The 111845-nt window shown below is 61.8% G+C and carries 113 protein-coding genes (2 of these 113 only partly in view); 56 read left to right on the top strand and 57 right to left on the bottom strand.

All coding sequences use genetic code 11. From position 1 onward, the window contains the following. The 3 genes from FNU76_RS06585 to FNU76_RS06595 all read left to right on the top strand — a co-directional run. Positions 1-419: the 3' portion of a DUF938 domain-containing protein gene (locus FNU76_RS06585; RefSeq protein ID WP_144277439.1), read on the top strand. Its footprint begins 178 nt before the window's first position; 419 of the gene's 597 nt are visible here — the last part of the coding sequence; its start codon lies off the left edge, out of view; it ends in the stop codon at positions 417-419. Between the two features lie 130 nt (positions 420-549). Next, complete coding sequence (locus tag FNU76_RS06590; RefSeq protein WP_144277440.1) at positions 550-2085, top strand: thioredoxin family protein; 1536 nt, start codon at positions 550-552, stop codon at positions 2083-2085. Between the two features lie 224 nt (positions 2086-2309). Beyond that, positions 2310-3131 (top strand): hypothetical protein, encoded by an 822-nt coding sequence (locus FNU76_RS06595; RefSeq protein WP_144277441.1) that lies wholly within the window; start codon positions 2310-2312, stop codon positions 3129-3131. A gap of 102 nt (positions 3132-3233) precedes the next feature. On the opposite strand, the gene FNU76_RS06600 is transcribed toward FNU76_RS06595, so the two are convergent. Genes FNU76_RS06600 through FNU76_RS06610 form a run of 3 tightly spaced genes read right to left on the bottom strand, consistent with a single transcriptional unit; the run spans position 3234 to position 5550 of the window. Beyond that, positions 3234-3740: a DUF1993 domain-containing protein gene (locus FNU76_RS06600; RefSeq protein WP_144277442.1), complete on the bottom strand. Its 507-nt coding sequence runs from the start codon at positions 3738-3740 to the stop codon at positions 3234-3236. 50 nt (positions 3741-3790) lie between these two features. Then, positions 3791-4771, bottom strand: coding sequence for a serine/threonine protein kinase (locus FNU76_RS06605; protein WP_144277443.1), 981 nt, complete (start codon positions 4769-4771; stop codon positions 3791-3793). 53 nt (positions 4772-4824) lie between these two features. Further along, complete coding sequence (locus tag FNU76_RS06610) at positions 4825-5550, bottom strand: substrate-binding periplasmic protein (RefSeq protein WP_144277444.1); 726 nt, start codon at positions 5548-5550, stop codon at positions 4825-4827. A 136-nt stretch (positions 5551-5686) separates the two neighbouring features. On the opposite strand from FNU76_RS06610, the gene FNU76_RS06615 reads away from it, so the two are divergent. Then, on the top strand, positions 5687-6940 hold the full coding sequence (locus tag FNU76_RS06615) for a DUF1615 domain-containing protein (protein WP_144277445.1): 1254 nt from the start codon (positions 5687-5689) through the stop codon (positions 6938-6940). A 15-nt stretch (positions 6941-6955) separates the two neighbouring features. On the opposite strand, the gene FNU76_RS06620 is transcribed toward FNU76_RS06615, so the two are convergent. Then, entirely contained in the window at positions 6956-7777 is an 822-nt protein-coding gene (locus FNU76_RS06620) for a substrate-binding periplasmic protein (RefSeq protein ID WP_144277446.1), read from the bottom strand. Between the two features lie 237 nt (positions 7778-8014). On the opposite strand from FNU76_RS06620, the gene FNU76_RS06625 reads away from it, so the two are divergent. Beyond that, the gene (locus FNU76_RS06625) at positions 8015-8581 is read left to right on the top strand and encodes a glycine zipper 2TM domain-containing protein (protein WP_144277447.1); all 567 of its coding nucleotides are present in this window, start codon (positions 8015-8017) and stop codon (positions 8579-8581) included. A 135-nt stretch (positions 8582-8716) separates the two neighbouring features. Here the strand turns inward: FNU76_RS06625 and FNU76_RS06630 are convergent, their stop codons facing one another. The 3 genes from FNU76_RS06630 to FNU76_RS06640 all read right to left on the bottom strand — a co-directional run bounded on the left by FNU76_RS06630 (position 8717) and on the right by FNU76_RS06640 (position 11546). Next, complete coding sequence (locus FNU76_RS06630) at positions 8717-9856, bottom strand: 2-methylaconitate cis-trans isomerase PrpF family protein (RefSeq protein ID WP_144277448.1); 1140 nt, start codon at positions 9854-9856, stop codon at positions 8717-8719. 7 nt (positions 9857-9863) lie between these two features. Next, a complete protein-coding gene (locus FNU76_RS06635; protein WP_144277449.1) occupies positions 9864-10208 on the bottom strand; it encodes a phage holin family protein in 345 nt (114 codons plus the stop codon). A gap of 96 nt (positions 10209-10304) precedes the next feature. Further along, a complete protein-coding gene (locus FNU76_RS06640; RefSeq protein WP_144277450.1) occupies positions 10305-11546 on the bottom strand; it encodes a multifunctional CCA addition/repair protein in 1242 nt (413 codons plus the stop codon). 130 nt (positions 11547-11676) lie between these two features. Between FNU76_RS06640 and cysK the strand changes: the two genes are divergently transcribed. From cysK to FNU76_RS06655, 3 genes are all read left to right on the top strand, one after another. Further along, positions 11677-12606 (top strand): cysteine synthase A, encoded by a 930-nt coding sequence (gene cysK, locus FNU76_RS06645; RefSeq protein ID WP_144277451.1) that lies wholly within the window; start codon positions 11677-11679, stop codon positions 12604-12606. 150 nt (positions 12607-12756) lie between these two features. Further along, positions 12757-13449, top strand: coding sequence for a hypothetical protein (locus FNU76_RS06650; protein ID WP_223879253.1), 693 nt, complete (start codon positions 12757-12759; stop codon positions 13447-13449). Between the two features lie 71 nt (positions 13450-13520). Beyond that, positions 13521-14453, top strand: coding sequence for a hypothetical protein (locus tag FNU76_RS06655; RefSeq protein WP_144277452.1), 933 nt, complete (start codon positions 13521-13523; stop codon positions 14451-14453). A gap of 31 nt (positions 14454-14484) precedes the next feature. Here FNU76_RS06655 and FNU76_RS06660 read toward each other — a convergent pair whose 3' ends face one another. The 5 genes from FNU76_RS06660 to FNU76_RS06680 form a co-directional block, all read right to left on the bottom strand. Continuing rightward, positions 14485-15867 (bottom strand): MATE family efflux transporter, encoded by a 1383-nt coding sequence (locus FNU76_RS06660; RefSeq protein WP_144277453.1) that lies wholly within the window; start codon positions 15865-15867, stop codon positions 14485-14487. A gap of 85 nt (positions 15868-15952) precedes the next feature. Beyond that, complete coding sequence (locus FNU76_RS06665) at positions 15953-16288, bottom strand: hypothetical protein (protein ID WP_144277454.1); 336 nt, start codon at positions 16286-16288, stop codon at positions 15953-15955. A 314-nt stretch (positions 16289-16602) separates the two neighbouring features. Continuing rightward, entirely contained in the window at positions 16603-17055 is a 453-nt protein-coding gene (dtd, locus tag FNU76_RS06670; protein WP_144277455.1) for a D-aminoacyl-tRNA deacylase, read from the bottom strand. Beyond that, positions 17052-17411, bottom strand: a complete 360-nt coding sequence (locus FNU76_RS06675; RefSeq protein WP_144277456.1) for a DUF4870 family protein — start codon at positions 17409-17411, stop codon at positions 17052-17054. Before FNU76_RS06675 ends, dtd begins: the two co-directional genes overlap by 4 nt. A gap of 176 nt (positions 17412-17587) precedes the next feature. Next, the gene (locus FNU76_RS06680) at positions 17588-18988 is read right to left on the bottom strand and encodes an L-serine ammonia-lyase (RefSeq protein ID WP_144277457.1); all 1401 of its coding nucleotides are present in this window, start codon (positions 18986-18988) and stop codon (positions 17588-17590) included. 255 nt (positions 18989-19243) lie between these two features. Here FNU76_RS06680 and FNU76_RS06685 point away from each other — a divergent pair, with 255 nt between their 5' ends. Further along, complete coding sequence (locus FNU76_RS06685; protein WP_179958378.1) at positions 19244-20191, top strand: VirK/YbjX family protein; 948 nt, start codon at positions 19244-19246, stop codon at positions 20189-20191. Here FNU76_RS06685 and FNU76_RS06690 read toward each other — a convergent pair. Next, positions 20180-20950, bottom strand: a complete 771-nt coding sequence (locus FNU76_RS06690; protein ID WP_144277459.1) for a class I SAM-dependent methyltransferase — start codon at positions 20948-20950, stop codon at positions 20180-20182. The two genes, FNU76_RS06685 and FNU76_RS06690, sit on opposite strands and share 12 nt — an antisense overlap. Before the next feature lie 209 nt (positions 20951-21159). On the opposite strand from FNU76_RS06690, the gene FNU76_RS06695 reads away from it, so the two are divergent. Then, complete coding sequence (locus FNU76_RS06695) at positions 21160-23523, top strand: DNA internalization-related competence protein ComEC/Rec2 (RefSeq protein ID WP_144277460.1); 2364 nt, start codon at positions 21160-21162, stop codon at positions 23521-23523. Here the strand turns inward: FNU76_RS06695 and FNU76_RS06700 are convergent. The 3 genes from FNU76_RS06700 to FNU76_RS06710 form a co-directional block, all read right to left on the bottom strand. Then, entirely contained in the window at positions 23457-24383 is a 927-nt protein-coding gene (locus FNU76_RS06700; RefSeq protein WP_144277461.1) for an ATP-binding response regulator, read from the bottom strand. The two genes, FNU76_RS06695 and FNU76_RS06700, sit on opposite strands and share 67 nt — an antisense overlap. 146 nt (positions 24384-24529) lie before the next feature. Further along, on the bottom strand, positions 24530-27778 hold the full coding sequence (locus tag FNU76_RS06705) for a PAS domain S-box protein (RefSeq protein ID WP_144277462.1): 3249 nt from the start codon (positions 27776-27778) through the stop codon (positions 24530-24532). A 27-nt stretch (positions 27779-27805) separates the two neighbouring features. Continuing rightward, the gene (locus tag FNU76_RS06710) at positions 27806-28576 is read right to left on the bottom strand and encodes a ParA family protein (protein ID WP_144277463.1); all 771 of its coding nucleotides are present in this window, start codon (positions 28574-28576) and stop codon (positions 27806-27808) included. 262 nt (positions 28577-28838) lie between these two features. On the opposite strand from FNU76_RS06710, the gene FNU76_RS06715 reads away from it, so the two are divergent. After that, positions 28839-30098 (top strand): leucine-rich repeat domain-containing protein, encoded by a 1260-nt coding sequence (locus tag FNU76_RS06715; protein ID WP_144277464.1) that lies wholly within the window; start codon positions 28839-28841, stop codon positions 30096-30098. A gap of 15 nt (positions 30099-30113) precedes the next feature. Here the strand turns inward: FNU76_RS06715 and FNU76_RS06720 are convergent, their stop codons facing one another. Both FNU76_RS06720 and FNU76_RS06725 read right to left on the bottom strand, forming a co-directional pair. After that, entirely contained in the window at positions 30114-31100 is a 987-nt protein-coding gene (locus FNU76_RS06720; RefSeq protein ID WP_144277465.1) for a hypothetical protein, read from the bottom strand. After that, a complete protein-coding gene (locus FNU76_RS06725) occupies positions 30998-31696 on the bottom strand; it encodes a hypothetical protein (RefSeq protein WP_144277466.1) in 699 nt (232 codons plus the stop codon). Before FNU76_RS06725 ends, FNU76_RS06720 begins: the two co-directional genes overlap by 103 nt. 362 nt (positions 31697-32058) lie before the next feature. Here FNU76_RS06725 and FNU76_RS06730 point away from each other — a divergent pair, with 362 nt between their 5' ends. The 4 genes from FNU76_RS06730 to htpG all read left to right on the top strand — a co-directional run bounded on the left by FNU76_RS06730 (position 32059) and on the right by htpG (position 36385). Then, positions 32059-33219: an acyltransferase family protein gene (locus FNU76_RS06730; protein WP_144277467.1), complete on the top strand. Its 1161-nt coding sequence runs from the start codon at positions 32059-32061 to the stop codon at positions 33217-33219. A gap of 25 nt (positions 33220-33244) precedes the next feature. Continuing rightward, complete coding sequence (locus FNU76_RS06735; protein ID WP_144277468.1) at positions 33245-33433, top strand: hypothetical protein; 189 nt, start codon at positions 33245-33247, stop codon at positions 33431-33433. A gap of 8 nt (positions 33434-33441) precedes the next feature. Further along, entirely contained in the window at positions 33442-34239 is a 798-nt protein-coding gene (blaOXA, locus tag FNU76_RS06740; protein WP_144277469.1) for a class D beta-lactamase, read from the top strand. Positions 34240-34495: 256 nt separating this feature from the next. Then, entirely contained in the window at positions 34496-36385 is a 1890-nt protein-coding gene (gene htpG, locus FNU76_RS06745) for a molecular chaperone HtpG (protein WP_144277470.1), read from the top strand. 85 nt (positions 36386-36470) lie between these two features. Here htpG and FNU76_RS06750 read toward each other — a convergent pair whose 3' ends face one another. Then, positions 36471-37232, bottom strand: coding sequence for a substrate-binding periplasmic protein (locus FNU76_RS06750; RefSeq protein ID WP_144277471.1), 762 nt, complete (start codon positions 37230-37232; stop codon positions 36471-36473). Positions 37233-37398: 166 nt separating this feature from the next. Between FNU76_RS06750 and FNU76_RS06755 the strand changes: the two genes are divergently transcribed. The 4 genes from FNU76_RS06755 (at position 37399) to FNU76_RS06770 (ending at position 40297) form a co-directional block, all read left to right on the top strand. Beyond that, entirely contained in the window at positions 37399-38214 is an 816-nt protein-coding gene (locus FNU76_RS06755) for a UDP-2,3-diacylglucosamine diphosphatase (RefSeq protein ID WP_308418619.1), read from the top strand. 145 nt (positions 38215-38359) lie between these two features. Beyond that, a complete protein-coding gene (gene bufA2 / locus FNU76_RS06760; protein WP_144277473.1) occupies positions 38360-38614 on the top strand; it encodes a BufA2 family periplasmic bufferin-type metallophore in 255 nt (84 codons plus the stop codon). 79 nt (positions 38615-38693) lie between these two features. Beyond that, positions 38694-39524: an MNIO family bufferin maturase gene (gene bufB, locus FNU76_RS06765; protein ID WP_144277474.1), complete on the top strand. Its 831-nt coding sequence runs from the start codon at positions 38694-38696 to the stop codon at positions 39522-39524. Then, entirely contained in the window at positions 39521-40297 is a 777-nt protein-coding gene (locus FNU76_RS06770; protein ID WP_144277475.1) for an HvfC/BufC N-terminal domain-containing protein, read from the top strand. The genes bufB and FNU76_RS06770 overlap by 4 nt, the downstream gene beginning before the upstream one ends. A 78-nt stretch (positions 40298-40375) precedes the next feature. On the opposite strand, the gene FNU76_RS06775 is transcribed toward FNU76_RS06770, so the two are convergent. Further along, the gene (locus tag FNU76_RS06775) at positions 40376-40801 is read right to left on the bottom strand and encodes a DUF3617 domain-containing protein (protein ID WP_144277476.1); all 426 of its coding nucleotides are present in this window, start codon (positions 40799-40801) and stop codon (positions 40376-40378) included. 104 nt (positions 40802-40905) lie between these two features. Between FNU76_RS06775 and FNU76_RS06780 the strand changes: the two genes are divergently transcribed. Then, positions 40906-41688, top strand: coding sequence for a M90 family metallopeptidase (locus FNU76_RS06780; RefSeq protein WP_144277477.1), 783 nt, complete (start codon positions 40906-40908; stop codon positions 41686-41688). Between the two features lie 26 nt (positions 41689-41714). Here FNU76_RS06780 and FNU76_RS06785 read toward each other — a convergent pair whose 3' ends face one another. From FNU76_RS06785 to FNU76_RS06795, 3 genes are read right to left on the bottom strand one after another with little or no spacing between them, the layout of a single operon-like run. Beyond that, positions 41715-42206 (bottom strand): acyl-CoA thioesterase, encoded by a 492-nt coding sequence (locus FNU76_RS06785; protein ID WP_144277478.1) that lies wholly within the window; start codon positions 42204-42206, stop codon positions 41715-41717. A gap of 38 nt (positions 42207-42244) precedes the next feature. Next, positions 42245-42874 (bottom strand): chemotaxis protein CheC, encoded by a 630-nt coding sequence (locus FNU76_RS06790; protein WP_144277479.1) that lies wholly within the window; start codon positions 42872-42874, stop codon positions 42245-42247. Further along, a complete protein-coding gene (locus tag FNU76_RS06795) occupies positions 42871-43236 on the bottom strand; it encodes a response regulator (protein WP_144277480.1) in 366 nt (121 codons plus the stop codon). Before FNU76_RS06795 ends, FNU76_RS06790 begins: the two co-directional genes overlap by 4 nt. A gap of 182 nt (positions 43237-43418) precedes the next feature. On the opposite strand from FNU76_RS06795, the gene FNU76_RS06800 reads away from it, so the two are divergent. The 5 genes from FNU76_RS06800 to FNU76_RS06820 all read left to right on the top strand — a co-directional run bounded on the left by FNU76_RS06800 (position 43419) and on the right by FNU76_RS06820 (position 49554). After that, positions 43419-44195, top strand: a complete 777-nt coding sequence (locus FNU76_RS06800; protein WP_144277481.1) for a substrate-binding periplasmic protein — start codon at positions 43419-43421, stop codon at positions 44193-44195. Between the two features lie 39 nt (positions 44196-44234). Beyond that, a complete protein-coding gene (gene fumC, locus FNU76_RS06805; RefSeq protein ID WP_144277482.1) occupies positions 44235-45638 on the top strand; it encodes a class II fumarate hydratase in 1404 nt (467 codons plus the stop codon). 171 nt (positions 45639-45809) lie between these two features. Continuing rightward, on the top strand, positions 45810-47231 hold the full coding sequence (locus tag FNU76_RS06810; RefSeq protein ID WP_144277483.1) for an NAD(P)-binding domain-containing protein: 1422 nt from the start codon (positions 45810-45812) through the stop codon (positions 47229-47231). Positions 47232-47240: 9 nt separating this feature from the next. After that, entirely contained in the window at positions 47241-48461 is a 1221-nt protein-coding gene (locus FNU76_RS06815; RefSeq protein WP_144277484.1) for an MFS transporter, read from the top strand. A 10-nt stretch (positions 48462-48471) separates the two neighbouring features. Further along, positions 48472-49554: a flavin-containing monooxygenase gene (locus FNU76_RS06820; protein WP_144277485.1), complete on the top strand. Its 1083-nt coding sequence runs from the start codon at positions 48472-48474 to the stop codon at positions 49552-49554. On the opposite strand, the gene FNU76_RS06825 is transcribed toward FNU76_RS06820, so the two are convergent. Genes FNU76_RS06825 through FNU76_RS06840 form a run of 4 tightly spaced genes read right to left on the bottom strand, consistent with a single transcriptional unit; the run spans position 49490 to position 51434 of the window. After that, positions 49490-50176 carry an aquaporin gene (locus tag FNU76_RS06825; protein WP_144277486.1) on the bottom strand — a complete coding sequence of 229 codons (687 nt, stop codon included), beginning with the start codon at positions 50174-50176 and terminating at the stop codon, positions 49490-49492. The genes FNU76_RS06820 and FNU76_RS06825 overlap by 65 nt on opposite strands. Positions 50177-50226: 50 nt before the next feature. Beyond that, positions 50227-50703, bottom strand: a complete 477-nt coding sequence (locus FNU76_RS06830) for an arsenate reductase ArsC (protein ID WP_144277487.1) — start codon at positions 50701-50703, stop codon at positions 50227-50229. Between the two features lie 7 nt (positions 50704-50710). Beyond that, a complete protein-coding gene (locus FNU76_RS06835) occupies positions 50711-51064 on the bottom strand; it encodes an ArsR/SmtB family transcription factor (protein WP_144277488.1) in 354 nt (117 codons plus the stop codon). A 49-nt stretch (positions 51065-51113) separates the two neighbouring features. After that, positions 51114-51434: an ArsR/SmtB family transcription factor gene (locus tag FNU76_RS06840; RefSeq protein ID WP_144277489.1), complete on the bottom strand. Its 321-nt coding sequence runs from the start codon at positions 51432-51434 to the stop codon at positions 51114-51116. Between the two features lie 169 nt (positions 51435-51603). Between FNU76_RS06840 and FNU76_RS06845 the strand changes: the two genes are divergently transcribed. Next, positions 51604-51915 (top strand): hypothetical protein, encoded by a 312-nt coding sequence (locus FNU76_RS06845; RefSeq protein ID WP_144277490.1) that lies wholly within the window; start codon positions 51604-51606, stop codon positions 51913-51915. 2 nt (positions 51916-51917) lie between these two features. Here the strand turns inward: FNU76_RS06845 and FNU76_RS06850 are convergent, their stop codons facing one another. The 7 genes from FNU76_RS06850 to FNU76_RS06880 all read right to left on the bottom strand — a co-directional run bounded on the left by FNU76_RS06850 (position 51918) and on the right by FNU76_RS06880 (position 56763). Then, positions 51918-52142 carry a hypothetical protein gene (locus tag FNU76_RS06850; protein WP_144277491.1) on the bottom strand — a complete coding sequence of 75 codons (225 nt, stop codon included), beginning with the start codon at positions 52140-52142 and terminating at the stop codon, positions 51918-51920. Between the two features lie 183 nt (positions 52143-52325). Beyond that, positions 52326-53297, bottom strand: coding sequence for a lipoyl synthase (gene lipA / locus FNU76_RS06855; RefSeq protein WP_144277492.1), 972 nt, complete (start codon positions 53295-53297; stop codon positions 52326-52328). A gap of 50 nt (positions 53298-53347) precedes the next feature. After that, entirely contained in the window at positions 53348-54019 is a 672-nt protein-coding gene (gene lipB, locus FNU76_RS06860; RefSeq protein WP_144277493.1) for a lipoyl(octanoyl) transferase LipB, read from the bottom strand. An 18-nt stretch (positions 54020-54037) separates the two neighbouring features. Continuing rightward, a complete protein-coding gene (locus tag FNU76_RS06865) occupies positions 54038-54304 on the bottom strand; it encodes an HP0495 family protein (protein WP_144277494.1) in 267 nt (88 codons plus the stop codon). 2 nt (positions 54305-54306) lie between these two features. Then, on the bottom strand, positions 54307-55164 hold the full coding sequence (locus FNU76_RS06870; RefSeq protein WP_144277495.1) for a D-amino acid aminotransferase: 858 nt from the start codon (positions 55162-55164) through the stop codon (positions 54307-54309). Between the two features lie 16 nt (positions 55165-55180). Next, positions 55181-55645 (bottom strand): GNAT family N-acetyltransferase, encoded by a 465-nt coding sequence (locus FNU76_RS06875; RefSeq protein WP_179958379.1) that lies wholly within the window; start codon positions 55643-55645, stop codon positions 55181-55183. Then, positions 55633-56763, bottom strand: a complete 1131-nt coding sequence (locus tag FNU76_RS06880) for a D-alanyl-D-alanine carboxypeptidase family protein (protein ID WP_144277497.1) — start codon at positions 56761-56763, stop codon at positions 55633-55635. The genes FNU76_RS06875 and FNU76_RS06880 overlap by 13 nt, the downstream gene beginning before the upstream one ends. 253 nt (positions 56764-57016) lie before the next feature. On the opposite strand from FNU76_RS06880, the gene FNU76_RS06885 reads away from it, so the two are divergent. The 3 genes from FNU76_RS06885 to FNU76_RS25195 all read left to right on the top strand — a co-directional run bounded on the left by FNU76_RS06885 (position 57017) and on the right by FNU76_RS25195 (position 58669). Next, positions 57017-58003 carry an alpha/beta fold hydrolase gene (locus FNU76_RS06885; protein WP_144277498.1) on the top strand — a complete coding sequence of 329 codons (987 nt, stop codon included), beginning with the start codon at positions 57017-57019 and terminating at the stop codon, positions 58001-58003. A gap of 229 nt (positions 58004-58232) precedes the next feature. Then, the gene (locus tag FNU76_RS06890; protein ID WP_144277499.1) at positions 58233-58472 is read left to right on the top strand and encodes a DUF1902 domain-containing protein; all 240 of its coding nucleotides are present in this window, start codon (positions 58233-58235) and stop codon (positions 58470-58472) included. Positions 58473-58474: 2 nt separating this feature from the next. Then, positions 58475-58669 carry a type II toxin-antitoxin system HicA family toxin gene (locus tag FNU76_RS25195; protein WP_144277500.1) on the top strand — a complete coding sequence of 65 codons (195 nt, stop codon included), beginning with the start codon at positions 58475-58477 and terminating at the stop codon, positions 58667-58669. Between the two features lies 1 nt (position 58670). Here FNU76_RS25195 and FNU76_RS06900 read toward each other — a convergent pair whose 3' ends face one another. The 4 genes from FNU76_RS06900 to argJ are packed head-to-tail and all read right to left on the bottom strand — an operon-like array spanning position 58671 to position 62124. Beyond that, positions 58671-59081: a hypothetical protein gene (locus tag FNU76_RS06900; protein WP_144277501.1), complete on the bottom strand. Its 411-nt coding sequence runs from the start codon at positions 59079-59081 to the stop codon at positions 58671-58673. Beyond that, on the bottom strand, positions 59078-60019 hold the full coding sequence (locus FNU76_RS06905) for a Nudix family hydrolase (RefSeq protein ID WP_144277502.1): 942 nt from the start codon (positions 60017-60019) through the stop codon (positions 59078-59080). Before FNU76_RS06905 ends, FNU76_RS06900 begins: the two co-directional genes overlap by 4 nt. Beyond that, positions 60016-60891 carry an ATP-binding protein gene (locus tag FNU76_RS06910; protein WP_144277503.1) on the bottom strand — a complete coding sequence of 292 codons (876 nt, stop codon included), beginning with the start codon at positions 60889-60891 and terminating at the stop codon, positions 60016-60018. The genes FNU76_RS06905 and FNU76_RS06910 overlap by 4 nt, the downstream gene beginning before the upstream one ends. A gap of 9 nt (positions 60892-60900) precedes the next feature. Continuing rightward, entirely contained in the window at positions 60901-62124 is a 1224-nt protein-coding gene (argJ, locus tag FNU76_RS06915; protein WP_144277504.1) for a bifunctional glutamate N-acetyltransferase/amino-acid acetyltransferase ArgJ, read from the bottom strand. A gap of 170 nt (positions 62125-62294) precedes the next feature. Between argJ and FNU76_RS06920 the strand changes: the two genes are divergently transcribed. From FNU76_RS06920 to FNU76_RS06930, 3 genes are all read left to right on the top strand, one after another. Then, a complete protein-coding gene (locus FNU76_RS06920; protein ID WP_144277505.1) occupies positions 62295-63683 on the top strand; it encodes an aminopeptidase P family protein in 1389 nt (462 codons plus the stop codon). A gap of 282 nt (positions 63684-63965) precedes the next feature. Continuing rightward, the gene (locus FNU76_RS06925; protein WP_144277506.1) at positions 63966-64514 is read left to right on the top strand and encodes a DUF2087 domain-containing protein; all 549 of its coding nucleotides are present in this window, start codon (positions 63966-63968) and stop codon (positions 64512-64514) included. 150 nt (positions 64515-64664) lie between these two features. Next, positions 64665-65216: a 3'-5' exonuclease family protein gene (locus FNU76_RS06930; RefSeq protein ID WP_144277507.1), complete on the top strand. Its 552-nt coding sequence runs from the start codon at positions 64665-64667 to the stop codon at positions 65214-65216. Here FNU76_RS06930 and FNU76_RS06935 read toward each other — a convergent pair. Then, complete coding sequence (locus tag FNU76_RS06935) at positions 65213-65779, bottom strand: GNAT family N-acetyltransferase (protein WP_144277508.1); 567 nt, start codon at positions 65777-65779, stop codon at positions 65213-65215. The genes FNU76_RS06930 and FNU76_RS06935 overlap by 4 nt on opposite strands. Positions 65780-66060: 281 nt before the next feature. Between FNU76_RS06935 and FNU76_RS06940 the strand changes: the two genes are divergently transcribed. Next, positions 66061-66795, top strand: coding sequence for a PEP-CTERM sorting domain-containing protein (locus tag FNU76_RS06940; protein ID WP_144277509.1), 735 nt, complete (start codon positions 66061-66063; stop codon positions 66793-66795). 6 nt (positions 66796-66801) lie between these two features. Here FNU76_RS06940 and mutY read toward each other — a convergent pair whose 3' ends face one another. The 7 genes from mutY to FNU76_RS06975 form a co-directional block, all read right to left on the bottom strand. Next, complete coding sequence (gene mutY / locus FNU76_RS06945) at positions 66802-67836, bottom strand: A/G-specific adenine glycosylase (protein WP_144277510.1); 1035 nt, start codon at positions 67834-67836, stop codon at positions 66802-66804. A gap of 47 nt (positions 67837-67883) precedes the next feature. Beyond that, positions 67884-68312, bottom strand: coding sequence for a VOC family protein (locus tag FNU76_RS06950; protein ID WP_144277511.1), 429 nt, complete (start codon positions 68310-68312; stop codon positions 67884-67886). Between the two features lie 55 nt (positions 68313-68367). Then, positions 68368-69948: an ABC transporter substrate-binding protein gene (locus FNU76_RS06955; protein WP_223879254.1), complete on the bottom strand. Its 1581-nt coding sequence runs from the start codon at positions 69946-69948 to the stop codon at positions 68368-68370. 98 nt (positions 69949-70046) lie between these two features. Further along, positions 70047-71639: an ABC transporter substrate-binding protein gene (locus FNU76_RS06960; protein ID WP_144277513.1), complete on the bottom strand. Its 1593-nt coding sequence runs from the start codon at positions 71637-71639 to the stop codon at positions 70047-70049. Positions 71640-71756: 117 nt separating this feature from the next. Further along, complete coding sequence (locus FNU76_RS06965; protein WP_144277514.1) at positions 71757-72872, bottom strand: beta-ketoacyl-ACP synthase III; 1116 nt, start codon at positions 72870-72872, stop codon at positions 71757-71759. 126 nt (positions 72873-72998) lie between these two features. After that, positions 72999-73487, bottom strand: a complete 489-nt coding sequence (gene ybaK, locus FNU76_RS06970; RefSeq protein WP_144277515.1) for a Cys-tRNA(Pro) deacylase — start codon at positions 73485-73487, stop codon at positions 72999-73001. 91 nt (positions 73488-73578) lie between these two features. Next, complete coding sequence (locus FNU76_RS06975) at positions 73579-74301, bottom strand: substrate-binding periplasmic protein (protein WP_179958380.1); 723 nt, start codon at positions 74299-74301, stop codon at positions 73579-73581. Positions 74302-74456: 155 nt separating this feature from the next. Here FNU76_RS06975 and FNU76_RS06980 point away from each other — a divergent pair, with 155 nt between their 5' ends. Further along, positions 74457-75890 carry a protein adenylyltransferase SelO gene (locus FNU76_RS06980; RefSeq protein ID WP_144277517.1) on the top strand — a complete coding sequence of 478 codons (1434 nt, stop codon included), beginning with the start codon at positions 74457-74459 and terminating at the stop codon, positions 75888-75890. Here the strand turns inward: FNU76_RS06980 and FNU76_RS06985 are convergent. Then, entirely contained in the window at positions 75839-76216 is a 378-nt protein-coding gene (locus tag FNU76_RS06985) for a hypothetical protein (protein ID WP_144277518.1), read from the bottom strand. The genes FNU76_RS06980 and FNU76_RS06985 overlap by 52 nt on opposite strands. A 286-nt stretch (positions 76217-76502) precedes the next feature. Between FNU76_RS06985 and FNU76_RS06990 the strand changes: the two genes are divergently transcribed. From FNU76_RS06990 to fghA, 5 genes are all read left to right on the top strand, one after another. After that, positions 76503-77231 carry a substrate-binding periplasmic protein gene (locus tag FNU76_RS06990; RefSeq protein WP_144277519.1) on the top strand — a complete coding sequence of 243 codons (729 nt, stop codon included), beginning with the start codon at positions 76503-76505 and terminating at the stop codon, positions 77229-77231. Between the two features lie 167 nt (positions 77232-77398). Then, positions 77399-78505 (top strand): S-(hydroxymethyl)glutathione dehydrogenase/class III alcohol dehydrogenase, encoded by a 1107-nt coding sequence (locus FNU76_RS06995; RefSeq protein WP_144277520.1) that lies wholly within the window; start codon positions 77399-77401, stop codon positions 78503-78505. A 284-nt stretch (positions 78506-78789) separates the two neighbouring features. Then, positions 78790-79047, top strand: a complete 258-nt coding sequence (locus tag FNU76_RS07000) for a type II toxin-antitoxin system VapB family antitoxin (RefSeq protein WP_144277521.1) — start codon at positions 78790-78792, stop codon at positions 79045-79047. Beyond that, the gene (locus tag FNU76_RS07005; protein ID WP_144277522.1) at positions 79041-79430 is read left to right on the top strand and encodes a type II toxin-antitoxin system VapC family toxin; all 390 of its coding nucleotides are present in this window, start codon (positions 79041-79043) and stop codon (positions 79428-79430) included. Before FNU76_RS07000 ends, FNU76_RS07005 begins: the two co-directional genes overlap by 7 nt. 178 nt (positions 79431-79608) lie before the next feature. Further along, positions 79609-80454: an S-formylglutathione hydrolase gene (gene fghA, locus FNU76_RS07010; RefSeq protein WP_144277523.1), complete on the top strand. Its 846-nt coding sequence runs from the start codon at positions 79609-79611 to the stop codon at positions 80452-80454. Here fghA and pdxR read toward each other — a convergent pair. Beyond that, positions 80451-81935, bottom strand: coding sequence for a MocR-like pyridoxine biosynthesis transcription factor PdxR (gene pdxR, locus FNU76_RS07015; RefSeq protein ID WP_144277524.1), 1485 nt, complete (start codon positions 81933-81935; stop codon positions 80451-80453). The two genes, fghA and pdxR, sit on opposite strands and share 4 nt — an antisense overlap. Positions 81936-82021: 86 nt before the next feature. Here pdxR and FNU76_RS07020 point away from each other — a divergent pair, with 86 nt between their 5' ends. From FNU76_RS07020 to FNU76_RS07030, 3 genes are all read left to right on the top strand, one after another. Then, a complete protein-coding gene (locus FNU76_RS07020; RefSeq protein WP_144277525.1) occupies positions 82022-82645 on the top strand; it encodes a pyridoxamine 5'-phosphate oxidase family protein in 624 nt (207 codons plus the stop codon). Between the two features lie 98 nt (positions 82646-82743). Beyond that, positions 82744-83937 carry a CaiB/BaiF CoA transferase family protein gene (locus FNU76_RS07025; RefSeq protein ID WP_144277526.1) on the top strand — a complete coding sequence of 398 codons (1194 nt, stop codon included), beginning with the start codon at positions 82744-82746 and terminating at the stop codon, positions 83935-83937. Positions 83938-84073: 136 nt separating this feature from the next. Beyond that, positions 84074-85075, top strand: a complete 1002-nt coding sequence (locus tag FNU76_RS07030; protein WP_144277527.1) for a hypothetical protein — start codon at positions 84074-84076, stop codon at positions 85073-85075. 63 nt (positions 85076-85138) lie between these two features. Here the strand turns inward: FNU76_RS07030 and FNU76_RS07035 are convergent, their stop codons facing one another. Continuing rightward, complete coding sequence (locus FNU76_RS07035; protein WP_144277528.1) at positions 85139-85897, bottom strand: IclR family transcriptional regulator; 759 nt, start codon at positions 85895-85897, stop codon at positions 85139-85141. Between the two features lie 366 nt (positions 85898-86263). On the opposite strand from FNU76_RS07035, the gene FNU76_RS07040 reads away from it, so the two are divergent. The 3 genes from FNU76_RS07040 (at position 86264) to FNU76_RS07050 (ending at position 91641) form a co-directional block, all read left to right on the top strand. Further along, the gene (locus FNU76_RS07040; RefSeq protein ID WP_144277529.1) at positions 86264-88978 is read left to right on the top strand and encodes a TonB-dependent receptor; all 2715 of its coding nucleotides are present in this window, start codon (positions 86264-86266) and stop codon (positions 88976-88978) included. 277 nt (positions 88979-89255) lie between these two features. Further along, the gene (locus tag FNU76_RS07045) at positions 89256-90434 is read left to right on the top strand and encodes an acyl-CoA dehydrogenase (RefSeq protein WP_144277530.1); all 1179 of its coding nucleotides are present in this window, start codon (positions 89256-89258) and stop codon (positions 90432-90434) included. Between the two features lie 52 nt (positions 90435-90486). Further along, entirely contained in the window at positions 90487-91641 is a 1155-nt protein-coding gene (locus tag FNU76_RS07050) for a CaiB/BaiF CoA transferase family protein (protein WP_144277531.1), read from the top strand. Positions 91642-91717: 76 nt separating this feature from the next. Here FNU76_RS07050 and FNU76_RS24450 read toward each other — a convergent pair whose 3' ends face one another. After that, positions 91718-92065 (bottom strand): hypothetical protein, encoded by a 348-nt coding sequence (locus FNU76_RS24450; protein WP_223879391.1) that lies wholly within the window; start codon positions 92063-92065, stop codon positions 91718-91720. On the opposite strand from FNU76_RS24450, the gene FNU76_RS07055 reads away from it, so the two are divergent. The 5 genes from FNU76_RS07055 (at position 91948) to siaD (ending at position 96911) form a co-directional block, all read left to right on the top strand. After that, positions 91948-93036, top strand: coding sequence for a glutamine synthetase family protein (locus tag FNU76_RS07055; protein ID WP_223879255.1), 1089 nt, complete (start codon positions 91948-91950; stop codon positions 93034-93036). The genes FNU76_RS24450 and FNU76_RS07055 overlap by 118 nt on opposite strands. A gap of 78 nt (positions 93037-93114) precedes the next feature. Then, entirely contained in the window at positions 93115-95106 is a 1992-nt protein-coding gene (siaA, locus tag FNU76_RS07060; protein WP_144277532.1) for a biofilm regulation protein phosphatase SiaA, read from the top strand. 34 nt (positions 95107-95140) lie between these two features. Beyond that, complete coding sequence (gene siaB, locus FNU76_RS07065) at positions 95141-95683, top strand: biofilm regulation protein kinase SiaB (protein WP_144277533.1); 543 nt, start codon at positions 95141-95143, stop codon at positions 95681-95683. 24 nt (positions 95684-95707) lie between these two features. Then, on the top strand, positions 95708-96112 hold the full coding sequence (gene siaC / locus FNU76_RS07070; RefSeq protein ID WP_144277534.1) for a biofilm regulation phosphoprotein SiaC: 405 nt from the start codon (positions 95708-95710) through the stop codon (positions 96110-96112). Continuing rightward, positions 96102-96911, top strand: a complete 810-nt coding sequence (gene siaD, locus FNU76_RS07075) for a biofilm regulation diguanylate cyclase SiaD (RefSeq protein WP_144277535.1) — start codon at positions 96102-96104, stop codon at positions 96909-96911. Before siaC ends, siaD begins: the two co-directional genes overlap by 11 nt. Positions 96912-97283: 372 nt before the next feature. Here siaD and FNU76_RS07080 read toward each other — a convergent pair whose 3' ends face one another. The 5 genes from FNU76_RS07080 to grpE form a co-directional block, all read right to left on the bottom strand. Continuing rightward, entirely contained in the window at positions 97284-97625 is a 342-nt protein-coding gene (locus FNU76_RS07080; RefSeq protein WP_144277536.1) for a DUF4870 domain-containing protein, read from the bottom strand. Between the two features lie 201 nt (positions 97626-97826). Further along, positions 97827-98366 carry an outer membrane beta-barrel protein gene (locus FNU76_RS07085; RefSeq protein WP_144277537.1) on the bottom strand — a complete coding sequence of 180 codons (540 nt, stop codon included), beginning with the start codon at positions 98364-98366 and terminating at the stop codon, positions 97827-97829. Between the two features lie 400 nt (positions 98367-98766). Then, positions 98767-99894: a molecular chaperone DnaJ gene (gene dnaJ, locus FNU76_RS07090; RefSeq protein ID WP_144277538.1), complete on the bottom strand. Its 1128-nt coding sequence runs from the start codon at positions 99892-99894 to the stop codon at positions 98767-98769. Between the two features lie 75 nt (positions 99895-99969). After that, positions 99970-101889 (bottom strand): molecular chaperone DnaK, encoded by a 1920-nt coding sequence (gene dnaK, locus FNU76_RS07095; protein ID WP_144277539.1) that lies wholly within the window; start codon positions 101887-101889, stop codon positions 99970-99972. A 187-nt stretch (positions 101890-102076) separates the two neighbouring features. Then, complete coding sequence (gene grpE / locus FNU76_RS07100) at positions 102077-102631, bottom strand: nucleotide exchange factor GrpE (protein WP_144277540.1); 555 nt, start codon at positions 102629-102631, stop codon at positions 102077-102079. A 489-nt stretch (positions 102632-103120) separates the two neighbouring features. Here grpE and aceA point away from each other — a divergent pair, with 489 nt between their 5' ends. The 4 genes from aceA (at position 103121) to FNU76_RS07120 (ending at position 108501) form a co-directional block, all read left to right on the top strand. After that, a complete protein-coding gene (gene aceA, locus FNU76_RS07105; protein ID WP_144277541.1) occupies positions 103121-104419 on the top strand; it encodes an isocitrate lyase in 1299 nt (432 codons plus the stop codon). Between the two features lie 139 nt (positions 104420-104558). Further along, positions 104559-106727 carry a malate synthase G gene (locus FNU76_RS07110; protein ID WP_144277542.1) on the top strand — a complete coding sequence of 723 codons (2169 nt, stop codon included), beginning with the start codon at positions 104559-104561 and terminating at the stop codon, positions 106725-106727. 163 nt (positions 106728-106890) lie between these two features. Next, a complete protein-coding gene (locus tag FNU76_RS07115) occupies positions 106891-107964 on the top strand; it encodes a toxic anion resistance protein (protein ID WP_144277543.1) in 1074 nt (357 codons plus the stop codon). 66 nt (positions 107965-108030) lie between these two features. After that, positions 108031-108501 carry a YiaA/YiaB family inner membrane protein gene (locus FNU76_RS07120; protein WP_144277544.1) on the top strand — a complete coding sequence of 157 codons (471 nt, stop codon included), beginning with the start codon at positions 108031-108033 and terminating at the stop codon, positions 108499-108501. A 12-nt stretch (positions 108502-108513) separates the two neighbouring features. Here the strand turns inward: FNU76_RS07120 and FNU76_RS07125 are convergent, their stop codons facing one another. Beyond that, on the bottom strand, positions 108514-109269 hold the full coding sequence (locus tag FNU76_RS07125; RefSeq protein ID WP_144277545.1) for a hypothetical protein: 756 nt from the start codon (positions 109267-109269) through the stop codon (positions 108514-108516). 218 nt (positions 109270-109487) lie between these two features. Here FNU76_RS07125 and FNU76_RS07130 point away from each other — a divergent pair, with 218 nt between their 5' ends. Continuing rightward, on the top strand, positions 109488-110552 hold the full coding sequence (locus FNU76_RS07130) for a type II asparaginase (protein ID WP_308418620.1): 1065 nt from the start codon (positions 109488-109490) through the stop codon (positions 110550-110552). Between the two features lie 9 nt (positions 110553-110561). Here FNU76_RS07130 and FNU76_RS07135 read toward each other — a convergent pair whose 3' ends face one another. Continuing rightward, entirely contained in the window at positions 110562-111452 is an 891-nt protein-coding gene (locus tag FNU76_RS07135; RefSeq protein ID WP_144277546.1) for a LysR family transcriptional regulator, read from the bottom strand. A gap of 109 nt (positions 111453-111561) precedes the next feature. On the opposite strand from FNU76_RS07135, the gene FNU76_RS07140 reads away from it, so the two are divergent. Further along, positions 111562-111845, top strand: partial view of an MFS transporter gene (locus FNU76_RS07140; protein WP_144277547.1) — the start only. It continues 970 nt past the right edge of the window; the window shows 284 of its 1254 coding nt (coding positions 1-284); its start codon is at positions 111562-111564; its stop codon lies off the right edge, out of view.

Raw genomic sequence — 111845 nt, forward strand, 5'->3', positions numbered from 1 at the left:
CCCATCTCGCCGGCATCCACGCCTGGCTGGACGAAGCCGCCCTGCCGAATACGCCGGCACCGCTGGCCTTCGATGTAGACGAGGCATGGCCAAGCGGCACCTTCGATGCCATATTCAGCGCCAATACCCTGCATATCATGAGCTGGGCGCAGGTTGAACGGCTGTTCGCCGGGCTACCGGGGCTTTTGGCGGACAACGCCAGGGTGGTTATCTACGGCCCTTTCAACTATCAAGGGCAATTCACCAGCCTGAGCAATGCGGCCTTCGACGCCTCGCTCAAAGCCCAGGACCCACAAAAAGGCATACGCGATTTCGAGGCGATTTTCGAACTGGCCCAACAGGCCGGTCTCGACATGCTCGAGGACCATGCCATGCCGGCCAACAATCGCTGCCTGGCGTGGCGCACACGGCGGGGGTGAAAGGCGCCCGTCGGCGTCTGATTTTCACACCATACGAGGTAGAAACAGGGTCACTTCAGTTACGGTCGTTTATTCCTTAACGAAACATGGGTAGCATAGAATGCATACAAATTCGCATAAGAGACGCCGCATGAAATCCGCCTACGCCCTACTCGCCGCCGTCTTGCTTGGCAGCGCGACCTTCAGCGCCCAAGCCGCCACCACCCATCAGCCAAGCGGGATCGCTTGGCAAAAGGGAGATGTGCCGGCCGCTTTTGCCCAGGCCAAGGCTGCCAAGAAACCGCTATTCCTGTATTGGGGCGCTGGCTGGTGCCCACCATGCAACCAGGTCAAGGCAACCATTTTCAATCAGGAAGCCTTTATCGAGCGTACCCGTCAGTTCATACCGGTCTATCTGGACGGCGATAGCCCCGATGCGCAAAAGTTGGGCGCCCAATTCAAGGTGCGCGGCTATCCCACCATGATCCTGTTCAAACCGGACGGCACCGAAATCACCCGGCTTCCGGGCGAGGTCGATGCGGATCGCTACCTGAAGGTATTGACCCTGGGCCTGACGGCGGCACGGCCGGTCAAGGCCACCCTGGCGGCCGCGCTGGTCGATGGCAGCAAGTTGGCGGCCGATGAATGGCGTCTGCTGGCCGACTATTCCTGGGATACCGACGAGGCCCAGCTGGTCGCGCCGGACAAGCTCGCCGCCACACTGCAGAAGCTGGCCAGGTCCGTGCCTGCCCAACAGGCGGATATTGCCGCGCGCCTGCAATTGAAAGCGCTGGCCGCAGCCGGCAACGGCAAGGATGCAGCGGTGGACAAGGCGGCCGGGCTAACCACCTTGACCGCTGTCCTGGCCAATCCGCGCCTGACCCGCGACAACTTCGACGTCCTGGTGAACTACGCACCGGATATCGTGGCCACCGTTACGGCAGCCAAGTCGGCGCCGCGTGCACAACTGCTGGCCGGCTGGCAGGCAGCGCTGCAAAAACTGTCCAGCGACGGCACGCTTTCCACCGCCGACCGCCTGGGCGCGGTGATCGCGCAGATTTCGCTGGCGCAGTTGGACAAGGATAAGGAGGCCCTGCCGCCAGCGCTGCTGAAAACCGTCAGGGAGCGGGTAGCGCAAGCCGACAAGGCGACCACCAATGGCTACGAGCGCCACGTGGTCATCAGCACGGCCGCCGATGCGCTCAGCAGCGCCGGCCTGTTGGACGAGTCGGATAAATTGCTGCAGGCGGAACTGAAGCGCTCGCAATCGCCCTACTACTTTATGCTGGCCTTGGCCGGCAACGCCAAGGAGCGGGGCGACAAGGTCGCGGCCTTGAATTGGTATGAACAGGCCTACCATGCCTCCGAGGGGCCGGCTACCCGCCTGCAGTGGGGTGTGACTTATATCAACGGCATCATCGAACTGAGCCCGCAGGACGATGCCCGCCTGGACAAGGCCGTGCAAAGCGTATTCAAGGAACTGGGGGAATCGCAGAATGTGTTCTACGAACGCAACCGCCGTTCGCTGGAAAAGCTGGTGAGCAAGCTGGCCGCCTGGAACAAGGGCAAACAGCATGAGGCCAGTATCAAGCTGGTGCAAACCCGGATCGAAGGGCTGTGCAGCAAGCTGCCAGCCAGCGATCCGCAGCGGGTCACCTGCCTGGGATTGCTCAAGCCGAAGGCATAGCGCGGCACCCCGCCCGGACTAAAGCCAGCCGGTCAGGCTGGCTTTTTTTCGCTCGCGTGCCGTACGGCGGCACGACATGCCACGCTTGCCCACACGGTCCGGCTTGCTTATTGAACTTCAAGCAATTAGTAAAAATAAAATGCAAAATTCGAAAGAAAACCCGCCACGTAACCCGAAAGTCACATGTACTTATAATCCAATTAACATCGACGGGAATTTTTAATATGTTCGATTCCATCAATCCGGGCCAACCCGCTCCCCCTTCCATGGACGATATAACCGCCGCGCATCAGGAAGACGCGATGGCAACGAGCAGGAAAAGAAAGCATCCCGACCCAAAATCAGGCAAAAAGCAAAGCCATCTGGAAACAGCCCAATTCGAGATACGCACACTGACGGAGAAGGATCTCGCCAATTACAGATTGTTATTTAACGACGGCACCGCATTAAAAAAATACGGCTATCAGAAGCCGACACCGAATAAACTGGAGAGCAACCTGGCCAAATGGACCGAGCAAAGCAAGCACCACTTACCGTGGGTGTATGCCGTCTATTCCAGGCACTCGTCCACCTTCGCAGGGCATGCAATGCTGGAAGAATTCAACGAACCTCGGAGTCTGGACGCCCCCGAGAACTACACGCCACCGCCTTCCATTCGATTTAGCTGCCTCCTTAAAGACAACTACCAGGCTGAGGACGTGAGCGAAATTACCGACGCAGTATGCGCTGATTACGCTCGGCATAATAACAACCTGGATCCAACAACAACCAGCGCACGCAAACCAGTAAAATTTTTTATTAAATACGGCGACACTTTTATACTTTCCGCTTACCAGCACGCAGGTATTACTTGCTCTTCGGCCGAACGCTCCATCCAAAGTTGCAGCTTGGCGCACAAGAGTTCGGGGTATATTTTCCATCACCCACAGCAAGAGGGAGATCCACGCAGGTCAACCGGCAATCTTCTAGCAGAGAAGATGCAGATCTATGCAGATCGCAGGCTCGCCATCATTGCCAGAAATCAAGCTGCGGGCACGCAACTATAATTGCGCCGATATTGCTGTTGGCAGGCTGCGGTTGTCGCCCCGAAAACAATGACAACCACGCCTGCAAAGCGGCATCTATAGCGCGCACCCCATGGATCCGGCTCAGAACGCGCCGAGGAAATCCTTCTTGCCGACTTGCAAGCCGTTATGGCGGAGGATGGCGTAGGCCGTGGTGATATGGAAGTAGAAATTGGGCAGCACATAGGTCAGCAGATAAGGCTGGCCCTGGAAGCGGGTCTCCTTATCGCGGCGCTTGAGGACAATGGCGCGGTCTTCGCTGCCGTCGATCTGCTCGACACTGACGCTTTGGATAAAGGCGATCGTCTTGGCGATGCGGGCCTGCAACTCGGGGAAGCTCGCTTCGGTATCGGGATAGCTGGGAACCTCGATGCCGGCCAATAGCGCGGCGCAGGTCTTGGCGGCATCCGCTGCGATCTGCACCTGACGGTTGAGCGGGAACATATCGGGCGCCAGACGGGCATTGATCAGCACGGCTGGATCGATCTTGCGCACTTCCGCGTCGGCGGCCGCTTTTTCCAGAATGGCCGACAGGTTGCCTAGCAGGCGCACAAAGACAGGGACGGACGCTTGGTACATGGACAGGGACATCTTGTTCACTCCAGGTAGTGGGGAAGAATGCATTGAATGTATAGACAGGATCAAACCGGCCAAAGCGGCGGTTCGTCCATCTGCGCGATCTGCTCGCGTAACTCCAGGATGCGCTGCTCCCAGTAATGGGCGGTACCAAACCAGGTGAAAGCAGCGGGAAAGGCAGGATCGTGCCAGCGCCGCGCGAGCCAGGCGCTGTAGTGAAGCAGCCGGAGGGTCCGCAAGGCCTCGATCAGATGGAGCTCGCGGCTGGGGAATTCGCAGAAGTCTTCGTAGCCGGCCAGAATATCGCTCAATTGGCGCACCTGGTCGGCGCGCTCGCCCGACAACAACATCCACAGATCCTGGATCGCCGGTCCGCTGCGGCTATCGTCGAAATCGACGAAATGTGGTCCGGCGTCGGTCCACAGGATATTGCTCGCGTGGCAATCGCCATGCAGACGCAATTGCTTGACCTGGCCAGCCCGATCGAAGCTTCGACGCACACCGTCGAGGGCTTGCCTGCTGACTTCGCGATAGGTATCGCGCAAGTCCTGCGGGAGAAAGTCGCTGGCCAGCAACCAGGCCACCGGCTCTTCGCCGAAGCTGGCGATATCGATGGCCGGCCGCGCGATAAAGGGCCGCGTGGCGCCTTTCGCATGGATGCGGCCAAGAAAACGGCCTAACCATTCCAGCACCGCGGGGTCGTCCAGTTCCGGGGTGCGGCCACCGCGGCGAGGAAACACCGAAAAAGCGAAACCAGCGTGATGATGCAAGGTCCGGCCACCGATCTCCAGCGCACCCACCACCGGAATCTCGGCGGCGGCCAGTTCGGCCACGAAGGCATGGTCTTCGAGAATTTGCGCGTCGCTCCAGCGCGCCGGCCGGTAGAACTTGGCGATCAGCGGCGGGCCATCGTCCATGCCCACCTGGTAGACGCGATTCTCATAGCTGTTCAGCGCCAACAGGCTACCGCTGACGGGCAATTCAAGCGATTCGAGGGCTTGTAACAGGCAGTCCGGCGTCAAGCCGGCATAGGGGGGAGCATTCATGCCGCCATTCTAGTGCAGGGCGGCGTCCCGGCGTTGATCGTCTTGCGGCCGGCTCACTGGTAGCGTGACAGGATGCGCGCCAGGGTGCCGTCGCGCCGCAGCTGCCGCATGGTGGCGTCAAAGCGCGCCATGATGTCGAGATAGCGCGATTTCCGGCCTATGCACAGATGCAGCGAACGTTCAGCCACGCGGTTCAGCGCCTTTACCTGGCCATTCAGCTTAAGGACACGCAGGTAGTAATTCACCACGGTCGGGCTATCGGGCAGCACGTCGATCCGGCCAGCCACCAGCATGCGCAACAGCGGTTCCACGGTGGGGTTGCGATCGATCTCCATGCCGGCCAAATGCTCATCGACCCAATTGTTGCCATTCAGCGAACCTATACGGAAGGGTTGCAGTTGCGACGGTTTGTCGACGCGGGCCAAATCCGGCAAACGGGGATGATTGCTGGCGGTGTACAGCACCACACTCCAGTCGGCCATCGGCTGCTCGCTGATGACCGTGTACTGACGGCGCCGTTCGCTGGGATAAGCCACGAAGGCATCGGCCACACCCTGCTCCACATACAGCTGGGCGCGCGCCCAGGGCAGTATCTCGATGCTCAACGGCACCTGCATGCGGCGGGCAATGACTTCCTGCAATATCTCTACTTCCAGGCCCTTTGGCCCTTGCTCGCCCATCCAGCTATAGGGCGCGTATTCCGCTAATACCACGCGAAACGGCGCGGCCGAAACCGTGGCGGCAAGCAGTAGCCAGATGAGCGGGATAAGCCGGAACATGGTCGAGTGGGATCTAAGCGCCTGCCCTCAGCATAGACGGGAATCCGCGGCGCATTGCCCGGCTTCCCGCGAGCCGGGTAGCCGGGCACCACGCTTGCCACGCCACCGATACGCGCGGGCGTAGTAAGCTCACGCCATGTCTTCCGCCTTTTTCGCCCGCCCATTCAGCGTCGTTGCCCTGGCCAGCCTGTTGGCCGCTTGCGCCACCCAGCCCATCGCGCGCGCGCCCGACAACGGCCTCACTCCGCCGATCGCCACGGTCGAACCGGGTATGCAGACGACCGCCGAGCCGCCGCCCAACCCGACGACCACAACACCCGCCATACCGGTCCCGGTCAAACCACCGCCGGCCATCACGCCAGGCTGGGCCGATGCACGCCAGGGCCGTGCCTTGTTGGCTCGTCTGCTGCCGACCGGCATCCCAGAACGGGCTGCGTGGATCCACGATATTTTCAGCGCCTTCGAAGCGCTCAAAATCCCCTATACCGCCGAGTATTTCTGTGCCGCCAGTGCGGTGATCGAGCAGGAGTCGAGCTGGCAGGCCGACCCGGTGGTGCCGGGCCTGGGCAAGATGGTTTGGGGGCAGATCGCGGCCAAGGCCAAGTCCCATGGCGTACCCTTGCCGCTGGTGCAGGCGGCCATGCTGCTCAAGTCGCGGGACGGGCGCAGCTACAAAGCGCGCATCGACGGACTGAGGACCGAGCGGGAGATGAATGTCTTGTTCGAGGAAATGACCGACGAGGCGAGCCGGCGCGGCTTGCCCCTCACGGTGCAAAACCCCATCCGTACCGGCGGTCCCATGCAGGTCAGCGTGGAATTCGCCAATGGCCATGCCCGCGTCTGGCCCTATCCCTATCCGGTCAAGGACAGCATCCGCCACGAAGTCTTCAGCCGTCGCGGCGGCCTTTATTTCGGCATCGCCATTCTGCTGCACTACCGGGTGCCCTACGACAATATGTTGTATCGCTTCGCCGATTTCAACGCCGGTCGTTTTTCCAGCCGGAATGCCGCCTTCCAGGCCGCCATCGTCAAGCTCGGCAAGCGAAAGATCCCCTTGGATGGCGACCTGCTACGTTATGAAGGCGGTAGACCTAGCAAGCAAGCAAGCGGCTCACTGCTTGCCATACGCAAACTCGCCGGGCAGCTGCGGCTGAGTTCGGCCGAGATCGAACGCGATCTCGCCCTGGAGAAGGAAGGCGGCTTCGATCAAACACCGCTGTACCGCCGGGTGTTCGAATTGGCCGATGCAGCTGGCCACGCGCCGCTGGCGCGGGCGGTATTGCCGCAGATCAAGCTGAATAGCCCCAAGATCACCCGCAAGCTCACGACCGAATGGTTCGCTCGCCGGGTGGATGGACGCTATGCCAGCTGCCTCCGCCGCGCCGGCTGACGGGGGCCGGGGAGATCACTGCGCCTGCTTGCGCCATAGCTGGATATACTTGGCGATCAACGCATCCATCAGTTTTTCCCTGGCCAACTTATGCATCGCCTTGGCGATGCGTCCGCGCATCTCGCCGGTATTGCACACCGAGCGGTGCGACATGGTCAGCAACAGATCTTCATTGCTGATGGCGGTCGAAGCCGCCTTCAGCCCCTGGATATTGAGTTTGGCGGCATAGGCCAAGCCGGGCGCTTCCTCATAGATCATGTATTCGCCCCGCCCCACGGCCAACATCTTGAGCGCGCTTTCCACGCTGGCAACCTTGTAGATATCCAGGTGCTTCTTGGCATAACCATCGAAAGCGTCGCCAAAGCTATTGTTGATCACGGTGATGCCATGCAGCGGCACCAGATCGGACCATTTGCGGTATTCGATATGCTTGTCCGCACGGGTCCAGATGACCGTTCGGGTATCGCGGATGGGCGGCTGGAAATAGTCCATATATTCCAGCCTGGGTAGCGTAAAAAACGCCCCGGCGATCAAATCCACCCTGCCCTGCCGCACCTCTTCCTGCACCCGCCCCCAGGGGCCGGCGAACTTGACCACGATGGGCGTACCGATCTCCTCCGCCAGCCGCTGCATCAGCTCGGCATTGGCACCGATCAGACGGGTTTCGTCGGCCGGATCCCGCCATAAGAAGGGCGGGTATTCCGGATTACCGGAAGCGATCAATTGTTTACATGGCGGTACCGGCGCGGCAACAGCACCCGCAAAGCAGATCCCGCCCAGAAGGAAAAGTCCGGGCAGGAATTGAAATGATTTTTTCGACAGTCTTTGCGCTGACATAGCGGTACAACCTTGCGGAAACTGATCGACTGCCTACCAGTCTAGGCGATGGGACGAATTCCAGGCAATTCTCCCCGCGCCTGAGCTGCGGACAGCCGACGCCACGCTGAATGCATATTCGGTACAGAGCAAGAAAATACGCTCGTCATAGCGATTCAGCTTGCATTCATCGCCAAGCCGCACAATGGCGTCCATCAACAGGCCAGATCGGCCAATCAATCTTGGGAGCGCTTTAAAATGAACAAATCCATGCTGGTCGGCGTAGTCATCGGCGGTGCGAGTGCCTTGTCGATAGGCGCGGTAGCGGGCTACCAAGCACTGAAGGGTCCTGAGTTTGCTGAAATCATGCAGGTGTCCGCGGTGCACGAAACCGTGAAAACGCCGGAAACGACCTGCAAGCAAGTGCAAGTGAGCCATAAGGCCGCCGTCAAGGATGAAAACCGCATCGCCGGCACCGTTATCGGCGGCGTGCTGGGCGGCGTACTGGGCAACCAGGTCGGCGGCGGCAACGGCAAGAAACTGGCCACCGTGGCCGGCCTGGCGGGCGGCGCTTATGCCGGCAACCAGGTGCAGAAGAATATGCAGGAAAAGGACCGCACCTACACCACCGAGCAGCGCTGCAAGACCATCACCAAGAGCCACGACAAGGTCGTCGGCTATGACGTGCAATACCGTCTGGATGGCAAGCTGGCCGTGGTCCGCATGGCGCAACCGCCCGCCAACAACCGCATCCCGGTGGAAAACGGCCAACTGGTACTGAACCAGGTCGTACCGACAACTACCGTCCCGGTCGTCAACAACTGATACGCGGGACGCGACAAACTATTTCCTCCCTATTGGGCGCCTATGGCGCCCTTTTTTAATGCTAATTGGCGCCTATGGCGCCCTTTTTTATTACCAGCTGGCACCTATGGCGCCCTTCTTTATACCAATTGGCATCTACTCCTCCAACGCTACCCACGCCTCCCCACGCATCAGCACCCGCGCGCTGCGAACCAGGCGAGAGACTGACACGCGCTCACCATCGAGCACCGTCTCGATCTCGTTCACGCCGCCGGGATGGCCGAAACGCAAGGGCCGCGTACCTAGCGGCCCACCCAGCAAATCCGCCACCAGCGTACCTGGCAAGGCCGCCGCGGCGGCCAGGGCGATAGTGCCGGTGCCGGTAAAACCGTGATGAAGCTTGCCCATCGAAACGATGCGCGCCAACAAGTCCAATCGTTCGCATTCGACCTCACGGCCGTCCGAGGCAAGGAAGGCGGCCGGCGGCGCGATCCAGCACAACTTGGGATTACTCGGCCGCTCGCGGCTGGCCTGGGCCGGATCTTCCGCCAGGCCCATCCGCACCGTTGCGTGCGCCCGTATGGTTTCCAGCCTTTGCAACAGGGCTGTCTCGCTATTGAGCGCAGGCGTCTCCAAAGCCGTCAGTCCCAATTCCTCGGCACGCAGAATAATCAGGGGGTTCCCTGCATCGATCAAGGTCGCCTGCAGTTCGCCAATGCCCGGGATACTTAGCCTATCCATGGGCCGGCCGGTGGGAAAAAGGGCGCCTGCCGCCCCGCCGGCTGGATCGAGAAAATCCAGCTTGATCGGCGCGGCGGGAAAAGCCAGGCCATCCAGCCGAAATTCGCCTTGCTGTGCCGGCAGGCCATCGCGCATGGGCAAGGTCGCCACGATGCGCTTGCCGGTATTCGCCTGCCAGATCCTCACCGTCGCCAGTCCATCCGCCGGACCGGCGAGCAGGCCTTCCAACAAGGCAAACGGCCCCACCGCGGCTGAAAGATTGCCGCAGTTGCCCGACCAATCTATCGAACCGTCGCGAATGGAGACATGTCCAAATAGGTAATCCACATCGCAATCGACCTGGCTGGATTTCGATACCAGCACCACCTTGCTGGTGGACGAAATTCCGGTCCCCAGGCCATCCATCTGCTTTTCGTATGGGTCGGGGCTGCCGATCAGGCGCGCCAGCAGACGGTCGCGCAAGCCGGTATCGGCCGGCAGGACATCCGCCCGGAAAAACACCCCTTTGGAAGTGCCGCCGCGCATCAGGGTAGCGGCAATGCGATAAAGCGCCATGGCCGAGCTAATCCTTGCCCAACAGCATGGCGCTGGCCGCCCAGGCGATCAGGCTGTACACCAGGGCGCCGATGATGGCGCTACCGAATCCAGGCACGCTGAAGCCCTTGACCACTTCGGCCACCAGCCAGAAGCAAAAGCCATTGATGACCAGCGTGAACAAGCCCAGCGTCAATAGATTGACCGGCAGTGTGAGTATCAACAGCACCGGCCGGATCAAGACATTGACCAAACCCAGCACCAGGGCGATCACCAGGGCAGTGGTAAAGTTCTCGACCTTGATGGAGGGCATCAGATAGGTGAGCAGCAACAGGCTGACGGCATTGATCAACCAGACGGCAAGCAGGTTCATGGCATTCCTTCGAGATAAGGGATGAGGTGGATCGTACACGAAGGAATCGAACATCTCTTGCAGTAACCGGCGTGCCCATGGCGGGCACGGCAAGGCTCAATTGTCCTGCTGATCGTAGGGTGCCCCCGCCTCTTGCAACACCTTCTTCACCGCCGCCAATCTAGCCTGCCTCACCGCGTCAGGGATCTTCGCCTTGTCGCTGGCCGCTGTCGCGACGGCGCCGGCATCGACTTGCGCTGCCGCGTCGCGGCAGGCCAGCAAGTGGTCGGCCTGGGGATAAGCCACGGCCTCGAATGTGGGCCGGCCGCGCGCATCGGCAACACAGGCATCCAACATGCGGGCGAATCGAGCGGGTTTGCGTAGCGCATCGCAACGAGTCAGCAGCTCCAGTACCGTGCTTGCACGCAATTCCTGGGCACGATGCACCAGGCCATGTTCGCGGCACACCATGATGGCCAACTCGCGGCAATCATTGGGCGCCTTGATGCGCTCGCAGAGCGATTCCACCAGGCTGACGCCGGCGCCTTCGTGCCCGAGATGGCGCGGCCACTCCTCCGGCGGGGTGCTGCCCTTGCCCAGGTCGTGGCACAGCGCGGCAAAACGGGTGTCCAGCGGCCAGCCTTGGGCCGCCGCGTAATCGAGCACCCGCATGACGTGGTCGCCGGTATCGATTTCCGGGTGCCATTTGGCGGGCTGCGGCACGCCGAACAGCACATCCAGCTCCGGCATCAGCCGAGCCAGTGCGCCGCATTCGCGCAGCACCAGGAACAAGCTGGAGGGCTGATCTTCCATCAGCCCCTTGGCCACTTCCTGCCAGACACGCTCGGGTACGAGGTGATCCACTTCCCCCAAGGCCACCATATCGCGGCAGAGCGCCATCGTTTCCGGCGCCACGGCGAAGCCGAAGCGGGCGGCGAAGCGGGCAAGCCGGAGAATACGGACCGGATCCTCGACAAAGGCGGGGCCGACATGGCGAAGGGTGCGCCGCTCCAGGTCGGCCTGGCCGCCATACGGATCGATCAGTTCGCCATCCTCATCTTCGGCGATGGCGTTGATGGTCAAATCGCGCCGCGCCAGATCGTCTTCCAGCGTGACGTCGGGCGCCGCATACACGCTGAAGCCCTTGTAACCGCGGCCGGACTTGCGCTCGGTGCGGGCCAAGGCATATTCCTCCTGGGTGCGGGGATGCAGGAAGACCGGAAAATCCTTGCCGACCGGGCGAAAGCCCGCCGCCAGCATCTCGTCCGGGGTGGTACCCACCACGACATAGTCGTGGTCCTTTACCGGCAGGCCGAGCAGCTGATCGCGCACGGCGCCGCCCACGATGTATATCTTCATGGCTAATCTGGATTAATTTGCTTGAGGATCATTGTACCGCCTCCTGCAAGTCCTAGAATTGGCAAGTGCCACCCCGGCCCGAGGCGGCAGCGCGATGTTACGCGCACCCCATATCGCAGCGGAGAAGCCCATGCGCATTGCCCAGGACATTACCCAGTTGATAGGCAACACTCCGCTGGTGCAGCTCAACCGGGTCTGCGCCGGCTTGGCCGCGCGATTGGTACTGAAGCTGGAATTTTTCAATCCTTCGCATAGCGTGAAGGACCGCATCGCGGTCAGCATGATCGATGCCGCCGAAGCAGCCGGTACCTTGCAGCCGGGCGATACCGTGGTGGAACCCACCTCGGGCAATACCGGCATCGGCCTGGCCATGATCTGCGCCGCCCGTGGCTATAAATGCGTCTTGACCATGCCGGAAACCATGTCCAAGGAAAGACGGACTCTCTTGCGGGGCTATGGTGCGGAGCTGGTGTTGACGCCGGGGCCGGAGGGGATGACCGGCGCGGTGAATATGGCGCGCGAACTGGCGGACAAGAACGGCTGGCACATGCCGCAGCAATTCGAAAACCCGGCCAACCCGGCCATCCACCGCGCCACCACGGCCGAAGAGATCTGGCGGGACACGGATGGGCAGGTCGATATCCTGGTCGCCGGCGTGGGTACCGGCGGCACCATTACCGGCGTGAGCGAAGTCATCAAGGCGCGCAGGCCCGGGTTTCGCACCATCGCGGTCGAACCCGCCGCCAGCCCGGTACTCAGCGGTGGCACCAAGGGGCCGCACCCGATACAGGGCATAGGCGCAGGCTTTGTGCCGGCAGTGCTCAATACCGCTTGCTACGACGAGGTGATCCAGGTCGGCAACGACGACGCCTTTTCCATGGCCCGCCGCCTGGCGACGGAGGAAGGCCTGCTGGTAGGCATTTCATCCGGCGCCGCCGTCTGGGCAGCCTTACGGGTCGCCGCCCGGCCGGAACATGCCGGCAAGCTGATCGTGGTGATCATTCCTTCTTTCGGCGAGCGCTATCTTTCCACGGCCTTGTTCCAGGGTCTGAGCGACTGACGCAGCCACTGCGCGGATTGCCCTGGGCCGAGAGGGATGGGCGGTAGACAAAATAATATTTCTTGAATATAATAATCTTTGAATTCAATGACATTCGAATCATTGCTTCTGCTTGCTCGCGCGGTTTCTACCAATTAAATAGGAAGTTTCATGAAGTTACGTCTTGTCGCCACACTCGCCACTTTCGCTGCTCTGTTGACGGGTTGTGCCGTAGCGCCGCAATTGCCGGTACCCATGGCCCCCGATACCCTGTCCGCCAAAGGCGGCCGGATTGGGGTGGCAATGAGCGCGTTGCCTGCCACGGAGACCAGGTTCCCGGGGACGGGCTGCTTGCTGTGTATAGCGGCGGCCAGCATGGCCAATTCCAAGCTGACGACGCACACCAGGACGCTTGGTCCTGAGGATCTGCCCAAGCTGAAGCAGCAAGCAGCGGAGTTGATCCGCAAGAAGGGTGCCGAAGCGGTGATCATCGAGGAGCCGTTGGTGGTGAGCGACCTGCCCTCCGCATCGCAGAAGGGCCCCAATCAATCGCTCAAGGACTTTACGGCACTCAAGGCCAAGTACGGTGTGGACAAGCTCGTTGTATTCGAAATCCTGTTCCTGGGCATGCAGCGGTCGTACTCGTCCTACATTCCCACCAGCGACCCCAAGGCGACGCTGTTGGGCTTCGGTTATCTGGTCAACCTCAGCAACAACTCCTTCGAATGGTTCGCACCCGTCAATATCGTGAAAAGCAGTGAAGGTGCCTGGGACGAAGCCCCGGCCTTTCCTGGCCTGACCAATGCCTACTACCAGACCGTGGAAGCAGGCAAGGACGCCTTCCTGAAGCCGCTCGCCGACTAAGGCACGAACGAAGTGGGGCTATGCGCCACGCCTGGCCCCATTGTCCAATCGAATTCAGGGATGTTTTCCACATGTTGCAAATGATACGAAACGCAAGGCTTTTGACCAGCCTGGTGGCCTTGCTTTGCGCGCAAACCGGCTTTGCGGCCGATGCGGTGCCGGTCAATCTACCGAAGCCGGTGTTGCCGGAGATGTCCTGGACATTGCTGCTGCCCAAGGACCAACTGGTTCAATTCGGAGGCAGGGTCAATATGGATGCCGCGGGCGTGAACCAGACCCAAATGCTTTACCCTTCCGGCGGGGCCGGTGCCGCCGGTTTCTTCGCGGCTATCCTCACGCACGCCTTGGTGACGGATGCCACCAAGCGGGCGCAAAAGACCAAGCTGCAGCAAGAGGCCGACGTAGTGCTGAAGCCTTTTGCCGATGTGCTGGGGGGCTTCCAGCACAGCGAGTTGATGCGGCTGGCTTTGGCCAAGACCACCAGCGGCAGCCAGCGCCGTCTGGCGAATATCGACGAGCAGGCCGGCAAGGACTGGCGCGTTGCCAGCGCACCTGCCTTCTTTATGACCCAGGACAAGCGCAGCCTGGTGTTGGACAACCTGGTCGCGGTCGTTCCACCTGGGATGGGCGAGAAGGATGCCTACCAGGTGACGGTCAGGGTGGTTTCCTCGGCGCTGAGCGGCGACGGCCTGGACGAACAATGGAACGGCCAGGGTGGCGAGCGTTTGAAAGCCGAAAGCGCGGCCATGCTGGCGCAGTCCCTGGATTTGGCCTTGGCGGATATCGCCGGCATGATGGCCAAGGGCAGCGGTACGCAAAAGTCCGTTCGCTATTTGGAAGGTAGCTCGGAACGCGTCGAGCGCGGCGAACTGCTGAAGGAAAACTGTGGCCGCAGCGTATTGCGGACACTGCGCGGCGCCTTGATGTCGGTGCCGACCTCGGCGGGCGCGGAAAGCCAGCCATGCGAGCAGAAGCTGGCGACGGCAGGCGTAGCGGGCGCGTAGGCCGCAGCTTCCCCCTGCTGTCGGCGCTTGCTTAGCCCAAGCGCCGGCGCGACAGTTTATCCAGAAACCAGGTCAGCCCCAAGGCCGCCACGGTCAGCCCCACCACCAGGGCGAGCCAGAAGCCGCGGGCTGCCATGGGCTCGGCCGGGCTCAGGGGGAACCAGGCAGGCGCCAGCCCCAGCACGCAGCCCAGGGGCAGCGAGAATCCCCAAAAGGCGGTCATATGGATGATCATCGGCGGACGGGTCACCTTGTAACCGCGAATGGCGCTGCTGGTCGAGACCTGGGTGGCGTCCGAGAGCTGGAATAAGGCGGCGAACACCAGCAATTGCGCTGCCTTGGCGGCCACCAGCGCGTCGCTGGTATAGGCGGCGGCGATCTGCTGGTTGAATAAGGCGATAAAGCCGGCCGAGACAATGGCAAAGGCCAGCGAGGCGCCCACGCCCACCCAGGCACGAAAACGGGCGGCATGCGGATCGCCTTCTCCCAGGGCGTGTCCGATGCGGGTAATCAAGGCCACGCCCATGCTGAGCGGTACCATGAATACCAGCGAGGAAAAATTCAGGGCGATCTGGTGCGAGGCTACTTCGGCCGATCCGAATTCGGCCACCAGCAGGGCAATCAAGCCAAATGCGCTGGCCTCGGCGAAATAGGTCACGCCGATCGGCACCCCGATTTTCAGCAGGGTACGGATCTCGCCCCAGTTCGGGCCTTCGTAACGATCGAACGGCCAGGTGGCACGGTAGACCGGTTCCCGGTGCATCCACCAGACCATCACCACCAGGTTGAACCAGACACAGGCCAGCGTCGCCCAGGCGCAACCCACGCCGCCCAGGCGGGGCAGGCCGAACTTGCCATAGATCAGCAGCCAGTTGACCAGCACATTGAGCAGGAGCGCGACCAGCGCGATCACCATCATGGGCTTGGTCTGGTTCAGGCTGGCGCTGTAGCCATAGAGCACGCGGAAGCAGGAAAACGCCGGCAGGGCGAAGCTGACGACCCGGAGAAATTGCTTCGCCATATCCCGCACCGGGGCTTCCAGCGTCATATGGTCGAATATCAACGTCGCCGCGTTGGCGGCCAGCAGCGCGATCAGGCCGACGCCCAGCGCCTTCCACAAGGCTTGCCGGATCACATGCGGGATTCGGCCGAACTCGCCGGCGCCGACATGGTGCGAGACGGTCGGATTGACCGACATCATCACACCCATCATGGTCACGATGATGATGGACCAGATCGATGCGCCAAGCGACACCGCCGCCAAATCCTGCGCCGATGCGTGGCCCGCCATGGCCACGTCGGCGACGGCCATGCCGACCGAGGCAAGCTGGCCGACCAGCATGGGCCAGGCCAGCTGCCATAGCGCGGTAGCTTCGGTCTTGACGGCGGGGGTAGTCAGGCGGCTGAGCGGCATAGGCGGTATCCAGCGAAATTAGCCCTACATTGTAGGGGCACGCCTTGGACACCGCTTTCGGCGGCAACAATATAAGTAGCGTCTATTAACCGCGCTCGCCGGCGATCTGGGCACGGATCGCCAGGTCGTCGCCGAAACGTTCGCTCAGCAACAGGGTGCCGGTCAGGCTCAAGCCCAGCACCAGCAAGCTGCCGTCATCGAGCCGCTGCACCTCGGCATCCAGATAAAGCGCCACCTCGCGAGCCCGTGCCAGCTTGGCATGTCGGCCCTTGCGCGCGGCCATATGCAGCCAACTGCGGCCGGCATAGCGGCGATCGAGCTGGTTGGCATCCAGCGCAGGCAAGCTGGGTACATGGTCCTGGCCGGCGTCGGCGCTGGGGGATTCAAATTCGGCGGGGCTGAGATCGAGGCAATCAAACATGGGCTTCTCCGTAAGGTTGCAACAGCGGAGCCCGGGTTCGGGCAGCGCTTTAGCGGCTTGTTTCGGTGTTTTGCACCACGCGCCCCGCAAGTTGTCGATTAAATCGGCGCGTTTACTGCTGTTGCCATACCGGCCCGGGAAAAACAAAAACCCGCTGCCGGGATAAACGGGCTAGCGGGTTTTGCGGTTGACTGCCTGTGCAGTCGCCATACCACGCTTTAGCCGTATTTATTAAGCGCCCGCAAGCTGATCGTCAAATCGGCGCTGTGAGTGAACTCTATTGCATGCAGCAAGATTTCGTCAAGTACCGTGATTTATGCCGGCGCTTTTGAATCCAGCCAGAGGGTGACGGGGCCGTCGTTGATCAGGCTGACCTGCATATCGGCGCCAAACACGCCGGTCGGCACCGGTTTGCCGATCTCGGCTGCCATGGCGGCGACAAACTGCTCGAACAGGGGTTGCGACACCGGCCCGGGCGCCGCGCCGCTCCATGACGGACGATTGCCCTTGCGGACGCTGCCGAACAAGGTGAACTGGCTGACCGCCAGCACCTCGCCGCCCACCTCCAGCACCGAACGGTTCATCACCCCTTCGGCATCGGCGAAGATGCGCAGCTTGGCGATCTTCTGCACCAGCCAGGCAATATCCGCCTCATCGTCTTCGGCTTGCGCCCCCACCAGCAACAGCAAGCCGGCGCCGATGCGGCCGATGCATACGCCATCGACCGCCACACTGGCTTGCGCCACTCTTTGCAACAGCACTCTCAAATGGCAACTTCCTGGTTATCGTTGAGGGCCAAGGCGCCTTTCACCACCCGGTACAGGGTCCAGAGCCACACGGCTGCGCAAAGCAGGATGGCGAGCGGAATACCGATAATGGTGCAGAACAAAACGCCCGCAATGATAAAGCCTACCACCGACAGCCAGAAAGTCTGGATCACGAAATCGAAATGGCTCGCCAGCCAGGTATCCCGTGCTTCGCCTCGCTTGAGGTGAGCGATGATCAAGCCGACCAGACCGGTAGGCAGGGCGGTAAACAGCGAGATGCCCAGCAGGACATAGGCCACGATAGCCAACTGTTTGAGTGATTTTTCCTGCGCCTCGACCAGGATGGTTTGCGTCATGACAGCGGCTCCTTCGTTGAACACCCGCCAAGCTTAAACAGCCGGGCAGGTCCACGCACCGGGATGGCGACAGTACGCGGTGTACACGGCTTAAACCGCATTGCCGTGCGACGGAAGGACGACGGCCATCCTGCGCGGGCGGCTTGACCGCCTCCACAGGAGACCGTCGGATACGGCTAGCACTCGACGATATTGACCGGCACTTCGACGATATTGATCGCCAGGCCGCCCCGGGCGGTTTCCTTGTACTTGGAATGCATATCGCGGCCGGTATCGCGCATGGTGCGGATGACCCGATCCAGCGAGATAAAGTGATTGCCGTCGCCGCGCAGGGCCATGCGCGCCGCATTGATGGCCTTGACCGAGGCCATGGCATTGCGCTCGATGCAGGGGACCTGCACCAGGCCACCGACCGGGTCGCAGGTGAGGCCGAGGTTATGCTCCATGCCGATCTCGGCGGCATTCTCGACCTGGGCCGGGGTGCCGCCCAATACTTCGCAGAGTGCGCCGGCCGCCATCGAACAGGCGGAGCCCACTTCGCCCTGGCAACCGACTTCCGCGCCGGAAATGGAGGCGTTGGTCTTGAACAGGATGCCGATGGCGCCTGCCGTCAGCATAAAGCGCACGATGCCGTCCTCGTTCGCGCCCGGCACGAAATTGACGTAGTAATGCAGGACGGCCGGGACAATGCCGGCGGCGCCGTTGGTCGGCGCGGTAACCACCCGGCCACCGCCCGCGTTTTCTTCATTCACCGCCAGGGCGTATAGATTCACCCAGTCCAATACCGTCAGCGGATCGCGCAAGGCGGCCTCCGGCTTGCTGGACAATTGCCGGTGCAGATCGTGCGCGCGGCGCTTGACCTTCATGCCGCCGGGCAGGATGCCCTCGGTGCGGCAGCCGCGCGTGACGCACGCCGCCATCACCTCCCAGATCGCCAGCAGCTTGCTGCGCACCTCGGCTTCGTCACGCCAGGCCAGCTCGTTTTCCAGCATCAGCTGGCTGATCGATTTGCCATGCTTTTCGGACAGCGCCAGCAGTTGCGCACCGGTGGTGAAGGGGTGGGTCAGGACCTCGGCGGTCGGAGGCTGGAAACTGCCGGCCGCCGCATGTTCATCGACGACAAAACCGCCACCCACCGAATAAAAGGCGCGCCGGTCCAGCTCCTCGCCGGCGGCGTCGAAGGCCGCAAAAATCATTCCGTTCGGGTGGAAAGGCAACGACTTGCGCTTATGCAGCACCAGGTGGACCGGTTCGTCGAACGCCACATCCTGCAGTCCCATCAGCTTGATGCGCTTTTCGGTACGGATCCGCTCGATCATGGCGGGGACGGCGTCGGTATCGACCAGTTGCGGTTCTTCGCCCTGAAACCCCAGCAGTACGGCGATATCGGAGCCGTGCCCCTTGCCGGTGGCGCCCAGCGAGCCATAGAGCTCGGCGCGCACGCTGGCGACCTTGTCCAGGATCCCGTCCCGTTCCAGGCGATGTACGAACTGCCGTGCCGCCCGCATCGGCCCCACCGTATGCGAGCTGGACGGCCCGATGCCGATCTTGAACAGATCGAAAACACTGATGGCCATGTTGTCATTCTCCATTGCGTCGCGTCGGGCGACGGCTTGTTATAGATACTACGTCCCGTTACCGGGAGGACGCCAAACCGGCTGCCCCCAAAAAATCGTCCTGGTCTGCGCTGGACAGGCGCAGGCTGGCGGAGCCTATCCGAAATGGGTAATTGGTAAGGAACTTTACAAATTTTTACAAATCGTAGTCTTGGTCGCTAACCATATCAGCATTCCATGTTTTCTTTTCATTCATCCTATTCGCAGCAGTTTGCCATGCCACTATTTCAATCCGCCCGCCTACTTGCCAAGCCTAACCGCCTTTTCGGCGGCAAGGATGCCTGGAAGTATCTGTTTCGCAGCCTGCCCATTTATCCCTGGTCGCGCCACTGGGCAAACTACCTACTCAAGCATGACAAGTTCCGCCAGTTGCTGCAGCTGCAGCCGCGCTTGCTGTTCAAGCTGCAGCGGCCGTATCTGCGCAAGGAGGTCTCCATCGAGCAGAAGTTGAGCTGGTTGCGCGAGCACTACGACTGGCTCCTGGCCCACTGGCCCTGGACCTTCCTGCACAAGCTCTATCAATTGGGCCGCATCGAGTTGGCCCGGATCGGCGGTGAAGATGGCCAGCCCGTCTATCACCTGGTGCTGCGCCCCACCGACCAGTGCGATAAGGAAGGCGACCTGATGCTGGTTCTGGAGTGCGCACACCAGCCGCTGGCCATTATTTCCTTTACCGTTCATCGTGTCGGCGCCGAGTGGGTGGTCAGCATCGGCTGCCTGCAAGGCCCTCGGCCGGAACTGGGCCGCGAGGCCGTCAAGATCGCCACCCAGCAGATGCACGGCCTGCGTCCCAAACAGGCGGTCCTGACCGCCTTGTATGCGCTTGCCGCCGGTTACGGCATCGGTCGATTGCACGCCGTCTGCAACGATAGCCATATCTACCAAACCCGCTGGCGCCGGCGCAATCGCATCGCGGCCGATTACGACAGCTTCTGGCGGGAAATGGGCGGTAGCCGAGTGGACGACAGCTTCCACCTGCCTGATCGCCTGGCCCGCAAGGCGGTTGCCGATATCCCGTCGCGCAAGCGCGCCCAATATCGCCGCCGCCATCAATTGGAAGACAGCATGATCGCCAGCCTGCAAACCGTTTTGCCTGCCTGCGACCGCAGCCGGCCGATTTTCACTCAGGCCATCATCGACCAGACCGGGCCCTCAGCCGACTGAACGCGGCACGATATAGCAGTCGAAGCGCACGCTTTCCCCTTCCAGGCTATGGGAGGGGCGCATGCCGGCCAGCAAGGGCGCGTGGCGCGGGCGCTTCACCACTACCCGGACGCTGGCCAGGGCCAAGGCCGGCGCCAGCAAGGCGTCGGCATCCTCATCCGGCCCGACCACCTGCTGGAAGGTATGCATTTCCTTCTTAGATAGGGCCGAACGGGTCTTGCTTTCCGGAAACATGGGATCGAGATAGATCACTTCCGGCCTTTCTCCCTGCCAATCGGTCAAACAGGGGGCCGCCGCGCCGAACCGCAAATGCATACGCTCGGCGATGGCCGCTACGTCGGCCAGCTGGCCGGCACGGATCAGCCCATCCGCCAATAGCGCCGCCGCCACCGGCGAACGTTCCACCATATCCACCTTGCAGCCCAGGGCCGCCAGCACAAAGGCGTCCCTGCCCAGGCCGGCGGTGGCATCCAGGACGCGCGGCGTCGCGCCACCCTTCAGGCCACAGGCTTTGGCCACCCCCTGGCCTCGTCCACCGCCATGTTTACGGCGCCAATCCGCGGCGCCCGCGCCGAAATCCACGAAGACCGGTCCGGGCGCACCTTTACCCAGACTGTGGAGGGCTAGCTTGAATTCATCCAGCACCAGGGCATGGCCTGCTTCGGGCAGCGTGCCCGCCAGGACCAGGCCATAGTGCTCGGCCAATCGATTGGCCCGATCCAGGCCGGCGGGGTGGGTGCAAAAGAGTGGAGGCAGCATAAGGGGCGAGTAGATGGACGCGGCGGCAAAGTCGGCGGTTTAAGCGAAGACCGGAACGGGGATAAGTGATTATCGCATTCCCGCCGTGTTCCAAATAACGAAACCACACCACTTTGGCGGAAGGCGGAAACCCCGCAGGGCGTGCGTAGGTATCCGTAGCTGCATTTGAAGATCCTTCACACGGTATCCGCGGAAACAACGGTGGTGAGATGCGACTGGCGATTTTCGCTTTCGTGCTCGGCGTAGTCTGGCTTCAGTGCCAGCCGGGCTTGCCCGGCGGCGGTATCTGGCTGCCGGCTACGATCCTGCCCGTCGTAGCGTATGCGCTGCGCGGCCGGTCTGCGTTGGCCGGCTACGCAGCCCTGCTGAGCTGCCTGCTGGTCGGTGCGGCCTATGCGGGGTGGCGGGCCGAATCCCGCTTGGCCGGCTGGTTGCCGCACACGCTGGAAAACCACCCCATCCTGGTCACGGGGGTAATAACGGGCTTGCCCCAATCGACCCCATTCGGCCAGCACTTCCGCTTGGCCACGGAACACCCGCCACGCGGCACGCCTTCGCTGTTGCTGCTGAGCGACTATGCTCGACCCGCCAGCGACTGGCGGCCGGGCCAGCGCTGGCGCCTGACGGTCAAGCTCAAGCGCCCCCACGGCAGTATCAATCCCGGCGGATACGACTACGAAGCCTGGTTGCTGGCCGAAGGCATCGGTGCCAGCGGCAGCGTTGATCGGCGGGCGCGGGTGGCGCTGGACGCGTTTGTTCCCACCCCCGTCCACCTGCTGCATGCCGCCCGCGCCTGGCTGGCCCGGCGTATCCGCCATGCGCTGGGCGGCCGCCCCTATGCCGAGGTGATCGTGGCGCTGGTGATCGGTGAGCAGGCAGGCATTACACCAGACCAGTGGACCCTGTTCCGCGCCACGGGCATCACCCATCTGGTCTCGATTTCCGGCCTGCATATCACACTGGTGGCGGGGCTATTGGGTGGCCTGGCAGGCTGGCTGTGGCGTCGCTCGGCACGCCTATGCCTGCTGCAGCCCGCGCGCAAGGTCGCGCTGCTGGCGGGCGTACTGGCTGCGCTGGCCTACAGCTTGCTGGCCGGCTTCTCGGTGCCGACCCAGCGAACCTTCTTTATGCTGACGGTGGCGGCGGTAGCCCTGCTCAGCATGCGCTCGCTCGCGGTGGCCGACATCTGGACCCTGGCATTGGGGCTGACGGTCGGCTTCGACCCCTGGGCGGTGCTATCCGCCGGCTTTTGGCTATCGTACCTGACGGTGGGCGCCATGCTATGGGCCCTGGCGGGCAGCGCCGGCGAACCCCAAGGCTGGCGTGCCAAGCTTTACCTATGGGGCCAGGTGCAGTGGGCAGCCACGCTGGGCTCCCTACCCTTGCTCCTGGCACTGTTCCAGCAATTTCCGCTCAGCTCGCCGCTGGCCAACGCCGTGGCCATCCCCCTGGTCAGCAGCGTGGCCACGCCCTTGGCACTGGCCGGCAGCCTGGAACCCAGCGGCTGGCTGCTCTATCTGGCGGAATGGGTATTGCAGTTCGCCTTTCGGCTGATCACGCCGCTTGCGGCGGCCACCACCCTCTGGAGCCAGGCCGCGCCGGCTTACTGGAGCATGGTGCCGGCAGCGGTCGGCGTTGCCGTGCTGCTGCTGCCGCGCGGTGTGCCGGCACGCCTGCTTGCCGGCATGCTTTTGTTGCCCGTACTGCTGCCTCGATTACCGGTACTGCCGGCCGGATCGTATCGGGTCACCATCTTCGATGTGGGGCAAGGATTGTCTGTCTTGCTACAGACGGCGGGCCACGCCATGCTTTTCGACAGCGGTACCGCAAGTGGAGGTGGGCGCGTCCTGCCAGGCGCCTTGCGCGCTGCCGGCGTGCGCCATCTGGATCTTCTGCTGCTTAGCCACGATGACAGCGACCACACCGGTGGCGCCAGCGCCGTGCTCGCGGAGGTGGACGTTGCCGGGCTGCGCGGCGTGCCTCCCCATCGCGAGACGCTACCGGCCGGTTTCCGGCTACCGCCCCGCGCGCCTTGCAGGGCGGGGGAGTCCTGGTCATGGGATGGCGTACATTTCGATATGCTCCATCCGCCTGCGCGGCAGCGTGCCGCCGCTTCGGACAATGCCAGCAGTTGCGTACTGCGTGTGCAGGGCAGCGGCGGCCGCCTTTTGCTACCCGCCGATATCGGCCGCCCCGAGGAAGCGGCCCTGCTGACCAAGGCGCCAAGCGGCAACCCGGGCGCTCAACTCAGGGCCGATGTACTGGTCATGCCCCATCATGGCTCGGCCGGGTCCTCTTCAACCGATTTTGTCGCTGCCGTTTCGCCGCGCCTGGCGGTGGCAACGGTTGGCTACCTGAATGGCTTTCGCCATCCCCGCCCCGATGTGCTCAAACGCTATGCGGCCCAGGGCAGCACCGTTTGGCGTACCGACCTGGATGGCGCGGTACGCATCGAGTTCGGCCCGCCAGGCTGGCAAGCCGAACGCTGGCGGGCGGCACATCGTCGCTATTGGTTCGAGGTGGAGGACGACAGCCGTATCGAGGCCACCACGACATTACCGGTGCCACGATAGTCGAGCGCTTCGAAGCTCATGGCGCGCGCCATCGAAATTCCGCGTCCGTTCGGGTCGAAAGCACGGGCCGGGTCAAAATCAAGATACGGCTCCCATTCGAACCCGTCGCCCTCGTCGCTGATTTCCACCAGCAACATATCGCCCTCGCGCTTGGTGACAATACGTACCCGCTTATCGCAATGCTCCGGTTCGCGCTGCATGGCTTCTATCGTTTCGCGCCAGTGGCCGGATTGCATCATGGCCTTCTTTTCGCCGTAACCCACGCCCAGATTGCCATGTTCGATGGCGTTCACCATCAATTCGGTCAAGCCCAGCACCGCCCGTTCAGGCGCGGGGGTCATCCGTCCCAGCAGGGTGGCCACGCGCTGCGCCTCGTCCAGCGTCGCCAGGCTGAACCGGGCTTCATCCAGCAGCGCCAGGCCATCCAGGGGCTGGGCGGCCACTTGCTTGACCGCGCGCCGCGCCCGGTGCTGCGCGACCGCGGCGGCGACAATGGCCAATAGCATGTCGCGCTCGAAGGGCTTGGTCAGATAGTAATAGGCGCCTGCCTCCATCCCTTCGCGCACCGCATCGGGCGAACCCACCGCGGTCTGCATCACCACCGGCAGCTCCGAAAGCTGCGGGTGTGCCTGCATGCGCTTGAGCACTTCCATGCCGTTGAGGCCGGGCATCATCCGGTCCAGCAGGACGGCATCGAAACTATCGCCTGCCTGGGTCAGTATGCTCCAGGCTTCCTCGCCGTTCAGCGCGGTTTCGATGGCGTAGCCCGCCTCCGTCAGGTGCTCGGACAGGATTTCCAGATTGAAGGGTTCGTCATCGACCAGCAATAGCGTCGAAACTGGTTTGCCGCTTTGGGCCATGCGCTTTCTCCCCGCCCTGCCGTCACGCCTTTTGCGCGGACAGGACGATAAAAGTGAATCCTGGTTCCATTGTAGGACTAGCCTTTGGACGCACTGAAATATTGCGCGTACTCAAACCGGCCGCCAGGGTAGAGGATAAAGTTTCGCTAGTTGGCCGCCGCAATGGGAAGGCTAAGCACGAACCGGGCGCCACCCTGCACGCGGTTTTCCGCGCGCAGGCTACCACCATGCGCGTCCACGATCTCACGCGAGATGGCCAATCCCAGGCCTGTGCCGCCCGCGCCGGTCTTGGTCTCGGAACTTTGGACGAATTTGTCGAAGATGATCGCCAGTTCCTGTTCCGGGATACCCACGCCCTCGTCATCCACCGCCAGCAATACGCTATTGCCCATCTGCCAGGCGCTGAGGGTGACCGCACCGCCCTCCGGGCTGAATTTCAGGGCGTTCGAGACCAGATTCCGCAGCACCTGTATCAGCCGTAGCGAATCGCCCCGTACTCTGGGCAGGTCGTCGGCCAGCGCGCCATTGATGCGGATGCCGCGATCGCGCGCCAAGGGAATGAACTCGCCCGCCACCTCGCGCACGATGGGCACGATTTCCAGCACCTGCATGTTGTAGCTCATCTTGCCGGCTTCCAGCTTGGACAGGTCCAGCAGGTCGTTGAGAATCTGCAGCAGGCGCTGGCCGCTCTGGCGGATACGGGCGAAATAGTGGGTCAGCTTATCCGGTACGGCATCGAAGGCCCGCCGCTCGCCCAGCTCGGCAAAACTCAGTACCGCATGCATGGGCGTACGCAATTCGTGCGACATATTGGCCAGGAACTCCGATTTGGCCCGATTGGCGGTCTCAGCCAGCTCCTTGGCGGCGCGCAGCGCTTCTTCGGCGGCACGCCGCTCGCCGATATCCTGGTAGACCCAGATCGAACCGGCCAGGGGGTCGGCCGAATCGACCGCCTTGCCGAACGACTCGCACAGTACCAATTCGCCATCCACCGCCCGGTAGTGAACCTCCAGGCGGACCACGCTGCCGCCCACCATCGGCCGGTAGGCCTGCTCGCTCAAGCGCTGGAACGCTTCGTCGCTATCGAGCAGCAAACGGATGGACTGGCCGATCAGGCTGGCTTTCGGATAACCGAACAAGGCTTCGAAAGCCGCATTCACCTCGACGATATTATGTTGCGCCACGAATACCGTCGGTAGCGGACTGGCGGCGAACAGGGTGTTGAGTTCGGCGGTGCGTTCCCGCACCAGCTCGGCCAAGTGGTCGCGATGCTGGACCAGCTCCAGTTCGATCTGCTTGCGCTCGGTGATATCGCGCAGCATGACCAGCCACTCGCCTTCGCTGGCCGGCGTGACCCGTGCCTCGAACTGCCGCTCGCCGCTATCGAGCGGCAGGCTGTATTCAAAACTGCGCACCCGCGCCGGCCATCCTTCGGTAAGGGCGGCATCGAGCTGGATGGCGAAATCGCCGGGTAGATAGCGGTAGTGATGGCCGACGATATCGCGGGCCAGGCCAAACTCACCGCTTCCGGCCCGGCCACGGCAATCGACCACATTGCCGCTGATATCCAGTTGCAGCATCAAATCCGGGATGGCTTCCAGAATGGCGACATTGCGGATTTCAGCGCGCAGCATGGCCTCTTCGGCCGCTTTGCGGGCGCTGATATCCAGCAGGGAGCCGGCCAGGCCGGGCCGATTGTCGAACAGAATGGGTTTGGCGGTGATCAGCGCATAGAAGTGGCTACCATCCGGTCTTTGCATCAGCACTTCGGTCGGGCGGCCACCCGAGCGATCCGGGTCGATGGCGACGGCCAAGGCCTCGCGCCAGGCACTGGCGATCAGGTCATAGAGGCTGCGCCTTTCCACCAGATCGGACGGGCTGTGGCCGAAATAGGCGGCGAAGGCGGGATTGACATAACGCAACTGCTCATCCTGCAGGACATAGATGCCGATATGGGCCGCATCCAGAATGGCACGATGCTTATACTCGCTCTCGAACAGCATACGTTCGGCGCGCTTGCGGTCGCTCACGTCGCGAATCACGCCGACAAAATAGCGCGACTCTCCCAGCGTGAATTGGTTGAGCGACAACTCGACCGGAAACGCCGAGCCGTCCTTCTTCTGCGCCAACAGTTCGCAGCTGCTGCCGCTGGTGCGGTTCTGCCCGGCCGGCTGGTAGGACTTGCTCGCTTCCTCGCGCCGGGCGCGCTGCATGGCCGGCATAAGCAGATCGATATTCAATCCCAATACGTCTTCGGCCGAGTAGGCGAACAGCCGCTCGGCCGCCCGGTTGAAACGCTCGATGCTGCCGGCGTCGTCGATCAGCACGATGGCTTCGCTGGTGGTATCGAGAATGGTCTGCAAGCGGAGACCATCGCGCCGGGCGCTGACGGCGGCCGCCTGGGCGGCATCGAGTTCACGGCGCAATTGCTGGCTGTCGGGCAGCTCCGCGGCACTCAGCCTGGTCGGATTCAAGCGGAACATCAGCAAGGCTGAAAATAGCGACAGCAGTCCGCCCAGCAACCATATCTGCACGCGCCCCAGGCTGGAGGCGACATTGACGGCATCTTCGTTCAGCCTGGCCTCCAGCCGCCAGCGCCGCCCGCCCAGGTTCAGATCGCGGCTGGCCAGCAGCCGAAGCGGCAAGTCGGCATTGCTCAACTCGGCTGGATACAGGAGTTCGGCGCGGCCCGGGTCGCTGACATCGAACCACACGTCATGGATCGCTTCGTTTTCCGGCAGGGTCGCGGCAATGGCGTCGGGCGCGATCGTCAGACCCAGCAAGCGGGTCGCCCGCGTGCTGCCCAGCCACCCCATCATCAAGGCGGCAACCTTGCCGTTGCCCGCCCGGTAGGGAGCCGACAGGCGCAGCTCCTGCGCCGGCAGATTGAGCAGGGCGGGCGCCAGCAAGCGATCGGAAGCCAGATCCAGGCCGATACTGAACTGTGACGGCACGGTAGGCGGCCCATAGACCACCGGCAGGTATTCGCGCCGAGGCGGCGAGCGTACCTGCTGCCCCAGGGCATTGCGGAATCGCAGGGTGTAGTCGGGATAGACTTCACGCCAATGGGCTTCGAACTGCTCACGTTGCGCGCCGCCGACCGGCTCCGCCGCCAGCAAGGCATCCACCCCGGGCGTGCGTTGCAAGGCCTGGGCAAGCTGGTAGAAATCCTGCGGCTGTGGTTGCGGATTGGCGACAAACAGTGCCCGCATCACTTCAATACCGCTCAGCGCCCGCTGGATGGCGACCGAAGCATTGGACACGCGCTGGCCGGCTTCACGCTGAAAATGCTCGAATGCCACCTGCTCGATATAGGCGGCGCGCCAGATATCGAGGCCGCCGCAGAGAAGCAGGCCGGTCAGTAGGGTCGCCGCCGAAGCAAAACGCCGTCGCATCAATCTGGTCCGTCGCGCGTCCGCGGCTCAGGCCGCTTGTAGTTCTTGGAAGAGGGCCAGAAATTCCCGGCTGAGCTTATGGCGCGCATCTAGGTGAATCATAGGCAAGCAGCGGTCGTGCGATTCGCGAATTTTTACCGAGCTGGACAGTTTGCTATCCAGTACCGGCAATCCCTCCTGCTTGAGTTCATCCACCAGCCGCTGCGGCAGACTGGCGCGCGGTTGGAACTGATTGACGACAATGCCTTCGATCTGCAGATGCTGATTGTGATCGGCGCGAATCTCGCCGACATTGGCCATCAGGGTGTACAGCGCCTGGCGGGAAAAATCGTCGCAGTCGAAAGGGATCAGGCAACTGTCCGCGGCGATCAAGGCCGACTGGGTAAAGAAATTATAGGCGGGCGGGGTGTCGAGAATGATCTCGTCGAAATCCTTGGCCAGTTCATTCAGGGTATCGCGCAACTTATAGATCTTGTGGCGGGATTCCAGTTTGGCCTGCAATTCGCCGATATCGGGATGCGAGGGAATCAGCCATAGATTCTCGAACGAGGTGCCATGGACAAAAGCGCTGGCGGGCTTGGAAAACAGGCTGAAATTGAGCGTCTGTTCGAAATAGTCGGCCAGCCCGGGCTGCGCCGTCTTGGCCGCCTCGCCCAATAGATAGCGGCTGGAATTACACTGCGGATCCATATCGATCAACAAGGTCTTCTTGCCATGGTGCGCCGCGATGGCGGCCAGGTTGACCGCAATAGTCGATTTTCCGACCCCGCCCTTCTGGTTGAAAATTACCCTTTTCATCCCGCCCCCATCGAAGTTGAACACTTATCGGCCTGATTCTAGCAGCCTGCTGCGGCGCAACAGCAGGGCTTTTGCCTGCCGCATAAAAACAATAAGTCTGTATTAAATACAAAAGCCATTCACCCCCAGCATCCACACTTTCGCAAATCGCTTCCAATCAGTGGCCTGGCGCAAGTGCCTGCCTCCCTACTCCCCGTCCAGCTTGCCGGGCAAACCTGTCGTCCGAAAATCCATTTTCAGACGACAGACAGGAGAAGTATCGATGTTTTCAACGCCTCGTTTCGCTACCAGCCGCCGCCTCACCCCTACGGATGGGCAGGCACGCCCCGAGCACATCCTCGACCCGGCGATACGCAAAGGTATCGGCCGCCTGATGTCGAACGACCGGACACTGGTGAAACTGGCGCTGGATTTCAAGACCATTCCCGAAGCCGAGCTGGGTAACCTGGCCGACGCTTTGGCGCAAAATTCCCAGCTTACCGCGCTACACCTTACCGGCATACAGATAGCCAATGGCGGCGCGGTGCGTTTGGCGGCGGGGTTGGCAAGGAATACGTGCCTGCGGGAACTGAACCTGTTCAGCAATGACATCGGAACGACGGGCATCGAAGCATTGGCGAAAGCCGCGACCGACCATCCCACCCTCACCAGCCTGGACCTCGGCGACAACCAGATCGGCCCGCTCGGCGCCCATGCGCTAGCGGGCATGCTATTGAACAACAAACGCCTGCTCACGCTTGAATTGCGCCTGAATCAGCTGGGTAGCAGCGGGGCACAGACGCTGTTTGGCGCGCTGGCGCGCAATGAAAGCCTGCTGACGCTGGCGCTGGACAAGACCGACCTGGATGGCCGCTGCACCCAGGCACTGGCAAGCTCACTGGCCTGCAATCGCTGCCTGGCCTCGCTAAGCCTGAGCGGTAATGCCCTGGGCGATGAGGGCGTGATGATCATTGCCGAAGGCCTCAAGGCCAATCGGCATCTCCGTGCGCTCAATCTGGTCAATGTCGACCTGGCGGACTTGGGTGCCGGGGCGCTGGCCGAGGTGCTGGAACACCACCCCACCCTGGAGACGCTGGGCTTGAGCTACGGCAGGATAGGCGATGAGGGCGCGGTCGCGCTGGCCCGGGCGCTCCGCCGCAACACCAGCCTCAGCGCGCTTTACCTGGACAACAACCCAATCCGCTGTGCCGGTGCGGAAGCACTGGCCACCAGCTTGGCGCAGTCCAATATCCACCTGCTGCAACTTAGCCTGAATGCCGACCGAATGGCTGCCAGCGACGAACAGTGCCATATCGCGCTGGCCCTGGAACGTAATCGGGGGCTGCTGAATTGCCGGCAACCCGCTTCCAGCGTGGAGTACCGAAAGGCTTTGCAAAAGTATCGGCAGGCACTGCGGGGGGACCTCGCCGGTGACGCCCGCGCGCAGGTACAGCTCGAGTTGGAAAAGCTGATGCAGCAGGCGGATAAACTCGCCGATCCGAGCCAGGCAATCAAGTTATTCCCGCACCTGCCGCCACCTTGAGCGACCTGCTTGCACTTAAGCTGGCTGCAGCAAGACTTGCGGCAATCGCGCTATCGACTCCTGGAAGAATGCCCGGTCGCTGTAGGGTAGGCTGGCGCTCTCATGTTGCAAGCGTGCCAGCGAGCCGCTGGCCAGGGCAAGTTTGCCGGCATGCGCGGCATACCATGCCTGTTCCAGCCATAAACCGCAGCGCTGCAACAGGCTGAAGCGGCTGTCGCCGCGTTGTTGCGCGCCCAACAGGGCATCGACCAAGGCCAGCCAGCTGTCGGGCAGCAGGGCGTCGAGCCAAGGCATTGCGCTACCGGATTTCGTCACGTCGGCCGGGCTCAGTGGCTGGTACTGGCGAAATTCGGCCAGGGATGGCTCGTCCTGGCGGGAGCAAGCGCCACGGGCGATGCGCATCAGATAGATGGCGTTCCAGGCTGAAATCCCCCCGCTGCCGGAAGCCCGGCACAGGTACTCGGATAGCAGCAGCCAGCGCAAGGCCTCCTGGCCGGCCGGCTCCGGATGGCCGTGCAAACCTTCCCCCGCAAAAAGCCAGATCGCCATGCCGACATTGGCGGCCACCTGCTGGGCGGCGTCGAAGGACCCGAATTCGAAGGCCGCTTCCAGCGCCCTGCCAAAATGATCGAGCGCGCATAAGGCCGACTGGCGGCGCAGGGCCAAGGCGGGCCCTTGGCCGGCCAGGGCGCGGGCGCGGTCGATCAGGGCCATCAAGTTGTGCCATTCGAAGCGGATGCGCGGATGGTGGCGGACAACGGCCGCGCGCGGCTCGGCGCTGCGCATGCCTTGCAGGATCGCTTCGGCCTGGCCGGCTTCCCGCTGGCCCCAGGCCACCCAGGCCGACAGAATCTGCTCCATGCAGTCGAGGTAGCCGCTTTCGCCGCTGCCTGCCTGTTTCAGGCTACGGCGCAGCTGGGCCAAGGTCTGCCGGGCCGCACCCAGATCGTCAAGCCTGCGCCATACACTGGCCTCGCCCAGTGCGGCCAATGCATGTTGCAAGCCGCTGTCCGCCAGACCAGCCGCCGCTTTGAATCCTGCCAAAGCGCCCAGGCCGGGACCGGCGCTTGGGGATAGCGTGCCGCCGGTGCATTTGTCCACCGACGCCAGCAAGCGCCCCTGCCGCAAATCCTGCTGCGCCCCGCCAGGGCCAGCCAATAGGCAATGTCCTGCACGCCGGTCTGTTTGCCTGCCTTTGTATGCCGGGGCACACCGAGAAAGTCATTCAGCTCGGCCAGGGTCGCCGACCTCCCCTCCACGTTCAGGACGATACGGGCGGCCTCAAAGCCAGGCAGCCAGAAGGGTCCCTGGCTGCGGCCATCCGGATTGAGAAAACGCGGATCACGGGTGGGATCGTCCCCCCAGCCGGCTTTTACCCCCCAGCGGGCAAAGTCACGGTAGGCGCGGCTGACCAGCATGCGCAGGCTACGGGTATCGGCGAATTGCTGGCGCAGTTCGGCCAGCCTGACCAGGCCATCGGGCGAGCCGCCCAGGCGGGCACGGCAAAGCTTTACCAGCAACCACAGCGATTGGTAGGGAGCCCGCAGGCTATCCACGGTTTGGGGCGCGGTCAGTTCAATTTGAAGCGGTGGATTCATGGATAAAGACACATTGATTTAATGCGCAAACGAGCCTAAGCGAGGCTCCCTCGCGGCGGCGAGGGCGGGGGGAGTGGGAGAAAACAGCGAGGGATCGTTGATTTCTCACAGACCGCGAACACACGGCTTTGCCGTGTGGTGAACTGCGGTTTAAGTACGCGCAATACTTCAGTGCGCCCCCAACATTGTGCGGGTTGCGGTGTAGGTTGTCGCATCTCGTTACAGTCGTTACAGCCGTGGCTGGCGAGGCGCTCGCGCCACGCGGGCGGGCGCCATGCCAGGCCTAGCATGGCCGCCAATCCCGCTAAGACTGGCCATTTCGGCCGGTTTCGCCCCGCCACCGCCAAGGACCCCGGCCCATCATGCAACCGTCCCGCCTCCTGTCTCCACCGCCCGCCGGCCGCCTGCCCGGCCTCGATCTGCTCCGTGCCATCGCGATCGCCTGGGTCATGCTGTTCCATCTGCTGCGCTGGGAAGGTTTTTCCGGGCCCTTGGCCACGCTGGCCGAACTGGGTTGGATGGGCGTGGATCTGTTCTTCGTGCTGAGCGGTTTTCTGATCGGTACGCAATTGCTGCGCAGCTACGCTTCCGGCGGCCGCCCCGCCTTGGCGGACTTCTATAGCCGCCGCTTCTTCCGGGTCGTGCCGGCCTTTCTCGCCGTACTGGCGCTGTACTTCCTGGTGCCGGCGTTTCGCGAAGCACCCGGCATTTCGCCCCTTTGGTACTTCCTCACCTTTACCAACAATTTCCTGATCGATTACGCCCATAACAAGGCCTTCTCGCATGTATGGTCGCTCTGCGTGGAAGAACATTTCTACCTGCTACTGCCCTTGCTGGCGCAATGGCTGATGATCAAGCCCAGCGTGAAGAAGGCCACCCTGTTCGCGCTGTCCTTGCTCGGCCTGGGTATCTTGCTGCGGGCCGCCACCTGGCTCTACGTGTTGCAGCCTCACCTGCCCAACGACCCGCAGACCTTCGGGCTGCTCTTCGTCGAAAGAATCTACTACCCCAGCTACAACCGCCTGGACGGACTGCTGGTTGGCGTGGTGCTGGCCGGCATCAAGGTATTCCGGCCGAATTGGTGGCGGGCCGCCATGCAACATGGCTACAGCCTGTTGCTGGCCGGCGGCGCCATCCTGGCCCTCGCCTGCTATATCTGCCTGGACCGCGTCTCGTTCGCCGCCGTTACCTTCGGTTTCCCCTTGCTGTCGGCCGGCCTGGGCTTGATCCTGCTGGCTTGCGTCAGCGACAACTGCCTGCTGGCCACCCGCCGCCTGCCCGGCATGGCGCCCTTGGCCACCCTGGCTTTTAGCCTCTACCTCAGCCACAAAGCCGTCTACCACTTACTCAATACCTATCAAAAGCATTGGCTGGAACAGGGCGGGATGGCCGTCTATGCCATCGCCACCCTGGCTGCGGCCGCCTGCTTGTATTGCTTGGTGGAACGCCCCTTCCTGCGCTGGCGCGACCGGCTCAGCCAACGGCGCCTGGACCGCAACGGCCAACTTGGCTTGAGTGTTTGAAACGCACGCGCCACGGAACCATCCCATGCCCTTTTTTATCCTTTTTGCCCTTGGATCGGCGATGAGCGCCACCTCGGCCATGGCGTCGGCGCAGCGTTGCCGGCAAACACCCTGCGCCCAAGCGGCGGCTTCCGGGATAGACTGCGCGCCCGCTCGCGCCGCCATCCGCTTGGGCACGGCCAAACCGCCCTTCCAATCCGACAACAAAAATTAAGTTTCACCATGCGACCTCCCCGCCACCTACTAAGCCATCTAGCCGCCCTGGCGCTGTCGCTGCACAGCTTCGCCACCGAAACGGTGGAGCGTCCGGACCTGGCCAGCCATTTCGAAGCGGCCAAGGTCAGCGGTACTTTCGTGTTGTACGACGTCAGCGCCGACCAGCTCAGCATCTACAACCGCGAGCGCGCGGAAACCCGCTTTTCGCCTGCGTCCACCTTCAAGATCTTCAATAGTCTGGCCGGCCTCGAAAGCGGCGCGGTCAAGGATCTGCACGAACGCATCCCCTACGGCGGCCAGCCGCAGCGCCGCAAGCAGTGGGAACAGGACATGAACCTGCGCGACGCCATGCGCGTCTCGAATGTGCCGGTCTTTCAGGAAGTAGCGCGCCGAATTGGCCTGAGCAGCATGCACGACTACCTGGCCGAAGTGGGCTATGGCAATAGCGAGCCCGGCAAAGTGGTGGATCGCTTCTGGCTGGACGGCACGCTGACGATCTCCGCCATCGAGCAAGCCCGCTTCGCCGCCAGGCTGGCCCAGCGCCAGCTGCCCTTCTCCGCGCACAATATGGCGCTGGTGCGCGACATCCTCAAGCTGGAAACCTCGCCCGAACACGCCTTGTTCGCCAAGACCGGCTGGGCCGCAGAAGGCAAGCCGCCGGTGGGCTGGTGGGTAGGCTGGCTGGAACGTGGCGATCGTATCTACGCCTTCGCCATCAATATCGATATGGATGAGGCTGGAAACAACGCCCCCTTGCGGCAAGCCGTAGCCAGACAGTGCCTGCAAACTTTGAAACTGCTTTAGTATCGGTCCGAACCAGCAGCGCGGCACCCGGCGAAGCCGGGCGTTCACAGACTGCGGCTACTGAGCTGTCGTTCGCTTGATTTAGTCCGACTCCCCCCGCCCTCGCCGCCGCGAGGGAGCCTCGCTGACGCTCGCTAGCATCTCTAAACACATGGCGAAGCAAACCGGACCTGCCCGGCCGGACCTGCTTGAAAGCCGCCGCCGCGCCCCCATCTGCTGCACAGACTGTCTTCCTGTACGCAACGAGGTTATTACGATGAGCAAGCAAACCCTCGGCTTTCAGGCCGAAACCAAACAACTGCTGCAGTTGATGATCCATTCCTTGTATTCGAACAAGGAAATCTTCCTGCGCGAACTGATCTCCAATGCCAGCGATGCCTGCGACAAGCTCAAGTTCGAATCGCTGAATAACGATGCGCTCTATGAGAACGACGGCGAGCTGCATATCGATATCGCGTTCGACAAGGAAGCCCGCACCGTCACGCTGAGCGATAACGGCATCGGCATGTCGCGCGATGAGGTGATCGCCAATATCGGCACCATCGCCCGCTCCGGCACCCGCGCCTTTTTTGAGCAGTTGAGTGGCGACGCCAAGGCGGATGCCAATCTGATCGGCCAATTCGGCGTGGGTTTCTACTCCGCCTTTATCGTGGCCGACCGCGTCACCCTGACCACCCGGCGCGCCGGCAGCGCGGGCGCAACCCGCTGGGAAAGCGAGGGCGCCGGTGAATACACGCTGGAAGAGGTGGAAAAAGCCGGTCGCGGAACCGAGATCGTGCTGCATCTGAAGGAAGGCGAAGACGAGTTCCTGGACGACTGGCGCCTGAAATCCGTCGTCAAGAAGTACTCCGACCATATCACCCTGCCCATCCGCATGAAGAAGTCGCCCGGTTACGGCGAAAATGGCGAAGTGATCGTCAGCGAGGAACTGGAAACCGTCAACAAGGCTTCGGCATTGTGGGCGCGTAGCAAGAGCGATATCAGCGAGGACGAGTACAAGGCCTTCTACAAGCATGTCTCGCATGACTGGGAAGAGCCGCTGGCCTGGAGCCATGCCCGCGTGGAAGGCCGCCAGGAATACACCGAGCTGCTGTACGTGCCCAAGCGCGCCCCCTTCGATCTGTACGACCGCGAACGCCGCCATGGCATCAAGCTGTTCGTCCGCCGCGTGTTTATCCTGGAAGATGCCGAGAAATTGCTGCCGCAGTACCTGCGTTTCGTGCGCGGGGTCATCGACAGCAACGACCTGCCGCTCAATGTCTCGCGCGAGATCCTGCAACATAGCAAGGATATCGACGCCATCAAGGCCGGCTGCGTCAAGAAGGTGCTGAGCCTGCTGGAAGATATCGCCGAGAACCGCGCCGACGACTACGCCGCCTTCTGGCAGGAATTCGGCAAGGTCGTGAAGGAAGGCGTGGGCGAGGATGCCGTCAATCGCGACCGCATCGCCGGCCTATGCCGCTTCGCCTCCAGTCTGGATGACCTGGAAACCCAGCAAGTCTCGCTGAAGGACTATATCGGCCGCATGAAGGAAGGCCAGGACAAGATCTATTACGTGACGGCCGATACTTTTGCCTCCGCGCGCAACAGCCCGCACCTGGAAATCTTCCGCAAGAAGGGTATCGAGGTTCTGTTGCTGAGCGACCGGGTGGACGAATGGTTTGTCGGCAGTCTCACCGAATTCGATGGCAAGGCGCTGGCCTCGGTCGCCAAGGGCGGTCTGGACCTGGGCGGACTGCAGGACGAAACGGAAAAGCAGGCGCAAGAAGCCAAAGCCGTGGACTTCAAGGAATTGACCGACAAGATCAAGGCAACCCTGGGCGATAGCGTCAAGGAAGTGCGCGTCACCCATCGCCTGACCGACAGCCCGGCTTGTCTGGTGGCCGACGAGCATGCCATGAGCGGCAACCTGGAACGGCTGATGAAGTCGGTCGGCCAGAATATGGGCGGCAGCAAACCCATCCTGGAAATCAATCCCGACCATGTCCTGGTCGGTAAGCTGAAGGCCGAACTGGCGGGCGAGCGTTTCGACGACTGGTCGCATATCCTGTTCGACCAGGCGCTGCTGGCAGAAGGTGGCCAACTGGACGACCCGGCAGGCTTCGTCAAGCGGCTCAATAGCCTGATGCTGGTCATGTCGGCCTGATCCGGCGACCGCAGCTTGCGCAACGCCCATCCCGCGACGGATGGGCGTTTTTTGATTCACGGACCGTATTGCGATCAAGCCATCGCTATTTATCGTAGCGACCGGCGTAAAAATCCTTCTCCATCTGCGCCAGCATGCCACTACGGCGCAGCTTCTGCAGCCCGGCATTGAAGCGCCGAACCATCTCTTCGTTCCGAGGATGCTGGCGACTGAGCATCACACGATACTCATTGCGTTCCGCTACATTGCTCGAAAAAGTGATGCGTTCAGCCACTTCGGGCGGAAATTTTTCTCGCAGCACGTGCAGACCCACCGAGCGGGCCAAGGGAAAGAAGTCGCTGCGGCCCGCCAATAATTGCGAAAAGCCGGTGTAGATATCGATGGTGGTTTCATTATGGATGGCCCCGCTCTTCACGGCCGCCTCCCAGACGCCCAGCTTGGAACCCAGCGCCCGCCCCATGGACAAGCCATGCAGATCCTCGATGCGCTTCCACGTCAGTTGCCGCGACTTCAGAAAGAACAGAACTTCCTCTTCCGCCATCACCGTATCGGTGAACAAGGCGAATTTTTCCCGCTCGGCCGTGATGGACCAGACCAGGGAGCCGTCGGTGGTGCCGGTGCGGACCATTTCCTGCGCCCGAGCCCAGGGGTAGAAATCGTACTGCACCGTAATGCCTTCCGCCTTGAAGGCTTCGCTGACGATATGCGAGGCATAACCGTAGTGCGGCAAGGTGGCGGAAAGATAGGGCGGCCATTCACCGTTGGCCAGGCGGATACGCTCGGCCGCCCAGGCAGGCAGTGCCAGGAACAGGCATGACAGCAACAGGCTGCGGCGCAAAACCTTCATCGACGGTCCTTAGCGCGGGCAGCTGCCCGCCATCCATTCAAAGATAGCACGCGCAGCGCCTACCCCTTGCCAATGCCGGTCGGGAACGACCATCGACAATGCAACCGTCAAGTGCCTGTCACAATTGCCCCGCATGCTGGCGCCAGCTCAACGACCAGCGACCACCGTGAACGAAGAGGCCCTCCACCACTACCGCAGCATCTGGATTTCGGATGTGCATCTGGGTACCGCCGGTTGCCAGGCGGACTATCTGCTGGATTTTCTCAAACAGAACGATTCGGACCATCTGTATCTGGTCGGCGACATCATCGATGGCTGGGCCTTGCGCCGAGCATGGTACTGGAATCAACAGCATAACGATGTGATCCAAAAGATCCTGCGCAAGGCGCGCAAGGGAACGCGGGTCGTCTATATCGCCGGCAATCACGACGAGGTGGTGCGGCAGTTTATCGGCCTGGCCTTCGGCGGCATCGATATCCAGGATGAAGTCGTGCATACCACGGCGGACGGCAGGCGCTTTCTGGTGCTGCACGGCGATCTGTTCGACGGCGTGATCCAGTGCGCCCGCTGGCTGGCCATCGTAGGCGACCACGCCTATACCCTTACCCTCAAGCTGAACCGTGGGTTCAACCATTTGCGCGCCAGGCTGGGCCTGGGCTATTGGTCACTCTCGCAGTTTCTCAAGCACAAGGTGAAGAAAGCGGTGAATTTCGTCAGCCAATTCGAGGAAGCGGTCGCCCGCGAGGCCAAGGCGCGTGGTTTGGACGGCGTGATCTGCGGCCATATCCACAAGGCCGAGATGCGCGATATCGACGGTGTGCTTTATTGCAACGATGGCGACTGGGTGGAAAGCCTGACCGCCCTGGTGGAAACCATGGAAGGCGAATTGAAAATCGTCACTTGGCAGCAGCTAGGCCATGCGGATGGCCGCTCCGGTGCACGGCCGTCACCGGTCCCCGCGGTCGAGGACAGTCCCGCTTGAGCGCGACGTTTGTCGATTCGTCGCCGATTTACCATAAATGGGGGCATATTTTTTTTGGTGTGTGATGTAAGAAACTGTTTGGGGCCCACGACGAAAGCTCCAGAAGCAACTTGCTTCCTAAATTTTCCCTCATAGGAGTCACACCATGAAATTTGCATCCGCAGCCCTTGCCGCCGCCGCCGTCGCCGCATTTGCCGTGTCCGCCGCACCGGCCATGGCAGCCGACACCGCCGAAGCCAAGATCAAGTGCGAAGGCATCAACAGCTGCAAGGGTACTTCGATGTGCAAGACCGCCGAGCATGCCTGCAAGGGCCAGAATGCTTGCAAGGGCCACGGCTGGCTGGAAGCCTCCGCCAAGGAGTGCAAGGCCAAGAAGGGCCACGAGCTGAAGGAAAAATAAGCTTCAACCCTTTGCCCGGGGCGAGCTCAGCCTCTCTCCGGGCGCTTTACATGCCCCGCCCGACTTCGCCCACTCCGCCATGAACGCTCCCCTACCGCCTTCGCCACCCCTGGGTCTCGGCCTGCGCCCCGAACATTATCATCAGCTTTTGGCGCGTCCCGGCTGCGTGGACTGGCTGGAAGCGCTATCCGACAATTACCTGGTACCGGGCGGCCGGCCGCTGCATTTCCTCGACCGGCTACGCGCCGAATATCCGCTGGCGCTGCACGGTGTGGCGATGTCGCTGGGCGGCAGCGACGCCCTGGACAAAACCTATCTGCGCGAGCTGCGGGCGCTTGTCGATCGGGTCGAGCCGATGTGGGTGTCCGATCATCTATGCTGGACGGGTGTTGCCGGCATCAATCTGCACGACCTGCTCCCCCTACCCTATACCGAGGCGGTCATCGATCATGTCGTGGCACGCATCAGCCAGGTACAGGACGCGCTGGGACAACGCTTCCTGATCGAAAATGTTTCCAGCTACCTCAGCTATGAAATAGACGAAATGCCGGAATGGGACTTCCTGGCCGAGATCGCCCGCCGCGCCGATTGCCTCTTGCTGCTGGACGTCAACAATATCCATGTCAGCAGTGTCAATCATGGTTTCGACCCGCAGCAATACCTGGCAGCCATGCCGGTGGAGCGGGTCAGGCAAATGCACCTGGCGGGCCATGCCAACCATGGCGACTATCTGGTGGACACGCACGATGTGCCGGTCCCCGAATGCGTCTGGCAACTTTATCGCGATGCCGCCCGCCGCTTTCCTGGCGTCGCGACGATGATAGAGCGCGACGACAATATTCCGCCGCTGGATGATTTGCTGGCAGAGCTGGCACATGCGCGCGCCATTGCGGCGGAGGTCAAGGCATGAATACGCTCGCCGTATTGCAAATACGCGTAGCCGATGCCATCCGCCATGCCAACGACCCCTTGACCGACCTGGTGGCAGAGAGCGCCGCCGTCCCCCGCGCGGTACGGCTGGGCGTATATGTGGATGCTTACCTGCTGCGCCTCGACGAAGCCTTGCGCAGCAATTACCCCAAGCTGCACCTGCTGCTGGGCGACGACGATTTTCTTGCGCTTACCCGTGCGTATCTGAGCGAGCATCCGTCCCGGCAAGCCTCCATTCGCCGCTTTGGCGACAGACTGGCCGATTTCCTGGCCGCTGCGCCGCGTTATGCCGAATTGCCGGTATTGACCGAGCTGGCCCGTTTCGAGTGGGCCCTCGGCAGCGCCTTCGACGCCGCCGATGCGCCGCTGATCGGACTGGCAGCACTGGCCGATCTGGCAGATGCAGATTGGCCCCTGCTGGTATTGGGATTTCAGCCCTCGCTGGCCATGCTGGCGCTGGATTGGAACGCGCCGGCGGTTTGGCGTGCGCTCGATGCCGAGGAAGCGCCGCCCGCCCCGCTACGCGAACCAGGTGGCTGGCTGATCTGGCGGCAGGCCTTGCAGCCGCATTACCGCTCGCTGGCCGAAGACGAAGCCGCCCTTTTGGCGGCCCTGCTGGCGGGACAGCCCTTCGGCATCGCCTGTGAAAGCTTGCTGGCCTGGCATACGATGGACGACGCGCCGGCAAGAGCCGGCGCATTGCTGGGACGCTGGTTGGGCGATGGTTGGGTCAGCCGGCTGACACGCGCTTAGACCTTGAGGTGGGCTGGGATAAAAGTTGGATACAGGCGAAGGAAGTCATTTTGAACTATCCCCGCCAAAGTACCGCCCTCAGCAATCCCCCAGACGCTTCGCGGTAAATTCATTCTTCATCTGCATCTTGCCCTGCGGCCCTGACGTAGTGATATCGGTGTGGCCCTTGTAGCTATTGCTGCCATAGCTGACCTCGCCGCTGATATCCGATACCTGCTTGCCCTCGCAGCGCATACGGTATTTGACCGTGTCGCCGCTGATGCTGTTCTCCAGCATCTTGCAGTCCTTGCTGGCCTGTCCTTGCGGTGCGCCCATTTGCTTGCTGTGGTCCTTGACGTCCTCCGGCTTGAGGCAGAATTTCACGGTCTGCGGCGGGATTTTCATATTCATGCCGGGCATATTGACCGTGGTGGTGATTTCCCACTGGCCGGCGCTGGGCTGCGGTGCGGCGAAGACGGATTGGGCAGCCAGACAGAACAGGCCGACGGCGAAAGCGCGTTGCATGACGAACTCCTTTTGCGTGGGTATGGCAACAGTGTAGACAGTTACGCTTGAGATTGGCGACCCACGCCGGCATCTAGGGAGGATCGCCCCCACGCCGAATCGCCATGCTTAATTTCCTCCGCCGTAAACCGCCTATCGATCTGGCCAGCTCGACGATCTGGCCGGCACTTGGCCGCGCCATGCCGCTGCTCGCCGGCCTGAGCGAGGCCGAATGGAACCGGCTGGAGTCGAGGATGAATACCTTCCTGGCGGAAAAAGCGATCTCCGGCGCGCATGATTTCGAGCTGGACGAAACCGTGCTGCTGACCGTGGCGGCCCAAGCCTGCCTGCCGCTGATCAATCTGGACGACAGTGCTTACCGTGGCTGGTCGGATGTGGTGATCTATCCGGCCAGTTTTATCAGCCGCGAGGCCTGGCGCGATGCAAGCGGGCTGGTACACGAAGGGGAACAACACGTCGCCGGAATGGCGCGCAGCGATGGTCCGGTGCTGTTGTCCTGGCCGGACAGCCGCCGTGGTCCGGCTTTGGATGGCCGCAATGTGGTGATCCACGAATGCGCCCACAAACTGGACATGCGCGATGACAGCGCGGCCAACGGCTTTCCGCCGCTGCATGCCGAAATGGACCGGGCCGCCTGGACCAAGGCGCTCAGCCGGGCCTATGCCGATTTCAGCCATAAGGTGGCCAATGGCTTCCCCGTCGCGATCGACCCTTATGCCGCCACCGACCCGGCCGAGTTCTTCGCCGTCGTATCGGAATACTTCTTCGAGCTGCCGCATTTGCTGCATCTCGAATATCCAGCCGTTTACGAGCAGCTCAGGCAGTTCTATCGGCAAGACCCGGGACTGCGGCTGCCGGTGATCGGGGTAGAGGAAATGGAGTGGTAAGTAGCCGCGAGGATTGATGCCGAAAATCAGCTCGCCCGCTGCTTCATGGCAGCCCGCTGTTCGCCATAATCGAGCCTGTGCTGTTTACGCAGCGCCGCCTCGTGAAAGCGGCGTTCCGCTTCGTCGCCGACCGGTTCCAATGGCGGCACGATGACCGGCTTGCCGTCGTCGCCCACCGCCACCATGGTAAAGAAACAGCTATTGGTATGGCGGACGCTGCCCTGCCGTACGTCCTCGGCCACCACCTTGATGCCCACTTCCATGGAACTGCGGCCGGTGTAGTTGACGCACGCCAGGAAGGTGACCAGCTCGCCCACGTAGATAGGCTGGGCAAAGGTGACTTGATCGACCGAAAGGGTCACCACGTAGGAGCCGGCGTAGCGGCTGGCGCAGGCATAAGCTACCTGGTCCAGCAGCTTGAGAATGGCACCGCCATGGACATTGCCGGAGAAATTGGCCATATCGGGCGTCATCAAGACCGTCATGGCCAATTCATTTCGGCGGATGGGCGTCGTCATGGCGGGGCATTCCTTGCTCGGGTTAAGGGGCAGCCCCTTCAATGGTTCACTGATGCGCCGAGATGGCCCAGAAAACGGTCCACGCCATTGCGTAGGCCGTCCACCGAGCTCAAGCCGAGCAGAAAGGCCAGGTAGCCTTCGATACGCTTGGACTCCAGCAGGAACTGGATATGCAGGAACAGTACCTGGCAATGGGGCTCGACCCCGCGTTGCGCCAGCACGTCCACGCCACGGCCGCTGCATAGGTGGGGCAGGGAGTAGCTGAAGTCCTCGGCCATGATATCCGCCAATGCCGACATGCAGGCGTTCAACAGCACATTGCCCACCTCCGCCAGTGCATCGCTACCGAGGGTGTCGATATCATCGGTCCGGTTCAGCGCGGCCAGCATCAGGCGCACCACCTCTTCGCCATCGTCGTCGGCGAACATCAGCAGCGCGTCTCCGTCGAAGCTGCCGGTAAAATGCTGGGCCACCGCATCGACGTGGCGCCATTGCGCCCAGCCTACCCGGTCATTGAGTTCCTCGATGGCGCAGAAACGCATGGCGGGCACCGACAGGCTCACCTCCTCGCCCACCAACCCGCTCATCGCGGCCGCGGCGCGCCCCACACTGATATTGAAAATCTCGCACAAGGCATCGTGCTGCAGCGGGGAAAGTTGACCGCTCATTCTCCCTCCACCAGCTCCAGCAGGCGCGCGATGGTGGCTTCGGTCACCGGCTTTTGCAGAAAATGCATGCCCAGCGCCTCGGCCCGCTGCCGTACGCTGCTCTGCACATTGGCGGTCAACACCACCACGTGGGCCTGCGGTCGCAATTGCAGGATGCGCTCGCCCGCCGCCAGGCCGGGCATACCCGGCATATTCACATCGAGGGTGACCAATTCGATGGCTTCGCGCTCGGCGATGGCGACCGCTTCCTCGCCGTTGGCGGCTTCAAAGAATGTCCAGCCAGGACGCTTTTCCTCCAGGTAAGCGCGCGCCAGCATGCGGGATACGCGGCTATCGTCGACGATCAATACGGGTTTGTTCATTTGGCCGGCACTTCCTTGTCATCACTCGCGGACTGCCCCGCCGACGCGCTTCAGGCGCTCGGTCACCCCCCATCATAGCGCATGCAAAGCGACTGGGCAGGGGGTAGGCGCGATGCTTTTTCCTGCCCTTTTGGCTTCAAACACGCTAAACCATTAGTAAGCCCTCAACCGGCGTCGCTACCGTGCGATCCACATTGCCCCTACTCCTGTACGGCCTGATATCGCTAAGCGGTAAGGCTGCCGAAAGCCTGTCGATTTGTTATGACGACTGGCCTCCCTATGCCTCCTACACGGAGGAACGCGGACATTACGGACTGACGGTCGATCTGCTGCGGGAGATCTTTGTCTCCATGAACCGCACCGTCCGTTTCCAGTCCGCCACCCAAAGCCGCTGCCTGGCCGCTGCCCGCGCCGGCCGCATCAACCTGATGCTGTTCGGCGACCAGCAGACCATGCCGGGCTGGGGCGCCACCAATGTGCCGACCGAATTTTGGCTGATCGGCGCCTGGGTACATGCCGATTCACCGCTGCGGCATTTCGACAAGCCGTCGCAGTTCCGCGGCCAACGGGTCGGCATGGTGCGCGACTATATCTACCCGGAACCGCTGGGCAGCTATCACGACTGGCAAGAAATCTACAGCGGCGACGCCATCGACAGCCTGCGCCAATTGGCGGCTAAGCGGGTCGATGTCTATTTCGACGATGTGTTCTGGACCCGCAAGAAGGTACGCAGCAAGAAATTCAGGCTGCACATGTTGCAGCCCTTGGTCGCGGCGGAAGCGCAGCGCCATATCTTCCGGCCGGAACTGGCCGAGACGATGGCGGAATTCGAACGGGAAGTGCAGCTACGCATCAAGCGGGGCGAGATGGATCTGCGCTACCGCTCGGTGATCGGCATCAGCTACGATGCCGTGCGCCGAGGCGATTACAGCAAGGCCATCGACCACGATCAGGACTAGTTTCCCGTCGGCCGCTTACTACTCATTCGAAGGAAAGCCATGCCCGTGCTCCGCGCCGAATCCGACTCCATGGGAATCATCGAGGTCGCCGCAGACCGCTACTGGGGTGCCCAGACCCAACGCTCCATCCTCAACTTCCCTATCGGCGTGTCGCGCTTCCGTTGGCAACGCCCCATCATCCGCGCCTTGGGCCTGCTCAAGCGGGCTGCCGCGGAGGCGAATGCCGAGCTGGGTGAATTGCCGGTCGACCTGGCCGCGCTGATCAGCCGTGCCGCCGATGAAGTGATAGCGGGTAGCCTGGATGAACATTTCCCGCTGGTGGTGTTCCAGACCGGTTCCGGCACCCAGTCGAATATGAACGCCAACGAGGTGATCTCCAACCGTGCCATCGAATTGGCTGGCGGGATCTTGGGCAGCAAGCAGCCGGTCCACCCCAACGACCATGTCAACCGGGGCCAGTCTTCCAACGATACTTTCCCCACCGCCATGCATATCGCAGTGGTGGAAGAAATGCAGCACCGCCTGCTGCCGGCACTGATCCGCCTGCGCGAAACCTTGCACGCCAAGTCCTGCGAGCATATTGCGCTGGTCAAGACCGGCCGTACCCATCTACAGGATGCCACGCCTATCACGCTGGGCCAGGAAATCGGCGCCTGGGTCTCGCAGCTCGACTTCGGCATGGCCACCTTGCGCGGCACCCTGCCCGGCCTGCATGACCTGGCCATCGGCGGCACGGCGGTCGGCACCGGCCTGAATGCCCATCCCGACTTTGGCGCCGCCACCGCGGCCCGCATTGCCGCCCTGACCGGCCAGCCCTTCCGTAGCGCGGACGATAAATTCTTTGCCTTGGCCGCGCACGATGCCCTGGTCAATTGCTCGGCCGCCCTGCGCACCCTGGCCGGCGGCCTGATGAAGATGGCCAACGATGTGCGCTGGCTGGCCAGCGGTCCCCGCTGCGGCATCGGCGAACTGACCATTCCGGAGAACGAGCCGGGTTCGTCCATCATGCCCGGCAAGATCAACCCCACCCAATGCGAAGCGCTGACCATGGTCTGCGTGCAGGTGTTCGGCAACGACGCCGCCGTGGCCTTCGCCGGCAGCCAGGGCAACTTCCAGTTGAACGTCTACAAGCCGGTGATGGTCCACAATGTGCTGGAGAGCATGACGCTGCTGGCGGACGCCTGCGATGCCTTCCACGACCATTGCGCCGTGGGTATAGAACCGGCGCGGGAGCGGATCGCCGACTTGCTGGCGCGCAACCTGATGCTGGTCACCGCCCTCAATCGCCATATCGGCTACGACAAGGCCGCCGAAATCGCCAAGAAGGCCCACAAGGAAGGCAGCACGTTGCAAGCCGCTGCATTGGCGCTGGGCTATGTGGATGAGGCGCAGTTCGCGCAGTGGATGGTGCCGCTGGAAATGACCCGGCCGTCCATGGCGTAAGTGCAAATGAGAGGATGGGAGAGCGTGCTGACGACTCGGTCGAGCGGGAATTAATTCCATTAATCTAGAAATGTCTTGCCAAGCCCATCTGGCTTAACTATTCTAGAAATATGGAATTGATGCAGGACCATCCTGCATCAGGCCGACTATCGACTCGTCAGGAGACGCAACATGACTTCCCCCTTGATCCAGCAGCACGGTGTCGCCATCCTCGGCGCAGGCCCTGTCGGACTGGCCGCAGCTGCCCATCTACTGTCCCGCGGCATCGTGCCTACGCTCTTCGAGGCAGGCGACGAGGTCGGCCAGAGTTTCCGGGCCGTGGCGCACGTGCCCTTATTCTCGCCGTGGCGCTACAACATTGACCACGCTTCGCGGGCCTTGCTGGAACGGGGCGGCTGGCAGCCTCCGGAACTGGATACGCTGCCGACAGCGGGTGAGCTGCAGCAGCATTACCTTCTGCCTTTGGGGCAGGCATTGACGCGTCACATCCGGTTGAACAGCCGGGTGCTATCCCTATCGCGCCATGGCATGGACAAGATCAAGACGGCTGGACGGGACCAGGCGCCATTTGTCATTCGCGTGGCGCAACATGGTGCGGTCCGTGAATACCTCGCGGGCGCGGTGATCGACGCGACCGGTACCTGGGGCAAGCCAAATCCGCTGGGTGCCAATGGACTGCCGGCCATCGACGAAGCCGAACATGGCAGCCGAATCTTCTACGGGGTCCCGGATGTGCTGAATGCGCATCGCACCCGCTACGCCGGCAAGACGATATTGGTCGTCGGTGCGGGACACTCCGCAGCCAATGCCTTGCTCAACTTGACCGAACTTAGCCAGCAGGAGGCAGGCACGCGTGTCCATTGGGCAGTGCGTGGCAACAACTTGCGCAGGGTATTCGGCGGTGGCGAGGCTGATCAATTACCCGCGCGCGGCGCTTTGGGTTCACGGCTGCAGCAGCGGATCAAAAGTGGTGAGTTGACCGTCCACAGCGAGTTTCGCATTCAGGCATTGCATGCGGCAGGACAGGAGTTGACCGTGGTGGCGGAAACACCCAGCGGCATCGTAGCGCTACCGGGTATCGACGAGATCATCTGCGCGACAGGTTCGCGGCCGGACCTGGAACTCAGCCGCGAACTGCGTGTACGGCTGGATGCCTGGCTGGAAAGCACCGAAGCGTTGGCGCCGCTGATCGATCCGAACGAGCACAGCTGCGGTACGGTGCGGCCACATGGCCATCGCGAGCTGGCGCATCCCGAGCCTGGCTTCTATATCGTCGGCGCCAAGAGCTATGGCCGCGCGCCCACCTTTCTGATGGCCACGGGTTATGAACAGGTGCGCTCAATTGCCGCCGCGCTGGCAGGCGACATGGTGGCGGCCGATGATGTTCAACTGGAATTGCCCGAGACAGGGGTATGCAACGCGCCCGTTGCCAGCGCCGCGACGACGGGCGCCTGCTGTGGCGGTCCAGCCCCGGCGGAAGCCAACGCTTGCTGCGTGCAGGATGCCGAGGCCAAGCAGGCGGGCAAGGCGGGTTGCGGCTGCGGTATTCAACCGGCGGAACCCCTTCGGGCCAAAGCCTCGACTTGCTGCTGAGCGCGCACGATGCCATCGACCATCCGGACAGGGCTTCGCTCGCCTTTGTGGCTATTGGCGCCAGGACAGGTGATTTCATGGGGGACGCTCTACTACGGCATCACCTTCCTGGCCCAGCCCATGCATCTGGCAACGGGCTGGAGCCTGTCCTTTATCTTCAGCGCCTATTCGGCCGGGCTATTGGTGGCGGCGCTGTGCGCACCGCTCGCCGGCCGGCTGCTGGTTCGCCATGGTGGGCGCTGGGGCTTGAGCCTGGGATCGGTACTGGCTGCCGTCAGCCTCACGGGCATAGCCGTGGCCAGCCATCCCGTCTTGTTCCTGTCGGCTTGGCTGGTCGCCGGCGCCGCGATGTCGCTTACCTTGTACGAAGCGGCATTCACGGCCTTGCGCGCGTATTCCGATGCTGGTTTCCGGCGGGCAATGACCACCTTGACCCTGGTGGGCGGTTTCGCCAGCACGGTGTTCTGGCCGTTGTCTTATTGGCTTGAGGCGCATTTCGGCTGGCAACCAACGCTGCTGGTGTTTGCCGCACTGCATGTCCTGGTCTGCCTGCCGCTGCATCGCTTATTGCCTGCGCACATGGTGCATCCCAATCCTCTCGCGAGTGTTTCCGCGGCTACCGCAAACAGCGCCGCGCTACTGCGTTCCGCCGCATTTTGGGGGCTGGCGATCGCCATTGCCACGACGGCCTTGGTATCGGGTGCGCTTTCGGCACACGCCGGTCAGTTGCTCACCAGTCGTGGCGTGGATCAGGCGACCTTGCTGCTGGCGGTCAGCCTGTTTGGCCCCATGCAAGTCGCGGGCCGCGTCATCGACATGGCATTTGCACAAAAGCTGTCGGTGCGGTGGAGCGGCTATGTCGCCCACCTGATCCTACCGCTGGCAATCTGCCTGCTTGCCTTTACCCAGTTCGAGCCGCGCCTGGCTTTCTTGTTTGCGGCGCTCTATGGGGCTGGCAATGGTGTTCTGACCATCGTACGCGGCATGGCACCGGCGGAGCTGTTGGGCCAGGCCGCCTATGGCTCGGCACTCGGCTGGGTTTCCGCTCCCGGCTTGATGGCAAGAGCCATCGCACCCGCCTTGGCGGCCTTCACCCTGGAACACTGGGGCCATGCCGCCACCTTGGCTTGGCTGATCGTCATCGGCTTTGGCGGGCTTGCCGCCTTCATGTATGCCTACCGGGCTACACATCTACCCATTCCGCGCGACGCCCGCGTCGCAGCTACCTGAAAGCCACCCCATGGAATCCTTCGACGTCATCATTATCGGTGCCGGCCAGGCTGGCTTGGCTGCGGGCCACTATTTGCAAGGCACCGGCTACCGCTTTCAGATATTGGAGGCGGGCGAGCGAGCCAGCGGTGCCTGGCGCGGCTACTACGACAGCCTGACGCTGTTCTCCCCAGCGAAATACTCCAGCTTACCGGGCCGGGCATTTCCGGGTGATCCGGATCGTTACCCCAAGCGGGATGAGGTGGCGGACTATTTGGAAGGGTATGCGGCGCATTTCAAGCTGCCGATTCAATATGGCCGGCGCGTCGAAGCTGTACAGCGCAATGGCGAGCGCTTTATGCTGCGTTGCGCCGACGGAAGCCGATTCCAGGCCAGCGCGGTGATTGTCGCATCCGGGGCATTCGGCACGCCCTATACGCCGGCTATTCCGGGACTCGATCGATTCCAGGGCCGGCAGCTACACAGTGGCCAGTATCGCAACCCTGCCGACTTCACCGGCAAGCGCGTGGTGGTAATCGGTGGTGCTAATTCGGGCGTGCAGATCGCCCACGAGTTGGCCCCCATTGCCAAGGTCACGCTGGCGAGCCGTCGGCCGATCAAATTTTTCCCGCAACGGATACTGGGATTGGACTTTCACTTCTGGCTTAGCCTGACCAGGTTGGAACGGACGCGCTGGCTGGATGACCAGAGCACCCCGGTACTGGATGACGGCAGCTACCAGCGGGCGATCAAGGCTGGTGTGCCAGAACGGCGACCAATGTTCCGCGAAGCGACCGAGAACGGCGTGGTATGGGCGGACGGGCGCCACGAGCGGGTAGATGCACTGCTGTTTGCAACCGGGTTCCGGCCCCATGCGCCTTACTTGGCGAACTTGGGCGTGATGGAAGCAGATGGGGGATTGCGGCAGCAAAATGGGATCGCCATCGATGTGCCGGGCTTGTACTTTGTGGGGCTGTCGAAGCAGCGGAATTTTGCGTCGGCGACGCTGCGCGGGGTGGGGCCCGACGCAGCATACATTGTGGACAGGATCAGCCTTCGCTTGAAGCTTCACCCCTTTGCGCACCGTCGCGAAGCAGCCATCCGAACACAATAGTTGCCGTAAGCGCGCCTCCCAGCTGCGCGACGATAAAGCCCGGCGCGTCGGCCGGCCGGATGCCGGCAAAGGTATCGGTGGCGGCGCGAGCCAGCGTGACCGCCGGGTTGGCGAACGAGGTCGAGGAAGTAAACCAGTAAGCCGCGACGATGTAGGAAGCCGCGGCAAAGGGCACCGCCTCCGGGCGGCTACGCGAGCAGCCGAAAATCACGGCCAGCAGGCCGAAGGTGGCGATGAACTCGCTCCACCATTGAGACGGGCCGGTGCGGATATGTTGGGATGCGAAGAACAGCGGCTCATTGAACATGCCATGGGCAGCCGCGACGCCACAAAAAGCGCCGATGATCTGCACCAAAGCATACAGCCCGGCGTCCTTGCCGCCCAGTTCACGGCGTAATACGGCCGCCAGCGTCACCGCCGGGTTGAAGTGGGCGCCCGAGACAGCACCAAAGGTAAGGATCAGCGCAATCAGGCCCCCCCCCGTCGCGAGGGAATTGGCCAGCAGCGCAACAGCGACGTTCCCTCCAGACAGACGCTCGGCCATGATGCCTGAGCCGACAACAACGGCCAGCAGAAAGCTGGTGCCCAGCCATTCGGCGAGCAAACGACGACGTAAATCCATTACTGCTCCCTCAACTTGCGTGGTTCATGGTGCAAAAACATACGATCCCCTTATGCGCCAATCAGGCCAATGCGATCGAGTTCGGGCTTGAGCTTGGCTTTGTCGGCAAGTACATCCGCGGGCAGGGCCAGGAAGGCTTCAATCCGACCGCGCAAGATGCGGTAAGCCTTCTCGAACGCCGCGTCGATTTCCGCATCGGTTCCGCTTGCATGGGCAGGGTCTTCGACACCCCAATGCGCACGCAGGACAGGGCCCAGGTAGGCCGGGCAGGTCTCGCCGGCCGCGCTACCGCAGACCGTGATCACGACGTCGGGCGTAATGGGGAGCTTGTCCCAGGACTTGCTGTGCAAACCCTCGGTCGAGATGCCTTCGCGCGCCAGCAAGGCAAGCGAGCGGGGATGGACATAGCCGGCCGGCTTGCTGCCGGCGCTGATCGCGCGGATGCCTTCAGGAGCAAGCGCGTTGATCGTGGCTTCAGCCAGGATGGAACGGCAGGAGTTACCGGTGCACAAAATCAGGATGTTCACGGACGGCTCACTTACAGGAGAGGGAGGAAAGGGGTTTGCAGGAAGCGGTGTTATCCAGCTCCGGGCATTGTTCGGGGTGTCCGCCGCAGCAGTGGTCGGCCAGGAAGCGGGTCACATCGCGCATCAGAACCAGATTGGCGCGATAACGCTGGAAGCGGCCTTCCTGCGCCACGGTCACCAACCCGGCTTGGCTCAGGTTCTTGAGGTGAAAAGACAGGTTTGATGGCGGCAGATCCAATCGACTGGCCAGCTCACCGGCGACCAGCCCGTTGGGACCGGCCGCGACCAGCAGCAGATAGACATCGAGCCTGGCGCTGGACGACAGGGCCTCAAAGGCATGCAGTACGGTAGGTTTGTCCATGCGCCGACAACGTTTCAAATTTATTTGAAATGTTAGGTTTTAAAAAAGATCAGCTGCAACAGCTGGTCTCGTCGCTAGCCGCGCCAGCGGCAGTACAGCAATTCTCGGTCATAAAGCTCAACAGGCTGCCCATGGTCTGGTAGTTGGCGGAGTAGTGGATGAACCGCCCTTCCTGCCGTGCGTCGATCAGGCTGGCCCGCGTCAGTTCCTTCAGGTGGAAGGACAGCGTCGCCGGCGGAATATCCAGCGCCTCACCAATCTTACCCACGGTCATCCCCTGCGGGCCTTGGACGATCAGCAGCCGGAAGATTGCCAGGCGGGACTCTTGGGCAAGGGCGGCAAGGAGGGTGACGACAGCCTTATTTTCCATATTTCAACTTTACTCGAAATATGGAATCGAGGTCAAATTGGATGGTGTGATTCAGCGGCGCAGCAGATCAACAGTGCAACGCATAAGCATCTAGCTTGAGGTGACGGGCAGAAGACAGCGCACTTGCTTTGTGGCTTAGATAGACCAAACCTGGAGGGTTGATATCAACATGCCACTCACACCTGAGAAACAAACCGGAGGGTTCCTCCTGCGTCTTCGCAAGCAAGACACGCCAACGGCGGTCAGCACTGCAACGGTTGAGCGTCTGATGACATTCACCGGCCTGAGCAAAACTGATGTTGCTCACTTAGCCCTCAGAGAAATGGCAGAACGCTATCTGCCGAAGTGCGAGGAGGACGACGGGGCGCTCACAGCCACTCAAATCCAAGCTATTCGTGAAGCAAGCTCAGCTAGGAATACGCCTGATGAGAAATTCTGGAAAAGACTTTTAATAAATGACGAATCAAAACAAAAATCATAAATTCACTCCCCTTCCTTCGTACCGACAACTGGGCGCCCCCTGGAAGTCAGCCGAGTCTTCGCAGGCGCACGCACGTCAACGACCTGTGTAAGCATGCACTCCACTTCTTCAAGCTTGGCTTGAAAGCTACCCCGGTCGATCACGTCTTCTTCAGGCGTAGCAGCAAGCATCGCCTGAAGGGCTGCACGCTCGGCCAATAGCATTGTGAATTGCTTCTGATCCATCATGTCACGAGTTCGGGCGGGAGGATGACAACTTGAAGGTAGGACCCGGTCGGGACAATGTAGTTGCCTAATACCGTCCCGAACCATTCAACGCGCCGAATAAATAAGGCCACTCTCGGGAAACGCCCGATTGGGAGAGATGCCCCTTGCAGGGTCAAGCTCACGATTTAAGCGTCGGACGTCTCCCTACACCCCTGCTTCGTGCGCCTGCTGATCCGCATGGTAACTGGACCGCACCATCGCACCCACGGCGGCATGCTTGAAGCCCATCCGGTAGGCTTCTGCCTCGAAGAACTTGAAGCGCTCCGGGGTGACATAGCGCAACACCGGCAAATGGCTATTCGATGGCGCCAGGTACTGGCCGATGGTGATCATATCGATATCGTGCGCGCGCATATCGCGCATCACTTCGAGAATCTCATCGTCGGTCTCGCCCAGGCCGACCATGATGCCGCTCTTGGTGGCCACATTCGGGTTGCGCGCCTTGTAGTCTTTCAGCAGCTTGAGCGAATGCAGGTAATCGGAACCGGGGCGTGCCTGCTTGTACAGGCGGGGCGCGGTTTCCAGATTGTGGTTCATCACATCCGGCGCGGTATGGCTGAGGATATCGATGGCGACATCCAGGCGACCACGGAAGTCCGGCACCAGCACTTCGATCTGGGTCTGGGGCGACAGTTCGCGGCTCAGCTGGATGCAATCGGCGAAGTGCTGTGCACCGCCGTCGCGCAAATCGTCTCTATCCACCGAGGTGATCACCACGTACTTCAGCCGCAGGGCGGCGATGGTTTCCGCCAGGTGGCGCGGTTCGTTCTGGTCGAGCGGATTGGGGCGGCCATGGCCCACGTCGCAAAACGGGCAGCGACGGGTGCAGATGTCGCCCATGATCATAAAGGTGGCCGTGCCCTTGCCGAAGCACTCCCCGATATTGGGACAGCTGGCCTCTTCGCACACCGTATGCAATTTCTGCTCGCGCAGGATGTTCTTGATCTCGTAGAAACGGGTACCGCTAGGCGCCTTGACGCGGATCCAGTCGGGCTTTTCCAGCGGCTTGTCCAGCGGCACGATCTTGATCGGGATACGGGCGGTCTTGGCTTCGCCCTTGAGCTTGACGCCTTGTTCGGCTTTGGCGGGCGGAGTGGTGACGACGGGCGAGGACATGCGTAACTCTTTCTGGATAACGATCTGGTAGGGCCTGCTATAGGCGCATATTACGCAGCGGGTCCGGCGCTCAAGGCATAGTCGGCTACCGAAGCGGTGCCTTCCAGCGCGAGCAAGGCGTTGATTTTAGCGGCCAAACGCGGCGCAAGCGAGGCCGGGGTTTCCGTTACGCCAAGATCGCGCAACTGCGTCACCGCCAAACCCGCATAGCCGCAGGGATTGATCCAGCCGAACGGTCCCAGGTCCATGGCGACGTTCAGCGCCAGGCCATGGTAACTACGGCCCTGTTTGATGCGTAGACCCAGGCTGGCGATCTTGGCTTCACCGTGCGGCAGGGCGACATACACCCCCGGCGCATCCACCTTGCCATATGCCGTCACACCCAGTTCGGCCAGCAGCTCGATCAGGCTTTGCTCGATGCGGCGCACGAATTCGCGCACACCCAGCTTGCGGCGGCCCAGGTCCACCATCAGATAAGCCACCAATTGGCCGGGGCCATGGTAGGTCACTTGGCCACCACGGTCGATGGGGACCAGGGGAATATCGCCTTGTTGCAACACATGTTCCGGCTTGCCGGCTTGGCCCTGGGTAAAAACCGGCGGATGCTCGAGCAGCCACAGTTCATCCACGCTGTCGGCATCGCGGGTGTTGGTCAGCGCCTGCATGGCGCGCCAGGTGGGTTCGTACTCGACCAGGCCGAGTTGCTTGACGATCAATTCCATGGCTTCTGCGTGCTAGCTCTATAAAACGTACTTGACCATGGGGTGGCTGGTAAGCGCGCGGTAGATATCATCCAATTGCGCTTGCGAGACCGCATTGACGGTCACCGTCAACGAAACATAGTTGCCGCCGGAACTGGCCCGCATTTCGATGTCGGACGCGCCGATATCGGCCGCATGGACGTGCACCAGATCGAAAATCGTTTGCGAAAACGTCTCATCCTGCTTCCCCATCACCTTGATGGGGAAACGGCAGGGGAATTCCAGCAGGGGCTTCTGCTCGGTCATGTTTATTCCTTTCCTTGGCGCATCACTTGATGCTTGAAATCCTGGTACAAACCATCCATGCGCCGTGCCAGCGGGCCGACCGCACCACTGCCGACCGGCTGGCCATCCAGCTTGACGATGGCCAGCACCTCCTTGGTGGAGCTGGTCATCCAGAGCTCGTCGGCACTACGTACTTCCGCTTCGCTGATGGGCCGGATTTCCAATGCCAGGCCATGCGTCCGCGCCAGCTCGATCACCAGGTCGTAGGTAATGCCGGGCAGGATCAGGTGATTCTTGGGCGGGCAGGCAATCACACCTTGCCGTACCACGAAGATATTGCTTGCCGCACCTTCGCTAAGCATGCCGTCGCGGAACATCACGCATTCGGCGCAGTCCGCCTGTCTGGCTGCTTCGCGCAATAGCACGGTGGGCAGCAGATTGAGTGATTTGATATCGCAGCGCAGCCAGCGGAAATCGGCATGGCTGATGGCACTGACGCCCCGTGCCTTCTGCTCGGCACTGGGCATGACCAGGCGACTGGGATTGATCAGCACCGTCGGCGCGACATCGTCCGGGAAGGGGAAGTCTCGCTCGCCGTTGCCGCCGCGGGTGACATGCAGATAGACCGACTGGTCCTCATAATCCTGCAGTGCGATCGCTTGCCGCACCAAGGACTGCCAATGCTCCGGCGCGTAGGGGTTGGCCAGGCCGATACTGGCCAGGCTGGCCGCCAAACGGGCGATATGCTCTTCCAACCGGAACGGATGGCGCGAATAGACCGGAATAACCTCGTATACGCCATCACCGAACAGACAGCCACGGTCGAGCGCCGAGATGGTGGCCTGGGCAGCGGGCATGAAACTGCCGTTCAGATAGAGCATGGGGCATTCCTCCTGGCTAGCTGCCCGGCAAGGCCGGCAGGGTTTTTTGCAGCGTCAGCGAGGTCTTGCTGACTTGGTAGCCGAGGCCGGCATAGAAACGGTGGGCATCGGTACGAACAATATTGCTGCGCAATTGCGCGATTTCCAGCCCCCGGCCGCCGCCCCAGTTTTCGGCGGCCGCCATAAGCCGCGCGCCCAGCCCGTGACCACGGCTGGCACTCGCCACCACCAGTCCCAGTATCTCCAGCTTGCAGCCTGACTCCAGCGTGTCACGCTCGGCGGCATGCAACCAGCCGCACACCTCGCCCTCAAGCTGCGCCACCAGGACGATATGGTCGTCGCGCGGCAGCAACCGTGCCAACGACCCCTCCAGCTCCGCCTGCGTCCTGGCATAACCCAGCTCGCCCGCCAGCGCTGCCAGGACGGCCGCATCGGCCGGCTCGGCAGGGCGTACGGTGGCGCTGCCCGCTAGTTCAACCACAACTTGACGCCATCGACCGTACGGCCGAAGAAACCGGCCTGCGGCACCGCCGCCAGCGCCTTCAAGGGCAATTCGGCCAGCGGCTGGCCATCCACGGTCAGCTTGATGCTGCCCAGTACCTGGCCGGCGGCGATTGGCGCCACCAGTTTGGGCTGCAGCAGGATCTGCTTTTGCACCCGGCTGCCGGCGCCCTTGGCCAGGGTAGCGAATTGATCGCGATCGAAACCGACCGCCACCTGCTCGCTGGCGCCCTTGTAGACACGCACCTGGCTGACCGCCTGGCGGGCGCTGAACAGTTTGGGCGTATCGAAGAACTGCAGGCCAAAGCCCAGCAGGCGCGCGCTTTCGGAAGCACGGGTGTTGTCGGAATCCGTTCCCAGCACCACGCTGACGACGCGGCGATCCTGTTGATGCTTGCTGGAGATCAGGCAGTAGCCGGCGCTTTCGGTATGGCCGGTCTTCATGCCATCCACATTGGGATCGCGGTACAACAGCTGGTTGCGATTGGGCTGGGTGATATTGTTGTAGCGGTACTCCTTCATCGAATAGATGGGGTAGTACTGCGGAAAATCGCGAATGACCGCACTGGCCAATATGGCCAAGTCACGGGCGGTGGTGTAATGCTGCGCATCGGGCAGGCCGGTCGAGTTCATGAAGTGGCTGTTCTTCATGCCCAGCTTGGCGGCCTGCTGGTTCATCATGCCGGCGAAGGTTTCCTCGCTGCCGGCGATGGCTTCCGCCAGCGTGATACAGGCATCGTTGCCGCTCTGCACGATCATGCCGCGGATCAGTTCATCCACCGTGGCCGGTTTTTTCGGATCGAGGAACATGCGCGAACCCTCGGTCTTCCAGCCCTTCTGGGACACGGTCAACTGCTGGGTGGGCTGGATACGGCCATCCTGGATCGCCTTGAAGGTCAGGTAGGCGGTCATCAGCTTGGTCAGCGACGCGGGTTCGATGCGATTGTCGGGCTGCTTGGCGGCCAGGGTGGCGCCGCTATGGTAATCAACCAGCAGGTAGGCGCGCGCCGACAAATCGGGCGCGGCCGGAGCCGGCAGGGCCGTGGCATGGGCCGCCAGCGACAAGGCCGTAACGAGGGCAATCAGGGATTTTTTCATCAGGGGCTTTACTGGAGCAAGGTAGCGCGGGAAGCGCCGATTATAAATGAAATGACCTGCAGGGCCGTGATAGCCATTTGCGCTGAGCATGGATCGAATTGGTCCACTTCAGCTTGAACCTGTACGGGCGTGAGAGTTCCTGGTCGCGCTAGCTTGCTTGCAACGCCGTTGCTGACCGCTTGACACCCTCCCCCACCCCTCGCTAACGCTGGCCAGCCTCGAGGCCGGAAAAGAGGGTTTATCAGCCCACTTAATGATAATGATGCTCAATCAAGCCCGCTCAAACCAAACTTACTGGCACTGCTACCACAACCCTGCCTTGCTGGCACGCGTGCTGTCCGTGGTGCAAACCCGCCACCTGCAATCCGCAGAGGTGGAGTTGCATATAGACCTGTATCGGCAGCGGGACAAAACTGCCCCTGTGCTGATACTGAATCACGGAGGCGGTGGCTATGGCGGTTTGTTTGTTGGCCTGGCGCTGGCTTTTTATGAACAGGGCTATACGGTCATCGTGCCTGACCAGAAAGGCCAGGGCCGTTCTGGCGGCGAGATGGGGGACTTCACGGTGGCCGAGGCGGTCCAAAACATCGTCGATGTAGCAGCCTGGGCCAGGCAAGAATTCAATGGTTTACTATATCTGTGCGGTGGCAGCATAGGCGGTGGCCTGACTTATGCCGCGGCAGCTGCAATGGCGACTCAGGGAAAGCCGCCGGTTGCCGCAGTCTGCCTGAACCTGTTTGACTTCGGCGACCCGGTTACTGGCCTGGCATTTACCCGCTTTGCGATCTTGGCAAAAATTCCCGGCCTGCCCAAAGTCTGCAGAACCATCATTGGCCTGCTCGCAAAACTGACACCAGGTATGCGCCTGCCCTACCGTCCACTCGCGCGTTTTGAAAACATGATGGATGAACGCGACCTGGCAATGGATTTTTATGCCAAATGGCGAGCCGACCCGCTGACGCTGCGCACCGTCACGGCACGCTACTTAGCCAGTATGCTGGATACTGCTTTTGCGATACCGCTGGAAGAAAATAGCCAGGTACCGGTACTGGTTATCAACCAGAAGCGCGACAAAATGATCAAGCCACAATTGACGCTGGATTGTTACCGCCGCCTGTCAGGTCAAAAAGCCTATGCCGAAATTGACTGGGGGCATTTCTCCTTGCAGCCAGAGTTCAACAATGAACTGATTGCCCTGGGCGAACAATGGCTGGGCAAGCGCAATATCAACTCGCCGTAAACTGCACTTTCACCTGCAGGCGGAACGGCTTCAAGTCGGACGGCACGGCACTGGTGCGCAGACTGGCGGCGGGTCCCAAGGGTCCACTCCTGCTTGAACAAGCGTGGGTGCGAGAGTTCCTTGCTCCAGTAGCTTGGTGGCAATGTTGCTGCCGACAGCATCAAGGATGCCGCGAAATATGTTTCCCCGTGGTACGCCAAACACGCCTCAATTCGGCATAATGACAATCATGCGTACCGCCACCTATCACATACTCGCAGAGTGGGACGAAGTCGCCGCCGTATGGGTTGCCACTTCGGATGATGTGCCTGGACTGGCGACGGAAGCGCCATCGGTCGATACATTGCTGCAAAAGCTCGACCTTATGATTCCCGAGTTGCTTGAACTCAATGGTTGCGCGGTTACCGATACCGCTCCTTTCGAACTAGTCGTACATCGACACGCGCGTGGTATGCGCCGCGCTGCCTAGTCATGCCGGGATACACACCAGATTTGATTGCTTTGCTCCGCGCAGCCGGTTGTTGCTTTGTTCGTTCCGGCAAGGGCGATCACCAGATCTGGTATTCCCCGACAAATGACCGCAATTTCGTGGTCGATTCCGACATCAAGTCGCGCCATACCGCCAACGCGGTCCTTAAGCAAGCGGGCCTGCCTAAACACTTCTAGATCAACTCGTCGTAAACAGCACTTCCACTCGCCCCGCTTCGCCATCCAGCCATAAACGCCAATCACGCCGTCCTTGCACGCAAAACGGCAGGATCACCTGTGCCGCCAATGTGCCATCCGCCTGTCTCGCCAGCGGGAAGGCAATCGGTCCCATGTCCATCCCGGACATGCCGAAGCGCGCCGTCAGCGTTTGATCGGCGATGCCGCTCACTTGCAGGCGGAAGGGCTTCAAGGCGGACGGCTCGGCACTGGTGCGCAGACTGGCGCCGGGTCCCAAGGGGCAACCTCTGCCGAGGTCGTCACAATATAGTTTCAGGCGGCTGGCCGGCGATGCCGGCCGCAAGGCCCAGCCCAGCGCCAGCAGCGCAGCCAAGACCAGCACGGCCAAGCCGGGGCGCCACCAGGATTTCATTGCCAGGCCGCGCGCAGCATCACCACGCCTTGTGCGCCGGCCAGGCGGGCATCGTCCAGATCGGCGCTGGTCAGCCCGCCTACGCCGTAAACCGGGAACGGCCAGCCCTGCTCCACCAAAGCCTGGAAACCCGCCCAACCCAAGACCGGGCCACCAGGGTGGCTGAGCGAGGGCTTGACACTGCCCAGAACGGCATAATCCAGCCCAAGCCTGGCCGCCTGCGCCAGTTCGGCTGCGTTGTGGACGGAGGCGCCACACCAGCCCTCGGGGCGCGCTTCGGCCTTCAGCAGCTCGCGGGCGGGCAGATGAACACCATCGGCTTCAAGCTCCCGCAGCAGCTCCGGCCTGCCATGCAGCAGCAAATTTCCACCGCTCGCGCGTACCAGCGCCAAAGCCTTGCCGGCGAGTGCGGCATAGTCCCGCTCATCCAGCTGCGGCTCGCGCAGTACCAGCCAACGCATGCCCTCGCGTAGCTGGGTGGCCAGACTTTCCAGCCAGGCTGCCTCGCCCATTTCGGCCACATTGGAAAAAGCCAGCGTGGCAGGCAACTGCAGACCGCGCAATATCGGGGTATTGGCCGGCAGCACCGGCTCAACGCTCAAGGCGCCTGCGGTCTGCCAGGCAAATTGCTGGCCTTCGTGCGGATGCGGCTCACCCTGCCAGTCGGTCACCTTGAAGAAGTACAGCCGCACGGTGGCATGGGGATAAGTGAATTCCTGCACCAGCCAGGGCTGGGCAGCCCGCACCTCGATGCCCAACTCCTCTTGCAACTCGCGGCAGAGGGCTTGCAGCGGCGTTTCACCGGCTTCCAGCTTGCCGCCGGGGAATTCCCACCAGCCGGCATAGGGCTTGCCGGCCGGGCGCGAGCCCAATAGAAAACGGCCATCCGGCTGGATCAGGATGCCGGCGGCGACATGGGTAATCTTGATTGTGCTCATGGTTGCTTTTGAATGGTTTCGCCTTCGCGTCCCGCCCTATCCCGTGCGAACTGCCAGGCCACCCGGCCGGAGCGCGAGCCGCGCCCCAATGCCCAATTGAGGGCCTCGCGCGCCATGGTCTCGCTCCAATCGGCGACACCGAATTCAAGCAGCCAATGGCGTACCGCGGCCAGGTACTCGTCCTGGCTGAAAGGATAGAAGCTCAGCCACAAGCCGAAACGTTCGGACAGGCTGATCTTTTCCTCCACCACGTCGGCCGGATGAATCTCGCCATCCACATGGCGGGTTTGGCTGTTTTCGTCGAAATACTCGGGCAGCAGATGGCGCCGATTGGAGGTGGCATAGATCAGGATATTGCTGCTGGTGGCGGCGATGGAGCCATCCAGCACGGATTTGAGCGCCTTGTAGCCGCCCTCGCCTTCCTCGAAGCTGAGGTCGTCGCAAAACACGATGAACTTCTCCGGCCGGGGCGCCAGGATCGCGACGATATCGGCCAGGTCGGCCAGCTCGTCCTTCTCCACTTCCACCAGCCGCAGGCCGGCATCGGCGTATTCGTTCAGTACCGCCTTGACCAGCGAGGACTTGCCGGTCCCGCGCGCGCCGGTCAGCAGCATATTGTTGGCCGGCCGGCCCGCGACGAACTGATTGGTATTGCGCACCAACTCGTGCTTTTGCGCTTCGACATTCTGCAGATCGCGCAAGCGGATGCCATGTGGATGGCGTACCGGCTCCAGCCAGCCGACCGCGCTGCCCAGCACGGTCTTCCGGCGCCAGCGATAGGCGCTGGCCGACCAGTCCATGACGTTCGCCGCCGGCGGCAGGATGGCCTCCAGGCGGTCCAGCAAACCCATTGCGCGGTCGATCAAATGCATGCCGGCATCCTAGCTGCGGTAATCCGCGTTGATCTTCACATAGTCGTAGGAAAAGTCGCAGGTCCATACCGTGGCGGACACCGGTCCGCGGTTGAGCAACACCCGGATCAGGATTTCCGACTTATTCATCACGCGCTGGCCGTCCTCTTCGCGATAAGCCGGGTTGCGGCCGCCCTGGCAGGCCACCAGCACGTCGTCGAGATAGAGATCGAGCTTGTCCACATCCAGGTCGTCGATGCCGGCATAGCCGATCGCGGCCAGGATACGGCCCAGATTGGGATCGCTGGCGAAGAACGCGGTCTTGACCAGCGGCGAGCGGCCGATGGCGTAGCCGACCGCCTTGCATTCGCTCTCGTCCAGCCCGCCTTCCACCTGTACGGTCATGAACTTGGTGGCGCCTTCGCCATCGCGGACGATGGCCTGGGCCAAGGTCTGCGCCACCTCGGTGACCGCATCGCGCAAGGCGAGGTAGTCGGCACTGTCGGCGTCCAGGATGGCCGGTCCGGTCTGGCCGGTGGCGATCAACATAAAGCTATCGTTGGTCGAAGTATCGCCGTCAATGGTGATGCAGTTGAAGGAACGGTCGGCCGCGTGCTTGACGATGGCCTGCAGCAAGGGCTGCGCCACATCCGCGTCGGTGGCGACATAACCCAGCATGGTGGCCATATTCGGATGGATCATGCCGGCGCCCTTGGCGATGCCGGTCACGGTCAGCGTGGCGCCGCCGATTTGCAGCTGCTTGCTGGCAGCCTTGGCCACCACATCGGTGGTCATGATCGCTTCGGCGGCCTGCGCCCAGTTGGCCGGCGCCAGGTCGGCGATGGCAGCGGGCAGCGCGGCGACGATCTTGTCGGCCGGCAGCGGTTCCAGGATCACCCCGGTGGAGAACGGCAGGATCTGGTCACGTTCGCAATCGAGCAGCCCGGCCAAGGCCTCGCATACCTGCAAGGCACGGGCACGGCCATCCAGGCCGGTACCGGCATTGGCATTGCCGGTATTGACCACCAGGGCGCGCGGCGCGGCGTGGCGCAAATGCTCGCGGCACAACTGGACCGGCGCGGCGCAAAAGCGATTGCGGGTAAACACGCCGGCCACCTTTGCCTGGTCCGCCAGGCGCATCACCAGGACGTCCTTGCGGCCGGGCTTTTTTATCCCTGCCGAACCGATTCCCAGGGTCAGGCCAGGCACGGCATGCAGGGAGGCGGGGTCGGGGGCGGACAGATTGACGGGCATGGCGGCGATCCTTCTGGAAGCAAAATAAGGTGGGACGAAAGTCCGGCATTGTAACGCCGACACCCCTCGCCTTTAACGGTCATTGCACGCGAGCTCTCGTCCGGCCGCCATCGGTGGGGCCTGCTGCCGTATCATGGCGGGCATCAGTCCAACCCCTAGCAAGGTCCACCATGTTTGCACCCGCCACCTACGCCGCGCGCCGGGCCGCGCTTGCGCAAAAAGTCGGCTCCGGCCTGGTATTGCTGCTCGGCAATGCCGACAGCCCCATGAACTATGCCGACAATATCTATCACTTCCGGCAGGATTCCAGCTTTCTGTACTTCTTCGGCCTGGATATGCCGAACCTGGCCGCGCTGATCGATATCGATGCCGACCGCGCCACGCTATTCGGCGACGATGGTGGATTGGACAGCATCATCTGGACCGGCCCGCTACCGACCTTGGCGGAACAGGCCGAAGCCGTCGCCGTCGCGGATACCCGCAGCCATGCGCAGCTGGCCGAGCAATTGGCGGAAGCCGCTCGCAGTGGCCGGCAGATCCACTATCTGGCCCCCTACCGAGCCGAGCAGCGCATCTGGCTGGCGGAACGGCTGGACCAAACGCTGGCCGCTATCGATGCCGGTGCTTCGACCGAGCTGACCCGTGCCGTGATCGACCTGCGCGCGGTCAAGAGCAGCGACGAAATCGCCCAGATGGAAAATGCCCTGGAGATTGCCTACCGGATGCATGTGCTGGCCATGGGCTCGGCCAGGCCGGGCGTGCGCGAACAGGAAATCGTCGGCCTGATGGAGGGCTTGGCCACCAGCCAGGGCCGTGCCCTGGCCTACCCCATCATCTTCAGCCGCGACGGTCATATCCTGCACAATCATGGACATGCCCATACGCTGAAGGCGGGCGACCTGGTGGTCAACGATGCCGGCGCGGAAAGCCCCTTGCACTATGCCAGCGATATCACCCGCACCATCCCGGTCGGCGGACGCTTCAATCCGCAACAGCGCATCGTCTATCAGGCGGTGCTGGATAGCCAACTGGCCGCCATTGCCGCCATGAAACCCGGCGTCCCCTACCGCGAGGTACACGATCTGGCAGCCCGCGTGCTGGTCGAGGGCGTGGCGGAATTGGCGCTGTTCAAGGGCCGCGCCGAAGACGTGGTGAATGGCGGCGCCTACGCGCTGCTGTTCCCGCACGGCCTGGGCCATCATATCGGCCTGGACGTGCACGATATGGAAGGCTTGGGCGAGAACGAGGTCGGCTATGGCGACGGGATCACCCGCAGCACCGACTTCGGCCGCCGCTCGCTGCGCTTGGGCCGCCCCCTGCGTGAAGGCTGGGTGGTCACGGTGGAACCGGGCGCCTATTTCATTCCTGCCCTGATAGATCGCTGGGCTGCCGAACAGCGGCATGCCCACCTGATCAATTACGCGGCCTTCGACGCCTGCCGCGATTTCGCCGGTATCCGCATCGAAGACGACGTACTGATCACCGCCGACGGTGCCCGCGTCCTGGGCAAGCCGATTCCCAAGACAATCGCCGAAGTGGAAGCATTGGCCAGCGCGTAAAGTATTCCCGCCCCCTCATGCCGACATGGTGGGGTGGGTCGTCGCATGGCAGGCGGTCCGCCTGTTTTACAAACCGCCCCCAACCGGTTTAAGCTTCGCGCTTGGTCGGCAGTTCACCCAGGCGTCGCCGTCTCGCAATGAGACACGCTAAACCTGCCAGGCAAAATAAGTAAGGCGCGCTACGCGCCGCTTGGCTCGAAACCTCTGTGCCAAGCCATAAGGGCGACCAATGGCGTATCCGCGTTCGCAAGACCGGATAGGCACGACGACAAGGAATCGACCATGTCTCGTCCCGTATTTCCGTTTTATGCCCCCGATATTTCCAGCCTGGCCCGTTCGCTGCACCGGCAATGGTCCGAACAGAGCCATCCGCCCGGCCATGTGCAGTTGCTCAATATGTTGGCGCAAGCGGTGGGCTATCAAAATTTCCAGCACTTCCGCAGCGAAGCCGAAGCAACGCCTCTGCCCACGGAAACGACTACCGAAGTTGCCCCTGCCGCCACGCCGGCGGCACCCTCTCGCCTATTGCGCCATTTCGATGCGCAAGGGCGATTGATACGCTGGCCAGGCAAATTCTCGGAACAACAGCCCTGCCTCTGGACCATCTGGGCCCGCATTCCGGCCCGCCGGGAAATGAGCGAGCGGGAAGTGAACGAGTTCATCAAACCGGCCCAGACACTCGAGGACCATGTACTGCTGCGTCGGGAGCTGGTGAACTACAAGCTGCTGGAACGTACGGTGGATGGCCGTGTGTATCGCCGCCGCGAACAAGCGGTCCCGGCCGAATGGGTGGATTTGCTGCATGAAGTAATGCGACGGGCCAAGGCATGAAGCCCGACCTGCCCCGCTGTTAACGATGCCGCTATCCGTGTTGGACAGAAGTTGAAACCAAACGCTCGTTCGCCGGTCGGAAGCAGGCCGGCGAACGCGGCTTTATTGGTGTGGTCGGAAATACTCGAATAACAAGAAAGAAGAAGAAAAATGAATGAAATCTATATCAGTACCGATGTTGAAACCGATGGCCCCATCCCAGGCCCGCATTCGATGTTGAGCCTTGGTTCGGCGGCGTACACGGCGGACAAGCAGCTTGTCGCCACCTTCAGCGCCAACCTGGAAACACTCCCCGGCGCCGAGCCCCACCCGAAGACCGCCGAGTGGTGGGCCACCCAGCCCGAGGCTTGGGCTGCATGCCGGAAGAACCTCGAAGCACCCGATGCCGCGATGACGCGTTACGCCAGCTGGGTTCGATCGCTGGGCGGGAAACCTGTGTTTGTCGCCTACCCGGCGGGTTTCGACTTCCTGTTCGTGTATTGGTACCTGATCCGCTTCACCGGAGACAGTCCGTTCAGCCATTCGGCGCTCGATATGAAAACCTTCGCCATGGCCTTGCTGAAGACCGACTACCGGGAGAGTACCAAGCGGAATATGCCTAAGCGCTGGTTCGACAAGTTTCCCCACACGCACGTCGCGCTAGACGACGCAATCGAACAGGGGGCGCTGTTTTGCAACATGCTGAAAGAAAGCCGCGGCTAGCACGAAGACCGCAAAGCCAGTTCATATAAAACATCGGGGCACTGTTCCATGTTTTCGCTACCGTCGGTGAAGGCAATGGCCTTGAAACCATGTCGCTCGTAAAAAGCGCGGGCCCGTACATTGGCCTGGAAAGTATAGAGCCGAATCGGTAATGGCAGCACTTGCAGTGCATGATCGAGCAACAGCGCACCGATACCTTGCCCCACATGGCTTGGCGCCAAATAGAGCTGGTCGAGCCAACTCAGCTCGTCGGTGCATTCGATGGCAAGCACGCCAACAATTGCCGTACCGCTACATGCAACGATGACCCCACCCGTGGGAATGAGCATCTCGCGCACCCATTGATAAACCTCGGCATCGGTATGAGGGCCGCAGGCATAGGGCAGAAAAGCTTTACGCGACAACAGGAGCACTTCGGCGACTTGGGGCGCGTCTTTGCTTGTTGCCGGCCTTAATATGATTTCCGTGGTAATGGCATCTCGCTCCGGTGATCGGTACGTTCGGATTAGCTGTAAGACTGGCTCCCTGGTTTCATGCGCACGTTCTCGTCGGTTTATCGGCACGTTATCGGCATGCCCCGCTCACCTGAGATGCCGATATCGAGCGCGTATTGTGCCGACAAACTTCAAGCCAGTACCTGCAATCAGTCAGTACATTGCCAAGTATTCAATGCTGGATCGAAAGGCACCATCGAAACTGGGGCGCATACCTGCCCGTGTAGCCATCGCATCGACGCCCTCCATACCGTTCGTCCCCAAAATCGAACACCAGGAAATATATTGCCTACCGCCTACCTATAGTGCTGAGACAACGTGCGCTAAGCGCTGGCACTAGGGGGAAGACAATGAATTCAACACTGCTGAACCGCACCCTGGCATGGTCCACCTTGATCGGCGCGATATTGGCGGGACCGGCGCAAGCCGCCACTTTCGTGCAGCTGAGCGGTACGACCATAGATTTCTTCTACGACCAGGACTACTGGGGGGTAGGCAATGCCTCGGTGCTGGGCGATAGCATTTCCTTCGATGTCGAAGATTTCAGCACCACCGCGAGAGTGCGCAATAGCACCGGCAGCGCCTCCAGCACCTTGCAGGACAGCACCTTTCCCGGCCTGGTGGCTGTCGCCAAGACCGGCTATCTGCTGACCGGCGAATTGGCGGCCTTGGTAGGTGGCACCTATACCCTGCCCGCCCAGGGCGGCTTCGGCCAGATCCAGAATTACTACGACCTGCACAGCGGCACCTTCAGCGGCGGAAGCTTTATCAGCAGTGGCCTGGTGGGCTACGGCTATTCCTACGCCCTCCAAAATTCCGATGGCGTGGCACCCAGTTCGGGCAGCTTCCTGCCCTCCTCCAATGCCTTTTATACCGGCACCGGCACCCAGCACACGGTTGGGCTGGCCACCACCTTGTCGTCCTGGAGCAATCAGCTGGGTACCGGCAGCAGCACCGCCAACCTGCAGTTGGCTACCTATACCTTCGGCATCACGCCGGCGCCGATCCCGGAACCCAGCCAGCTGGCGATGCTACTGGCCGGCCTGGGCTTGGTGGCCCTGGCGCGGCGGCGGCGCGAACGATAGCCAGCGTCAAACCAACTGCAATAGCTTCCTCACCGGCGTTGGAATACCCGCTTGCAATGCGTCGCTGCGGGTAAACCAGGCGTGATCGTCTTCGGCTACCCGCGCGTCCATTTCCAGCACATCCAAAACCAGGGGACTGATGGTGAGGCGGAAATGGGTGAAGGTATGCACCAGCTCCGGCAGGGCTTCGGCCAGTTCGACCCTTAAGCCCAATCTATCCTGGCAATAAGCGATACCGGCATCGATGGCAGCAGTCTCGGGCAAGCTCCACAAGCCGCCCCAGATGCCGGTGGGTGGGCGCTTCTGCAATAGCCAACGCCCCTGATGCCGCAGCAGCAGCATATAAGTCTCGCGCTCGGGCACGCTCTTTTTCGGCTTACGCGCCGGTAATTCCGCAGTGCAGTCTTCCAGCCTTGCGCGGCAATCGCCGCGCAAGGGGCATGGCTGGCATTGCGGCTTGCTGCGGGTACACAGGGTCGCGCCCAGGTCCATCATGCCCTGGGTAAAGGCGGGCATATCGGTCTCACTGACGGGCAGCAACGATTCGGCCAATGCCCACAGTTGCTTTTCCACTGCCTTTTCACCCGGAAAACCGGCTATGCCGGCCCAGCGGCTCAGTACCCGTTTGACGTTGCCGTCGAGAATGGCGACGCGCTCGCCATAGCAAAAGCCGGCAACAGCGGCCGAGGTAGAGCGGCCGATGCCGGGCAGGGTCTCCAACAGTTGCGCACTGCGGGGGAAAACACCGCCGAAGTAAGTCATCACCTTCTGCGCCGCCGCATGCAGATTGCGGGCGCGACTGTAATAGCCCAGCCCGGCCCAGTGCGCGAGCACCTCGTCCAATGGGGCGGCGGCCAGCGTCGCCACGTCGGGGAAAGTCGTGACGAAGCGCTGGTAATAGGGGATGACGGTGCCTACCTGGGTCTGCTGCAACATGACTTCCGATAGCCAGACCCGATAAGGGTCGGCCACCTGCCAAGGCAGGTCATGGCGGCCATGCAGGCGTTGCCAGCGGGTAAGGCGATCGGCGAAATCGGACATGGAAAGCGGCTACGAATCGGGGAGCCGCGACCGTACAGGGCAATGCGCTAGTCGTCGAGCAGGAAATTGCCGGCGCTGTCCAAATGGCCGCCGGGATTCCAGGCGATCTCCCACAGATAGCCGTCCGGATCGGCGAAATAGCCGCTGCGGCCGCCCCAGAAGGCATCGGCCGCCGGCTTGGGAATCGCGACGCCGGCGGCGGCCAGGCGATTCAGTTCGGCATCGACGTCTTCCGGCTGACGGACGTTATACGCCAGCGCAATACCGGCAAAACCGCTGCGCTCGGCCGGCACCTGGGCATCTTCGGCCAGGGCGGCCAGCGGATAAAGCGCGAATACAAAACCATTCAGCTGGAAGAAGGCCACGCCAGGCTGGCTGCTGGGCGAAAGGGTCCAGCCGAGGATATCGCGGTAAAAAGCCCGCGAGCGTTCCAGGTCGCTGACACCAAGGGTGATGAAACTAAGGCGCGCTTGCATGGATTCGAACCCTCCATCAAAGAACGGCGGCACCTGGCCGCCGTTCAAATCACACTTATTTCACACTGACGTTTTCGAAGTTGTTATTGGTAAACGGACTGGACTTGTAGCCCACCACGTTTTTCTGGCGGGCGATGGTAGTCATCGGTTCAACCAGGCTGACCCAGGGCATTTCGTCGATAAAGACCTTCTGGGCGGCTTCGTACAGCTTGGTGCGCTGCGCCAGGTCGGTGACCCGCTTGGCCTGGTCGACCAGCTTGTCGAATTCCTTATTGCACCAGCGCGAGCGATTTTCGCCGCTCTGCGCCGACGCACAGGTCAGGTTGGGGGTAAGGAAGTTGTCGGGATCACCGTTGTCGCCGGCCCAGCCATAGATGGTGGCGTCGTGTTCGCCCGCCTTGGTGCGTTTTTGCAGTTCAACCCATTCCATCACCACGATCTTGGCCCGGACACCGATCTTGGCCCAATCGGACTGGATCATTTCCGCCGTCAGCTTGGGATTGGGGTTGGTACCGCCGCCAGCATTGCGGACAAACAGGCTCATCTCGAAGCCGGTGGGGAAGCCCGCTTCCTTCAGCAGCTTCTTGGCCTTCTCGATATCGGTCTTGGGCGCGGGAATGGACTTGTTATAACCCCACATGGCGCTGGGCAGCGGCAAGTGGGACGGCACGGCGGAACCGTCGTACACCGCCTTGACGATGGCGTTCTTGTCCAAGGCCAGGCCCAGTGCCTGGCGAACGCGCTTGTCGGCCATGTTCTTGTGCTGGGTATTGAGCGCCAGATAAGCGACGGTCAATGCCCGGTTCGATTCCACCACCAGGTTCGGATCGGCCTTGATCTGCGCGATATCGGCAGGCTTGGGGTAGACCATGATATTGCACTCGCCGCGCTTGAGCTTTTGCGGCCGGACCGAAGCGTCTTCGGTAATGGCGAAGATCAGCTTGTCGCTGCCAGGCTTGCCGCGCCAGTAGACCGGGTTGGCGTCGTAGCGAATCTGCGCGCCCTTGTCGTAGCGCTTGAATACGTAGGGGCCGGTACCGATGGGCAGGGTACCGATCTGGCTGTCCTTGCCTTCGGCGCGCAGTTTCTGGGCGTACTCGGCCGAGACGATATCGGCGAAACCCATGCCCAGGTCGGCCAGAAACGGTGCTTCCGGTTGCGCCAGGACAAACTTGACGCGGTAATTGTCCAGCTTTTCGATCTTCTTGATCAGGGTAGGGAAACCCATATCGCTGGCATAGGGCCAACCTTGCAGGCTGGCCTTGGCGCCCGGGTGCTTGTCGTCGATCATGCGCTGGAAGGTCCACAGCACATCATCGGCATTGAACTCGCGGCTAGGCTTGAACCATTCGGTGCTATGGAATTTCACACCCTTGCGCAGATAGAAAGTGTATTCCAGTGCATCCTTGCTGATCTCCCACTTCTCGGCCAGGGCAGGCAACACCTTGGTGCCGCCCTTTTCGAATTCGACCAGTCGGTTGTAGATGGCTTCCGAGGAAGCATCGTGGGTGGCGGCAGCCGTATACATGCCGCCGTCGAAACCTTCCGGCGAGGCTTCCGAGCAGAACACCAGCGGCTTGGCATGGGCCATGGCCATCATGGCCAGGGCGGCGAGCGAAATTTTTGTCATTTTCATGGGAATCGATCTCATCGTATGCGGATGGCCTGCGGGCAGGCCGGGCTCATGCAAAAAAGGGACAGGCTAGCCTGTCCCTTTCCGCGTTGCGGCAGGTCTTACTTGATGGAAACGCCGTAGAAGGACATCAGACCGAACGGGCTGATCTTGAAGCCTTCCACTTTCTTGCTCACCGGTACATTGACCGTCGAGTGGGCGATGGTGGTCCAAGGCATTTCCCGCTTGAAGATTTCCTGCGCCTTGCCATACAGCTCGGTGCGCTTCTTCACATCGGTGGTGCGCTTGGCATCGGTCACCAGCTTGTCGAATTCCTTATCGCACCATTGCGCATAGTTACCGCCACCGACGGCATCGCAGCTCAAGTTGGTACCCAGCCAGTTGTCGGGATCGCCATTGTCGCCGGTCCAACCGAACATGCCGGTATCCTGCTCACCCGCCTTGGCGCGCTTGAGGTACTCACCCCATTCGTAGCTGGTGATCTTGGCCGTTACACCGATCTTGGCCCAGTCGGCCTGGATCATTTCCGCCATCAGCTTGGCGTTGGGGTTGTACGGGCGCTGAACCGGCATGGCCCACAGCGAGATCTCGAAGCCATTCGCCAAACCGGCCTTGGCCAGCATGGCCTTGGCGGCTTCCACATTGTAGCCGGCGTCCTTCAGGTTCTTGTTGTAGGACCATTGGGTAGGCGGCATGGGGTTGGTGGCCGGCTGGCCGGAACCCTGGTAGACCGCGTCGATAATGGCCTTCTTGTTGATGGCCATATCCAGGGCACGGCGCACGGCGACGTTTTCCAGCGGCTTGTGCTTCACGTTGTAAGCGACATACCCGACATTGAAGCCAGCCTGGCTCAACACATTGATCTTCGGATCGGCCTTCAGCACGGCGATATCGGCCGGCTTGGGCTGGAAGGCGACATCACATTCGCCGGCCTTCAGCTTTTGTGCCCGCACGGCGCTGTCGGTGGTGATGGCAAACAGCAGGTTGTCGATCTTGACTTCACCCTTGCGCCAGTATTCCTTATTGGCGGTGAAGCGGATGATCGCGTCTTTCTGGTAGCTCTTGAACACGAACGGACCGGTGCCGATCGGAGCCACATTGATTTGGGACGGCTTGCCGGCCTTCAACAGGCTATCGGCGTATTCGGCCGAATGCACCGATGCGAACGACATGGCCAGGTCGGCCAGGAAGGCGGCATCAACGGTCTTGAGAGTGAACTTGACGGTCTGTGGGTCGATCTTCTCCACCTTGGCCAGCGTGCCGTCCAGGCCCATATCGGTGAAGTAAGGGAATTCGGTGGCGTAGGCCTTGCGATAAGGATGGTCGGTCTTCAGCATGCGCTCGAAGGTGAACACCACATCATCGGCGTTGAAGTCGCGGCTGGGCTTGAAAGTTTCGTTGCTATGGAACTTTACGCCCTTGCGCAGGTAAAACGTATAGCTCAGGCCATCGGGGCTGACTTCCCACTTTTCCGCCAGGCCGGGAATCACGCGGGTAGCGCCGCGCTCGAATTCCACCAGACGGTTGAAGATGGTTTCGGCGGTGGCGTCAAAATCAGTGCCGGCCTGGTATTGACCAGGATCGAAACCGGCCGGGCTGCCTTCGGAACAATATTTCAGCGTAGTCGCGGCGGATGCGCCAGTAGCGGCGAAAGCCGTGGCAAGCGCGAAAGACAACACGGTAAGACGCTTCATCGTAGTTCACCTCGTGGGTTGAGTTGTTGCGTACAACTGACTGCGGGGGTGCCGCATTGGCGCAAAAAGGTAACACAGCTGCACAGGTGAAAACAGCCGCACAAGGCGGCTGTTGCGCTACTGCTTCCTTACTACAACGCTTCCCACCGAATATCCGGCGCCGAAACTGGAAATCACCCCCACCTCGCCAGGGGCCAGATCGCCGTGTAGATGAAATGCAATGATGGAGCCGGCGCTGGAGGTGTTCGCATACCGGTCCAGGATCACCGGTGCTTCCTCGGGGCTGGGGTCACGCTCCAGCAAGCGCTTGGCGATCAATTGGTTCATGCTGAGATTGGCTTGGTGCAGCCAGAAACGCTTCACCAAGGCCGGCGCCAATTCCAGGCTGGCAAGGTGGGAAGCGATATGGTCCGCCACCATGGGGCAGACTTCCTTGAATACCTTGCGGCCTTCCTGGACGAACAATTTGTCGCGCAGGTCGCCGGTTCTATCTTCGGCACGATTGAGAAAACCGGCATTGTTGCGGATATTGTTGGAGAACACCGTCGCCAGGCGGGTGCCGACAATCTCATACCCGGCCACCGCGGCCAGTTCGGCCCGCTCCACCACCACTGCGGTGCAGACATCGCCGAAAATGAAATGGCAGTCGCGATCACGCCATTCCAGGTGAGCCGAACAGATTTCCGGATTGATCATCAATACCGCACGGGCCGAGCCGGTTTTCACCGCATTGGCGGCCTGCTCGATACCAAAGGTGGCGGAGGAACAGGCGACGTTCATATCGAACGCCCAGCCGTCGATGCCCAGCGCTTGCTGCACTTCAATGGACATGGCGGGGTAGGCCCGCTGCATATTGCTGGCGGCACAGATGACGCCATCGATATCGGCCGCCGTCCGGCCGGCACGCTCAAGTGCCTGGCGCGCCGCCGCAACGGCCATTTCGGCCATGACCGACAATTGCTCATTGCCGCGCGGCGCGATCTGCGGACACATGCGGGTGGGGTCCAATACGCCTTCACGATCCACCACATGGCGTTGTTTGATACCGGACGCTTTTTCGATGAATTCGACCGAACTATCGGTCAGCGGCTGCAGCTCGCCGGCTGCGATGCGTTCGGCATTGGCGGCGTTCTGCAGACGGACATATTCGTTGAAACTGGCCACCAGCTCGGCATTGCTGATGGTAAACGGCGGCGTGTAAAGACCGGTGCCGGTAATGACGGCTTGGAACATGGCTGAGCCCTTGATCTGACCTTGGGAGCCCGCTTCGAGCAAGCGGTAGAATGGCGCGATGATAGCAGATAGGAATACGCCCCCAACCTGCATTCAAATAGTGCTCAAAGCCTTACCCGCTAAGCATCAACGCGGATTGGCGACCTCGACCAGCGTGGGCTGCAGCATAGTCAGCAAATCCTGGGGCGCCAAGCTCACCAGAAAACCGCGCTTGCCGCCATTGAGATAGATCCGCTCAAGATCGAGAATGGACTTCTCCAGGAACACCGGCAAGGGTTTGCGGGTACCCAGTGGCGAAGTGCCGCCGACCAGATAGCCGGTATGGCGATTCGCCGTTTCGGCCGTGCACGGCTCGATATGCCGGCGGCCGGCTTGACGGGCCAGATTGCGGGTGGAGGTCTCGCAATCGCCATGCATCAGTACGATCAAGGGCTGCCTGGATTCGTCCTCCATCACCAGCGTCTTGATCACCGCATGCTCGTCCACGCCAAGCTGGCGCGACGACTCCGCCGTCCCGCCTTTTTCCAGATAGTCGTAAAGATGCTCGGCATAACTCACCCCGTGCTGGCGCAGCACGCGGATAGCAGCGGTGACGGGGGATTTGGACTGGCTCATGGCGCGCATTATATGCGACAGCGAGGCGACGATCGGAATACGTGCCGTTGCAGTGGGGCGGGCCGGTCTTGCCGGCCCGCCCCACACGACTTTACTTGTACTTGGCGCTCAACTTGGCGGACGTACCGTCTTTGTCCATCGCCTTGATCGCGTCATTCAGCTTGGCGATCACGTCATCGCCCACCCCAGGATTACAGGCCAGATACATTTGGCTATCCTTGGGGTCGCCCACCGCCAATACGGGTTTGATGCCGCCTTTCATGCCCTCGCGTGCCGCCTTGTAGGGGCCGCTATTGGCGCCTGCTACCCACAGGTCGATGCGGCCGGATGTCAGTTTCGGCAGGTTTTGGGTATCGGTTACCACCCGTTCGAGTTTGATCCCCTGCTTCTCGACGAAATCGCCATAGGCGTCGCCGTTATACGCACCCACTTTGTACTTCTTGGCATCGGCCACGCTGGCCAATTTGATCGGGCTGCTGGTAAGGGCAAACAGGCTGATCTGGTCGGCGACCAGCGGGCCTACCCATTTGAATGATTTTTCCCGCTCCGGCGTCCGTACCGCCGAATAGACACATACATCGGCCTGGGTCTTGGCCATGTTCAGCGCCCGCTCCCATGGCAACAGCTCGATCGTGATCGTCACGCCAGCCCGCTTGGTCGCCTCCTGCAGAATCTCCGTGGATATCCCGGTCACTTTTTTCTGCTCGAACATATTGAAGGGAGGGTAGTCCTCGGTGGTGAAGGTCAGCGCTTGGGCGCTGCCCGCCAGCAACCCCAGGGCGGTAGTGAACAGGAGGGAGCTGCGTAACTGCATGGTGATCTCCTTGGCTAGGTAACGTCGCCCAGCGGGCCACGAGGCTTTAACATTAGACGCTGCTTCGCCTCCACCAAAGCCCGCGGATGGCATGCACGCCGTGCGGCACGCCCGCATCGGGACTAGAATCGCGGCAGTTTCCATCGAAAGCCGCCATGTCCTCCGCCCCCATCGCCCCTGCCTATCGCCAACTTGGGGCCGCCTTCTTCAGCGAGGTCGAACCGACACCGCTCGCCTCCCCGCGCATGCTGGCCTGGAATGGCGCGCTGGCCGAAGAACTGGGCCTGGTACCACAAGGCGACGATGCCGCCGCAATATTTGCCGGCAACCAGCCGCTGATCGCACAAACACCGATCGCCACCGTCTATTCCGGCCACCAGTTCGGCGTCTGGGCGGGTCAGCTGGGCGACGGCCGCGCAATATTGCTGGCGGAGATCGGCGGCCAGGAAGTCCAGCTCAAGGGCGCCGGTCCGACACCCTATTCACGCCGCGCCGATGGCCGCGCCGTGCTGCGTTCGTCGATACGCGAGTATCTCTGCTCCGAAGCCATGCATGGGCTGGGTATTCCCACCACCCGGGCGCTGGCCCTGGTCGGCTCGCCCGAACCGGTCTGGCGCGAAACGCAAGAAACCGCTGCGGTCGTAACCCGGGTCGCCCCCAGCTTTTTACGCTTCGGCCATTTCGAACATTTCTTTTATGGCGACGACCACGCCAGTCTGCGCCGCTTGTGCGATTTCGCCATTTCCCGCTACTTCCCCAGCTGCCAGTCCGCTGCGGAACCGGTGCAGGCCATGCTGGAGGAAGTCATCGCGCGTACCGCCAGCCTGATCGCCCGCTGGCAGGCGGTGGGGTTTTGCCATGGCGTGATGAACAGCGACAATATGTCGCTGCTGGGCCTGACCCTCGATTACGGCCCGTTCGGCTTTCTGGATGGATTCGATGGCGGCCATATCTGCAATCACTCCGATCACAGCGGCCGCTACGCTTATGGCAACCAGCCGCAAATCGGCCTGTTCAATCTGCATTGCCTGGCGCAAGCGCTCTTGCCCCTCCTGGACCGCGATGCGGCGGTGGCGGCGCTGAAAGGCTACCAGCCACTGTTCGAAGCGGAACTGTCCGAGCAGTTCAGCGCCAAGTTGGGCTTGGCCAGCCGTGAAACGGAGGACTGGGACTTATTGATCCGGCTGTTCGATCTGCTGCAAGCCGGCCGGACCGATTGGACGATTTTCTGGCGACAGCTCAGCGCCTTCGATACAAATGAAGGTGCCGCGAACACGGCAATCCGCGACCTGTTGATCGACCGCGACGCTTTCGACGCCTGGACCCGCGACTACCGCGCCCGGCTGCTGCGCGAAGGCAGCGTGGACCAGGCGCGACATATCGCCATGCAGGCGGTCAACCCGAAATACATCCTGCGCCAGCACTTGGCCGAACAGGCGATCCGCCAGGCGCAACAAGGTGACTACGCCGTGTTGGAACGTTTACGGGAAATACTGTCGCGGCCATTCGACGAGCAAATGGAATCGGACGAATATGCTCAATTACCACCGGACTGGGCCGCCGGCTTATCGGTAAGTTGCTCATCCTGATGGTTGTATTTCGCATTGATGGCATCCTCAAGCCCCGTTATTAGCGCTTCGCGTTTTGACGGGTCCAAATCCTGATATTGATTAATTTTTTCCACCCTCGCGACATAAGAATTCGCAAAATTCAAAAATTCCCTTGTACTGAGCGAATGGCCGGCACCGCTGCCGCGCCCTAAAGGGATATATGACGCCTCGATCCGTTCGGCGGCAATCACCGCTTGTGAAATTGGAGCCGCCAACTGACCCTCAATCGGGTTCTGCCCCACCGAGATAGCCTGATTAAAAATATGAGATAATAAAGAATAATTCGGTCCGCTTCCATTGATCATCGCTCACACTCCTTTTATATCGCATATGAAATGTTCAAATATTCCCACAGTTTTTCACGCTGTCGATATATAAGCTTATTTAAGCCAGCCGAATGCGCTTCGGCTTATCTGCCGGAATCTTACATTTTTCTTCAACTTGATTCGCTAATCCAACCATGGGTACATCTCGGCTGGTCAGCATGCCCCGCTGCGTCTACAACATAAGCGAAGTGCCAGGCGATTGATTGCCCTGGCCACGCCGGACGCCACATCCCGTCGCGCCAGGCAAGCGAGGAAAGGAAGCACGATGAGATCTCTAATCCTGGCGGTCGGCCTGGGCTGCGCCACCCAAGCATGGGCCGACACCGTCACCATCGGCGCGGAAGACGATTGGGCGCCGTATTGCGCCAAGGTGGGCAACGAAGCAAAGGGCTTCGCCGTCGATATCGTGCGCGAGGCGTTCAAGGCGGCCGGCGTGGACGTCAAGTTCGCCGTGGTGCCCTATGCGCGCTGCATGTCCGAGGCCAAGGACGGCAAGCTGGCCGGTTGTTTCGATGCAGCCCGCAACAGCCTGCTGGAAAACGACTATCTATGGCACGCCAAACCCATGTTTACCGCTGCCATCAATATCTACGCCCCGGCGGATTCCAAGGAAAGCGGTCTGCGTCCCAAGGATCTGGAAGGCAAGGACGTGGCGGTGACCAACAATTATGAATACGGCGACGATTTCGACCGCAATACCAGGATCAAGCGCAGTGTATCGAACCAGGATGAGCAGGGATTTCGCAAGTTGCTGGCCAAGCGGGTGCAATACATGGTGGCCTATGAGAAGGTCGCCAACGATATCTTTGCCAAGAACAAGGCCGACTTCACCGGTAAATTCAACGTGGTCGGCACGACAGCCGAACCGGGTCTCTATATCGCCTTCTCCAAGAAGACGCCGGACGGCGCCAAGTACCTGGAAAAATTCAACCAGGGACTGGAAACGATACGCAAGAACGGTAAATACAAGACTATCGAGGCAGCGTACCCCTAAATCACGCCCAGCCAACGCATCGACGATTGGCGCCGCCTGAAATCGGCGGTGCCAACGATATATCTTTGTTCGTCCCCTGCCACCATAAGCCAGCCTGCTAAGCTCGCGCCGACGGGCAGCGCCGCTAGCGCACGGCTGCCTCCCCCATCCCCATTTACGGAGCCGCTATGAAAACCAAAGCAGCCGTTGCCTGGCACGCAGGCGCAGCGTTGACGATAGAAGAAGTGGACCTGGCCGGCCCGCGCGCGGGCGAGGTGCTGGTGGAAATCAAGGCCACCGGCATTTGCCATACCGATTACTACACCTTATCGGGCGCCGATCCGGAAGGTTTGTTTCCCGCCATCCTTGGCCATGAAGGCGCCGGCATCGTCACCGAGGTCGGCGCCGGCGTCACCACGCTCAAGCCTGGCGACCATGTCATCCCGCTCTATACCCCCGAGTGCCGGCAGTGCAAGTTCTGCCTGTCGCGCAAGACCAATCTGTGCCAGGCCATCCGCGCCACCCAGGGCAAGGGCCTGATGCCGGACGGTAGCTCGCGCTTTTCGCTGGATGGCCGGCCGATCTTCCACTACATGGGGACGTCCACTTTCGCCAACCATATCGTGGTGCCGGAAATCGCGCTGGCCAAGATCCGCGACGATGCACCCTTCGACAAGGTTTGCTACATCGGCTGCGGCGTCACCACCGGCGTGGGTGCGGTGATCTTTACCGCCAAGGTGGAAGCCGGCGCCAATGTAGTGGTGTTCGGCTTGGGCGGCATCGGCCTGAATGTCATCCAGGGCGCCCGCATGGTAGGGGCGGACAAGATCATCGGCGTCGATATCAATCCGCGCCGCGAGGCCTTGGCGCGCAAGTTCGGCATGACCCATTTCATCAATCCGAGCGCAGTCGAAAACGTGGTCGACCATATCGTCCAACTGACCGACGGCGGCGCCGACTACAGCTTCGAATGCGTGGGCAATACCAAGCTGATGCGCCAGGCGCTGGAGTGCTGCCACAAGGGTTGGGGCAAATCCATCATCATCGGCGTGGCCGAGGCCGGCGCGGAGATCAGTACCCGCCCCTTCCAGCTGGTGACCGGCCGGGAATGGAAGGGCTCGGCCTTCGGCGGCGCCCGTGGCCGCACCGATGTGCCCAGGATCGTGGACTGGTATATGGAGGGCAAGCTGAACATCGATGACCTGATTACCCATACCCTGCCGCTGGAACGCATCAATGAAGGTTTTGAACTAATGAAATCGGGCGAGTCCATCCGCTCAGTGGTCTTGTATTAGGAGATCATCTCAGAAAAAAGAAAAAAGCTTCGGTGCTACAAGGACGCGCCGGAAGCGGACATAGTTCGCAGTTCGGCGCACCGCATCCCGACAGTTGATTGAGTAGCACGACATTCCGGACATCGATAGGCCATGAGATGAGAATTGAATCTCAGCGCTGACGGTAAACGATAGCTAGAGCTGAAACGAGTGACCCTCGCAAACTGCGATTTGTTTCGCGAAACTAATCTCTTGATTTGCCCTCCCACAACACGGATTATTTGCATCTGTAATGGGAGGCACACATGGCTATCGTCATCGAAGACCTACAACTGGAACGGCTAGCGCAGCAGATCGCTACTGCCGAGGGCGTGAGCGTCACAGAAGTTGTTCGCGAGGGATTGATGTCCCTGGCGGGTTTGCGTGGGCTGCCGGCGAAAAAGCCCGCGCTCCGGGAACGGCTGACCGCGCTGGCGAGGGAAGTCGATGCGGTCCCGCATCGACCTAGCGATGGCCGTAGCGACAACGACATTCTGGGTTACAACGAGCACGGCACATGGTAATCGATACGTCGGCTGTGCTGGCCTGGCTCAAGCAGGAGCCAGAGCGTGAGCGCATCATCACCGCTCTGGAGGTGCACAAAGTCTGCCGCATTTCGGCGGTCAGTCTGCTGGAAGCGCATATCGTAGTCAGGGCGCGCGAGCACCCGACCATGCTGGGAAAACTGCAGCGCTTCCTGGAGGAAATAGGTGCCACTGTGACGCCCTTCGACGAGCGCCAAGCCCGCCTCGCCGACGTAGCCTTCCTTCGCTATGGCAAAGGGCAAGGCCATCCGGCCCAACTAAATTTCGGCGACTGCGCGGTATATGCCTTATCCAAGTCGCTGGACGAACCCTTGTTATTTGTTGGCAACGACTTCTCGCAAACGGACATCGAGAAATGTTGATCGCTATGCGCATGTCTCGACGCACGACCAGACGCCGCATTTGAAGCAAGATACGCTGGTGTCTCGCTCGGTTCGGGGTGCTGCAGCGATAGCTGGGACACCCCAAAAATAGACGTTTAGCCAAGCGGCGAGCCTGGTGCCTCCTCCCCGCCGCCGCCGGCAAGGAAGGAATGGCACGATGAAATGCTTGAACGAACACGCCTGCTTCGGCGGCAAGCAAGGCTTTTACCAACACGACTCCAGCGAAATCGGGCTGCCCATGCGGCTGGGTGTCTATCTGCCACCGCAAGCCGAACAGGGGCCAGTGCCCGGCCTGATCTACCTGGCCGGGCTCAGCTGCAATGAGGAAACTTTTCTCATCAAGGCCGGTGCCCAGCGCTATGCGGCCGAGCACGGTCTGGCCTTGATCGCGCCGGATACCAGCCCGCGCGGCGCGAATGTACCAGGAGAAACCGACCATTGGGATTTTGGCCTGGCGGCCGGCTTTTACCTGGATGCCACCGAAGCCCCCTGGTCCACCCATTACCGCATGGAAAGCTATATCGTGCGGGAATTGCCCCGTCTGCTCGGCAGCCAGCTGCCGATACGCAGCGATTGCCTGGGCTTGTTCGGCCATTCGATGGGCGGACATGGCGCGCTTACCCTGGCCTTGCGCCATCCCGGTGCATTCCGCACGCTGTCGGCCTTTGCCCCCATTGCCGCCGCCAGTGACTGTCCCTGGGGTGAAAAAGCCTTCAGCGGCTATCTGGGCAGCGATCGCAGCAACTGGCTGAGCCATGATGCCAGCGCCTTGATGGCGGCCTCGATGGCGCCCTATCCCGGCGGCATCTTGATCGACCAGGGTTTAAACGACCGTTTTTTGACGGAGCAATTGCAGCCGGAACGCTTCGAGGCCGCCTGTCTGACAGCTGGCCAGCCGCTGACCTTGCGTAACCATCCGGGCTACGACCACGGCTACTTCTTTATCTCGTCCTTTATGGCCGACCATATCGCCCATCATGCGAAGGGCTTGAACGACAGCTAAAGCATCCCGCGCAACACCGCCGCCATCTTGACCGCCGCCAATCGCAGCGTGGCATCGTCCACGCCGGCATAACCCAGCACCAGGCCGGGAAAAGGTGGCTGTCCCTGGCAATAAGGCGTCAAGGGTTGGGCGGTGATGCCGGCGCTCGCCAGTAAGGCGCTGATCGCCAGGTCGTCGCTGCCGGGCGGCAAGCGCGCGCAGACATGCATGCCGGCCTCCCCGCCCAATAGCGGCAAAGCACCGCCCAGTTGTTCGCACAAGGTGTCGCGCAGCTTGGCTTGGCGGCGTGCATAGATGGTGCGCATCTTGCGCAGGTGCGAGCCGAAATGCCCCTCGCCGATAAAGTCGGCCAGCGCCGCCTGTACCACGTAGTCGCTCTCGCGATATAGCCGCGCCTGCAAGCGGCGCAGGGGATCGACCAGCTCGATCGGCGCCACCAGGTAGCCCAGCCGCAAAGCAGGAAACATGGTCTTGCCGAAGGTGCCCAGATACAGCACCCGACCGCTGCGGTCCAGTCCCTGCAAGGCTGCCAGGGGCCGTCCCTGATGGCGGAATTCGCCGTCGTAATCGTCTTCGAGTATCCAGGCATCATGCCTCGCCGCCTCCGCCAGCAAGGACTGCCGGCGCGCCAGGCTCATGACCGCGCCCAGCGGGTATTGATGCGAGGGGGTGACATAGATCAAGCGCGGTTTAGGGTAGTCCGCGCCCATCCAGTTCATGCCCTGTTCGTCCAGCGGCAGGGGCGTCACACGCAGACCGGCCGCCTGCCAGGCCGTTCGGGCGCCAAGGTAGCCCGGATCTTCCATCCAGGCCACGTCACCGGCATCCGCGACCGCGCGCGCGACCAGGTCCAGTGTCTGCTGCATACCGCCGGTGATCAGTATCTGTTCCGCACTGCAATCCACCGCCCGCGACAGGCGCAAGTGTTCGGCCAGCACGGTCTTCAGCTCGGCATGGCCGCCCTCGGTGCGGTAGTCGAAATCGGCGGGCGAGCTGGCGCGCTGACGCTGATGCAGATGGCGCTGCCACTGCGTCCACGGAAAAGCCGCCAGATCCGGCAAGCCCGGCATAAAAGCGGGCCCGGCCGGTTCGGCTCGCCGGGTCAGGGTGGGCAGCAGCTGCCTGGCGCGACTCGACAATCCCGGCGTGCCTTGTTGCCGAGCCGGTGATGGCGGCCGCTCCGGCACTGCTTCCGGCAATACCGCCGTCACGAAGGTGCCGGCCCCGCCCCGGCCATGGCAATACCCTTCGGCGCACAGTTGTTCATAGGCGTGCAGGACGGTATTGCGCCCCAAACCCAGTTCCTCGGCCAGGCCCCGGCTGGCGGGCAAGGTCGAGCCGGCCGGCAGCTTGCCCGCCAGGATCGCCGCACGCAGCGCGCGATAGAGCTGGCGATGCAAGGCTTCCCGTGCATCGCGGTCCAGCCCGGCCAGCAGATATTCGCTGAGTGCCGTTAAATTGGTTCCATCTGGTAGTCGCATTCTGGTACTCGTCGAAGGGCCATTAGCCATTTACGCTGTCGTTCTCCACCCGTCAACGGCATCACCCAACTTTTCGGAAACCCGCCATGAGCCATCAGTTCGCGCAGACCCCTCTTACCCGCGTCCGCCGCGCCGCCCTGCGCGCGGACTATGACCGGGAAACCGTGCACGCCATCCTCGACAGCGCCTATGTCTGCCATATCGCCTTCGCCGTGGATGGCCAGCCCCACTGCATTCCCACCGCCCACTGGCGTATCGGCGACACCTTGCATATCCACGGCAGCAATGGCAGCCGGCTGCTTCGGGCACTGGCGGAAGGCGCGGCGGCCTCGGTCTGCGTCAGCCATGTCGATGGCCTGGTCCTGGCCCGGTCGGCTTTCCATCATTCCATGAACTACCGCTCGGCGATGATCTACGGCCGCTTTGAACCGGTTGTCGATGAAGCGGAAAAAATGGCCTCGCTGGTCGCCTTCATGGAGAAGGTCTCTCCCGCGCGCTGGCCCACTGTACGTCCGCCGAACAGCAAGGAGATGGCCGCCACCTTTATGCTGGCAATGCCCATCGTGGAAGCAGTGGCCAAGCTGCGTAGCGGACCGCCCATAGACGACGAGGCCGATATGGACTGGCCGGTATGGGCCGGCGTCATGCCGCTGGAAACCCGTTTCGGTGAACCGATCGCTGCGGTAGCCACGCCGACAGTCGCGGTATAGGTCTGCGCGCCACACAAATTGCAGCAAGGCGCGGTTGCCATGTGCTTGTAACCGGCGCCTTGCTATGCTGCGCGCCACGCCCCCCCCCGGAACCCGCCATGCCCGCCCCGCTTGCCGGTTTGACCGTCCTGGATTTTTCGCCGCTGCTGCCAGGCCCGTTCGCCACCCGGATATTGGCCGACCTGGGCGCCAAGGTCATCCGCATCGAATCGCCGGATCGTCCGGACCTGGTCCGGCAGGGCCCGCCCTTCGTGGCAGGCGTGGCGGCCGGCCATGCCTATCTGAACCGCAACAAACAGAGTCTGGCCCTGAACCTGAAAGCGCCTGGCGCGCTGGCCGCGGTGCTTCGGCTGGTGGTCCAGGCGGATGTGCTGGTGGAGCAATTCCGTCCCGGCGTCATGGCGCGGCTGGGCCTGGATTACACCACCTTGCAAGCCCACAATCCCCGCCTGGTCTATTGCTCGATCACCGGTTACGGCCAGACCGGGCCGCTGCGCGACCGCGCCGGCCACGATATCAACTATCTGGCCTTGACCGGCCTGTCCGCCGGCTCCGGCCGCCAGCAAAGCGGACCGCCGCCGCAGGGGCTACAAGTCGCCGACGTGGCAGGCGGTTCCCTCCATGCGGTGATCGGCATTCTGGCGGCGCTGCGGCAACGCGAGCAGGACGGCCTGGGCCAGCACATCGATATCTCCATGAGCGATTGCGCCTTCCATTTGAATGCGCTGGCCGCGGCCGGCCAATTGGCGGCCGATTGCGATACGCCGGCCGAAGGCGGTTTGCTCAACGGCGGCAGCCACTACGACTACTACCGCTGCCGGGATAATCGCTGGCTGGCCGTCGGCAGCCTGGAGCCGCCCTTCCTGATAGCGCTCTGCCAGGCCATCGGCTTGCCCGAGCTGGCGGCCCGCTTCGGCATCGATCCGGCCCAAGCCAAGCGGCAACTGGCGGCTCGCCTTGCCGAGCAGGATCGCGCCAGCTGGGAAGCGGTGTTCGCCTCGGTGGATGCTTGCGTGGAACCGGTGCTGAGCCTGCCGGAAGCGCTGGACAGCGAATTGGCCAGGGCGCGTGGCTGGGTGGTGGACGTTGCCATCGGCGACGATACGGTGCGCCAACCGGCCATGCCTATCCGTTTTTCCCGCGCCGAAGCCGTATATGGCCAGGCGGGTGGCGCGGTGGGCGAACACGGCCGGACGATCCTGCGCGAAGCCGGGCTGGATGAAATGGAAATTGCAGCATTGCAGGCGGCCGGCGCGCTGGGCCCCGCATGCGATGCCGATTTGCAGCAATAACCCTGTTTATCAAGCCGGATAAAAAAATCCAAATATCCACGGCTTGATCCCATGAACCAATCGCCGGCATCTGGACCGTGTCGGCGAGCCTGTAGCACCCGAGTCCGATCACAATTCCCAGGAGGAAGTTTTAAAAATGAAACACGCGTACCTTAAATCGGCGCTGCTCTGTGCGCTCGTAAGCAGCTCGCTGACCGCCGCCGCCATCCCCAACGGCGACGGCTGGCGCTGGCAGACCGGCTTGAAGCTTACCCCCTCGGCCGTGCTGGACTATCGCGGCCAGCGGATAGAAGACCACCCCCGCAGCGATTACCGGAAAGTCACGGAAGCACGCGACAAGCTTTACGCCGAGCTCAAGCAAGGCCTCTATAGCCGCGTGCAGGCCGAATTGGCCCACGAGTCGGGTTATCGTTGGCATACCGTCGAAATCCGCGGTCCTATCCAGCTGGCGATCACGCCCTCCAATACCGGCGTGGGACCGAATGTTTCGCTGGGCCAGTTCTCGGCGGAACTGCGCACCAATTTCAAGCAGTCCTGGGGCCCCTTCTCGGCGGAATGCACGGTATCGGCCAATACCGGGACGCTGAATCTGTCCGGCAATCTGGACGTGATCAATGGCATGCTGGCCAATCTGCGCATTGTCGATCTGCAGCCCAGTACCGGCCGCGATTGTTCCAGCAGTTTTTCCTGGATTCCCATCCTCGGCCAGATCACCGATCGCTTCTTGAATAAACAGGTCGATTCCATGCTGAACGGCGCCTTCAGCCAGGTGATGGGCCGGGCGCAGGACACCTTCGCGCCGGTCAAGTTCGCGGGGCTGAACACGGCGATTCCCGCCGGCAAATATATGTACGGCTCCTTCGATGCCGGCCAATATGTCACCAATAACCTGAGCCATCTGATATCGCAGACCCATGTCGTGGTCCGCTTCAGCGAGCCGCGGACCCGCCTTAGTCCGCGGACCCTGCCGCCCGAAGGCGACAACCAGGTGACAGAGCTGGACGAGGCATTCAGCATCACGTTCCCAAGCGCTGCCAATGGGAATATCGGCTTTACGGTCTATGACCAAACGCTCTTCAATCGGTATTGGGAATGCCGGCCGATGAAGCCGATCTGCCAACCGCCTCAAGATCAATAGGCGATTAGCGGGGAAGCCGGACAGTTCGACAAGGGCATGCGGTACGCCCTTGCCGGCTTCCCTTCACACGCCCAAGCGCCCCGCCAGCACCACTACCTGGGGCGCGATCTCCCCGGCCCACTCCGCCGGCGTGAGCCGGTAGGCCGGGCCGCTGCAGCTTAGTGCCATGGCCGGCAAGCTGCCCGCGATCGGCGCGGCGACGGCGTGGATATCCGGTTCGAATTCCCCGAATGAGGCACAGAAGCCATCGCGGCCGAATGCCTCGCGCGCGCCCTGCAAGCGTTCAGCCAAGGCAGGCCAGCGCGGCCCGTATTCCGCCGCCAGCTGTTCGTCCAGCAGCGTGCGTTCCATCTGCGGCAGCGCCAGATAGAGCGCCCGCCCGATCGCCGTGGTGGCCAGCGGCACGGTCGAACCGATTTCCAGGCGGATACCGACACGGGTCGGCGCCCGGCAGGTTTCCACATAGACCACCCGCGTCCCCTGCCGCACGCCCAGCGTGACCGCCAGGCCATTGGCTTCCGACAATTTGCGCATGGGTTCGCGCGCGCGCTCGCGCAGGTCCAGTCCGGCCAGGGCGGCGAAACCCAGGGTAAGCACGGCCGGTGCCGGGTGGTAACGCCCCGCGCCATCCTGGCTAAGGTAGCCCAGCTTGCACAGGGTATGGGTCAGCCGGGAGACGGTGGATTTGGGCAAGCTGCAACGCTGCGCCAATTCGGTATTGCCGAGGGCACGATCACCGGCCTTGAACGCGGCCAATACATCCAGACCGCGCGCCAGCGCGGTAACAAATAAGCGGTCGGTCTCGTCGATCGGATCAGGCATGTAAGGGTTCCACGGGAACGTTGGGCTAGCGAGGTTGAGAGGGTACAGACTTGCCGGCAAATGTTGCAGCAATGTAACAATCGGACAAGCAAAAGTTCCGCCGACCACACTTGAAGATACCACTTCATCCCATTGTTTTTATTAGCAATATATCGTTTTTTCCGCATATACGACTGTGTTGCACCCCCGTTCACACCGAACCATTAGGGTTTCCCTAATGAGATGATGGCGCCCAGCGCAAAACCCGGTCGGGCGTACGTCAGCCCCACCTTTTGCCGGGTGGACAAGCATGAGATTGGCTATCCGCCTGGCGTTTATACCGAAGTCGGCATCTTCCGCTGACAGCAATTGGAGATACACCACGTGATGCAACTTACGAAAATTGCCCAGGCAGTACTGGCGCTGGGTGCCGGCATAACGCTCGCCTTCGCTGCGGATGCACAGCCGCCCGTCGAGAAGATCGAAGTCACCGGCTCCAATATCAAACGCGTCAACCGCGAAACGGTTTCGCCGGTTACTTCCTACAACCGCGAAGACATCGCCCGTTCCGGCGCGACCTCGGTCATCGACGTGATGCGCAAGCTGACCGCCGCCGGCGGTAACGGCGGCGAAGCCACCGGTGCCGGTTCCTTCCGCAATGGCGCATCCAACGTGGAATTGCGTCAACTGCCCACCCTGGTGCTGCTGAACGGCTTCCGCCTGCCGAGCTCCGGTTCCGACTCCTACAACGGCCAGACCTCGGTCGACCTGAACAGCATCCCGCTGGCGGCCATTGAGCGCATCGACGTGCTGAAGGACGGCGCTTCCGCCATTTACGGTACCGACGCGGTCGGTGGCGTGGTCAACTTCATCCTGCGCAAGGACTTCAAGGGCCTGGAACTGTCGTCCTCCTACGGCAAGACCACCCATGGCGATGGCGACACCGCCAAGGCCGCGATCAGCGGCGGCTTCGGCGATCGCGCCGAGCAGAAATTCAATGTCAGCTACACCCTGTCGTTCGAAAACCGCAAGGCCATCAATGCAGCCGATCGCGATTGGACCCGCTCCAAGACCGGCGACTTCCGCGACAAGCCGGGCGGCCTGATCCAGGGCGGCGTGTACGGCGCCAAGGGCACCGACCCGGGCACCCTGTCGCTGGGCGGTTCGCAGCGTATGCCGGATCCAGAATGTGCAGCCGACCATATCCGTCCTTACCCGAATGCACCGGAATGGGGCGCCTCGCCAACCCGCAACGCCTGTTTCTATACCCAGGCCGAAGGGGAAGAACTGCTGCACCCGCAGACCCGTTACAGCGGCCTGATCACCGGTAACTGGGACATCACGGACAATCTGACGGCTTATGGCCATCTGTTCTATAACAACTTCGACTCGAAGATCCTGGGCAACCCGGCCTGGATCCAGAATCGGGATCGCTCCAACGTTCTGCTGGTATCCAAGGACAATACCGCCATCAACCCCTATGGCGTTGACGTGCGCGTCCGCCGCCTGTTCCAATCCGAAGAAGGCGGCATCCACTCCAAGGTCAAGACGACCTGGATGGTCGGGGGCTTGAAGAGCCAACTGGGCGACTGGGAATTGGAAGGCTCCGTCGGCAGCGGTACCGAGAAGGGCCATATCCGCACCCTTGGCACCTTTATGCACGACAAGCTGCATGATTACCTGGAAGCGGGCAAATACAATCCGTTTGGCAGCAACAAGAATTCGGCCCAGACCATCGATGAGCTGCGCGCCGATCACGCTGTCCGGACCAAGTCCCAGACCGAGTTCTTCAACGTCAAGGGCACCACCGAATTCGGCCAACTGCCGGGCGGTGCAATCGGCGTAGCGGTCGGCGCCGAGTTCAAGCGCGACAAGCTGAGCTACGATCCCACCCAAGCCTGGCGCAAAGGCGAGATCGGCATCTATTCGCAGCTGATGGGCATCAACGGCTCGCAACGCCAGTCGGCCGCCTTCACCGAGTTCAGCCTGCCCATCCTGAAGAATCTGGAAGCGCAACTGGCGGTCCGTTACGACCACTACGAGTTCGCCGGCAACACCACCAACCCCAAGGTTGGCCTGCGCTGGACCCCGACGCCCTCGCTGTTGCTGCGTACCACCTACAGCACCGGCTTCCGCGCACCGACCCTGTCGCAAACCTTCAATGAAGGCCGCGGCGGCTTCGCTTCGGCACGCGATCCGAAGCGCTGCCTTACCGGTAACGAATTCTTCGACCTCGATTGCAGCGCCTCGGTGCTGTCCCTGGTTACCGGTACCAAGACCATCAAGCCGGAGAAGTCGAAGAACTTCAACCTGGGCTTCGTGTTCGAACCGGTCAAGGACGTCAATATCGGCATGACCTACTGGCGCATCAGCTGGAAGGACCGGATCGAAGAGCTCGATTCCGAATCCGTCCTGGCAGGCGAAGATGGTCCTTACAAGGGCAATGTGGTTCGCTACCCGGTGACCACGGAAGACCAGGAAAAGTACGACGCCCTGACGCCTGCCGAGAAGAACTCCATCGGCCCATTGGTCGGCGCGCTCAAGGAAGTGAAAATCGGCCTGATCAACCGCAGCAAGGTGTTCACCGACGGTATCGACGTGGATGGCTCCATCACCATGCGTACCCGCGAAGCCGGCAAGTTCAAGCTGCTGGCCGAAGGTACCTACCTGTCGCGCCAGAACAGCTCCAAGCTGCCGGATGATCCGTCCATCAACTGCGCCAACAACACCTCGTGCGAAGCCGGCGAATACCAGACCCCCCGCGTTCGCGCCAAGCTGGGCCTGAACTGGGAAAAGGGCCCATGGGCGACTACCAGCAGCGTGAACTACGTGTCGTCGTATCGCATGGACCGGACCGTCTCCATCACCAACAACGTCCAGTACTCTCACTATGACGAGGGCGTCAGCCTTACCAGCTCCACCACGTTCGATGCGTCGGTCAGCTACACGGGCATCAAGGACCTGACCTTGCGTCTGGGCGCCGACAACCTGTTCGACCGCGATCCGCCTTTCAACCCATCGAACAATATGGGTTTCGACAAGGATCTGGGCGACACCCGTGGCCGCTACATCTACGGTACCTTGAACTACAAGTTCAAGTGATCCGGGCGGCCTTCGGGCCGCTACGCAACACCCCTAACGCCCCGAGTCGAATCGGGGCGTTTTTTTTGGTCCTCTGGCGGCGGATCGCCGGCAGGCGCATGCTGCCTGGATGTCCGTCGCCGACAGCCGAAGCCGTCTTTACAGCGTCGTCATAGCCGGCTATGCTGTTTCGCATAGTGAAATTAAATTCCGCATAGCGGAACAAACTGATACGCCTTCCCTGGATTCGGATCGTTTGAGCCCAGGCATTTACCAGACACGCAATATGGAGACCGATATGGCCAAGCCGCACTTTCAATGGGACGACGCCCTGCTGCTGGACGAGCAGCTCAACAGCGACGAACGCATGATCCGCGACGCCGCCCGCGATTACTGCCAGGGCCGGCTGCTGCCGCGTGTACTGGAAGCCAACCGCCACGAGCGTTTCGACCGCGAGATCATGACCGAGCTGGGTGAACTGGGCCTGCTGGGCTCCACCATCGAGGGTTACGGCTGTGCCGGCGCCAGCTACGTGGCCTACGGCCTGGTGGCGCGGGAAGTGGAGCGGGTCGATAGCGGCTATCGCTCGGCCATGAGCGTGCAGTCCTCGCTGGTGATGTACCCGATTTACGCCTACGGCACCGAAGAACAGAAACAGAAATACTTGCCCAAGCTGGCCACCGGCGAATGGGTAGGCTGCTTCGGCCTGACCGAACCCAACCATGGCTCCGACCCCGGCAGCATGATCACCCGCGCCCGCTCGGTCGATGGCGGCTACTCGCTGTCGGGTTCCAAGATGTGGATCACCAATTCGCCGATCGCCGATGTCTTCGTGGTGTGGGGCAAGACCGACGACGGCGAGATCCGCGGCTTTGTGCTGGAAAAAGGCATGAAGGGATTGAGCGCTCCCAAGATCGAAGGCAAGTTCTCGCTGCGTGCCTCCATCACCGGCGAAATCGTCATGGACGAGGTATTTGTCCCGGAAGCCAATCTGCTGCCCAACGTGAAGGGCCTGAAGGGTCCGTTCGGCTGCCTGAACAAAGCCCGCTACGGCATTGCCTGGGGCGCCATGGGCGCGGCCGAGTTCTGCTGGCAGGCCGCCCGCCAATATACGCTGGACCGTATTCAATTCGGTCGCCCCTTGGCCGCCACCCAGTTGATCCAGCTGAAGCTGGCCAATTTCCAGACCGAAATCACCCTGGGCCTGCAAGCCGCCCTGCGGGTGGGCCGTCTGATGGACGAAGGCCGCGCCGCGCCGGAAATGATCTCGCTGATCAAGCGCAACAATTGCGGCAAGGCCCTGGATATCGCCCGCGTATCGCGCGATATGCATGGCGGCAACGGCATCAGCGACGAGTTCCATGTCATCCGCCATGTGATGAACCTGGAAGCAGTCAACACCTACGAAGGCACCCATGATGTGCACGCCCTGATCCTGGGCCGCGCGCAGACCGGCATCGCCGCCTTCGGCAACTGAGTCCAACCGGCCCATCGGCGCCGGTGCCGGTGGGCCGCATCCGGAAAGCACCATGTCCGCCTTATCGCATCTCCGCATTCTCGACCTTTCCCGCGTACTGGCCGGTCCCTGGGCCACCCAGTTGCTGGCCGACCTGGGCGCCACCGTCATCAAGGTTGAAAAACCCGACGGCGGCGACGATACCCGCGGCTGGGGCCCGCCCTTTCTGACCGGCCAGGATGGCGCGCCCAGCCGCGAGTCCGCCTACTTCCTCTGCACCAACCGTGGCAAGCAATCGCTGGCCATCGATATCGCCAGCAGCGAGGGCCAGGCGCAACTGCGCGAGCTGGTGAAAAGCTGCGATGTGGTGGTGGAGAACTTCAAGGTCGGCGGCTTGAAGAAATACGGCCTGGATTACGACAGCCTGGCCGCCATCAAGCCCGACCTCGTCTATTGCTCGATCACCGGCTTCGGCCAGAACGGGCCGCGGGCGGAGCAAGCCGGCTACGACTTCATGATCCAGGGCCTGGGCGGCTTGATGAGCATCACCGGCGCGGCCGACGGCGAACCGCAGAAGGTTGGCGTCGCCGTCACCGATCTGTTCACCGGCATGTATGCCACCGTCGCCATCCAGGCGGCCCTGGCCCACCGCGACCGCAGCGGCGAAGGCCAGCATATCGATCTGGCGCTGTTCGATTGCCAGTTGGCCATGCTTGCCAACGTGGCCTCCAACCACCTGGTGGGCGGCAGCAAGCCATCGCGCTACGGCAATGCCCATGCCAATATCGTGCCTTACCAGGCCTTCCCCGCCGCTGACGGCCATGTGATCGTCGCGGTAGGCAACGACAGCCAGTTCGCCCGCTTCGCCGAACTTTGCGGCCATCCCGAATGGGCAGGCAACCCTCGCTACGCCACCAATCGCGCGCGGGTGGAAAACCGTGCCGAGCTGGTGCCCTTGATCAGTGCCGCCATGTTGACCCAAAGCCGCGCCTACTGGATCGCCGGTATGGATAGCCTGGGCATTCCCGGCGGCCCCATCAATACCGTGCCGGAAGCCTTGGCCGAGCCGCAAGCGCAGGCACGCGGTGCGGTGGTAACGATAGCCCACCCGATCGCCCCGGTGAAAATGGTGGCCAATCCGATCAAGCTTTCCAAGACACCGATTCGCTATGATGTGCCGCCGCCCATGCTGGGCGAGCACAGCGATAGCCTGCTCGGCAACGCCTGAGCCGTTCGCCCCCGACGGCAACCCTTTCGAGACAAGCATGACGACCACTCAAGACAAGCAGATCAGCCTGGCCTGGCTACAACAGCACCATGTGCGCGAGGTGGAATGCCTGGTGCCGGATATCAACGGCTTCCCGCGCGGCAAGACCATGCCCGCCGCCAGCTTCGCCGCCGGCCAGGAACTGCGGCTGTGCCGCGCCGTCGCCATCCAGACCGCCACCGGCGACTGGGCCGATTACAAATATTCCGGTGAAGGCGACCCGGATATGAAGTTGCTGCCGCTCTACGGCACCCTCAAGCCGGTTCCGTGGGCCGGCCAGCCGCGTGCCATGGCCATCCACGACTGTATCGACCTGGACGACCGGCCCACGCCCATCGCCAGCCGCAATGTGCTGAAAAACGTGCTGGCCGCCTACGCCGCCCACGATTGGCAGCCGGTGGTCGCGCCCGAGCTGGAGTTCTATGTATTAGCCCCCAACCTCGACCCGAACGACCCCTTTACCCCCCGAAAAGCCGCAATGGCCGACGCGAGGACGGCCAGCAAGGTTTCAGCATGGGCGGCCTCAACGATCTGGGCGCCTTCTTCGACGAGGTCTACACCGCCCTGGCGGCGCTCGGCATCCCCGGCGATACCTTCGTGCATGAACTGGGACCCAGCCAGTACGAAATCAATCTGCTGCATGGCGATGCGCTATTGCTGGCGGACCAGGCCTTCCTGTTCAAATACGCCTTGCGCGAGGTCGGCTTCAAACACAATCTGCAGGTGGTCTTCATGGCCAAGCCGCTGGCCGGCCAACCGGGCAGCTCCATGCATATCCACCAAAGCATCGTGGATGGCGAAGGCCGCAATATCTTCAGCGCGCCGGACGGTAGCGCCACGCCGCTATTCGAGCAATTCATCGCGGGACAGCAAAAGCTGATTCCGGAGCTGATGCCGCTGTTCTGCCCCCATGTGAACAGCTATCGCCGCTTTGCCAAGCATATGGCGGCGCCGGTCAATCTCAGCTGGGGCCACGACAATCGCTCGGTCGGTTTGCGCATTCCCCGTTCCAGCCCGGTTGCCCGCCGCGTGGAGAACCGCATTCCCGGCTGCGATGCCAACCCCTACCTGGCCCTGGCCGCCAGCCTGGCGTCCGGACTCCATGGCATGGAGCAAGGCTTGCAGGCCACGCCGGAAGCGACCGGCACCGTCTTCAACCAGGCGGAAGATACCGGTCCGCAATTGCCACGCAGCCTGGAAGCCGCCCTGGCTGCCATGCATGGCAGCGCCGTTGCGCGCAGCCTGTTCGGCGATGAATTCATCGATGCCTTCGTGGCCGCCAAGGAAGTGGAACTGGACAGCTTCCTCAACGAAGTAACGCCATGGGAACGGCGCTATCTGGCCGCCCTGGCCTAGGTCCTATCCGCCGTAAGCCAAATCCCCCCGCCTCGGCTTGAACTATAGTGGAGCTCCACCTGGTTCAACTGAGGCGTCATGGTGACCCTGGGACTTCGCGGTAAATCCTTGCTGGCCTTGCTGTTGGCATGCGTGCTGGCCTTGCTGCCTGCCGCCGTCATCGGCTGGCAGGTGCTGGACAGTTTCCGCAACCATTTCGGCCAAGCCTACGCCCGCAACACCACCCTGCTGAACCGCGAAAAGGTCTTCGCGCCGGTATCGCGCGAGCTGGCGCTATCGCTCCGGCTGGCGGATTCGCAGGTCACCCGCCAATGGCTGGAGGACGAGGACAACGCGGACAAGCGCAAGTTGTTCTTCCGCGAGGCGGAAGGCTATCGGCGCGACTTCCGCGACCATTCCTACTTCGTCGTCAACGGCAACAGCCGCCAGTATTACTTCAACGACGGCAAAGGCCCCATCACCAGCACCGCGCGCTACCGGCTCGATCCCAAGGTCGAACATGACAACTGGTATTTCGGCACCATGCGCGATACCAGCCATTTCAATATCAATGTCGATCGCGACGTACAGCTGAATGTCACCAAGGTCTGGTTCAATGTGGTGGTACACGATGGCGACCGCAAGATCGGCCTGGCGGGAAGCGGGCTGGACCTATCCACCTTCCTGAACGACTTTATCGCCAACTACGAGGCGGGGATCACCCCCATGATCCTCGATGGCAAGGGTGCGATCCAGGCCCACCCCGACAAGCGCCTGATCGCTTACAACTCGGCCACCCGAAATGCGCCCCGCCAGGACAGCAGCCTGTTCCGCCTGCTGGACGATAGCGGCGACACCGAAAGCCTGCGTACCGCCATGGCCGCCGCCGTCGACAAACCTGGCAGCGTCACGGTCTGCTCGGTCGGCCTGAACGGCAAGCCGCAGCTGCTGGCGCTGAGCTATATCCCCGAATTGAAATGGCATGTGGTGACCGCGCTCGATCTGCGCGCGGCCGAGCTGATCGATCGGCAATGGCTCACGCCGGTACTGCTGACGCTGGCCGCCTTGCTGGTCGCCTTGCTGGCCGGTTTCGCCTATGCGGTGGACAAACTGGTATTGCGCCCTCTACGCCAGCTGCAACATACCGCCCAAGCCATGGCGGCCGGCCATTACGAAGTTGCCCTGCCGCAAGGGCGCCATGACGAGATCGGCCAGCTCAGCGCCGCCTTCGGCGTGATGGCCCGGAAGGTCCGCAGCCACACCGAGGAGCTGGAAAACCGGGTCAGCGAACGCACCAGGGAGCTGGAACAAGCCAATCTCGAGATGGTTTCGGCGCACAAGAAGATCGACGACTCCATCGATTACGCCAGCCTGATACAGCGCGCCATCCTCCCCAATCACCAGCTCGGCAATGCCCTGGGCGAACAGCACGCTGTGCTGTGGCGGCCGCGCGACGTGGTGGGCGGCGATTTCTATGTCTACCGAGCCGACGAGCGCGGTTGCCTGCTGGGAGTGGTGGACTGCGCCGGCCATGGGGTGCCTGGCGCGCTGATGACCATGTTGGCGCATGCTGCCCTCGACCAGGCCATCGCCGACACAGGTACCGCCGACCCCGCCGCCATCCTGGCCAGGACCGACCAGATCGTCCGGCTGATGCTGCGCCATGAGCCGGACCAGCGAGCCTTGGCGACCAATATGGATGTCGGCCTGGCCTATGCTGATCTCAAGGCGCGCGAGTTGACCTTCGCCGGCGCCAAGATCTCGCTCTTCCATAGCGACGGCGAAACCGTGGGCGAGGTGCCCGGCGGGCGCCGCGCGATCGGCGACAAACGGACCGGCGACTATGTGAACACCCGCATCGGCTTGCTGGCCGGCCATACCTTCTATCTGACCACGGACGGTTTCCTCGACCAGGCCGGTGGTGAACTGGGTTACGGCTTCGGCAGCAGGCGTTTCACCAGGATGCTGCGCAAGTACGCCCGCCTGCCCCTGGCCGAACAAGCGGCGGCCTTCGACGCCACGCTGGCCAGCTACCAAGGCGCGCAATCCCAGCGCGACGATATTACGATGCTATGTTTCCGCTTTGGTTGACGCTGGATTTCACCGATCCGTGCAGGGAGCCGTAATGGAACCACTCGATCTCTTCGACATGCGCGAGCGCTACAATCGTCAGCAGATCATGCTGTGCTTCAATGGCCCGATATCACGCAGCCTGATAGAAGAAATAGGTAATGCCCTGCGCAATTACCTGGAGGCGGATCACGCCCATCCCTCCGCCGCCATGGATGTCTTCGGGGTCTATATCGAAATGACCCAGAATATCCGCCATTACGCTCGGCTCAAGGGCTGGCCGGAGCAGGAAGCCGCCGCCACGGTGGTCATCGCGCGCGACCCGCAGGGCCGCTACGTGGTATCGGCCGGCAACTTGGTCGAACAAGCCGATGGCGAAGTCCTGCTTGCCAAGATCGACGAATTGGCGCCGCTGGACAAAAGCCAGCTCAAAGCCATGTACAAAGAACAACTGCGCAAGCCGCGCACCGACGATGCCGCCAGCGGGGCCGGCCTGGGCCTGATCGATATTGCCCGCAAGGCCAGCGAGCCCCTGGTCGGTACCTTGCGCCAGCTGCCCGATGAGCGCGGCTTTATCAGCCTGCGGGCGGTCATCTAATCCTCTAGCAATGGGTGTGCGCATATGAACGACTTTTCCATTACGGGCAGCCAGTCCAGCCCCGCCATCCAAGGCAACTGGGAGGACGGGATACTGGCCATGCAAGGCGACTCCTACCCGGAGAATTCCTACGAACTCTTCCAGCAGGTGTTCCACTGGCTCGAATCCTTTCTGAAGGATGCCAGCCGGCCGCTGACGCTGGAACTGAAATTGCTCTATCTCAATACCAGCAGCATCAAGGCCATGATGGATATCTTCGATCTGTTGGAAGAAGCCCATCACGCCGGCCAGACGGTGGCGGTCAACTGGCACTACGACCAACGTAACGAGCGGGTGGCCGAGCTGGCGGCGGAGTTCAAGGAAGACTGCAACTTCCCCTTCGCCATCATCGGCCATGCCACCTCATCGGGGGAGCCCGATGAAACATGACAGCGGCGAACTTGAGGCGCTGATCAAGCGTTTGCTGGCCGACCCGGCAATGCGCGACGACCCGCTGTATTTCGCGCTTAGCCAGTTGTGGCAGCAGTATCGGGACTTGCTCAATCGGGTTGAACGCATCACCCATGTGTCGGACGCCTATCAGCATATCGCCCGGCAGCGCGAGCAGAGCCTCAGCATGCGATTCGACAAGCATTTGCGCCAATTGGAAAAGGTCGCGCGCATTTCCGACCGCTACCAGCAGATGTTGCGCGATCTGAATACCACCTTGCAGGAAGCCTCCACCCACGACGCGTTGACCGGCCTGGCCAACCGCCGGCTATTGCTGGAACGGCTGAAGAGCGAAGCCGAACGGAGCGAGCGGAATCAACGGCCATTCTGCGTGGCAATGGTCGATATCGATCATTTCAAGCGGGTCAATGACCAATACGGCCATGACGCCGGCGACGCCGTCCTGATCGATGTCGCCCAGGTGCTGGAAAGCGAAGTCCGCGAATACGATTTGTGCGGCCGCTGGGGTGGCGAGGAATTCCTGATCCTGCTGCCGGAAACCGAGCTGGCTACCGCGCTGGCCGTGCTGGAACGGGTCCGCGACTGCGTGCGGCAACGTCCTATCCAGGTGGAAAAACAGAGCCTGACCCTCACCGTCAGTGCCGGCTTGGCCGAGCATCGCCTCGACCAAGGCTACGCCGACACGGTCAACCAGGCAGATGCCGCCATGCTGGTTGCCAAACGCAGCGGGCGGGACCGTTGTTGGGCGGGAGAGGCGCCGCCGACGGGGGCGGTCTAGACACTAGCTTCAGCACGGGCTTTGTAGAGATTGTCCAGACTCCTCTCGCTACTTCATTCGTGAGTGGAGGATTGCATGCTGAATACCCGGACTACACCCAGCCTGCATCACATTCGGCAATACCCGCCTCCATATGCATACAAGTCTACCTTTACCCTACTTAAATATAGGGTTACAGGGTACTTGCCATTGAATTCTGGCTAGATCAATGGATTGCGCCTCCCGGAACGGTTTCGGGCTATGCTCGCTGCGCTCAAGGCCATCCCAGCCGGTATATGCAGCTTCTTACAGCTACGCGGTGAAACGCAATGACAAACGCCCGCGATGCGGCTCGCGGGCGTTCATGTGCCGGCCACCTGGACCAGCCAGCGTTTATTTGATCAGGCGCAGATTGAAAGGCAGTTTGTAGTCAATGCCCTTGCTGGCATTGACGGCTCCGAGGATGCAGAACACCAGGTGTATCACCATGACAACCGGGATCAGGAATGCGCCGATCACCACCAAGGTCAGCACCATGCAGGCGATATAGCCCAGCGTCGCGGTAATGGACCAGTTCAGCGCTTCCTTGGCGTGGCTTAGCACATAGGCGTCGTCTTTCTTGACCAGGAACACGATAAGCGGCGGGATAAAGCCGAAGATCAAGGTGCCCACCCACGTCAGCACGGCAAAGGTATTGGAATCGGTGGTGCCGGCCGGCGCCGGATTGGGGTTCATGTCGCTCACTGCTTTTGCTCCCTGAGGTTATGAGGTGAAGGCATGTCCTCGTCATCATAAGCCAGCCTGGAGAAAAGGCCAGCAAGCAGGGCCAGATTGGTCGATACCTTGTAGCCTTTGCCGCAGCGAAAAATCATCCCCGGAAAACAGAAAAGGTGCCGTGAGGCACCTTTTTGTTCCAATACAACGCGCCAGCGAAGCTTAGAAGCGGTAGTCGCCACCCACGGTGAAGGTAGACAGCTTGGCCTTGTCCATCTTGGCGACCTGGCGGTATTCGGCGGTCAGGCCAACTTCCTTGCTGACGGCGTAGCGGGCGCCGATACCGAACATGCCCTTGGTCTTCTTCTCGCTGGCATTTTCGTAGCCACCGGGCGTGCGCAACTCATAGGTCGCCTTGACGTTGGTCACGCCGACACGGCCGAACACGCTCAGTTCATTGGTCACCGGCAGCGAACCGACCAGCGAAGCTTCCAGGCCACGGGCCTTCACGCTGGCGCGGGAAGCGCCTTCGGTCGCATCGATTTTACCGAAACTACGGTAGCCGACTTCGGCGGCGAAATTCGGGTGGAACTGGTAACCACCGTAGGCCGACCAGGTGTTGTCGTTCTTGTGGGCGGAGATACCGTCGCCCTTGACTTCCACCTTGCTGCGACCGATATCGCCACCGGCGTAGAAACCTTCAGCGAAGGCGGGAGCGGCCAGGGCAGCGGCGATAGCGAATACGGCGAATTGCTTTTGCATGAGTTAATCCTCAAATCAGTTTAGTAATGAAAACGCAAATCCAGGGCGGCGAATCCTGCGACAAGAGCGTGGCAGCGTGTGTCTGCCGGGATCGCCTCGAACGCATCAAACGGGAAACTACCGCCAGGGCAAGGCATATGCCTGCAACATGGAGCCCGACGTCTTTGTGGGATTAGGCCGATGGAAGTTCCGCAGGCATCCGAAAATTTTCAAGAAATCTCCGAGAACCCACCGTGGACCTTCCGCTCAACCCGCTGATCGCGCGATTGAACCGAATTTTTGCCACGCCACCCTGTGGCAGCCGTTTACCGAAATAGTTTCATTTGACGCACATTACCGGCGCACCAAAAAAAATGGCCGGCATCCTGTGCCGACCATTTTTTTCGGGGCGAACCGCGCCTCAATTCGAGAAGAAGTCCTTCACCTTGTCCATCCACGAGCTCGCGCGCGGGTTGTGCTTGGCGTCGTCCTGCATATTGATATGCTCGAACTCGCGCAGCAGTTCCTTCTGCCGCTCGGTCAGTTTGACCGGCGTTTCCACCACGACATGGCACATCAGATCGCCGGTGATGGCGCTACGCACGCCCTTGATGCCCTTGCCGCGCAAGCGGAATACCGCACCGGTCTGGGTCTCGGCCGGGATCTTGAGCTTGACCGCGCCATTGAGCGTGGGGATCTCGATTTCGCCGCCCAGCGCCGCGATGGCGAAGCCGATGGGCATCTCGCAATGCAGGTCGTTGCCCTCGCGCTCGAACACGCCATGCGCCTTGAGGTGGATCACCACGTAGAGGTCGCCCGGCGGCCCGCCATTCACGCCCGGCTCGCCTTCGCCGCTGAGGCGGATGCGATCGCCTTCGTCGACGCCGGCGGGAATCTTCACATTCAGCGTCTTCTGCGTCTTGACCCGGCCCTGCCCGCTACAGGAACGGCACGGCTCGGGGATGACCTTGCCGGAGCCATGGCAGGTCGGACAGGTCTGTTGCAGCGAGAAGAAGCCCTGCTGCACACGCACCTGGCCATGGCCGCCGCACGTCCCGCAAGTCTTGGCCTGGGTACCGGGCTTGGCGCCGGAACCATGGCAGATTTCGCACTCTTCGTGGGTCGGGATCTTGATCTTGGTTTCGGTGCCGCGCGCCGCTTCTTCCAGCGTGATCTCAAGGTTGTAACGCAGGTCCGAGCCGCGGTAGACGTTGGAACGCCCGCCTCGGCCACCGCCGCCGCCACCGCCGAAGATGTCGCCGAAGATATCGCCGAAGGCATCGGCAAAGCCGCCGCCATGACCACCGCCCATACCCGCCTGCGGGTCTACCCCGGCATGGCCGTACTGATCGTAGGCGGCGCGCTTTTGCTCATCGGACAAGATCTCGTAGGCTTCCTTCGCCTCCTTGAACTTGTCTTCTGCATCCTTTGCGTCGGGATTGCGGTCCGGGTGGTATTTCATCGCCAGCTTGCGGTAGGACTTCTTGATGTCCTCGTCGCTCGCATCGCGGTTGATACCTAGAATCTCGTAGAAATCTCTTTTCGCCATGCTGTTTCCTTACGGCAAAAGCGCAGTGCGCGCTGAAACCACCAGCCCGCACTGCGCTTTTCCCATCAAGCAGAATTATTTCTCGTCTTTGACTTCGGTGAATTCGGCATCCATCACATTGCCGTCATCCTGCTTGGCTTCACCGGCGGCCGGCTGCTCGCCCTCGGCACCTTGCTGGGCCGCGTACATCTTCTCGGCCAGCTTGTGCGATGCGCTCATCAGGGCTTCCGACTTGGCTTCGATTTCGGCCTTGTCGTCACCCTTCACCACGCCTTCGGCGGCGGTCAGCGCGGTTTCGATCGCGGCCTTTTCGTCGGCGGCGATCTTGTCGCCGAATTCGGCCAGCGACTTCTTCACCGAGTGGATCAAACCTTCCAGCTGGTTGCGCGCGCCCACCAGTTCGGTCAGCTTCTTGTCTTCCTCGGCATTGGCTTCGGCATCCTTCACCATGCGCAGGATTTCTTCCTCGGACAGGCCCGAGTTGGCCTTGATGGTGATGTTATTGGCCTTGCCGGTCGCCTTGTCCTTGGCGGAAACATGCAGGATGCCGTTGGCGTCGATATTGAATTCGACTTCGATCTGCGGAATACCGCGCGCGGCAGCCGGAATGCCTTCCAGGTTGAACTGACCCAGCGACTTGTTGGCGGCGGCCTTCTCGCGTTCGCCCTGCAGCACATGGATGGTCACGGCGCTCTGGTTGTCGTCGGCCGTCGAGAATACTTGCGAGGCCTTGGTCGGGATGGTGGTGTTCTTGGTGATCAGCTTGGTCATGATGCCGCCCATGGTCTCGATACCGAGGCTCAGCGGGCTCACGTCCAGCAGCAGCACGTCCTTGCGGTCGCCCGACAGCACCGAACCCTGGATGGCAGCGCCGACGGCGACCGCTTCGTCCGGATTCACGTCGCGGCGCGGCTCCTTGCCGAACACTTCCTTGACCTTGTCCATCACCTTCGGCATGCGGGTTTGGCCGCCGACCAGGATCACGTCATCGATATCGGAAATCTTCAGGCCGGCGTCCTTCAAGGCCAATTGGCAAGGCGCAACGGTACGCTCGACCAGGTCTTCCACCAGCGACTCGAACTTGGCGCGGGTGATCTTCATGGCCAAGTGCTTGGGGCCGGTGGCGTCCATGGTCACGTAAGGCAGGTTGATTTCGGACTGCGTCGTGGACGACAGCTCGATCTTCGCCTTTTCCGCGGCTTCCTTCAGGCGTTGCAGGGCCATCACGTCGTTCTTCAGATCGATGCCTTGATCCTTCTTGAACTCGGTGACGATGTAATCGATCAGGCGCTGGTCGAAGTCTTCGCCGCCGAGGAAGGTATCGCCATTGGTGGCCAGCACTTCGAACTGCATATCGCCGTCGACGTCGGCGATCTCGATGATGGAAACGTCGAAGGTACCGCCGCCCAGGTCATAGACGGCAATCTTGGCGTCGCCCTTTTCCTTCTTGTCCAGGCCGAACGCCAGTGCCGCGGCGGTCGGCTCATTGATGATGCGCTTTACATCCAGGCCGGCGATGCGGCCGGCATCCTTGGTGGCTTGGCGCTGGCTGTCGTTGAAGTAGGCCGGCACGGTGATGACGGCTTCGGTCACTTCCTCGCCCAGGTAGTCCTCGGCGGTCTTCTTCATCTTGCGCAGCACTTCGGCGCTGATCTGCGGCGGGGCCATCTTCTTGCCGCGCACTTCCACCCAGGCGTCGCCGTTGTCGGCCTTGGCAATGGCGTAAGGCATCAGGTCGATGTCCTTCTGCACTTCCTTCTCGTCGAACTTGCGGCCGATCAAACGCTTGACGGCGTACAGCGTGTTCTTCGGATTGGTGACGGCCTGGCGCTTGGCCGGCGCGCCGACCAGGATCTCGTCGTCATTGGTATAGGCGATGATGGAAGGCGTGGTGCGTGCACCTTCCGCGTTTTCGATCACCTTGACGTTGCCGCCTTCGAGCACGGCGACACAGCTATTGGTAGTACCCAGGTCAATGCCAATGATCTTGCCCATGATGTCTTCCTTCGTATCCAGTAGAGCCGGCAAAGCCGGCGCGATAAATTAGTTTGCCGGTAGTACGGAGAGCACTCCGTGCCGCGGCGTCGATTCGTTCGGGAACTTTTCCGAAGCGGAAGCGTCGCCGCCCTACCCTTACCAGCTAAGTGGGGTTACGCGTGCAGGCTTTCAAGGCCCTTCGCAGTCAACCCTCGCTCTTCGCCTTGGCCACCACCACCATGGCGGGACGCAATACCCGCTCGGCCAGCAGATAGCCCTTCTGCATCACGCTGACCACCGAATTGGGTTCGGCCTCGGCTTCCACCGCGCTCATGGCCTGGTGCTTGTGCGGGTCCAGTTTTTCACCGGGCGCGGGATCAATTTCCTTGATCTGGAACTTGTCGAAGGCGCCGGTGAGATTGCGCAGGGTCATATCCACGCCCATCTTGATATTCTCGACGGACGAGTTGTCCTTCAGGGCCATCTCCAGGCAGTCCTTGACCACCAGCAGTTCGCCGGCGAACTTGGCCACCGCGTATTTGTGCGCTGCGGCAACATCGTCCTGGGCACGGCGGCGGATATTTTCCCCCTCGGCCTTGGCATATAGCAGCCCGCTTTGCAGCTCGGCCAGCTTGGCTTCCAGGGCAACGACCTGGGCTTCCAGGCTTTCAGCCGCCACGGGCTGCTCCTGCTCCACCGGCGCCGCGCTTTGCTCAAGCGTTTGATCCAGTTGATTTTCCGTTTGGTTTTCGTGTTGCATGGGTCGGTCTCCTGAAGCGATAGCCCACAAGATGGAGATGGTTATTGGCATTTCAAGGGCGCGAAGACGGGCAAATGCCACGCCGGCCACCCCACCTTGCCGAACAATTGCCGCAAATCCTGTGCCCGATCCAGCTTCCCTCACCACTGCCCATCAGTGAGCATGTACCCACACCGGTAAAAATCATTTGATTTCAACAAGCTGTAGAAATTGGCGCGATTTCGTATCGGGAAATTTCATACAAATCACACGCTCGTTTGAAATATTTGCTGCGCTGCACATGAAACTCCTTATAATCGACTACACAAGTTACGGAATACCCCTACCGGCCCCCATCACGGCCGGATTCGGGTCCAGCGCCCCAAGCAATACCCAGGCGGGGCACAGGCCAGCGAACCGCCAGCCTAGCCGTGCTACTCCCTAAATTTGTAGTCCGCGCACCATGGGCAATGCCCTTGGTACGCCTTACGCCCAACGAGGTAAGAAATTATGTCGACCCGCGAACAACGTATTGCCGCCATTCAACATGACTGGGACACCAACCCGCGCTGGAAGGGTATCAAGCGCGGCTACACCGCCGCCGACGTCGAGCGCCTACGCGGCTCCGTCCAGGTGGAATACACGCTGGCCCGCCGCGGTGCCGAGAAGCTCTGGTCGCTGGTGAACAACGAGCCCTACGTCAACTGCCTGGGCGCCCTCACCGGCGGCCAAGCCATGCAACAGGTCAAGGCCGGCGTCAAAGCCATCTACCTGTCGGGCTGGCAAGTCGCTGCCGACAACAACGAATACGCCGCCATGTATCCGGACCAGTCGCTCTACCCGGTGGATTCGGTGCCCAAGGTGGTGGAACGCATCAACAATGCCTTCTCCCGTGCCGATGAGATCCAGCACTCCAAAGGCCTGGAAAGAGGTAGTAGCGGCTTCATCGACTACTTCGCGCCCATCGTGGCCGATGCCGAGGCCGGTTTCGGCGGCGTGCTGAACGCCTACGAACTGATGAAGGCCATGATCCGTGCCGGCGCCGGCGGCGTGCACTTTGAAGACCAGCTGGCTTCGGTCAAGAAGTGCGGCCATATGGGCGGCAAGGTACTGGTCCCCACCGCCGAAGCGGTACAAAAGCTGATCGCCGCGCGCATGGCCGCCGACGTCTACGGCGTCCCCACCCTGGTGATCGCCCGTACCGATGCGGAAGCCGCCGATCTGCTGACCAGCGACTACGACGAAAACGATAAGCCCTTCCTGACCGGCGAGCGCACGGCCGAAGGCTTCTACAAGACCAAGAAGGGTATGGAGCAGGCCATCAGCCGCGCCGTTGCCTACGCCGAATACGCCGACCTGGTCTGGTGTGAAACCGGTACGCCCGATCTGGAATTCGCCCGCAAGTTCGCCGAAGCGGTCCATGCCAAGCATCCGGGCAAGCTGCTGGCCTACAACTGTTCGCCTTCCTTCAACTGGAAGAAGAACCTGGACGACGCCACCATCGCCAAATTCCAGAAGGAGCTGGGCGCCATGGGCTACAAGTACCAGTTCATCACTTTGGCCGGCATCCACTCCATGTGGTACAACATGTTCGATCTGGCCCAGGACTACGTGGCCCGCGGCATGTCGGCCTATGTGGAAAAGGTGCAGGAACCGGAATTCGCCGCCCGCGAACGCGGTTACAGCTTTGTGTCGCACCAGCAGGAAGTGGGCACCGGCTACTTCGACGACGTAACCACCGTGATCCAGGGCGGCCGCTCCTCGGTGACGGCGCTGACCGGCTCGACGGAAGAAGAACAGTTCCACTGAGTTGCTTAGCAGGGGTGTAGCGGCTGTCCGCTATGCCCCCACCTACGGACGCCGCCCCAGCTCGAACGAGTTCGGGCGGCGTTTTCGCCTTGCCGGTTCGCCCATGCCCCCGCCGCGAACCCATTTGGAGACCGCACCCATGACCGAACGCATCAAGCACGGCAATCTGGCCATCCACGCCGCCTTGTTCGACCTCGTCAACCGTCACATCCTCCCCGGCGCCGGCCTGCAGGCCGACGCCTTCTGGACAGGCTTCGAGCAGCTCATCGCCGACCTCACCCCCAAGAACATCGCCCTGCTGGCCAAGCGCGACCAACTGCAAGCCCGGATCGATGCCTGGCACCGCGCCAACCGCGTGTTCGATGCCGGCGCCTATCGTGTTTTCCTGCAAGAGATCGGTTATCTGCTGCCCGAAGGGGATGATTTCAGCATCAGTACCGAAGGGGTCGATGCCGAGATCGCCAGCATGGCTGGCCCCCAATTGGTGGTGCCGGTCAAGAACGCGCGCTACGCCCTCAATGCCGCCAATGCGCGCTGGGGTTCGCTGTACGACGCGCTGTACGGCACCGACGCCATCCCCGAGCGGGACGGCGCGGAAAAGGGCCGCAGCTACAACCCGGTGCGCGGCGCCAAGGTCATCGAATTCGCCCGCGCCTTCCTGGACGAAATCTTTCCGCTGGCCAAGGGATCGCACCGCGATGCCCGCCTATACACCGTGGCCGCCGGCCAGCTGCAGGTGGGCCTGGTCGACGGCAGCCATAGCGGCCTGCGCGACGCCGCCCTGTTCGTCGGCTACACCGGCACGGTAGACGCACCCACCGGCCTGCTGCTCAAGCACAACGGCCTGCATGTCGAGATCCAGATCGACGCCGCCCATCCCATCGGCAAGAGCGACACGGCCCACGTCAAGGACCTGTGCCTGGAGGCCGCCATCACCACCATCCAGGATTGCGAGGATTCGGTCGCGGCGGTGGATGGCGAAGACAAGGTCGAGGTATACCGCAACTGGCTGGGCTTAATGCTGGGCACCCTGGAAGACACTTTCGACAAGGGCGGCCAACGCCTCACCCGCCGCATGAACCCGGATCGCGCCTTCCTCGATCCCGCCGGCCTTCCCTTCAGCCTGCCCGGCCGGTCGCTGATGCTGCTGCGCAATGTCGGCCATCTGATGACCAATCCGGCTATCCGCCATCAAGGGCTGGATATCTTCGAAGGCATCATGGATGCCGTCATCACCGCCCTGATCGCCAAGCACGACATACTCGGCCAGGGTCCGCTGCGCAATTCGCGTACCGGTTCGATGTATATCGTCAAACCGAAGATGCACGGCCCGGAAGAAGTCGCCTTCGCCGTCGAGCTGTTCAGCCGGGTGGAAACGCTGGCCGGCCTGCCGCGCAATAGCCTGAAGATCGGCATCATGGACGAAGAGCGCCGCACCACCGTCAATCTGAAGGAGTGCATACGCGCGGCCAGCGAACGCACCATCTTTATCAATACCGGCTTTATGGACCGCACCGGCGACGAGATCCATACCTCGATGGAAGCAGGTCCGGTGGTGCGCAAGGAGGCGATGAAGCAGGAAAAGTGGATCGCCGCCTATGAAAACTGGAACGTGGATATCGGCCTGGCCTGCGGCCTGAAAGGGCGCGCCCAGATCGGCAAAGGCATGTGGCCCAAGCCGGACCTGATGGCGGAAATGCTCGCCAACAAGATCGGCCACCCGATGTCCGGCGCCAACTGCGCCTGGGTTCCCTCGCCGACCGGCGCCGTGCTGCACGCCTTGCATTATCACAAGGTCGATGTGGCGGCACGCCAGGAAGCATTGCTGCAACGTCCGCGCGCCGCGCTGGCCGATATCCTGGCGATTCCCCTGGCCACCGATACGAATTGGTCGGCCGAGGAAATACGCGCGGAACTGGAGAACAACTGCCAAGGCATTCTCGGTTACGTGGTGCGCTGGGTGGACCAGGGCGTGGGCTGCTCCAAGGTACCCGATATCCACGATGTCGGACTGATGGAAGACCGCGCCACCCTGCGCATCTCCAGCCAGCATGTCGCCAATTGGCTGCGGCACGGCGTGGTGGAACGCGATCAGGTGATGGCAGTGCTGCAGCGCATGGCTGCCATTGTCGACCAGCAGAACCAAGGCGATCCGCACTATGCCGCCATGACCGGCAACTTCGACACCAGCATTGCGTTCAAGGCCGCCTGCGAGTTGGTGTTCGAAGGCGACAAGCAGCCCAACGGCTATACCGAACCGGTACTGCACCGCAGCCGGCTGGCCGTGAAGGCGGCCTACGCCGACTAGCTGGTTCTCGCATCGCCTGCCCCCGCTCTAAAAACGCGGGGGCTTTTCTTTGCCCACTTCAGTAGCGTTTTCCGCTACCTCCGCCATATATTTATACAATAGAGGCAAGTACTGCTACCATTCTCGCAGAATATAAAGCTTATCGAAGGCTACGATAAAAAGCATGTCCACCACCATCGGCGACCACCCGCCAGATCAAACCGACGCAAGGAACGCATTGATGGCGCGGCTGGCGCCGTCCGATGAAGCTCGCGCGAATACAGTCGCCAGGCTGGCCCCGCTACTGGATTGCCTGCTGGATGCGCCCTTGCATGGCGATGTCTTTCAGCGCGGGACCGAGTCGATTCTGCGCCTCGGCCGCAGGGAAATGACTGCCGCCGCCGATTTGCTGGCGGGCCGCGTCATGGCACGTAACACCCGCGGTATCGAAGCCGGCGCCGCGTTTGCTGCCATCGCCACGCTGCGTACTTATCTGGACCAGCTCGATCCCGCCCGCCAAGGCGACCTTTTCGGCCGTCGCAAACTGTTTGGCATCCTGCCCATGGGCAATCGGCTACAGGCTTATTTCCGGCGCTTCCAGGCCGAAGCCGCGCGCTTGCAGGCTGCGCTGCAAGCAATCTATAACGCGCGCGACGATATGCTGCGCGATGAACTGGAAATCGAGGGCATCCGTGCCAAGCTTTGGCAAGCCATCCTCTTGCTGGCGGACGAACTGCGGCTGATCGAGCAACTGTCCGGGCAGTTGGCGGGACGCTTGGACGAATTGGCCCACCGCGACGCACCGCGCAGCCGCGTCCTGCGCGAGGAAGTCCTCTACGGCCTTGGGCAGAATCTACAAGATATGCAAACGCAGCAGGCGATCAACCTGAATGGCTATCTGGTCATGGAGGTACTCAAACGCGGTTGCCGCGAGATGATCGCGGGCTGCGATCGGGTTGCCACTACCGGTCTGTCGGCGTTGGCGGTGGCACAAACCGTCGCCCGTGCCAGCGGCAATCAGTTGGCCGTGATGGCGCTGCTGGAAGGGGTGGACGCCGGCGTGTCCGCCTTGCGCGATGCACCAAGCGGCAAGCCCGAACTGGATATGGCCAAATTGCAGGCCATGTTCCAGCTGAGCTTCGAAGCCATGGACGCATTGGCGCATAGCCACGCCGATGCCATGTCCGTTCTCGCCGGCAACAAAGCGGCATTCACCGCGCGTATAGCGCAAGATGTCCCCCGAGCGCACCCGGTCTAAATACCATTGCTCAGGCAATGCCTGACCTTACACTATCCCTCGCCGTAACCTCCAAGGAGCACCAGCATGGCCAAGCAGTTTCTGATCCGCCGCGACACCTCGAGTTGGACCATGCAAGTCTGGCTGTCTTTCGGCCTGGCTTTGATCTCCTGCGCCATCGGCGTGTGGAATATGCCTAGCGAAAGCCTGGACCGCGCCTTCCTGGCCGTGGGCTTTTTCTTCTGCTTGTTCGCTTCCTTCACCCTGGCCAAGACCATACGCGACAATCGCGACGACAAGGTCGATACCGGTCCCTGGGTCATCATGGTCTGGGTGGGATTTTTCATCGCCATCGCCTTGACCGCGTGGGGCCTGTTCCGTATGCAGATCGGCCAATGGGAAAAAGGCTATATGGTGGTCAGCTGGCTATATCTGGTCAGCTCGGTCTTCACCGTGGCCAAGACCGTGCGCGATAAGCATGAAGCCGATCTGATCGAGTCGGGCGGCAGCATTGCGGAAAATACCGTGCCGCAACCTACGTCCCGTATTCAGGGTTAAGACAAGGCGGGTCTACTGTTTGCCGCGCAGGAAGGCCGCATGGTTGCTTAGCCTTTCCTGCTGGTCGGCCTGCAGCAAGGCCCGCACCTTTTCCAGCCGGGCGAACAGCAAGGCCAGCTGCTCGTCCAGGGAGGCGCGGGCGGCCTCGTCGGGCGCGTCGGTGGTAGGCAACAGGTCGAGATAGTGCCGGCAGGCATCCGGCAAATAGCGCGCCACCAACTGGCGAATAAAGAATCGTTCTTCCATCGGCACCGCCACCAAGCGCTGCTCGTCGCGCAATAGCGGCAGCAGCCTGGCCAGCTCCTCCTTCAGTTGCGCGATCCGCTCCAACACTTCCGGCGGCAGGCGCGCGGCGATGCTGTCGAGAAAGGCATCCAGTTCGGCGGCCTCCTCGGCGGAAACCATACCCGGCATGGCTACCGGTTTGTCGCCGCCTGCCTTGACGACCAGATAGCCCCCCGCCAGCGTCAGACAGGCGCCGATAGGCAATAGCCATAAGCCATGCGAGGCCAAACCCGCGACCAGCACGGCCAGTCCGCCGCTGACGACGGTCGCGGCCAGCACCAGCTTGCCGCCGTGCCAGCGCTTGCCACCAGCCCCTTCCAGCAAGGCCGCCCGCAAGGGCCGGCCCAATAGATTGCGCTGATTGGCACGCAACAATTTCTGCACGGCTTGAGTGGCTGCCTTGCCTGGCGGCTTGGCGTTCGGTTCGACGCGGCGACCGCGTTTGGGCAGCGAACCGCTTACCCAGGGATTTTGTCCAGCCATATGATGAAATTCGAAAGCTGCGATCATCCATTCTGTGGCCAATTTGAGCGGCCGGCAATCCACATTCGCAGCTTAAGCGCGGATATTCCCTATCGCTGCTTCCCCCAATTTTGCCGGCGCCGTGCACAGGTTAGCTTATTCCGTTCGCATAGCTGCGAATTCGCCCCGCGCGCCATTCCGGCGCGCCGTGGACGACATAAAAATCAGGAAGAGACACCATGATGTTCAGCCCATTCAGCCGCAAGCTGGTCCTTGCCGGTCTGACCGCCCTCGCGCTCGGCGCCCACGCCGCCGACAAACCGAATGTCGTCATCCTCGCCACCGGCGGCACCATCGCCGGCGCCGGAGCCGGTACCGTCAACAGCGCCAGCTACCAATCGGCCAAGGTCCCGGTCGATAAACTGATCGTGAGCGTGCCTGAGCTCGGCAATGTCGCCAGCGTGCGCGGCGAGCAGGTCTTCCAGATCGCTTCCGAAAGCTTTACCAATGCCCACCTGCTTCAACTGGGCAAGCGCATCTCCGCGCTGGCCAAGCAGAAGGATGTGGATGGCATCGTCGTGACCCACGGCACCGACACGCTGGAAGAGACGGCCTTCTTTCTCAATTTGACCGTGCATACCGACAAACCCATCGTGCTGGTCGGCTCGATGCGGCCTGGTACCGCCATGTCGGCCGACGGCAGCCTCAATCTCTACAACGCCGTGGTAGTGGCCGGCAGTGCCGACGCCCAGGGCAAAGGCGTACTGGTCGCCATGAACGACCAGATCGACGCCGGCCGCGATGTCAGCAAGTCCATCAATATCAAGACCAATGCCTTTGCCAGCCAATGGGGGCCTTTGGGGATGGTCGTGGAGGGGCGCAATTACTGGTTCCGCGCCCCGGTCAAACGCCATACCTCGAACAGCGAATTCGATATCGACAAGCTAGACCGCCTGGCCGAGGTTGAAATCGTCTACGGCTATGGCAATGTCGCCGCCGCCAATGCGCAAGTGTTGGCCGAACGGGGCGTGCAAGCCATCATCCACGCCGGCACCGGCAATGGTTCGGTAGCCGACCGGGTGGTGCCTGTACTGCAAGGCTTGCGTGCCAAGGGGGTACAAATTGTCCGGGCCGCCCATGTGCCGGCAGGGTTCGTGCTGCGCAATGCCGAACAACCCGACGACAAGTACGACTGGGTGGTAGCTCACGACCTCAATCCGCAGAAGGCTCGCATCCTTGCCGCCGTGGCGCTGAGCCAGCCCGGCGATAGCAAGAATCTGCAGCGGGTGTTCTGGGAATACTAAGAACGACGCCTAGCCGGCCAAGGCCGCCAAACCGTCAATAAAGCGCAGGACGCGCGGCGACTGCTCGTCTTCGCGCGTCGCGGCAGCCATTACCAGAAAGGCATCCTCGTCCAGCAACGGTAGATAGCGCACCCCGGCAATTCGCACGCAATCGAGCGGCGCCGGCAGGATGGCCACGCCCAGGCCGGCAGCCACCAGCCCGATCTGGGTAATCGCCTCGCCCGCCTCCTGGGCGACGCGCGGTACGAAGCCGGCGCGGGCGCATAGCAGCCGCACATTGTCCTTCAGACCGGTACCGGCGCTATCCGGATAGGCCACGAAACCCTCGTCGCGACATTGCGCCAGGGAAATCGCCGGCAATCCCGCCAAGGGGTGGCTGGCCGGCATGACCAGGAGCAAGGGATCGCGGCGCAAGGCCTGCAGTCTCAGGCCGGCAGGATGCCCGCGGCCATCGTAGCGGACAAAGCCTACATCCAGTTTGTCACGCAGCAAGCCGTCGAACTGATCGGCTGTGTACATTTCCCGAAGGTGCAGCCGAACTTTGGGAGACAGCCGCCGGTAGTCTTGTACGATGGCCGGAAGAATGGGGGTCAGGGGTAGCGTGGAGGTAAAGCCTATGCGCAGCTCGCCCTCTTCGCCCTGCGCCACCCGCCTTGCTTCCTCACCCGCCGCCACCGCCGCCGCCAGGATGGCGCGGGCCCGCGTCAGAAAAAGTGCGCCGGCATCGGTGAGCGCAATCTTGCGTTTGCCGCGACTGAACAACTGCACCCCCAATTCCGCTTCCAAGGCCTGGATCTGCTGGCTCAACGGCGGCTGCCCGATGTGCAGGCGCTCGGCGGCCCGGGTGAAATTCATCTCCTCGGCCACGGCGACGAAGTAACGCAGATGACGCAGCTCCATTGATACTTTCAAAGTATGGATCGATGCTGAAACATATATTGGACCAAGGTCAAATGCAACTCGTAGCATCTTGCCATCGTACTCACTGCGCGTAGCGCCACACGATCCCATGACCACTGCCCTCCCCTCACCGCTGACCGCCCCTCCCGCCGCCGACGCCACAAGCACCGAGCCGCTAAGGGCCGGCACCGCCGCCTATCGGTCCGCCACCCTGGCATTGTTCTTTTCCGGGCTTTCCGCCTTCGCCATGCTGTATGGCCCCCAACCGCTCATGCCGGTCTTTTCGGCGGATTTCAATCTGTCGCCGGCGGCCGCCAGCGGCGTCATCTCCGCCGCTACCGGCGCCTTGGCGCTGGGGCTGATCCCGGCCGGCATCGTGGCGCAGCGCTTCGG

It is taken from the genome of Chitinimonas arctica, assembly GCF_007431345.1.
GTDB classification, from domain to species: Bacteria; Pseudomonadota; Gammaproteobacteria; order Burkholderiales; family Chitinimonadaceae; genus Chitinimonas; species Chitinimonas arctica.

Excerpts from the sequence above, each read along its gene's own strand:
- FNU76_RS06890 (WP_144277499.1), top strand. The coding sequence starts at position 58,233 with ATGCGTACCGCCACCTATCACATACTCGCAGAGTGGGACGAAGTCGCC.
- FNU76_RS06620 (WP_144277446.1), bottom strand. The coding sequence starts at position 7,777 with ATGTCAGCGCAAAGACTGTCGAAAAAATCATTTCAATTCCTGCCCGGA.
- FNU76_RS06610 (WP_144277444.1), bottom strand. The coding sequence starts at position 5,550 with ATGTTCCGGCTTATCCCGCTCATCTGGCTACTGCTTGCCGCCACGGTT.
- FNU76_RS07045 (WP_144277530.1), top strand. The coding sequence starts at position 89,256 with ATGGCCAAGCCGCACTTTCAATGGGACGACGCCCTGCTGCTGGACGAG.
- FNU76_RS06980 (WP_144277517.1), top strand. The coding sequence starts at position 74,457 with ATGTCCTCCGCCCCCATCGCCCCTGCCTATCGCCAACTTGGGGCCGCC.
- FNU76_RS06900 (WP_144277501.1), bottom strand. The coding sequence starts at position 59,081 with ATGAAATCCTGGTGGCGCCCCGGCTTGGCCGTGCTGGTCTTGGCTGCG.
- FNU76_RS06845 (WP_144277490.1), top strand. The coding sequence starts at position 51,604 with ATGCCACTCACACCTGAGAAACAAACCGGAGGGTTCCTCCTGCGTCTT.
- FNU76_RS06790 (WP_144277479.1), bottom strand. The coding sequence starts at position 42,874 with ATGAGCGGTCAACTTTCCCCGCTGCAGCACGATGCCTTGTGCGAGATT.
- FNU76_RS07110 (WP_144277542.1), top strand. The coding sequence starts at position 104,559 with ATGACCGAACGCATCAAGCACGGCAATCTGGCCATCCACGCCGCCTTG.
- blaOXA (WP_144277469.1), top strand. The coding sequence starts at position 33,442 with ATGCGACCTCCCCGCCACCTACTAAGCCATCTAGCCGCCCTGGCGCTG.
- FNU76_RS06655 (WP_144277452.1), top strand. The coding sequence starts at position 13,521 with ATGTTGCAAATGATACGAAACGCAAGGCTTTTGACCAGCCTGGTGGCC.
- FNU76_RS06735 (WP_144277468.1), top strand. The coding sequence starts at position 33,245 with ATGCCCTTTTTTATCCTTTTTGCCCTTGGATCGGCGATGAGCGCCACC.
- FNU76_RS06955 (WP_223879254.1), bottom strand. The coding sequence starts at position 69,948 with ATGAAAATGACAAAAATTTCGCTCGCCGCCCTGGCCATGATGGCCATG.
- FNU76_RS06715 (WP_144277464.1), top strand. The coding sequence starts at position 28,839 with ATGTTTTCAACGCCTCGTTTCGCTACCAGCCGCCGCCTCACCCCTACG.
- FNU76_RS06600 (WP_144277442.1), bottom strand. The coding sequence starts at position 3,740 with ATGTCCCTGTCCATGTACCAAGCGTCCGTCCCTGTCTTTGTGCGCCTG.
- argJ (WP_144277504.1), bottom strand. The coding sequence starts at position 62,124 with ATGCCCGTCAATCTGTCCGCCCCCGACCCCGCCTCCCTGCATGCCGTG.
- grpE (WP_144277540.1), bottom strand. The coding sequence starts at position 102,631 with ATGCAACACGAAAACCAAACGGAAAATCAACTGGATCAAACGCTTGAG.
- FNU76_RS06660 (WP_144277453.1), bottom strand. The coding sequence starts at position 15,867 with ATGCCGCTCAGCCGCCTGACTACCCCCGCCGTCAAGACCGAAGCTACC.
- mutY (WP_144277510.1), bottom strand. The coding sequence starts at position 67,836 with ATGTCCGATTTCGCCGATCGCCTTACCCGCTGGCAACGCCTGCATGGC.
- cysK (WP_144277451.1), top strand. The coding sequence starts at position 11,677 with ATGCGCATTGCCCAGGACATTACCCAGTTGATAGGCAACACTCCGCTG.
- FNU76_RS06665 (WP_144277454.1), bottom strand. The coding sequence starts at position 16,288 with ATGTTTGATTGCCTCGATCTCAGCCCCGCCGAATTTGAATCCCCCAGC.
- lipB (WP_144277493.1), bottom strand. The coding sequence starts at position 54,019 with ATGGAATTGATCGTCAAGCAACTCGGCCTGGTCGAGTACGAACCCACC.
- FNU76_RS07115 (WP_144277543.1), top strand. The coding sequence starts at position 106,891 with ATGTCCACCACCATCGGCGACCACCCGCCAGATCAAACCGACGCAAGG.
- FNU76_RS06950 (WP_144277511.1), bottom strand. The coding sequence starts at position 68,312 with ATGCAAGCGCGCCTTAGTTTCATCACCCTTGGTGTCAGCGACCTGGAA.
- FNU76_RS07080 (WP_144277536.1), bottom strand. The coding sequence starts at position 97,625 with ATGAACCCCAATCCGGCGCCGGCCGGCACCACCGATTCCAATACCTTT.
- FNU76_RS07130 (WP_308418620.1), top strand. The coding sequence starts at position 109,488 with ATGATGTTCAGCCCATTCAGCCGCAAGCTGGTCCTTGCCGGTCTGACC.
- FNU76_RS06705 (WP_144277462.1), bottom strand. The coding sequence starts at position 27,778 with ATGCGACGGCGTTTTGCTTCGGCGGCGACCCTACTGACCGGCCTGCTT.
- FNU76_RS06815 (WP_144277484.1), top strand. The coding sequence starts at position 47,241 with ATGCCATCGACCATCCGGACAGGGCTTCGCTCGCCTTTGTGGCTATTG.
- FNU76_RS07085 (WP_144277537.1), bottom strand. The coding sequence starts at position 98,366 with ATGCAAAAGCAATTCGCCGTATTCGCTATCGCCGCTGCCCTGGCCGCT.
- FNU76_RS06810 (WP_144277483.1), top strand. The coding sequence starts at position 45,810 with ATGACTTCCCCCTTGATCCAGCAGCACGGTGTCGCCATCCTCGGCGCA.
- lipA (WP_144277492.1), bottom strand. The coding sequence starts at position 53,297 with ATGTCCTCGCCCGTCGTCACCACTCCGCCCGCCAAAGCCGAACAAGGC.
- FNU76_RS06710 (WP_144277463.1), bottom strand. The coding sequence starts at position 28,576 with ATGAAAAGGGTAATTTTCAACCAGAAGGGCGGGGTCGGAAAATCGACT.
- FNU76_RS06690 (WP_144277459.1), bottom strand. The coding sequence starts at position 20,950 with ATGCTGCCTCCACTCTTTTGCACCCACCCCGCCGGCCTGGATCGGGCC.
- FNU76_RS06780 (WP_144277477.1), top strand. The coding sequence starts at position 40,906 with ATGCTTAATTTCCTCCGCCGTAAACCGCCTATCGATCTGGCCAGCTCG.
- FNU76_RS06835 (WP_144277488.1), bottom strand. The coding sequence starts at position 51,064 with ATGGACAAACCTACCGTACTGCATGCCTTTGAGGCCCTGTCGTCCAGC.
- FNU76_RS07040 (WP_144277529.1), top strand. The coding sequence starts at position 86,264 with ATGCAACTTACGAAAATTGCCCAGGCAGTACTGGCGCTGGGTGCCGGC.
- FNU76_RS07000 (WP_144277521.1), top strand. The coding sequence starts at position 78,790 with ATGGCTATCGTCATCGAAGACCTACAACTGGAACGGCTAGCGCAGCAG.
- fumC (WP_144277482.1), top strand. The coding sequence starts at position 44,235 with ATGCCCGTGCTCCGCGCCGAATCCGACTCCATGGGAATCATCGAGGTC.
- FNU76_RS06885 (WP_144277498.1), top strand. The coding sequence starts at position 57,017 with ATGATAATGATGCTCAATCAAGCCCGCTCAAACCAAACTTACTGGCAC.
- FNU76_RS06615 (WP_144277445.1), top strand. The coding sequence starts at position 5,687 with ATGTCTTCCGCCTTTTTCGCCCGCCCATTCAGCGTCGTTGCCCTGGCC.
- FNU76_RS06910 (WP_144277503.1), bottom strand. The coding sequence starts at position 60,891 with ATGCATTTGATCGACCGCGCAATGGGTTTGCTGGACCGCCTGGAGGCC.
- FNU76_RS06595 (WP_144277441.1), top strand. The coding sequence starts at position 2,310 with ATGTTCGATTCCATCAATCCGGGCCAACCCGCTCCCCCTTCCATGGAC.
- FNU76_RS06695 (WP_144277460.1), top strand. The coding sequence starts at position 21,160 with ATGCGACTGGCGATTTTCGCTTTCGTGCTCGGCGTAGTCTGGCTTCAG.
- FNU76_RS06685 (WP_179958378.1), top strand. The coding sequence starts at position 19,244 with ATGCCACTATTTCAATCCGCCCGCCTACTTGCCAAGCCTAACCGCCTT.
- FNU76_RS06640 (WP_144277450.1), bottom strand. The coding sequence starts at position 11,546 with ATGAAGATATACATCGTGGGCGGCGCCGTGCGCGATCAGCTGCTCGGC.
- bufA2 (WP_144277473.1), top strand. The coding sequence starts at position 38,360 with ATGAAATTTGCATCCGCAGCCCTTGCCGCCGCCGCCGTCGCCGCATTT.
- FNU76_RS06940 (WP_144277509.1), top strand. The coding sequence starts at position 66,061 with ATGAATTCAACACTGCTGAACCGCACCCTGGCATGGTCCACCTTGATC.
- FNU76_RS06630 (WP_144277448.1), bottom strand. The coding sequence starts at position 9,856 with ATGGCGCTTTATCGCATTGCCGCTACCCTGATGCGCGGCGGCACTTCC.
- FNU76_RS06770 (WP_144277475.1), top strand. The coding sequence starts at position 39,521 with ATGAATACGCTCGCCGTATTGCAAATACGCGTAGCCGATGCCATCCGC.
- FNU76_RS06785 (WP_144277478.1), bottom strand. The coding sequence starts at position 42,206 with ATGACGACGCCCATCCGCCGAAATGAATTGGCCATGACGGTCTTGATG.
- FNU76_RS07135 (WP_144277546.1), bottom strand. The coding sequence starts at position 111,452 with ATGGAGCTGCGTCATCTGCGTTACTTCGTCGCCGTGGCCGAGGAGATG.
- FNU76_RS06625 (WP_144277447.1), top strand. The coding sequence starts at position 8,015 with ATGAACAAATCCATGCTGGTCGGCGTAGTCATCGGCGGTGCGAGTGCC.
- FNU76_RS06675 (WP_144277456.1), bottom strand. The coding sequence starts at position 17,411 with ATGACGCAAACCATCCTGGTCGAGGCGCAGGAAAAATCACTCAAACAG.
- FNU76_RS07125 (WP_144277545.1), bottom strand. The coding sequence starts at position 109,269 with ATGGCTGGACAAAATCCCTGGGTAAGCGGTTCGCTGCCCAAACGCGGT.
- FNU76_RS25195 (WP_144277500.1), top strand. The coding sequence starts at position 58,475 with ATGCCGGGATACACACCAGATTTGATTGCTTTGCTCCGCGCAGCCGGT.
- FNU76_RS07050 (WP_144277531.1), top strand. The coding sequence starts at position 90,487 with ATGTCCGCCTTATCGCATCTCCGCATTCTCGACCTTTCCCGCGTACTG.
- FNU76_RS06730 (WP_144277467.1), top strand. The coding sequence starts at position 32,059 with ATGCAACCGTCCCGCCTCCTGTCTCCACCGCCCGCCGGCCGCCTGCCC.
- FNU76_RS06820 (WP_144277485.1), top strand. The coding sequence starts at position 48,472 with ATGGAATCCTTCGACGTCATCATTATCGGTGCCGGCCAGGCTGGCTTG.
- FNU76_RS06635 (WP_144277449.1), bottom strand. The coding sequence starts at position 10,208 with ATGAACCTGCTTGCCGTCTGGTTGATCAATGCCGTCAGCCTGTTGCTG.
- FNU76_RS06985 (WP_144277518.1), bottom strand. The coding sequence starts at position 76,216 with ATGATCAATGGAAGCGGACCGAATTATTCTTTATTATCTCATATTTTT.
- FNU76_RS06590 (WP_144277440.1), top strand. The coding sequence starts at position 550 with ATGAAATCCGCCTACGCCCTACTCGCCGCCGTCTTGCTTGGCAGCGCG.
- dnaJ (WP_144277538.1), bottom strand. The coding sequence starts at position 99,894 with ATGGCGAAAAGAGATTTCTACGAGATTCTAGGTATCAACCGCGATGCG.
- FNU76_RS06605 (WP_144277443.1), bottom strand. The coding sequence starts at position 4,771 with ATGAATGCTCCCCCCTATGCCGGCTTGACGCCGGACTGCCTGTTACAA.
- siaA (WP_144277532.1), top strand. The coding sequence starts at position 93,115 with ATGGTGACCCTGGGACTTCGCGGTAAATCCTTGCTGGCCTTGCTGTTG.
- FNU76_RS07120 (WP_144277544.1), top strand. The coding sequence starts at position 108,031 with ATGGCCAAGCAGTTTCTGATCCGCCGCGACACCTCGAGTTGGACCATG.
- FNU76_RS06905 (WP_144277502.1), bottom strand. The coding sequence starts at position 60,019 with ATGAGCACAATCAAGATTACCCATGTCGCCGCCGGCATCCTGATCCAG.
- FNU76_RS06975 (WP_179958380.1), bottom strand. The coding sequence starts at position 74,301 with ATGCAGTTACGCAGCTCCCTCCTGTTCACTACCGCCCTGGGGTTGCTG.
- siaD (WP_144277535.1), top strand. The coding sequence starts at position 96,102 with ATGAAACATGACAGCGGCGAACTTGAGGCGCTGATCAAGCGTTTGCTG.
- FNU76_RS06850 (WP_144277491.1), bottom strand. The coding sequence starts at position 52,142 with ATGATGGATCAGAAGCAATTCACAATGCTATTGGCCGAGCGTGCAGCC.
- FNU76_RS07035 (WP_144277528.1), bottom strand. The coding sequence starts at position 85,897 with ATGCCTGATCCGATCGACGAGACCGACCGCTTATTTGTTACCGCGCTG.
- FNU76_RS06960 (WP_144277513.1), bottom strand. The coding sequence starts at position 71,639 with ATGAAGCGTCTTACCGTGTTGTCTTTCGCGCTTGCCACGGCTTTCGCC.
- dnaK (WP_144277539.1), bottom strand. The coding sequence starts at position 101,889 with ATGGGCAAGATCATTGGCATTGACCTGGGTACTACCAATAGCTGTGTC.
- FNU76_RS07030 (WP_144277527.1), top strand. The coding sequence starts at position 84,074 with ATGAAACACGCGTACCTTAAATCGGCGCTGCTCTGTGCGCTCGTAAGC.
- FNU76_RS06870 (WP_144277495.1), bottom strand. The coding sequence starts at position 55,164 with ATGCTCTATCTGAACGGCAGTTTCATGCCCGCTGCCCAGGCCACCATC.
- FNU76_RS06920 (WP_144277505.1), top strand. The coding sequence starts at position 62,295 with ATGTTTGCACCCGCCACCTACGCCGCGCGCCGGGCCGCGCTTGCGCAA.
- pdxR (WP_144277524.1), bottom strand. The coding sequence starts at position 81,935 with ATGCGACTACCAGATGGAACCAATTTAACGGCACTCAGCGAATATCTG.
- FNU76_RS06680 (WP_144277457.1), bottom strand. The coding sequence starts at position 18,988 with ATGGCCATCAGTGTTTTCGATCTGTTCAAGATCGGCATCGGGCCGTCC.
- FNU76_RS06825 (WP_144277486.1), bottom strand. The coding sequence starts at position 50,176 with ATGGATTTACGTCGTCGTTTGCTCGCCGAATGGCTGGGCACCAGCTTT.
- FNU76_RS06750 (WP_144277471.1), bottom strand. The coding sequence starts at position 37,232 with ATGAAGGTTTTGCGCCGCAGCCTGTTGCTGTCATGCCTGTTCCTGGCA.
- FNU76_RS06775 (WP_144277476.1), bottom strand. The coding sequence starts at position 40,801 with ATGCAACGCGCTTTCGCCGTCGGCCTGTTCTGTCTGGCTGCCCAATCC.
- FNU76_RS06840 (WP_144277489.1), bottom strand. The coding sequence starts at position 51,434 with ATGGAAAATAAGGCTGTCGTCACCCTCCTTGCCGCCCTTGCCCAAGAG.
- ybaK (WP_144277515.1), bottom strand. The coding sequence starts at position 73,487 with ATGAGCCAGTCCAAATCCCCCGTCACCGCTGCTATCCGCGTGCTGCGC.
- FNU76_RS06880 (WP_144277497.1), bottom strand. The coding sequence starts at position 56,763 with ATGAAAAAATCCCTGATTGCCCTCGTTACGGCCTTGTCGCTGGCGGCC.
- FNU76_RS07025 (WP_144277526.1), top strand. The coding sequence starts at position 82,744 with ATGCCCGCCCCGCTTGCCGGTTTGACCGTCCTGGATTTTTCGCCGCTG.
- fghA (WP_144277523.1), top strand. The coding sequence starts at position 79,609 with ATGAAATGCTTGAACGAACACGCCTGCTTCGGCGGCAAGCAAGGCTTT.
- FNU76_RS07020 (WP_144277525.1), top strand. The coding sequence starts at position 82,022 with ATGAGCCATCAGTTCGCGCAGACCCCTCTTACCCGCGTCCGCCGCGCC.
- siaC (WP_144277534.1), top strand. The coding sequence starts at position 95,708 with ATGAACGACTTTTCCATTACGGGCAGCCAGTCCAGCCCCGCCATCCAA.
- FNU76_RS06995 (WP_144277520.1), top strand. The coding sequence starts at position 77,399 with ATGAAAACCAAAGCAGCCGTTGCCTGGCACGCAGGCGCAGCGTTGACG.
- FNU76_RS06965 (WP_144277514.1), bottom strand. The coding sequence starts at position 72,872 with ATGTTCCAAGCCGTCATTACCGGCACCGGTCTTTACACGCCGCCGTTT.
- FNU76_RS06700 (WP_144277461.1), bottom strand. The coding sequence starts at position 24,383 with ATGGCCCAAAGCGGCAAACCAGTTTCGACGCTATTGCTGGTCGATGAC.
- FNU76_RS06650 (WP_223879253.1), top strand. The coding sequence starts at position 12,757 with ATGAAGTTACGTCTTGTCGCCACACTCGCCACTTTCGCTGCTCTGTTG.
- FNU76_RS06795 (WP_144277480.1), bottom strand. The coding sequence starts at position 43,236 with ATGAACAAACCCGTATTGATCGTCGACGATAGCCGCGTATCCCGCATG.
- htpG (WP_144277470.1), top strand. The coding sequence starts at position 34,496 with ATGAGCAAGCAAACCCTCGGCTTTCAGGCCGAAACCAAACAACTGCTG.
- FNU76_RS06930 (WP_144277507.1), top strand. The coding sequence starts at position 64,665 with ATGAATGAAATCTATATCAGTACCGATGTTGAAACCGATGGCCCCATC.
- siaB (WP_144277533.1), top strand. The coding sequence starts at position 95,141 with ATGGAACCACTCGATCTCTTCGACATGCGCGAGCGCTACAATCGTCAG.
- FNU76_RS07005 (WP_144277522.1), top strand. The coding sequence starts at position 79,041 with ATGGTAATCGATACGTCGGCTGTGCTGGCCTGGCTCAAGCAGGAGCCA.
- FNU76_RS06990 (WP_144277519.1), top strand. The coding sequence starts at position 76,503 with ATGAGATCTCTAATCCTGGCGGTCGGCCTGGGCTGCGCCACCCAAGCA.
- FNU76_RS06865 (WP_144277494.1), bottom strand. The coding sequence starts at position 54,304 with ATGACCGAGCAGAAGCCCCTGCTGGAATTCCCCTGCCGTTTCCCCATC.
- bufB (WP_144277474.1), top strand. The coding sequence starts at position 38,694 with ATGAACGCTCCCCTACCGCCTTCGCCACCCCTGGGTCTCGGCCTGCGC.
- aceA (WP_144277541.1), top strand. The coding sequence starts at position 103,121 with ATGTCGACCCGCGAACAACGTATTGCCGCCATTCAACATGACTGGGAC.
- FNU76_RS06925 (WP_144277506.1), top strand. The coding sequence starts at position 63,966 with ATGTCTCGTCCCGTATTTCCGTTTTATGCCCCCGATATTTCCAGCCTG.
- FNU76_RS06725 (WP_144277466.1), bottom strand. The coding sequence starts at position 31,696 with ATGAATCCACCGCTTCAAATTGAACTGACCGCGCCCCAAACCGTGGAT.